At 69.7% G+C, this 92,031-nt stretch carries 98 protein-coding genes and 3 tRNA genes (1 of these 101 only partly in view); 53 read left to right on the forward strand and 48 right to left on the reverse strand.

Translation table 11 applies throughout. The annotated features are described in order from the left end of the window. The 3 genes from BGO91_RS01990 to BGO91_RS02000 form a co-directional block, all read right to left on the reverse strand. On the reverse strand, positions 1-1,004 hold the 5' portion of the coding sequence (locus tag BGO91_RS01990; RefSeq protein ID WP_290471205.1) for a hypothetical protein. The gene continues 685 nt to the left of window position 1, outside the view; the window shows 1,004 of its 1,689 coding nt (coding positions 1-1,004); its start codon is at positions 1,002-1,004; the stop codon falls past the left edge of the window. After that, positions 1,001-1,669 (reverse strand): response regulator transcription factor, encoded by a 669-nt coding sequence (locus BGO91_RS01995; protein WP_290471206.1) that lies wholly within the window; start codon positions 1,667-1,669, stop codon positions 1,001-1,003. Before BGO91_RS01995 ends, BGO91_RS01990 begins: the two co-directional genes overlap by 4 nt. A gap of 84 nt (positions 1,670-1,753) precedes the next feature. Beyond that, positions 1,754-2,191, reverse strand: a complete 438-nt coding sequence (locus BGO91_RS02000; RefSeq protein WP_290471207.1) for a YdeI/OmpD-associated family protein — start codon at positions 2,189-2,191, stop codon at positions 1,754-1,756. Positions 2,192-2,339: 148 nt separating this feature from the next. On the opposite strand from BGO91_RS02000, the gene BGO91_RS02005 reads away from it, so the two are divergent. The 3 genes from BGO91_RS02005 to BGO91_RS02015 all read left to right on the forward strand — a co-directional run bounded on the left by BGO91_RS02005 (position 2,340) and on the right by BGO91_RS02015 (position 4,524). Next, entirely contained in the window at positions 2,340-2,975 is a 636-nt protein-coding gene (locus tag BGO91_RS02005) for a hypothetical protein (protein WP_290471208.1), read from the forward strand. Positions 2,976-3,055: 80 nt separating this feature from the next. Then, positions 3,056-3,781 (forward strand): YcnI family protein, encoded by a 726-nt coding sequence (locus BGO91_RS02010; RefSeq protein ID WP_290471209.1) that lies wholly within the window; start codon positions 3,056-3,058, stop codon positions 3,779-3,781. Further along, complete coding sequence (locus BGO91_RS02015; RefSeq protein WP_290471210.1) at positions 3,778-4,524, forward strand: copper resistance CopC family protein; 747 nt, start codon at positions 3,778-3,780, stop codon at positions 4,522-4,524. The genes BGO91_RS02010 and BGO91_RS02015 overlap by 4 nt, the downstream gene beginning before the upstream one ends. Positions 4,525-4,585: 61 nt before the next feature. On the opposite strand, the gene BGO91_RS02020 is transcribed toward BGO91_RS02015, so the two are convergent. Next, a complete protein-coding gene (locus tag BGO91_RS02020; protein WP_290471211.1) occupies positions 4,586-4,762 on the reverse strand; it encodes a hypothetical protein in 177 nt (58 codons plus the stop codon). A gap of 137 nt (positions 4,763-4,899) precedes the next feature. Here BGO91_RS02020 and BGO91_RS02025 point away from each other — a divergent pair, with 137 nt between their 5' ends. Continuing rightward, positions 4,900-6,087 carry a MarP family serine protease gene (locus BGO91_RS02025; RefSeq protein ID WP_290471212.1) on the forward strand — a complete coding sequence of 396 codons (1,188 nt, stop codon included), beginning with the start codon at positions 4,900-4,902 and terminating at the stop codon, positions 6,085-6,087. Positions 6,088-6,106: 19 nt separating this feature from the next. After that, a complete protein-coding gene (locus BGO91_RS02030) occupies positions 6,107-7,129 on the forward strand; it encodes an NADPH:quinone reductase (RefSeq protein ID WP_290471213.1) in 1,023 nt (340 codons plus the stop codon). Here BGO91_RS02030 and BGO91_RS02035 read toward each other — a convergent pair. Beyond that, positions 7,113-8,384, reverse strand: coding sequence for an MFS transporter (locus BGO91_RS02035; protein ID WP_290471214.1), 1,272 nt, complete (start codon positions 8,382-8,384; stop codon positions 7,113-7,115). The two genes, BGO91_RS02030 and BGO91_RS02035, sit on opposite strands and share 17 nt — an antisense overlap. Before the next feature lie 90 nt (positions 8,385-8,474). Between BGO91_RS02035 and BGO91_RS02040 the strand changes: the two genes are divergently transcribed. From BGO91_RS02040 to BGO91_RS02060, 5 genes are read left to right on the forward strand one after another with little or no spacing between them, the layout of a single operon-like run. Further along, positions 8,475-9,029, forward strand: coding sequence for a TetR/AcrR family transcriptional regulator (locus BGO91_RS02040; RefSeq protein WP_290471215.1), 555 nt, complete (start codon positions 8,475-8,477; stop codon positions 9,027-9,029). Between the two features lie 50 nt (positions 9,030-9,079). Next, positions 9,080-9,820 carry an AzlC family ABC transporter permease gene (locus tag BGO91_RS02045; RefSeq protein WP_290471216.1) on the forward strand — a complete coding sequence of 247 codons (741 nt, stop codon included), beginning with the start codon at positions 9,080-9,082 and terminating at the stop codon, positions 9,818-9,820. After that, positions 9,817-10,122, forward strand: coding sequence for an AzlD domain-containing protein (locus BGO91_RS02050; RefSeq protein WP_021760313.1), 306 nt, complete (start codon positions 9,817-9,819; stop codon positions 10,120-10,122). Before BGO91_RS02045 ends, BGO91_RS02050 begins: the two co-directional genes overlap by 4 nt. A gap of 44 nt (positions 10,123-10,166) precedes the next feature. After that, on the forward strand, positions 10,167-10,577 hold the full coding sequence (locus BGO91_RS02055) for a hypothetical protein (protein WP_290471217.1): 411 nt from the start codon (positions 10,167-10,169) through the stop codon (positions 10,575-10,577). Between the two features lie 51 nt (positions 10,578-10,628). Further along, the gene (locus tag BGO91_RS02060) at positions 10,629-10,850 is read left to right on the forward strand and encodes a histidine ammonia-lyase (protein WP_290471218.1); all 222 of its coding nucleotides are present in this window, start codon (positions 10,629-10,631) and stop codon (positions 10,848-10,850) included. Here BGO91_RS02060 and BGO91_RS02065 read toward each other — a convergent pair. From BGO91_RS02065 to BGO91_RS02090, 6 genes are all read right to left on the reverse strand, one after another. Continuing rightward, positions 10,837-11,496, reverse strand: a complete 660-nt coding sequence (locus BGO91_RS02065) for a GntR family transcriptional regulator (RefSeq protein ID WP_290471219.1) — start codon at positions 11,494-11,496, stop codon at positions 10,837-10,839. The genes BGO91_RS02060 and BGO91_RS02065 overlap by 14 nt on opposite strands. Positions 11,497-11,769: 273 nt before the next feature. After that, positions 11,770-12,864 (reverse strand): sugar-binding protein, encoded by a 1,095-nt coding sequence (locus tag BGO91_RS02070; protein ID WP_290471220.1) that lies wholly within the window; start codon positions 12,862-12,864, stop codon positions 11,770-11,772. Positions 12,865-12,912: 48 nt separating this feature from the next. Continuing rightward, entirely contained in the window at positions 12,913-14,256 is a 1,344-nt protein-coding gene (gene mmsB / locus BGO91_RS02075) for a multiple monosaccharide ABC transporter permease (RefSeq protein ID WP_290471221.1), read from the reverse strand. Positions 14,257-14,258: 2 nt separating this feature from the next. Further along, positions 14,259-15,806, reverse strand: a complete 1,548-nt coding sequence (gene mmsA / locus BGO91_RS02080) for a multiple monosaccharide ABC transporter ATP-binding protein (RefSeq protein WP_290471222.1) — start codon at positions 15,804-15,806, stop codon at positions 14,259-14,261. Positions 15,807-15,959: 153 nt separating this feature from the next. Beyond that, a complete protein-coding gene (locus BGO91_RS02085) occupies positions 15,960-17,150 on the reverse strand; it encodes an ROK family transcriptional regulator (RefSeq protein ID WP_290471223.1) in 1,191 nt (396 codons plus the stop codon). A gap of 52 nt (positions 17,151-17,202) precedes the next feature. Then, entirely contained in the window at positions 17,203-17,532 is a 330-nt protein-coding gene (locus BGO91_RS02090) for an L-rhamnose mutarotase (protein ID WP_290471224.1), read from the reverse strand. Positions 17,533-17,617: 85 nt separating this feature from the next. On the opposite strand from BGO91_RS02090, the gene BGO91_RS02095 reads away from it, so the two are divergent. Together BGO91_RS02095 and BGO91_RS02100 are read left to right on the forward strand one after the other, a co-directional pair. Next, positions 17,618-18,466 (forward strand): fumarylacetoacetate hydrolase family protein, encoded by an 849-nt coding sequence (locus BGO91_RS02095; protein ID WP_290471225.1) that lies wholly within the window; start codon positions 17,618-17,620, stop codon positions 18,464-18,466. Positions 18,467-18,495: 29 nt separating this feature from the next. Next, positions 18,496-19,245, forward strand: a complete 750-nt coding sequence (locus BGO91_RS02100) for an SDR family oxidoreductase (protein WP_290471226.1) — start codon at positions 18,496-18,498, stop codon at positions 19,243-19,245. Positions 19,246-19,338: 93 nt separating this feature from the next. Here BGO91_RS02100 and BGO91_RS02105 read toward each other — a convergent pair whose 3' ends face one another. The 8 genes from BGO91_RS02105 to BGO91_RS02140 all read right to left on the reverse strand — a co-directional run bounded on the left by BGO91_RS02105 (position 19,339) and on the right by BGO91_RS02140 (position 28,292). Beyond that, positions 19,339-20,646, reverse strand: a complete 1,308-nt coding sequence (locus tag BGO91_RS02105) for an enolase C-terminal domain-like protein (protein WP_290471227.1) — start codon at positions 20,644-20,646, stop codon at positions 19,339-19,341. Positions 20,647-20,772: 126 nt separating this feature from the next. After that, positions 20,773-21,498, reverse strand: a complete 726-nt coding sequence (locus tag BGO91_RS02110) for a GntR family transcriptional regulator (protein ID WP_290471228.1) — start codon at positions 21,496-21,498, stop codon at positions 20,773-20,775. Positions 21,499-21,556: 58 nt separating this feature from the next. After that, positions 21,557-22,543: an aldo/keto reductase gene (locus tag BGO91_RS02115; RefSeq protein ID WP_290471229.1), complete on the reverse strand. Its 987-nt coding sequence runs from the start codon at positions 22,541-22,543 to the stop codon at positions 21,557-21,559. Continuing rightward, positions 22,540-23,664, reverse strand: a complete 1,125-nt coding sequence (locus tag BGO91_RS02120; RefSeq protein WP_290471230.1) for a mandelate racemase/muconate lactonizing enzyme family protein — start codon at positions 23,662-23,664, stop codon at positions 22,540-22,542. Before BGO91_RS02120 ends, BGO91_RS02115 begins: the two co-directional genes overlap by 4 nt. 45 nt (positions 23,665-23,709) lie before the next feature. Then, the gene (locus BGO91_RS02125; protein ID WP_290471231.1) at positions 23,710-24,618 is read right to left on the reverse strand and encodes a carbohydrate ABC transporter permease; all 909 of its coding nucleotides are present in this window, start codon (positions 24,616-24,618) and stop codon (positions 23,710-23,712) included. Further along, a complete protein-coding gene (locus BGO91_RS02130; protein ID WP_290471232.1) occupies positions 24,608-25,591 on the reverse strand; it encodes a carbohydrate ABC transporter permease in 984 nt (327 codons plus the stop codon). Before BGO91_RS02130 ends, BGO91_RS02125 begins: the two co-directional genes overlap by 11 nt. Positions 25,592-25,595: 4 nt before the next feature. Beyond that, positions 25,596-26,843, reverse strand: coding sequence for an extracellular solute-binding protein (locus tag BGO91_RS02135; protein ID WP_290471233.1), 1,248 nt, complete (start codon positions 26,841-26,843; stop codon positions 25,596-25,598). Between the two features lie 84 nt (positions 26,844-26,927). Further along, positions 26,928-28,292 carry an alpha-L-fucosidase gene (locus BGO91_RS02140; protein WP_290471234.1) on the reverse strand — a complete coding sequence of 455 codons (1,365 nt, stop codon included), beginning with the start codon at positions 28,290-28,292 and terminating at the stop codon, positions 26,928-26,930. Positions 28,293-28,393: 101 nt separating this feature from the next. On the opposite strand from BGO91_RS02140, the gene BGO91_RS02145 reads away from it, so the two are divergent. Genes BGO91_RS02145 through BGO91_RS02165 form a run of 5 tightly spaced genes read left to right on the forward strand, consistent with a single transcriptional unit; the run spans position 28,394 to position 32,877 of the window. Next, positions 28,394-29,737: an alpha-L-fucosidase gene (locus BGO91_RS02145; RefSeq protein ID WP_290471324.1), complete on the forward strand. Its 1,344-nt coding sequence runs from the start codon at positions 28,394-28,396 to the stop codon at positions 29,735-29,737. 1 nt (position 29,738) lies between these two features. Then, a complete protein-coding gene (locus tag BGO91_RS02150; protein WP_290471235.1) occupies positions 29,739-30,575 on the forward strand; it encodes an amidohydrolase family protein in 837 nt (278 codons plus the stop codon). Between the two features lie 37 nt (positions 30,576-30,612). Continuing rightward, positions 30,613-31,356 (forward strand): SseB family protein, encoded by a 744-nt coding sequence (locus tag BGO91_RS02155; RefSeq protein WP_290471236.1) that lies wholly within the window; start codon positions 30,613-30,615, stop codon positions 31,354-31,356. A 20-nt stretch (positions 31,357-31,376) separates the two neighbouring features. Continuing rightward, the gene (locus tag BGO91_RS02160; RefSeq protein WP_290471237.1) at positions 31,377-32,030 is read left to right on the forward strand and encodes a LysE family translocator; all 654 of its coding nucleotides are present in this window, start codon (positions 31,377-31,379) and stop codon (positions 32,028-32,030) included. 31 nt (positions 32,031-32,061) lie between these two features. After that, entirely contained in the window at positions 32,062-32,877 is an 816-nt protein-coding gene (locus BGO91_RS02165) for a shikimate 5-dehydrogenase (RefSeq protein WP_290471238.1), read from the forward strand. On the opposite strand, the gene BGO91_RS02170 is transcribed toward BGO91_RS02165, so the two are convergent. Next, positions 32,828-34,885: a family 10 glycosylhydrolase gene (locus tag BGO91_RS02170; RefSeq protein ID WP_290471239.1), complete on the reverse strand. Its 2,058-nt coding sequence runs from the start codon at positions 34,883-34,885 to the stop codon at positions 32,828-32,830. The two genes, BGO91_RS02165 and BGO91_RS02170, sit on opposite strands and share 50 nt — an antisense overlap. A gap of 73 nt (positions 34,886-34,958) precedes the next feature. Here BGO91_RS02170 and BGO91_RS02175 point away from each other — a divergent pair, with 73 nt between their 5' ends. After that, entirely contained in the window at positions 34,959-35,396 is a 438-nt protein-coding gene (locus BGO91_RS02175; RefSeq protein ID WP_290471240.1) for a MarR family transcriptional regulator, read from the forward strand. 12 nt (positions 35,397-35,408) lie between these two features. Here the strand turns inward: BGO91_RS02175 and BGO91_RS02180 are convergent, their stop codons facing one another. After that, positions 35,409-35,636: a hypothetical protein gene (locus BGO91_RS02180; protein WP_290471241.1), complete on the reverse strand. Its 228-nt coding sequence runs from the start codon at positions 35,634-35,636 to the stop codon at positions 35,409-35,411. A gap of 91 nt (positions 35,637-35,727) precedes the next feature. On the opposite strand from BGO91_RS02180, the gene BGO91_RS02185 reads away from it, so the two are divergent. Further along, positions 35,728-36,126, forward strand: coding sequence for a MerR family transcriptional regulator (locus tag BGO91_RS02185; protein WP_290471242.1), 399 nt, complete (start codon positions 35,728-35,730; stop codon positions 36,124-36,126). Here BGO91_RS02185 and BGO91_RS02190 read toward each other — a convergent pair. Beyond that, positions 36,113-37,162: a hypothetical protein gene (locus BGO91_RS02190; protein WP_290471243.1), complete on the reverse strand. Its 1,050-nt coding sequence runs from the start codon at positions 37,160-37,162 to the stop codon at positions 36,113-36,115. The two genes, BGO91_RS02185 and BGO91_RS02190, sit on opposite strands and share 14 nt — an antisense overlap. Before the next feature lie 167 nt (positions 37,163-37,329). Between BGO91_RS02190 and BGO91_RS02195 the strand changes: the two genes are divergently transcribed. Continuing rightward, positions 37,330-37,590: a hypothetical protein gene (locus BGO91_RS02195; RefSeq protein WP_290471244.1), complete on the forward strand. Its 261-nt coding sequence runs from the start codon at positions 37,330-37,332 to the stop codon at positions 37,588-37,590. Positions 37,591-37,649: 59 nt separating this feature from the next. Then, positions 37,650-38,195, forward strand: a complete 546-nt coding sequence (locus BGO91_RS02200) for a dihydrofolate reductase family protein (RefSeq protein ID WP_290471245.1) — start codon at positions 37,650-37,652, stop codon at positions 38,193-38,195. On the opposite strand, the gene BGO91_RS02205 is transcribed toward BGO91_RS02200, so the two are convergent. Continuing rightward, complete coding sequence (locus BGO91_RS02205) at positions 38,143-38,739, reverse strand: hypothetical protein (protein WP_290471246.1); 597 nt, start codon at positions 38,737-38,739, stop codon at positions 38,143-38,145. The genes BGO91_RS02200 and BGO91_RS02205 overlap by 53 nt on opposite strands. 105 nt (positions 38,740-38,844) lie before the next feature. Here BGO91_RS02205 and BGO91_RS02210 point away from each other — a divergent pair, with 105 nt between their 5' ends. The 7 genes from BGO91_RS02210 (at position 38,845) to BGO91_RS02240 (ending at position 45,034) form a co-directional block, all read left to right on the forward strand. Beyond that, positions 38,845-39,612 (forward strand): hydrolase, encoded by a 768-nt coding sequence (locus tag BGO91_RS02210; protein WP_290471247.1) that lies wholly within the window; start codon positions 38,845-38,847, stop codon positions 39,610-39,612. 68 nt (positions 39,613-39,680) lie between these two features. Then, positions 39,681-40,706, forward strand: a complete 1,026-nt coding sequence (phnD, locus tag BGO91_RS02215; protein WP_290471248.1) for a phosphate/phosphite/phosphonate ABC transporter substrate-binding protein — start codon at positions 39,681-39,683, stop codon at positions 40,704-40,706. Between the two features lie 81 nt (positions 40,707-40,787). Beyond that, positions 40,788-41,600: a phosphonate ABC transporter ATP-binding protein gene (gene phnC, locus BGO91_RS02220; protein ID WP_290471249.1), complete on the forward strand. Its 813-nt coding sequence runs from the start codon at positions 40,788-40,790 to the stop codon at positions 41,598-41,600. Further along, a complete protein-coding gene (phnE, locus tag BGO91_RS02225; protein WP_290471250.1) occupies positions 41,597-42,394 on the forward strand; it encodes a phosphonate ABC transporter, permease protein PhnE in 798 nt (265 codons plus the stop codon). The genes phnC and phnE (BGO91_RS02225) overlap by 4 nt, the downstream gene beginning before the upstream one ends. Then, positions 42,391-43,305 carry a phosphonate ABC transporter, permease protein PhnE gene (phnE, locus tag BGO91_RS02230; protein WP_290471251.1) on the forward strand — a complete coding sequence of 305 codons (915 nt, stop codon included), beginning with the start codon at positions 42,391-42,393 and terminating at the stop codon, positions 43,303-43,305. The genes phnE (BGO91_RS02225) and phnE (BGO91_RS02230) overlap by 4 nt, the downstream gene beginning before the upstream one ends. Beyond that, complete coding sequence (locus BGO91_RS02235; protein WP_290471252.1) at positions 43,302-44,150, forward strand: metallophosphoesterase; 849 nt, start codon at positions 43,302-43,304, stop codon at positions 44,148-44,150. The genes phnE (BGO91_RS02230) and BGO91_RS02235 overlap by 4 nt, the downstream gene beginning before the upstream one ends. After that, the gene (locus BGO91_RS02240; protein ID WP_290471253.1) at positions 44,147-45,034 is read left to right on the forward strand and encodes a MurR/RpiR family transcriptional regulator; all 888 of its coding nucleotides are present in this window, start codon (positions 44,147-44,149) and stop codon (positions 45,032-45,034) included. Before BGO91_RS02235 ends, BGO91_RS02240 begins: the two co-directional genes overlap by 4 nt. Positions 45,035-45,129: 95 nt before the next feature. Here the strand turns inward: BGO91_RS02240 and BGO91_RS02245 are convergent. Next, positions 45,130-45,213: transfer RNA gene (locus BGO91_RS02245), tRNA-Leu, on the reverse strand. Positions 45,214-45,408: 195 nt separating this feature from the next. Here BGO91_RS02245 and BGO91_RS02250 point away from each other — a divergent pair. From BGO91_RS02250 to pknB, 7 genes are all read left to right on the forward strand, one after another. After that, on the forward strand, positions 45,409-46,149 hold the full coding sequence (locus BGO91_RS02250; protein ID WP_290471254.1) for a DUF3662 and FHA domain-containing protein: 741 nt from the start codon (positions 45,409-45,411) through the stop codon (positions 46,147-46,149). Next, a complete protein-coding gene (locus tag BGO91_RS02255) occupies positions 46,146-46,745 on the forward strand; it encodes an FHA domain-containing protein (RefSeq protein ID WP_290471255.1) in 600 nt (199 codons plus the stop codon). The genes BGO91_RS02250 and BGO91_RS02255 overlap by 4 nt, the downstream gene beginning before the upstream one ends. A 2-nt stretch (positions 46,746-46,747) precedes the next feature. Beyond that, positions 46,748-47,998 (forward strand): PP2C family serine/threonine-protein phosphatase, encoded by a 1,251-nt coding sequence (locus tag BGO91_RS02260; protein WP_290471256.1) that lies wholly within the window; start codon positions 46,748-46,750, stop codon positions 47,996-47,998. Next, complete coding sequence (locus BGO91_RS02265; RefSeq protein WP_290471257.1) at positions 47,982-49,394, forward strand: FtsW/RodA/SpoVE family cell cycle protein; 1,413 nt, start codon at positions 47,982-47,984, stop codon at positions 49,392-49,394. Before BGO91_RS02260 ends, BGO91_RS02265 begins: the two co-directional genes overlap by 17 nt. A 3-nt stretch (positions 49,395-49,397) precedes the next feature. Further along, entirely contained in the window at positions 49,398-50,852 is a 1,455-nt protein-coding gene (locus tag BGO91_RS02270; RefSeq protein WP_290471258.1) for a penicillin-binding protein 2, read from the forward strand. Next, positions 50,849-52,573 carry a serine/threonine-protein kinase gene (locus BGO91_RS02275; protein ID WP_290471259.1) on the forward strand — a complete coding sequence of 575 codons (1,725 nt, stop codon included), beginning with the start codon at positions 50,849-50,851 and terminating at the stop codon, positions 52,571-52,573. The genes BGO91_RS02270 and BGO91_RS02275 overlap by 4 nt, the downstream gene beginning before the upstream one ends. 88 nt (positions 52,574-52,661) lie before the next feature. Continuing rightward, complete coding sequence (gene pknB, locus BGO91_RS02280) at positions 52,662-54,356, forward strand: Stk1 family PASTA domain-containing Ser/Thr kinase (protein WP_290471260.1); 1,695 nt, start codon at positions 52,662-52,664, stop codon at positions 54,354-54,356. Here the strand turns inward: pknB and BGO91_RS02285 are convergent, their stop codons facing one another. Genes BGO91_RS02285 through BGO91_RS02295 form a run of 3 tightly spaced genes read right to left on the reverse strand, consistent with a single transcriptional unit; the run spans position 54,357 to position 55,982 of the window. After that, entirely contained in the window at positions 54,357-54,995 is a 639-nt protein-coding gene (locus tag BGO91_RS02285; RefSeq protein ID WP_290471261.1) for an aminodeoxychorismate/anthranilate synthase component II, read from the reverse strand. Beyond that, complete coding sequence (locus tag BGO91_RS02290; protein ID WP_290471262.1) at positions 54,992-55,150, reverse strand: hypothetical protein; 159 nt, start codon at positions 55,148-55,150, stop codon at positions 54,992-54,994. Before BGO91_RS02290 ends, BGO91_RS02285 begins: the two co-directional genes overlap by 4 nt. A gap of 1 nt (position 55,151) precedes the next feature. After that, complete coding sequence (locus BGO91_RS02295) at positions 55,152-55,982, reverse strand: class E sortase (RefSeq protein ID WP_290471263.1); 831 nt, start codon at positions 55,980-55,982, stop codon at positions 55,152-55,154. 64 nt (positions 55,983-56,046) lie between these two features. Here BGO91_RS02295 and BGO91_RS02300 point away from each other — a divergent pair, with 64 nt between their 5' ends. Continuing rightward, entirely contained in the window at positions 56,047-56,298 is a 252-nt protein-coding gene (locus BGO91_RS02300; RefSeq protein WP_290471264.1) for a cell division protein CrgA, read from the forward strand. A gap of 234 nt (positions 56,299-56,532) precedes the next feature. Here the strand turns inward: BGO91_RS02300 and BGO91_RS02305 are convergent, their stop codons facing one another. Further along, a complete protein-coding gene (locus BGO91_RS02305; protein WP_290471265.1) occupies positions 56,533-57,369 on the reverse strand; it encodes a rhomboid family intramembrane serine protease in 837 nt (278 codons plus the stop codon). A gap of 23 nt (positions 57,370-57,392) precedes the next feature. Next, positions 57,393-57,932, reverse strand: coding sequence for a peptidylprolyl isomerase (locus BGO91_RS02310; RefSeq protein WP_290471266.1), 540 nt, complete (start codon positions 57,930-57,932; stop codon positions 57,393-57,395). A 125-nt stretch (positions 57,933-58,057) separates the two neighbouring features. Here BGO91_RS02310 and BGO91_RS02315 point away from each other — a divergent pair, with 125 nt between their 5' ends. Next, on the forward strand, positions 58,058-58,612 hold the full coding sequence (locus BGO91_RS02315; protein ID WP_290471267.1) for a hypothetical protein: 555 nt from the start codon (positions 58,058-58,060) through the stop codon (positions 58,610-58,612). Between the two features lie 101 nt (positions 58,613-58,713). Then, on the forward strand, positions 58,714-58,914 hold the full coding sequence (locus tag BGO91_RS02320) for a PspC domain-containing protein (protein WP_290471268.1): 201 nt from the start codon (positions 58,714-58,716) through the stop codon (positions 58,912-58,914). 24 nt (positions 58,915-58,938) lie between these two features. Here BGO91_RS02320 and BGO91_RS02325 read toward each other — a convergent pair whose 3' ends face one another. Further along, on the reverse strand, positions 58,939-59,355 hold the full coding sequence (locus BGO91_RS02325) for an NUDIX hydrolase (protein WP_290471269.1): 417 nt from the start codon (positions 59,353-59,355) through the stop codon (positions 58,939-58,941). 47 nt (positions 59,356-59,402) lie between these two features. Between BGO91_RS02325 and BGO91_RS02330 the strand changes: the two genes are divergently transcribed. Then, positions 59,403-60,266, forward strand: a complete 864-nt coding sequence (locus BGO91_RS02330; protein ID WP_290471270.1) for a DNA-formamidopyrimidine glycosylase family protein — start codon at positions 59,403-59,405, stop codon at positions 60,264-60,266. Between the two features lie 15 nt (positions 60,267-60,281). Here the strand turns inward: BGO91_RS02330 and BGO91_RS02335 are convergent, their stop codons facing one another. Next, complete coding sequence (locus tag BGO91_RS02335; protein ID WP_290471271.1) at positions 60,282-60,713, reverse strand: rhodanese-like domain-containing protein; 432 nt, start codon at positions 60,711-60,713, stop codon at positions 60,282-60,284. 93 nt (positions 60,714-60,806) lie between these two features. Between BGO91_RS02335 and BGO91_RS02340 the strand changes: the two genes are divergently transcribed. Next, on the forward strand, positions 60,807-61,280 hold the full coding sequence (locus BGO91_RS02340; RefSeq protein WP_290471272.1) for an Lrp/AsnC family transcriptional regulator: 474 nt from the start codon (positions 60,807-60,809) through the stop codon (positions 61,278-61,280). Here the strand turns inward: BGO91_RS02340 and BGO91_RS02345 are convergent. The 10 genes from BGO91_RS02345 to dnaA form a co-directional block, all read right to left on the reverse strand. After that, positions 61,271-61,343: transfer RNA gene (locus BGO91_RS02345), tRNA-Ala, on the reverse strand. The two genes, BGO91_RS02340 and BGO91_RS02345, sit on opposite strands and share 10 nt — an antisense overlap. Positions 61,344-61,354: 11 nt before the next feature. Next, positions 61,355-61,431, reverse strand: a tRNA-Ile gene (locus tag BGO91_RS02350). 67 nt (positions 61,432-61,498) lie between these two features. Beyond that, entirely contained in the window at positions 61,499-61,912 is a 414-nt protein-coding gene (locus BGO91_RS02355; RefSeq protein ID WP_021763537.1) for a DUF3566 domain-containing protein, read from the reverse strand. After that, entirely contained in the window at positions 61,902-64,463 is a 2,562-nt protein-coding gene (gyrA, locus tag BGO91_RS02360; protein ID WP_290471273.1) for a DNA gyrase subunit A, read from the reverse strand. The genes BGO91_RS02355 and gyrA overlap by 11 nt, the downstream gene beginning before the upstream one ends. A gap of 31 nt (positions 64,464-64,494) precedes the next feature. After that, positions 64,495-66,516, reverse strand: coding sequence for a DNA topoisomerase (ATP-hydrolyzing) subunit B (gyrB, locus tag BGO91_RS02365; RefSeq protein WP_290471274.1), 2,022 nt, complete (start codon positions 66,514-66,516; stop codon positions 64,495-64,497). A gap of 123 nt (positions 66,517-66,639) precedes the next feature. Next, complete coding sequence (locus tag BGO91_RS02370; RefSeq protein WP_290471275.1) at positions 66,640-67,131, reverse strand: DciA family protein; 492 nt, start codon at positions 67,129-67,131, stop codon at positions 66,640-66,642. After that, a complete protein-coding gene (gene recF, locus BGO91_RS02375; RefSeq protein ID WP_290471276.1) occupies positions 67,124-68,290 on the reverse strand; it encodes a DNA replication/repair protein RecF in 1,167 nt (388 codons plus the stop codon). Before recF ends, BGO91_RS02370 begins: the two co-directional genes overlap by 8 nt. 14 nt (positions 68,291-68,304) lie before the next feature. Beyond that, positions 68,305-69,192, reverse strand: coding sequence for a phosphogluconate dehydrogenase (NAD(+)-dependent, decarboxylating) (gene gnd, locus BGO91_RS02380; RefSeq protein ID WP_290471277.1), 888 nt, complete (start codon positions 69,190-69,192; stop codon positions 68,305-68,307). 36 nt (positions 69,193-69,228) lie between these two features. Further along, positions 69,229-70,374, reverse strand: a complete 1,146-nt coding sequence (gene dnaN / locus BGO91_RS02385; RefSeq protein ID WP_290471278.1) for a DNA polymerase III subunit beta — start codon at positions 70,372-70,374, stop codon at positions 69,229-69,231. A 426-nt stretch (positions 70,375-70,800) separates the two neighbouring features. Further along, entirely contained in the window at positions 70,801-72,225 is a 1,425-nt protein-coding gene (gene dnaA / locus BGO91_RS02390; protein WP_290471279.1) for a chromosomal replication initiator protein DnaA, read from the reverse strand. Positions 72,226-72,678: 453 nt separating this feature from the next. Between dnaA and rpmH the strand changes: the two genes are divergently transcribed. The 6 genes from rpmH to rsmG are packed head-to-tail and all read left to right on the forward strand — an operon-like array spanning position 72,679 to position 75,732. Continuing rightward, positions 72,679-72,816 carry a 50S ribosomal protein L34 gene (gene rpmH / locus BGO91_RS02395; protein ID WP_021763546.1) on the forward strand — a complete coding sequence of 46 codons (138 nt, stop codon included), beginning with the start codon at positions 72,679-72,681 and terminating at the stop codon, positions 72,814-72,816. 9 nt (positions 72,817-72,825) lie between these two features. Continuing rightward, complete coding sequence (gene rnpA / locus BGO91_RS02400; protein WP_290471280.1) at positions 72,826-73,194, forward strand: ribonuclease P protein component; 369 nt, start codon at positions 72,826-72,828, stop codon at positions 73,192-73,194. Positions 73,195-73,211: 17 nt separating this feature from the next. Continuing rightward, positions 73,212-73,538 (forward strand): membrane protein insertion efficiency factor YidD, encoded by a 327-nt coding sequence (yidD, locus tag BGO91_RS02405; RefSeq protein ID WP_290471281.1) that lies wholly within the window; start codon positions 73,212-73,214, stop codon positions 73,536-73,538. Between the two features lie 9 nt (positions 73,539-73,547). Continuing rightward, complete coding sequence (gene yidC / locus BGO91_RS02410; protein ID WP_290471282.1) at positions 73,548-74,522, forward strand: membrane protein insertase YidC; 975 nt, start codon at positions 73,548-73,550, stop codon at positions 74,520-74,522. 8 nt (positions 74,523-74,530) lie between these two features. Beyond that, complete coding sequence (locus tag BGO91_RS02415; protein ID WP_290471283.1) at positions 74,531-75,088, forward strand: R3H domain-containing nucleic acid-binding protein; 558 nt, start codon at positions 74,531-74,533, stop codon at positions 75,086-75,088. 14 nt (positions 75,089-75,102) lie between these two features. Continuing rightward, entirely contained in the window at positions 75,103-75,732 is a 630-nt protein-coding gene (gene rsmG / locus BGO91_RS02420) for a 16S rRNA (guanine(527)-N(7))-methyltransferase RsmG (RefSeq protein WP_290471284.1), read from the forward strand. A 238-nt stretch (positions 75,733-75,970) separates the two neighbouring features. Here the strand turns inward: rsmG and BGO91_RS02425 are convergent, their stop codons facing one another. Beyond that, positions 75,971-76,378 (reverse strand): Rid family hydrolase, encoded by a 408-nt coding sequence (locus tag BGO91_RS02425; protein ID WP_290471285.1) that lies wholly within the window; start codon positions 76,376-76,378, stop codon positions 75,971-75,973. A 2,418-nt stretch (positions 76,379-78,796) separates the two neighbouring features. On the opposite strand from BGO91_RS02425, the gene BGO91_RS02430 reads away from it, so the two are divergent. Both BGO91_RS02430 and BGO91_RS02435 read left to right on the forward strand, forming a co-directional pair. Continuing rightward, complete coding sequence (locus tag BGO91_RS02430) at positions 78,797-79,714, forward strand: AAA family ATPase (RefSeq protein WP_290471286.1); 918 nt, start codon at positions 78,797-78,799, stop codon at positions 79,712-79,714. Beyond that, entirely contained in the window at positions 79,714-80,649 is a 936-nt protein-coding gene (locus BGO91_RS02435) for a ParB/RepB/Spo0J family partition protein (RefSeq protein WP_290471287.1), read from the forward strand. Before BGO91_RS02430 ends, BGO91_RS02435 begins: the two co-directional genes overlap by 1 nt. A 43-nt stretch (positions 80,650-80,692) precedes the next feature. On the opposite strand, the gene BGO91_RS02440 is transcribed toward BGO91_RS02435, so the two are convergent. From BGO91_RS02440 to BGO91_RS02465, 6 genes are all read right to left on the reverse strand, one after another. After that, a complete protein-coding gene (locus BGO91_RS02440; protein ID WP_290471288.1) occupies positions 80,693-81,658 on the reverse strand; it encodes a D-alanine--D-alanine ligase in 966 nt (321 codons plus the stop codon). Between the two features lie 28 nt (positions 81,659-81,686). Continuing rightward, the gene (locus tag BGO91_RS02445) at positions 81,687-83,009 is read right to left on the reverse strand and encodes a PLP-dependent aminotransferase family protein (RefSeq protein WP_290471289.1); all 1,323 of its coding nucleotides are present in this window, start codon (positions 83,007-83,009) and stop codon (positions 81,687-81,689) included. Positions 83,010-83,147: 138 nt separating this feature from the next. Beyond that, positions 83,148-83,474, reverse strand: a complete 327-nt coding sequence (gene trxA / locus BGO91_RS02450) for a thioredoxin (protein WP_021763557.1) — start codon at positions 83,472-83,474, stop codon at positions 83,148-83,150. A gap of 13 nt (positions 83,475-83,487) precedes the next feature. Next, entirely contained in the window at positions 83,488-84,474 is a 987-nt protein-coding gene (gene trxB, locus BGO91_RS02455) for a thioredoxin-disulfide reductase (protein WP_290471290.1), read from the reverse strand. 85 nt (positions 84,475-84,559) lie between these two features. Beyond that, positions 84,560-86,170: a murein biosynthesis integral membrane protein MurJ gene (gene murJ, locus BGO91_RS02460; RefSeq protein ID WP_290471291.1), complete on the reverse strand. Its 1,611-nt coding sequence runs from the start codon at positions 86,168-86,170 to the stop codon at positions 84,560-84,562. After that, positions 86,163-88,529, reverse strand: coding sequence for a DUF6049 family protein (locus BGO91_RS02465; RefSeq protein ID WP_290471292.1), 2,367 nt, complete (start codon positions 88,527-88,529; stop codon positions 86,163-86,165). The genes murJ and BGO91_RS02465 overlap by 8 nt, the downstream gene beginning before the upstream one ends. A 94-nt stretch (positions 88,530-88,623) precedes the next feature. On the opposite strand from BGO91_RS02465, the gene BGO91_RS02470 reads away from it, so the two are divergent. The 5 genes from BGO91_RS02470 to rplI all read left to right on the forward strand — a co-directional run bounded on the left by BGO91_RS02470 (position 88,624) and on the right by rplI (position 92,004). Next, positions 88,624-90,048, forward strand: coding sequence for a CCA tRNA nucleotidyltransferase (locus BGO91_RS02470; RefSeq protein ID WP_290471325.1), 1,425 nt, complete (start codon positions 88,624-88,626; stop codon positions 90,046-90,048). A 272-nt stretch (positions 90,049-90,320) separates the two neighbouring features. Beyond that, positions 90,321-90,698 carry a 30S ribosomal protein S6 gene (rpsF, locus tag BGO91_RS02475; protein ID WP_290471293.1) on the forward strand — a complete coding sequence of 126 codons (378 nt, stop codon included), beginning with the start codon at positions 90,321-90,323 and terminating at the stop codon, positions 90,696-90,698. A gap of 4 nt (positions 90,699-90,702) precedes the next feature. Then, positions 90,703-91,212: a single-stranded DNA-binding protein gene (locus BGO91_RS02480; RefSeq protein WP_290471294.1), complete on the forward strand. Its 510-nt coding sequence runs from the start codon at positions 90,703-90,705 to the stop codon at positions 91,210-91,212. Between the two features lie 63 nt (positions 91,213-91,275). After that, complete coding sequence (gene rpsR / locus BGO91_RS02485; protein WP_018189012.1) at positions 91,276-91,539, forward strand: 30S ribosomal protein S18; 264 nt, start codon at positions 91,276-91,278, stop codon at positions 91,537-91,539. A 12-nt stretch (positions 91,540-91,551) separates the two neighbouring features. After that, complete coding sequence (rplI, locus tag BGO91_RS02490) at positions 91,552-92,004, forward strand: 50S ribosomal protein L9 (RefSeq protein WP_021763564.1); 453 nt, start codon at positions 91,552-91,554, stop codon at positions 92,002-92,004. Positions 92,005-92,031: the final 27 nt, after the last annotated feature.

Genomic DNA, 92,031 nt, shown 5'->3' on the forward strand with positions numbered 1-92,031 from the left:
CCCTGCACGCGGATCGCGGCATCCGTCGTCAGCGAGAGCACCACTCCGACCGCGAGATAGCCAACGACGAGGACGAGGGCCCGGTACCGCCGCGCGGTGAGCGAGGCGACGCGGGAGACGGCCAGGTTGCCGGCGCCGACGACGACCAGGCCGCCGACGACCGCGGGGACGCACTGCAGCAGCCCGTACTGGGAGAGGCCGAACGGCGTCACGAGGGCGGCGAAGAGCACGGCGAGCAGGAGGGGCGGCGCGGGCTGCATCCCGCCGAGGACGGAGGCGACCCAGTCGCGCCGGCGCACCTGCTGGTTCTCGGCCTCAGCCGCCGGGGCGACGTCCTCCGTCTCGTACAGCCAGTGGCTCACCGGTCGCACCACGTCCGTCGCGAGACCGCGCAGCACCCGGGCGGCCTCGCTCGGCCGCAGCGGAGCGTCGGCCACCGCGGCGGCGCGCTCGATCTCGGCGAGCACGTCGTCGACGGCCGCGTGCCGCAGGCTGCTGACGCGCTCGGCCGCGCGCTCCGCATCCAGCTCGGACGCGCGCTGAGCCGCGCGCAGACGGCGGTAGACGCCGAGGTGGTCCCACACGAGGTCCACGCCGACGGCGATGAGCGTGAAGATCGTGACCGTCGTGACGACGTTGATGCCGATCCGGCCCCCGAGGTCGCCCGTCTCGACGGTGATGCCGAGCACCTCCCCCACCCCGAGGAAGAGGAGCGGCCGCAGCACGCCGATGGCGGCGAACAGCGCGAACACGGTGACGACGCGGATCCTCGCCGGGGTCACCCGCAGCACGGCCCAGCCCGCGGCGAGCAGCAGGCCGACCACGAGGTGCTGCGTGATCGACAGCACGAACACCGCGCCGGGGCCGCCGCGCACGTACTGCAGCCCCGACATGACGGTCAGGGCGAAGGGCGCCGTGATCGCCCAGGTCCACACCGTGATGGCGGACCGGCCCGTGGCGCGCGCGAGGAGCCGGCGGGCACGCACCCGGGCGAGGCTGGTCATAGGCCCGACGCGGGATCGCCGAACGTCGAGACGTAGAGGGTGGCGGCCGCGACGCGGGGCGTGGTGCTCTCTCCCGCCGAGAGGCCGAGGGCGTGGAAGACGCGTTCGACGCTCTTCTCGACCGCCCGCACCGAGATGCCGCGGCGGCGGGCGATCTCGGCGTTGGTGAGGCCGGCGGCGAGCAGCCGGGCGGTCTCGAGCTGGGCCTCGCTGAGCCGCAGCAGCGCGTCGCGACGCTCGCTGCCCGGCCGGTCGTGCGAAACCGGGCGGTCGGCGAGCACGGCCTCGGCGGCATCCACCAGCTCGTCGACGGACTCCACCGCGGACTTGTTGACGTACGACGCGTCGGCGACGGTGTCCTTGGCGCGGGCGGCGGCGGCCTCGCGCGAGAGGTTGCTCAAGAAGAGCACGGCCACATGGGGCGCTCGCTCGCGGACGATGGTCGCCAGCTCCACACCGTTGGGCCGCTCCCCCAGATCGATGTCGGTGACGAGGAGGTCGGGGTCGGCCTCCTCGAGGGCGGCGAGCGCCTCCGGAGCGGACGCGGCCGCCGTGGCCTCGAAGCCGCGCTGACGGAACGCGTCCGCGACCAGGGAGCGCATGAGGGCGTGATCCTCCACCACGAGCACCCGCCTGCTCCACACGCCCTTGCTCACCTCGGCCATCCTGCACAGGATAACCGCCGCCGGCGCGGCGAGCCGTCCCGCATCGCGCCCCCTATAAGAGGAGCACGCCCTCCCGTGCAGCGCTCAGGCGCCGAGCTCCTCCAGGACCTCCGCCACCCGGCGGGCGCGGGTCTCGGCCGCCTTGGCGCCCTCCACCGCCAGCACGTGGCGCTTGCGGTTGCTGACCGAGAAGGCGTCGAACCGCTCGCGGGCGCCCGGCACGGCGGCGAGCGCATCGGCGAGGTCGCCCGGCACCTCCACGGTGCGCGGCTGCTCGTCGCGGACGAGCTCGACCTCGACCTCGTCGCCGGCGGCGATGCCGGCACGCGCGCGGATGTCGGCGCTCACGGGGAGCTTGGCCTGGCCCGCGCGCATGGCGATCGTGCTCGGGTACCCCACCCCGCCGACCGTCGCGCGCACGGGGATGCGGCCCCCTCCGCCGAGGCCCTCGATCACGTCGGGCGGGACGACGATCCCGGTCGCCGTCGCGCCGTCCAACTGCAGCACTGCTCGGAATGCCATGCGGCCACCTCCACGATCCGCACGATACTGCGCGCGCGGCCCCTGCCGCCAGAGCGCGCCGGATGCCGCGATCCGTTCCCTAGACTGGTTCCGAATGCCCCACGACGGACGAGGGCGGCCCGCGAGGGCGACGAGTGAGGACGGACCGATGGGATCGAGGCCGGCACGCGCGATGCGCGGCACGATCGCGTCCGCCGTCGCCATCTTCGTCGCGGCCCTCTTCCACGTCGCCGGCGGCGGCGCGGCGCCCGGCATCGTGCCTGTGGCGCTGAGCCTCGCGTTCGCGACCCTGGCTTCCATCGCGCTCACGTCGCGGCGGCTCTCGCTGTGGCGGCTGACGGTCTCCGTCGTGCTGAGCCAGTTCCTCTTCCACGCGCTGTTCAGCCTGGGCGACGGGACGGCGCGGTTCGTCGGCGCGGACGGCACGACGGCGGCCGGCCACCTGCACCCGGGCGCGCACCTCACGATGACCAGCGGAGCCATGCCCGCCTCGCACACCGACTTCACCGCCCCGTCGATGTGGCTGACGCACGCCACGGCGGTGCTCGTCACCGTCCTCGCGCTGCGCTTCGGCGAGCGCGCGTTCTGGAGCCTCTTCGCGACGGCCCGCGTCGGCGTGCTGCGCTTCGCGTCCCTCGTCGCGGGTGCCGCCCCCATCCCCGTCCGCGTCGTCGCGGTCGTCTCCGCCGTCGCCGCGGCCGAGCCGGCACGCCTGCGCGACCTCGGCCTCCCGCTCGCCCGGCTGCGGCACCGCGGTCCCCCGGCGCTCGTCAGCGCGTTCTGACGGGCGTCCCGGTCGCGATCGGGGTCGTCCGCGTGCGCGCACGCGCATCCGACGACCCTGCACCGTACTTAAGGACCCTCATGAAGAAGACGACCTTCGCCGCCTCCGTCGCGGCGACCTCCACCGCCCTGCTGCTGCTCGCCGCGCCCCTCGCGGCCAGCGCGCACGTGCACGTCACGCCCGACGCGGCGACCCCCGGCAGCTACGCCACCCTCACCTTCAAGGTGCCCACCGAGTCCGCGACCGCGGGCACGGTGAAGCTCGTGGTCGACCTGCCGACCGAGACGCCGTTCACCTCGGTCAGCTACCAGCCGATCCCGGGATGGTCGGCCTCCGTCGACACCGAGACGCTCGCGAAGCCGGTCAAGACCGACGACGGCACCATCACCGAGGCGCCGGTGCGCATCACCTGGACCGCCGACAGCGGCACCCAGATCGCGCCGGGGCAGTTCCAGGAGTTCACCATCTCGGCGGGCGCCGTGCCCGACACCGGCTCGATCATGCTCCCGACGCACCAGTACTACTCGGACGGCAGCGTCGTGGACTGGGCGGACGCGACCCCGGCGTCCGGCAAGGAGCCGGAGCACCCGGCGCCGACCCTCTACGTCAACGACCCGGCACCCGCCGAGGACGGCGGCACGATGACGACCCAGGTCGCCACCAGCACCGAGGCACCGGCCCCGGCGGCCGGAACCACCGCGACCGCCGTGTCGATCGGGCTCGGGATCGGCGGCCTCGCCCTCGGCGCGATCGCCCTGGTGATCTCGGTGCTGGCGCTCGTGCGCCGGGGTAAGGTGCGGGCATGATCCGCCGCACCCTCGCCGCGACGGCCGGCCTCGCCGCCGCCCTCGCGCTCGCCCTGCTCCCCGCCGTCGCCGCCTCGGCCCACGACTACCTCGTGAGCAGCGACCCGGCGGCGGACTCGACGGTCACGGCGCCGCCGAGCACGGTGACGCTGACCTTCAACGACCGGGTGCTCGACCTGGCCGGCGACGGCTCCAGCACCCTGCTGACGGTCACCGGCCCCGACGCGGCGGCTCGCCACTTCGAGACCGGCTGCGCCACGGTCGCGGACCGCAACGTCAGCGCCCCGGTCGCGCTCGGCGGCGCGGGGTCCTACACGGTGACCTACCAGATCGTGTCGGCGGACGGCCACACGGTGTCGAACTCGTACGCGTTCGCCTACCAGCCGCCCGCGGGCGCGGTGGAGGCGGCGGGCAGCGAGAAGACGGCGTGCGGCGCGGCCGCGGGCGGATCCGCGACGGAGAGCCCCGCGGCCTCCGACCCGGCGACTCCGGAGGCGACCGCCGGCGGCTCGCAGCCGCTGGTCACCGCCTCCACGCCGGAGCCGACCGCAGCGGCGAACGACTCGGGTCTCGGGCTCGTCATCGGCATCGCGGTCGCGATCGTCGTGCTCGCGATCATCGGCGTCGTCATCGTCGTCCTGACCGCGCGGCGCAAGCCTCCGGTCGCGGCGGACGCCGCCGCCGCGGCGACGGACGCGGACGACCGCCCGACCGACGGACCGGGCACTCCCCCCTCCAGCTGACGCAACACGCCGCGCGGCCCGGTGGCCGCGCGGCGTGTCTCGTCCGATACCCGACGACGGGTCAGTCCGGAGCGCCGCCCGAGGCGGTGTCCTCCTCGGTCTCGGCGTCGTGGTGGCTCTGCTGCGACGGCTCCCCGCCGTCCGGCAGCTCGCCGTGCTCGCCGTCGTGGGCCGTCAGGTCCGCGCTCGTCATCTCCCGCTCTCCGGGGCCGAGGTCTCCGCGCTGCTCGTCGCTCATGTCCGTTCCTCTCGCTGTCCGGCGGTCTCGCTGCCGGGGCTTCGGACGGTAGGCCCCGGGAGGCTCGGAGGCAAGGGCCAGAGGATGCTCACCCGGGGTTGAGCCTGCGCACAGCCTGGTGCGGCATCGTAAGGCGCGTGGAGATCGTTGTCGACGTCGTGCTTCTGGTGCTCGGCGTGCTGGCGGTGGTCGCCGGGTACACCAACGGCGCCATCCGTGCGGCCGGCTCCCTCGTCGGCCTCGGCTGCGGCGTCGCACTCGGGCTCTTCCTCGCTCCGACCGTCGTCGGCTGGGGTGTCTCCTACGGCCTCACCGGTGTCACCCAGCGGTCGATCGTGGCCGGCGTCGTCATCCTGGTCTGCGCCGGCGTCGTCTACGCCATCGCCGGAGGCATCGCCGCACTGCTCGGCAAGGTGCTGCGCCGCGGGCCGATCCGCTGGCTCGACTCGCTGATCGGCGCCGTGCTGGGCCTGGCGACGTGGGCCGTCGTGGTGTGGCTCGTCGCCGGCTTCGCCATGTCCACGAGCCTCGCGACCGTCGTGCAGGCCGCGAACTCCTCCCGCGTCGTCGCCACCCTCAACGGCATCGCCCCGCTGCCCGCCTCGACCGTGCTCGGGGCGATGGACGACGCCCTCGCCAGCGCGGGGCTGCCCAAGGTCTTCGAGGGCGACGAGTCGATCAAGACCATCGCGGCGCCCGACCCCTCCGTCCCGGCCGACGTGACGTCGTCGGAGCGGTCGGTCGTGACCGTGCTCGCCTCGAAGCCCGCGTGCGGCGTCGACTCGGAGGGCAGCGGCTGGGTGGTGCAGCGCGGCCGCGTCGTCACGAACGCGCACGTCGTCGCCGGCGCCTCCTCGATCGTGGTCCGCGAGGCCGGAAGCGGAACGCTCGACCGCGCGACGCTGGTCGCCTTCGACCCGTCCCGCGACCTGGCGGTGCTCGACGTAACCGGGTTGAGCGCTCCCCCGCTCGACATCGGCCAGGATCTGACCTCGGGCGCGCAGGCGTACGCGGTGGGGTACCCGGGCAACGGCCCGTTCACCGTGAGCCCGCAGCGCGTGCGCGACCAGCTCGTCGCCCGCGGCACCGACATCTACCAGAGCGGCTCCGTCGATCGCGAGATCTACTCCCTCCGCGGCACCATCCGCCCCGGCAACTCGGGAGGACCCCTCCTCGACTCGGCGGGGGATGTCGTCGGCGTCGTCTTCGCCCGGTCGACCGTCGACCCCGACACCGGGTACGCGCTGGCTCTGTCCGAGCTGCGGCCGGTGCTCTCCTCCGTCGGCAGCGCACCGATCAGCTCCGGGGCGTGCTCTGCGGGCTGACCCGTGGTTGGCTAGGGGCATGCAGGCTGTCACGTACTCCTCCACCGGCGACTCCGACGTTCTCGTGCTCGGCGAGCGGGAGGAGCCGCACGCCGGCCCCGGCGAGGTGCGCGTGCGCATCCACGTCTCCGGGGTCAACCCGACGGACTGGAAGTCGCGCCGCGGCAGCGGCGACAACGCTCCGCTGCCCCGGCCGCAGGTCCCGAACCAGGACGGCGCCGGCGTCGTCGACGAGGTCGGCGACGGGGTGACGGCGCTGCGCCCCGGCGACCGCGTCTGGGTGTGGGATGCGGCCTACCAGCGCCCGGACGGGACCGCGCAGGAGCTCGTCGTGCTGCCCGCACGCCAGGTCGTCGCACTCCCGGACGAGGTGGGCTTCGACGTCGGGGCCAGCCTCGGCATCCCGGCGCTGACGGCGCATCGCGCACTGACGTCGTACGAGCACGCCCCCACCGAGCTCTCGCGCGGCAGCCTCGACGGCCGCACGGTCCTCGTCGCCGGCGGGGCCGGAGCGGTCGGGCACGCCGCGATCCAGCTGGCCGTGTGGGCCGGCGCGACCGTGATCTCCACGGTCAGCAGCCACGAGAAGGCGGAGTTCGCTCGCGCGGCGGGGGCGCACCACGTCGTCAACTACACCGACCCGGACACGGCGAAGGCGATCGGCGCCCTCGCCCCGCGCGGCGTCGACATCGTGGTCGAGGTCAACCCCGTCGCGAATGCCGGGCTCGACGTGCGCGTCGCCGCCACGGGCGCCACGATCGCGATCTACGCGGACACCCCCGGCGAGTCCGAGGTGAGCATCCCCGTGCGCCCCAGCATGTCGAAGAACCTGCGCTGGCAGTTCGTGCTGACCTACACGACCGCCGCGGAGGTGAAGGATGCCGCCGTGCGTGCCGTGACCGCTGCGGTCGCCGACGGTGCCCTGCCGGTCGGCGCAGAGCACGGCCTCCCGCTGACCCGCTACCCGCTGGCCGAGACGGCCGCCGCCCACGACGCCGTCGAAGGCGGCATCGTGGGCAAGGTGCTCATCGACCTGGCGTGAGTTCCCGCCGCACGCGGGCCGCCTGCACGACCAGCGCCACGACCGCGGCCGCGGCGATCGCGACCGCGTAGCCGAGGACGGTCGGCAGCAGACCGACCGTGGCGATCAGCTCGCCCGCGACCAGAGCGGGCACGCCGTACGCGAGGTAGCTGACCAGGAAGATCCCGGCGAACAGCTCGGCCCGCTTGTCGTTCGGGGCCAGGGGGGCCAGGATGCGGAGCATCGCCGAGAAGCCGGCGCCGAACCCCGCGCCCGCCACCGTCGCTCCGGCGAACAGCAGCGGCAGGACCGCGCCCGCGATCCCGGCGCCCGCCAGCACGATCCCCGCCACGATCGCGGCCATCGCCCAGACCGTGGTCCGGCGTGCGGGAGCGCGCGTCAGGGCCAGGCCCGCGACGGCCCCGACCGCCGGCGGCACCGCGACGATCGCACCGTTCAGCAGACCGCTGTCGAGGTGGAAGACGCCGTGGAGGATGGAGGGCGAGAGCCCGATGAACAGCCCCGCGAGCATCCAGGTGGCGAGGAAGAGCGGGATCGCCCCGACGAACTCGCTCCGTGCGGCGCGCGGGATGACCAGCCGCGGCACGAGCGACCGCACCGCTCCTGGGCGGCGGCGGACCGTCTCCGGCGAGGCCGCGACCACGACGATCCCGGCGGCGAAGAGGAGCGCGAGCGTCACGAAGACGAGCACCGTCGGCGCGGACGCGAACTGCACGGCCAGGCCGGTGAAGAAGGCGCCGAGCGCGATCCCGCCGACGGGCGCCGTGCTGCCGATGGTCGCACCGAGCTTCTTCTGCTTCTCAGGAGCCAGCTCGACCAGAGCGGCCGTGAACGTGCTCATGGCCGCTCCGGTCGCGACTCCCTGCACCGAGCGCGCCGCGATGATCCAGCCGATGTCGGTCGCGAACAGGAACATCAGCATCGCCACGACCTGCAGCGCGAGCGCTCCGATGAGCACGGGACGGCGGCCGATATGGTCGGAGAGCGATCCCGCCACGAGCAGGGTGATCAGCAGCGTGACCGCGTAGATCGCGAAGGCGACCGTGAGCAGCCACGGCGCGAAGCCCCACTCCTGCTCGTAGAGCACGAAGAGCGGGCTCGGTGCGCCCACGGCGAGCGCGACCGCCACGAAGGCGAGGGCCGTCCCGGCGAAGGCCGCGACGGGCCGCAGCCGGAACCGGCGGCGGGAGGCCCGCACCGCGCCCGGGACGGCGGGGATGGAGCCGGTGGCGCTGAGCTCGTCCGCTGTGGTCATGACTGCCTCCTTAAAGCAAATGCGGTTGCTTTTAGGGACTCTAGAGCCTCGATCGAGTTAAAGCAACAGGAATTGCTTTAAGCTGTTCACATGTCCGGAACCACGATCGACGACGACGCCCCCAAGCGCACGGGGGGCCGCAGCGCCGCCGTCATCCACAACGTGCGCACCGCGGTCGAGGAGCTCGTGAAGGAGAAGGGCAGGGAGCGCGTCACTGTGCCGATGATCGCCGAGCGCGCGGGCGTCAACCCGACCAGCATCTACCGCCGCTGGGGCGACCTCCCCACGCTCATCAACGACATCGTCACCTACCAGCTCGACCCCGACCGCCCGATCGCGCAGACCGACAGCCTCCACGACGACCTCGTCGGCTGGGCGCGCGAGATCGCCGACCACTACCGAAAGCCGGTGAACGCCGCACTGCTCCGCGGCGGGGCGTCCAGCGCCGGCGAGCGCCAGTCCGACTGCCTCCGCAACCGCCGCGCCGAGGCGGGGATGCTGCTGGCACGCCATCCCGACGCCACCATCACCGTGGACGACATCGTCGACGTCGTCGTCGCCCCGATCGTCTACCGGACGATCTTTCTGCCCTGGACCCTCGACGACACCCTCGCCGACCGTCTCGTGGCGCGACTCTTCCACTAGACCCCGCAGAGCACCCTCCGCCCGGTCCGCCGGGGCGCTAGTCTCGCAGGATGGCCGGCGACCGCTCCCCCGAGGTCCGCGCCGCGGCGCGCTCGGGCTGGGCCGTGGGGCTCGCGACCGCGGCGTACGGGATCTCGTTCGGCGCCCTCGCCACCGCGTCCGGTCTCGACGTCTGGCAGACCTGCGTGCTCAGCCTCCTGATGTTCAGCGGAGGGTCGCAGTTCGCGCTGATCGGCGTCCTCGCCTCGGGCGGCACCGCGGCCGGCGGGACCGCCATCGCGAGTGCGGCCCTGCTGGGCGTGCGCAACTCGTTCTACGCCCTCCGGCTCTCCCGGATCATCGACCGCGGTTTCTGGCGCCGCACGGCGGCCGTGCAGCTCACGATCGATGAGTCGACGGCCGTCGCGACGGCGCAGACCGATCCCCGGGCCCAGCGCGTGGGCTTCTGGATCACCGGCCTGGTCGTGTACATCGGCTGGAACCTGACGACGCTCGCCGGGGCGCTGCTCGGCAACCTCATCGGCGACGTGCGCGCCTACGGGCTGGACGCCGCGGCGGCCGCCGCCTTCCTCGGCCTCCTCTGGCCGCGGCTCAAGGCGCGGCAGACGCAGGCGGTCGCGGTCGCCGCCGGCTTCGTCGCCACCCTGCTGACCCCGTTCATCGTGCCCGGGCTCCCCGTGCTCGCCGCTGCCGCGGTCGCGATCGTCGTCGGAGTGCTCAACCTGTTCGGGAGGCGCGACGATCCGCCCCATCCCGAGGCCATCCCGATGGAGCGGGAGGTGGAGCCGTGACCACCTGGAACATCATCCTGCTGGCGTCCATCGCCGTGCTCGCCCTCAAGGCGGTCGGCTGGCTCGTGCCGCCCAAGGCGCTCGACCACCCGACCGTCGCGCGCGTCAGCGACCTGCTGACCGCTGCCCTCCTGGCTGCGCTCATCGCGGTCCAGACCTTCGGGGCCGGGCAGTCGCTCCAGCTCGACGCCCGCCTGCCCGCCGTCGCGATCGCCGCCGGCCTCTACGCCCTGCGGGTGCCGTTCATCGTGGTGGTGCCGGCCGCGGCGGTCGTCGCCGCGCTCATCCGCCTGTTCACCTGAGGTCCGCGGCCGCCGGTGTCGGAGGCGTTTCGTACAGTTTCGCCGTGACCGCATCCTGGCATCCCGTGGCGAACGCCCACCCCACCGAGTGGGTGCTGCGGCAGGGCGCGGCGGGCGCGGCCTACGCGGTGGTCCGCCGCTTCGCGTTCGGCGACGCCGGCCGGCCGGAGGTCTGGTACCGCGTCGTCACCTGGGCCGCCTCCTCCACCGAGCGCGAGCTGATCGGCTGGTGCCGCACCCTCGAGGCCGCCGCGAAGGTCGCGTGGGACTACCGCTGCGCGTCGGAGTCGTGGCGGCACCACATGGCGTCGCGGAGGGTGGAGGCCGCCGCGATGGCGGCGCAGCGTCCACGCGCTGCCGAGTTGGTGCGCTTCTACCGGGCGGCGATGCGGCGGGATGCGGCGGCCGGGCGATCGCGCGCGATGGCCTCCCGCGAGGCCGATCCCGTACGCTGAGGGCAGTCTCGACCGGGTCGGCCGGCCGGCCGGACGTGAAGGGGGAACACCATGGGCATCGCATTCCCGGAGGGGTCGGTCTCGGTCACGACCGCGGACGGCGACATCGTCATCCTGCGCATCTGCGATCTGTGCGGTGCGGCCGTCGTCGAAGCCGAGGGCACCGACCTCGCGTTCCACAAGCGCTGGCACCGGCTCACCGGTTCGGCCAACTGGGTCGACCCCGCGACCGGCAACCTCCACGGTCCCGGGAACCCGCTCAGCCCCCGCTGACCGCCCGTTCCGCGTCGTCCAGCATGTGCTCGACGATCTCGGCGGCGCGGTCGTCGTGCGCGCGGAGCGCCGCGGCGAACGCGAGCACCCGCTCGCGCGTCAGGACCTCCGCCGCGCACGGAGCCAGCCGCAGGTAGCGCAGCACGCGCAGGTGGACCGTGTCCACCGCTTCGACGAGCACCCCGTTGGGCAGCGCGTCGAGCACGACCTGCACGATGCGGACGAACACGTCGACCGGGTTCTGGTCGCGGCCGCGCTCGAGCCGACCGGCGAGCAGCCCGATCTCGAGCTCGGCGTCGGCGTCCAGACCGGCCATGCCCGCGCGGATGGCGTCCGGGTAGAGCCGGCGGAGCACGTGGATCGCGTCGCCGGCCTCGGCTTGTTCGAGGGGGGCCACGATCGTGTACCGGTTGGGCGAGGTCTGGACGAGGCCGATGCTGCCGAGCTTGCCGAGCGCCTCCCGGACCGGCGTGCGGGACACGCGCATCCAGGCGGTGAGCTCGGCGTCCTTCAGGCGCGACCCCGGTTCCAGGGAGCCGTCCATGATGCGTTCGAGCAGGAGCTCGAAGACATCGTTGCGCAGGAGCCTGCGGTCGGCGGAGCGGGACGGGACGAGACGGTGGTCGGTGACGCTGTCGAGGGTCATGTCGTACTTTCGCCGGGTGAGGCGGATAGGATGCGGGTACCCTGATATATGTTTAGTTCACTTGGGGTGCATCCGTCAAAACAAACTTTTCGGTACGTGATTCCACGGTCTCGGAATCCGTGGAGGCCCCGATGCCGCGCCGGCGGCGCCCTCATAGGGTTGACCTAGGTTTTCGGCCAGGGGGACACCACCAGGGGGATACCGAAAGGGCCGGAGCGACATCGTCGCTCCGGCCCTTCTCGCCTTCCCGCCTCTCGGCGGGCGAGACCGGTGTTACTTGGTCAGCGGCTCCAGGGTCGGGTCGTTGGCGTACGCCTCCGCCGCGTTCTCCTTGGTCACGACGACCGGGGTGAGCAGGTAGGCCGGGACGACCTTCTTGCCGTTGTCGTACGACTTGTCGTCGTTCGTCTTCGGCTTCTCGCCCTTCTGCAGCGAGGAGACCATCGCGACGGCCTGCTTCACGAGGTTGCGGGTGTCCTTGTTGATGGTCGAGTACTGCACGCCGGCCATGATCGACTTGACCGACTCGGCCTCCGAGTCCTGTCCGGTCACGACGGGGACGGGCTTGCCCGCACCCTGAACCGAGGTGATGATCGCGCGAGCGAGGGTGTCGTTCGGCGACAGGACGCCGTCGAGCTCGGTCGACGCGTAGTTGGCCGCGAGGAGGTTGTCCATGCGGGTCTGCGCGTTCGCCGGCAGCCAGCCCTGGGTGGCGGTCTGCTTGATGTCGGTCTGGCCCGAGACGACCTTCAGGGTGCCGTCGTCGATCTTCGGCTTGAGGATCTTCATGGCGCCGTCGAAGAAGACCTTCGAGTTCGCGTCGTCCGGCGAGCCGGAGAAGAGCTCGATGTTGTACGTCTTCTTGTCCGGGAAGCGCTTCTTCATCCCGTCGAGGAGGGCCTGGCCCTGCAGCTCGCCGACCTTCTCGTTGTCGTACGCGACGTAGTAGTCGACGTCCTTCGTGTTGAGGATCAGGCGGTCGTAGGCGATGACCACGGCGCCGGCGTCGTGCGCGGCCTTGGCCTGGGCGGCCAGCTGGCCACCGTCGACGGCGCCGATGATGACGACCTTCGCGCCGTTGGTGATCATCGACTGGATCTGCGACTGCTGGTCGGCGACGGCGCCCGAGGCACCGGCGTACTGCACGTCGCCCTTGAAGCCGGCGTCCTTGAGGTCGTTGGTGAAGAGGTCACCGGCGAGCACCCAGTTCTCCGACGTCTTGGTCGGGAGGGCGACGCCGATGGTGGCGCCCTTGTCGAAGCCGGCGGCCGTCGACGAGCCGGTCGAGCCGTCACGGCTCGAGCAACCCGTCAGGGCGAGCGCGGCGGCAGCTGCGACAGCCACTGTCGCGAGTGCGAATTTGCGCATGGCGTTTCTACTTTCTGTGTGTTGGATGGTGCAGGTGTGAGGTGGAAGTCAGTTCGTCAGTGAACGGGACGAGGCCTCGGCGGAGTCGTCCGAGGGGACGACGGCGGGCTCGTCGGCGCCGATCGCGTCGGCCTCCTGCTTCTTGCCGCCGCCGAACATCCGGCCGATCAAGGAGGGGCCGCCGCGGCGCTTGGAGTAGACGTCGATGCCGACCGCGATGAGGAGCACGAGGCCCTTGATGATCTGGACCTTGTCGGTCGTGACGCCGAGCAGCTGGAGGCCGTTGTTGAGCACCGCGATGACCAGACCACCGACGATGGAGCCGGCGACCGTTCCGATGCCGCCCGAGACCGCGGCGCCACCGATGAAGACGGCGGCGATCGCGTCGAGCTCCCAGCCGAGGCCGTCCTGCGGGCCGGAGGAGACCGACCGCGCGACGGAGATCATGCCGGCCAGTGCGGCGAGCACGGACATGTTCATCATGACGAAGAAGTTGATCCGCTTGATCTTGACGCCGGAGAGCTCGGCCGCGTGCCAGTTGCCGCCGACCGCGTAGATGTGGCGGCCGAAGATCGTGCTGCGGGTGACGAACGAGTACAGGATGATCAGCACGCCGAGGATGACGCCGGCGACGGGGAACGAGGTCCCGACGCGACCGCCCGCGAAGACGAAGGTGAAGTAGATCACGACGGCGCCGAGCACGATCACCTTGAACACGCTGACCCAGAGGGGCGCCTTCTCGGAGCCCATCTTCGTCTGGTTGCGGCGGGTGCGGACCTCGATCAGCACGATCGCGATCACGATGATGAGGCCGAGCAGCAGGGTCGAGTTGTTGAAGCCGGTGTCCGGGCCCCACTCGGGCAGGAAGCCGCCGCCGATGTAGGTGAAGCCGTCCGGCACGGGGATGGTGTTGGCGTTTCCGATGAACTGGTTGAGGCCGCGGAAGATGAGCATGCCGGCCAGCGTCACGATGAACGCGGGGACGCCCACGTAGGCGACCCACCAGCCCTGCCAGGCGCCGATCACGGCTCCGAGCACGAGACCGAGGACCACCGCGAGCGGCCAGGGCATGTTCCATTGCGTCATCGCCTGCGCCACCACGATGCCGACCACCGCCGCGACCGAGCCGACCGACAGGTCGATGTGGCCGGCGATGATGACCATCACCATGCCGATCGCGAGGATCAGCACGTAGGTGTTCTGGTTGACCAGGTTGATGAGGTTCACCGGGTCGAGCGTCTTGCCGCCGGTCATGATCTCGAAGAACACGACGATGACGACGAGCGCGCCCAGGATGCCGAACTGACGTCCGGTGGACTGGCCGTTGCCGAACATCTTGCCGAGGTCGCGGATACCCCCGGACTTCTTCTTCTCGGGAATCTGTGTGGTCATGATTATGCGGTCACCCTCTTCTTGGCGGATGTCATGCTCTTCAGGAGCGTCTCGGGGGTCGCCTCCGCGATCGGGAGTTCGTTGGTGATCTGACCCTCGAAGATCGTGTAGATGCGGTCGGAGATCCCGAGGAGCTCGGGCAGCTCGGAGGAGATGACGACGACGCCCTTCCCCTGAGCGGCGAGCTCCTGGATGATCCCGTAGATCTCGTACTTGGCCCCGACGTCGATGCCGCGGGTGGGCTCGTCGAGGATGAGCAGGTCGGGGTCGGTGAACATCCACCGGGCCAGGACGACCTTCTGCTGGTTGCCGCCGGAGAGCGTGCTGACGCCGCGGTCGACGTCCGGCGTCTTGATCCGCAGGCTCTTGCGGTACTGCTCGGCGACCGCGTACTCCTGCAGGTCGTCGACGACGCCGCGCTTCGCGATCTTGGTGAGCTTGGCCGCGACGATCGACTCCTTGATGTCGTCGAGGAGGTTGAGGCCGAGCACCTTGCGGTCCTCGCTCACGTAGGCCATGCCGTTGTCGATCGCCTCGGAGACGTTGCGGACCTGGATCTGCCGGCCGTCCTTGTAGATCTCGCCCGAGATGAAGTTGCCGTAGGAGCGGCCGAAGACGCTCATGGCGAGCTCGGTGCGGCCGGCGCCCATCAGCCCGGCGAAGCCCACGATCTCGCCGCGGCGGACGGAGAAGCTCGAGTTCTTGACGACGAGGCGGTCGGCGACCTGCGGGTGCTGGACGACCCAGTCGCGCACCTCGAAGAAGGTCTCGCCGATGTTCGGGGTGCGCTCCGGGAAGCGGCTCTCGAGCGTGCGGCCGACCATCCCGCGGATGATGCGGTCCTCGTCGACGCCGTCGGCCTTGACGTTCAGCGTCTCGATGCTGTGGCCGTCGCGGATGATCGTGATCTCGTCGGCGACGCGCTCGATCTCGTTGAGCTTGTGGCTGATGATGATCGAGCTGATGCCCTTGCTCTTGAGCCCGAGGATCAGGTCGAGCAGGTGGGCCGACTCGGCCTCGTTCAGCGCGGCGGTGGGCTCGTCGAGGATGAGCAGCTTCACCGACTTGTTGAGCGCCTTGGCGATCTCGACCAGCTGCTGCTTGCCGACGCCGATGTTCTTGATCTGCGTCTCGGGGTCGTCGGTGAGGCCGACGCGGGCGAGCAGCTCGACCGCGCGCTTCTTGGCCTCGTTCCAGTCGATGACGCCCCAGCGGCGCGGCTCGTTGCCGAGGAAGATGTTCTCGGTGATCGAGAGCTCGGGGATGAGGGCGAGCTCCTGGTGGATGATCACGATGCCCTGCTGCTCGCTGGACTTGATGTCCTTGAAGCGCATGACCTCGCCCTGGTAGACGATGTCGCCGGAGTAGGTCCCGTACGGGTAGACGCCCGAGAGGACCTTCATGAGGGTGGACTTGCCTGCACCGTTCTCGCCGCAGATCGCGTGGATCTCATCGGCCTTGACGGTCAGGGACACATCCTCCAGCGCTTTGACACCGGGGAACTCCTTGGTGATCGCGCGCATCTCGAGGATGACTGCGTTCGACGACATCGTCGCTCCTTGGTTTCGGATTCCTGCCGCACATGTTCGGTCATGTGCCTAAGTAGTAAACGCTATGTCTGGACTTGGCGTCAAATAGTGAAGACAACGAGACGGTAACGGTTTGCCCCGGGCCCGGACGATCCGCCCGCTCGGGGCGGCGGACTACTCGGCGCCGGCGAGCGCGCCCTGGATCACCAGAGCAGCGGCGCCCAGCGACTCGGCGCGGTCCCCGAGCGACGACACGGTCACCGTGGTCGTCTCGGCGATGATCGGGATGGCGTTGTGCTGGATCCCCCGGCGGATCGGCTCGAGCAGGGCCTCCCCCAGCCCCACCAGCGGGCCGCCGATCAGCACCAGCTCGGGGTTGATCACGTTGGCGATGCTGCCGATCGCCTGGCCGATGGCCTGCCCGGCGTCGCCCACCACGCGGAGCGCGGCCGGGTCGCGTTCGAGCCCGCGGCGCAGGATGTCGGCCGTCGTCACGCTCTCGGTCCCGCCCCGGCCGAGGGACTCGATCATGACCGTGGTCGAGGCCACGGTCTCCAGACAGCCGCGGTTGCCGCAGCGGCAGATCACGCCCGGGTCGACGACGGGGGTGTGCCCCAGCTCCCCGGTGATGCCGAGGTTGCCGTAATAGGTCTGGCCATTGATGATCAGCCCGGCGCCGATGCCGGAGCCGATCTTCACGAAGATGATGTTGCGCGCCCCGCGATGGGCGCCCCAGGTCACCTCGCCGAGGGCGCCGAGGTTGGCGTCGTTGTCGAGCACGACCGGGAAGCGGAAGGCGTTCTCCAGGTCGCGGAGGTTGACGCCCACCCACTCCGGCAGGATGGCGCCCTGCAGCACGGTTCCGGTGCGCCGGTCGATCGGGCCCGGGATGCCGATGCCCACGGAGAGCACCGACTCGCGGTCGTGGCCGCCGTCGGCCAGCATCCGGTCGAGCAGGCTCGACGCGTCGACGATGGCTTCCGTGACGTCGTAGCCGAGCGGCAGGACGAGCGCCTGCTCGGCGAGCACTTCGTAGCCCAGCGTGCAGAGCACGATGCGGACGTGGCGCCGGCCGAAGTCCACTCCGACGGCGATGTCGCCGGTGTCGGTGAGCTGCACGAGCAGCGCGCGGCGGCCGCTGGAGGTGACGGGGCTGGTGGCGACGACGCCTTTGACGGCCATGTCGCGGACGATGTTCGAGACGGTGGCGGTCGACAGTCCCGTCCCGCGCGCCAGCTCAGCCTGGGTGGAAGGACCGTTCGCCAACAGGAACTCGACGAGTCGCTCCTGGTTCAAGTGCCTCAATGCGCCCTGCGACCCGGGATTGCGAGCGCCACGGGGCGCGAGGCCCGGAGTGGCGGTCATAGGGACAAGCGTGAATCATCCTCGGGTTGGAGTCAAGCTGTGAACGTAACGGTCAGCTGTCCCGCTGCTGAGAGAGTTCCCACACCAGCGGCAGCTCCTGGCCGTCCACCCCGGTGCCCAGCTGCTCGAAGTGGTCGACGTGCCGGGTGATGAAGCTCTGCCAGCGCTGATTGGCCGGGTCGTCCTCCAGCGCCGCCATGGCCGCGGCGAAGTCGTCGCAGTCGACCAGGTGGAAGAGGTGTCGTCCGCTGCGCCAGATCGACCAGTCGTGGATGCCGAGCCGGGCGAACGACGCGGCCAGCTCGTCCGGGATGGCGGCGTGCGCCGCGTCGTAGGCGGCCTCGTGCCCGTCGCGGAGCACGGAGTGGAGGGCGATGCGCATGGGATCTCCTTCTGCTTGGATTCCTATAGGAAATAGTAATAGGGTGAATCGCAGTGCCAGCAGGCCGCGAGCGAAAGGACCCTCGATGCGATTCATGCGACTCGGCGAGCCCGGGGCGGAGATCCCCGCGGTGAGCGACGGCACGACCACCTGGGATCTGCGCCCGCTCACCGCCGACATCGACGGCGCCTTCCTGGCCGCCGACGGCCTGCGCCGCGCCGAGGCGGCCGCCGCCGAGGGGGGCCTGCCCGTCCTGGACGCCCACGGTCTGCGCATCGGCGCTCCGATCGCCCGCCCGCCGGCGGTGATCTGCATCGGGATGAACTACGCCGCCCACGCGCGCGAGTCCGGCTCCGAGCCGCCCACGGACATCGTCGTGTTCTACAAGCACCCCAACACGGTCGTCGGACCGCACGACGACATCCTGCTGCCGCCGGGCTCCACCACGACCGACTGGGAGGTGGAGCTCGCCGCCGTCATCGGCCGGCGCGCCCGCTACCTCTCCTCCCCCGAGGAGGCCCTCGGCTGCATCGCCGGCTTCGCCGTCGCCAACGACGTCTCCGAGCGCGAGTACCAGCTCGAGCGCTCGCTCGGCCAGTGGAGCAAGGGCAAGAGCTTCGAGACGTTCAACCCGCTGGGTCCGTGGCTCGTGCCGGCCGCCGAGGTCGGGGACGGCTCGGGGCTGCGACTCCACTCGGCCGTCAACGGCGAGACGCGGCAGGACTCGACCACGAGCGACCTGATCTTCTCGGTCGCCGAGATCATCCACCGGCTCAGCCAGTTCACCGTGCTCGAGCCGGGCGACCTGATCAACACCGGCACGCCGGAGGGCGTCGGGCTCTCCGGGCGCTTCCCCTACCTGCACGCGGGCGACACCGTCGAGGTCGGCATCGAGGGGCTGGGCGAGCAGCGCAGCACCGTGCGCCCCGCCTGAACCGCACCATCCACACGAAGGAGACACCGATGTCCCAGCACTTCGACGGGCTCGTCGCCGCCGTCACCGGCGGCGCCTCCGGCCTCGGCCGCGCGATCGCGGACGAGCTGTCCGCTCAGGGCGCCCGCGTCTACGCCCTCGACCTCGACCCGTCGGGCGTGGCCGCACCGCACACGGGCATCCGGTGCGACATCGGTGACGATGGATCCGTGCGCGACGCGATCGCCGCGGTGGTCGCGGACGCGGGCCGGCTCGACATCGTGATCGCCAACGCCGGCATCGGCGCGCAGGGCGACGTGACCGCCAACGACGACGCGGAGTGGGCGCGCGTGCTCAACGTCAACGTCGTCGGGTCGGCACGCACCGTGCGACACGCCCTCCCGCATCTGCAGGCGTCCCCGTCCGCCGCGATCGTCTTCACGAGCTCGATCGCCGCGTGGGCCGGGCTCCCGCAGCGCGTGCTCTACTCCGCCTCCAAGGGCGCCGTCTCCGCCATGACGCTCGCGATCGCGGCCGACTGCCTCCCGCTCGGGATCCGCGTCAACGCCGTCGCGCCGGGCACGGCCGACACTCCGTGGGTCGGGCGGCTGCTCGACTCCGCCGTCGATCCGGACGCCGAGCGATCCGCCCTGGAGGCCCGCCAGCCGAGCGGCCGGCTCGTGCAGCCGCAGGAGGTCGCGGACGCCGTCGCCTACCTCGCGTCCCCCGCGGCCGGCTCCACGAACGGGGCGATCATCCCCGTCGACGGCGGCATGTACTCCCTGCGCCCGCGCCGGTAGCGCGCAGCGCCTCCACTCGTCGCCGAGGTTCACGAAAGGGCCCTCATTCCGGTCGGGATGAGGGCCCTTTCGTGAATCTCGGTGGGCGGTGAGCTAGGCGAGCGCGGCGGCGGGGAGGGTGGCGCCGGTGAATTCGTGGGCGCGCAGCGAATCGGCCAGCATCTCCATGCCGGTGCCCGGCGTCAGCGGGGCGCGGTACCGGCCGCCGACCAGCTCGACCGGGGAGACGAAGTGCTCGTGGAGGTGCTTCGTGTACTCGATCATCCGGCCCTCCTGGCTGCCGGAGACGGCGACGTAGTCGAACATCGAGAAGTGCTGCACGGCCTCGCACAGGCCCACCCCGCCGGCGTGCGGGCACACCGGAACGCCGAACTTCGCGGCGAGCAGCAGGATGGCGATGTTCTCGTTGATGCCCGCCACCCGGGTCGAGTCGATCTGGAGCACGGCCGCGGCCTCCGCCTGCAGCAGCTGCTTGAAGAGCACGCGGCTCATCCCGTGCTCCCCCGTCGCGATGCGGACGGGGGCGACGGCACGGGCGATGGCCGCGTGGGCGAGCACGTCGTCGGGGCTGGTCGGCTCCTCGACCCAGGCGAGGTCGAAGCGTTCCAGCGCGCGGATCCACGCGATCGCCTGATCGCGGTCCCAGCGCTGGTTCGCGTCGATCGCGATCCGGATGTCCGGCCCCACCGTCTCGCGGGCGATCCCGAGCCGCCGGATGTCGTCGTCGAGGTCGTCGCCCACCTTCAGCTTGATCTGCTCGAACCCTTCGGCGACCGCCTCGCGCGCGAGACGCCGCAGCTTGTCGTCGGAGTAGCCGAGCCAGCCCGGCGTCGTCGTGTAACCGGCATAGCCGCGAGCGATCAGGTCGGCCTCGCGCTCGGCCCGGCCGGGCTCGGCCGCGCGGAGCAGGCCGAGCGCCTCCTCCGGGGTGAGCGCATCGCTCAGGTAGCGGAAGTCGACGAGCGCGACCAGTTCCTCCGGCGTCATGCGCGCCAGCAGCTGCCAGAGCGGGAGGCCGGCGCGCTTGGCCTTCAGATCCCAGAAGGCGTTCACGACGGCGCCGATGGCCATGTGCATGACGCCCTTCTCGGGCCCCAGCCAGCGCAGCTGCGAGTCGTGGACGAACTCGCGCCAGAAGCCGCCCAGGTCGTCGAGGACGGCCTCCACGTCGCGGCCGATGACCCGGTGCGCGACGGCGTCGATCGCGGCGACCTGCACGTCGTTGCCGCGGCCGATGGTGAAGACGAACGAGTGCCCCTCCAGCCCGTCTGAGGCGTCGGTGGTGACGCGGAGGTAGGCGGCCGAGTAGTCGGGGTCGGGGTTCATCGCGTCCGACCCGTCGAGCAGGGCGGACGTCTCGAACCGCACGTCCAGGGTCTCGAAGCCGGTGACGATGCTCACGCCGTTGTCCTTTCGTTCGGCTGTTGGCAACATCCTATTGGATATAGGTATGCGACACCAGCCGCGGACAGCACGAGACCCCCGCGCGCCGAGCGCACGGGGGTCTCGTGGAGCGACGGAACCGGGCTACTCCGCGGTGCCGGCCTCCAGGCTGCTGGCGATCCGGTGGTACGACTTGGTGATGTGGTCGAGCATCGCCGCCTCGGCCGCGGCGGCGTCACCGCTGCGCAGGGCCTCCAGCACCGTCTCGTGCTCGCCGGAGGTCTCGTCGACCACGCCGTGCTTGAAGTAGATCCGGTACTGGTGCATGTGCGAGCGCAGCCGCGAGATGGCGTCGGAGAGCAGCACGTTGCCCGAGTGCTCCGCGATGATGCGGTGGAAGTCGGAGTCCTGGTTGGCGAAGTCCTTGTAGTCCTTGAAGCGGTCCTCGCCGGCCTGCGCCGCCTCGCCGCTGCGGTGCATCGCCTCGCAGAGCTCCTCGAGCTGGTCGAGCGTGCGGTCGTCGAGCTCGCCTGCGGCGTTCCGCGTCGCGTACGGCTCCAGCAGGCGCCGCATCTCGAACAGCTGCCGGAGGCCGTCGCTGTCGAGCAGCGGGGCGGCCGTGTAGCCCTTGAGCGCCTTCTTGACCACGAGGCCCTCGGACTCCAGGCGGGCGAGCGCCTCGCGCACCGGGGTCGGCGAGACCCCGAGCTGGCGGGCGATGCCGTCGATGCTGGCGCGCGTGCCCGGTTCGATCACCTGGTCCATGAGCAGACCGAGGACCGCGTCGTACACGTCGTCGGCGAGGGCCCGGCGGGCGGGCAGGAAGTGCTCGCCCGTGACCTCGCGCGCGGTGCCGGGTTCGATGCTCATGTGCACATCCTAGGTCGGGTGGCGCCGCCCAGAGAGGATAGAGGATGGAGGATCCGCATCACACGAGCCCGTCCGCGGCGAGTTCCGCCCACAGCCCGTCGGGCACCGGAGCGTCGGCCAGGGAGGCGTTGCGCTCGATCTGCGCGGCCGAGTCGGCACCCAGGACGACGGTGGAGACCGCGGCGTCCCGGAGGGGGAACTGCACCGCGAGCTGCGGCACCGTGACGCCGTACGGCTCCGCGATGTCGGCGATCCGATTCGTGCGGGCGACCAGGTCGGCGGGTGCCGCGCCGTAGTCGAACTTGGCGGATGCGACCGGCCGGTCGGTCGCCAGGATGCCCGAGTTGAACACCGCGGCGACGGCGACGGAGACGCCGCGCTCCCGGGCCGCCGGCAGCAGGTCGCGCTCGGCGGCATGGTCGAGCAGGGTGTACCGCCCGGCGCACATCACGATGTCGAGGTCGGTCTCGCGGACGAACCGGGTCAGCATCGCCGACTGGTTCATCCCGGCGCCGTACGAGCGGATGACGCCCTGCGACCGCAGCTCCTCGAGCGCGGGGAACGCCCCCTCGAGGGCCTCGCGCTCGTACTCGTCGGGGTCGTGGACGAGGAGCACGTCGATCCGGTCGACGCCGAGGCGGCGCAGGGAGTCCTCCACCGAGCGCAGCACGCCGTCGCGCGAGTAGTCCCGCCGGCGGCGCAGGGTCGCCGGCGTCGCGAAGAGGTTGGCGATGTCGGTGTCGCCCGGCCGGTAGTCGGGGTTGGGTTCGAGCACCCGGCCGACCTTGGTCGAGAGCACGTACTCGTCGCGGGGACGCCCGCGCAGCCCCGCGCCGAGCCGCTCCTCGGCCAGCCCGAGGCCGTAGTGCGGAGCGGCGTCGAAGTAGCGGATGCCCGCATCCCACGCCGCAGGAACGATGCGGGGCCACTCGTCCGCCGGCCGCGGCTCGTACAGCTCGCCGAGCGCGGCCGCGCCGTAGCCGATCGGCCCGACCTCCAGGCCCCCACGGCCGAACGGCCGCCTGCCTGTCCTCGTCGCCGTCATGCCACCCTCCTGTCCTCGATCGCGTCGAGATCCCACCGTATGCCGAGCCCCGGCTCGTCGGAGGGCACGCCGTGCCCGTCGCGGATGGTCATCTCGGCCGTCGTGATCGCACGCAGCTGCGGGATGTGCTCCAGGTAGAGCGCGTTGGGCACCGCGCAGCACAGCGAGACGTGCAGCTCCATCAGGAAGTGCGGGGCGACGGCCACGTTGAACGCCTCCGCGAGATGGGCGACCTTCAGCCACGGGGTGATGCCGCCCACCCGGGCCACGTCGACCTGCACGATACCGGCGGCGCCCGCCTGGAGGTACTCGCGGAAGTGCCCGACCGAGTACATCGACTCCCCCACCGCGACCGGCACGCTCGTCGACGCGGCGAGCCGGCGGTGCCCGGCCACGTCCTCCGCGGGCAGCGGCTCCTCGAACCAGAAGATGTCCAGCTTCTCGAACAGCGCGGCTCGGCGGATCGCCTCGGCGGCGGTCATCGACTGGTTGGCGTCGACCATGATGTCCAGCTCGTCGCCGACCGCGTCGCGCACGGCGGCGAGGCGCTCGAAGTCCTCGTGACCGCGCGGCTTGCCCACCTTGACCTTCACGCCGCCGAGCCCGCGGGCGCGTGACTCGAGCGCCTGCGCGACGAGCTCCTCCGTCGAGAAGTGCAGCCAGCCTCCCTCGGTGTCGTAGAGCGGGATGCTCGGCTGCGCACCGCCGGCCGCGACCCAGAGGGGCAGTCCGGCCGCTCTGCTGCGCGCATCCCACACCGCGGTGTCGACGGCGGCCAGCGCGAGCGACGTGATCGGGCCGACGGTCGTGGCGCGCGTCGAGGAGAACATCGCCCGCCACACCTCCTCCGGCCGGTTGACGTCGAGCCCGACCACCACGTCCAGGAGCGTCGTGCGCAGGAGGCTCAGCACGGCGCTCCCGCCGGTCCCGATCGTGTAGCTGTAGCCGAGCCCGTCGGCGCCACCCGCCGTGCGCAGCCGGACGAAGATCGTCTCCTGCTTGAGGAAGGACTGGACGGCATCCGTGCGCACGGTCTCCACCGCGAGGTCGCTCAGCCAGGCTTCCGCGCTGACGATGGTGCCGCTGGCCGCGAGGCGGGCGACGGGCGGGGCGAGGGTCATACGTGTCTCTGCTTTCTGGATAGGTCCGTCCGGTGCGGACGGGGGTCAGCGTCCGCCGAAGCCGCCGAGCGCGACGCCCTTGATGAGCTGGCGCTGGAGCACGGCGACGATGATCAGCGACGGGATGATCGCGAGCGTGGAGGCCGCCATCATCAGGCTCCACTGGGTGCCGTGCTCGCCGGTGAACATCGAGAGGCCGAGCGGCACGGTCGCCAGGTCCTGGCTGTTGATGATGATCAGCGGCCAGAGGTACGAGTTGTAGTAGCCCACGAACGAGAAGACGCCGAGCACCGAGAGCGGGGCCGCGAGCTGGGGCAGCAGGACCGACCACAGCGTGCGGAACCGGGAGGCGCCGTCGATGATCGCCGCCTCCTCGAACTCGATCGGGATGGTGAGGAAGAACTGCCGCAGCAGGAAGGTCCCGAACGCCGTGAAGGCGAACGGCACGATCAGCGCCACGTAGGTGTCGACCAGGCCGAGCTGGTTCATCATGATGAACAGCGGGACGACGAGCACCTCCTGCGGCAGCACCAGCGTGAAGACGTACAGCAGGAAGATGCGGTCGCGGTACTTGAACCGGAGGCGCGAGAACGCGTACGCGCTCAGCACGGCCACGATCACCGACAGCAGCGCGCCGCAGATCGCGACGAAGAAGCCGTTGAAGATGAACCGGCCGAACGGCACGAGCGTCCACGCGTCCACGAAGTTCGACCACTTCACCTCCGAGCCGATGAAGGTCGGTGTCGGCGAGAAGACCTCGCTCTCGGGCTTGAGCGCCGAGAAGAACATCCAGATGAACGGGAAGGTGAAGGCCAGCGCGACGATCGCGAGGACCAGCGTGTTGAGCCACGTCTTCGCCACGACCGCCTTCTGCGCACGGCGCAGTCGCGGCTTCGGCCGGCGACCGGTGCCGGGAGCGGCGGAGCGTGCCGCGGTGCCGATGTCACTTGTCATAGTTGACCCACCTCTTCTGGCCCGCGAACTGGAGCGCGGTGATGAGCATGACGACGACGAACAGCATCCACGCGAGCGCGGAGGCGTAGCCGAGCCGGTCGAAGACGAAGCCGTTGCGGTAGAGGTACAGCACGAACGTGTTGGTGGACTCGCCCGGGCCGCCCTGCGTGAGGATCTGCGGCTGCACGAACACCTGGAACGCGCCGATCATCGTCATCGTCATCGTGAAGAACAGCGAGGGCGACAGCATCGGCAGGATGATCGACTTCAGCCGCTGCCAGGCACTGGTGCCGTCCATCCGCGACGCCTCGAGGATCTCCTTCGGGATGCCGCCCAGACCGGCCGAGAGCACGATGACGTTGTAGCCGAACGACTGCCAGACCGACATCGCGATCACGGAGGCGAGCGCGAAGCGCGAGTCGGAGAGCCAGCTCGGCCCGTCGATCCCGATCGACGCGAGCGTCGAGTTGACGATGCCGTTGTCGCTCAGCAGCAGGCGCCAGACCAGCGCGTTCGCGACCATCGGCGTGATGGCGGGGAGGAAGAAGATGACCCGCCAGAACCCGGCGAACTTCACCCGGGTGTTCAGCCACAGGGAGATGGCCAGCGCCAGCGCGAGGTTCAGCGCGGTGTAGACGAAGGCGAAGATCACCGTGTTGAAGAGCACCGTGTAGAACGTCGGGTCGGAGAACAGCTTCTGGTAGTTCGCGAAGCCGACGAAGGTCGGCGAGCCGAACAGCGGCCACTCGAAGAGGCTGATGACCAGGGAGCCGAGCAGCGGCACCACGATGAAGAAGACGAAGCCGGCGAGCCCGGGCCAGAGGTAGGCGAGGGCGGTCAGGCCGTCGCCGCGGCGCTTCTTCCCGCCCCGGCGAGGCGGGCTGGGATGGGGCACGTGGAACGGCCGCGTCTCGGGCGCGGCGGGCGCCGCCGTCTCGGAGGAGACGGCGGCGCCGATCAGCGGGGAGGCCATGCGCCTACTGCCCCACCGAGTTCTGGATCGTGTTCAGCACGTCCTTGGCGGTCTTGTCACCCCGGTATCCCTCGACGCCGTACTGGGTGAAGAGGGTCTCCACCTGGTTCCAGGTGGGCGTGGTGAGCTGCGCCGTGGCGTTCTTGAGGAGGGCCTGCACGGCGGCGTACGCCTCCGGCGACTTGCCCTCCGCCCAGGCCGACTGCGCGTCGGCGCGGGAGGGGACGATGCCGCGCTTCTCGGCCTGGCCCTTGAGCACGCTGCTGTCGGTCATCGCGACGATGGCCTTGAACGCGCCGTCCGGGTCCTTGCAGTTCTTCGCGATGCCGAAGCCGGAGCCGGCGGTCATCCCGTGCGCCTCGCCCGAGGTGCTGGGGACGATCGTGACACCCAGGTCGAACTTCGCGGCGTCGGCGAAGGTGCCGTACATCCACGGGCCCTCGATCAGCATGTCGACCGCCCCGCTGGTGAAGGCGGCCTGGGATGCGTCGGACGCGTCGGCGGCCTCCGGGGCCTTCGCGATGCCGTCCTTCTTCACGAGGTCGAAGTACGACTGCACCTGGTCGACGAGCTTCGAGTTGGTGAGGTCGAGCTTGCCGCCCTTGACCGCCTCGGCGCCGTCGGCGATGGCCCACGCGTTCGGGATGAAGAAGCCCGGGGCGATCGCCAGCGCCTTGTGATCGGCGGTGGTGAGCTTCTTGGCGTCGGCGAGGAACTGCTCGCGCGTGTACGTCGTGCTGGGCAGGTCGAGCCCGGCGGCCGTGAAGGCGTCCTTGTTGTAGTAGAGGACGATCGGCTCGGCGTCGTAGGGGATGGCGCGGATCGTGCCGTCGACCGTCATGCCCTTGAGCATGGAGGAGTCGAAGGCCGACGTGTCGAGCTTGTACTTCTTGATCAGGTCGTCGAGCGGCATCAGCAGGCCGGAGAGCTCCTGGGCCCTGGCGGCCTGCGTGGTGAGCAGGCAGGGCGGGTTGGAGCCGCTGAGCCGGGTCTTCACCTTCGTCCAGTAGTCGTTGAAGCTCGGCCCCTCAATGGTGACGTCGAGGGAGGGGTCCACCTTCTTGCCCAGGTCGATGAAGCCCTGCCACTGGTCGCGGTCGCTCTGACTGCTGACCCAGGTGTACATGGTGATGGGGCCGCCGGATGCGTTTCCGCCGCTGCCGCCGGAGCATCCGGCCAGTGCGGCGAGCGCGCCGGCCATCAGGAGAGCGGTTCCGACCCGGACCGCCGTGCGCGTGCTTCGTGGTTTCACTTGTTGTGCCTCCTTCATTGGATTCATCACTGTGATCGCCTGCCATGCCGGACGCTTCGTCGCACCCGGAGGAGGCGGGTCGGTCTACGCGAAATCGATCGCGATGACGTCGATGGCGGCGCCGGACGCCGCCGGGGCCGGGATGCGGAGCTCGCCGACCGGGTCCTCGCCCGGAGCCGGCTGCTCGTGCACCTCGAGGTTCACCTCGTACGGCAGCTGCTCGCCCGTCGCGAGCAGCCGCACCCCCGTCACACGCCCGACCGGGATGCCGCGCACGACGACCTGCTCGATCGGCCGCATCACCAGGTGCAGGTAGAGGGCGCCGGGGCGCGCGGTCGACGGGCCGTAGAAGTCGACGCCGGTCGTCGGCGAGACGCCCACGACGCTCTCGGCGTGCACGTCCATCCACGCGCCGATCTCCTCGAGGGTGCGCACCTGGGACTCGTTGAGGCTGCCGTCGCCCTTCGGCCCGATGTTGAGCAGGAGGTTGCCACCGCGGCTCGCGACCTCCACCAGCGTCGTGATCAGGGAGATGGTGCTCTTGCTCTTGGTGTCGCCCGGGCGCCAGGCCCACATCTGGCCGATCGTGAGGCAGAGCTCCCACGGGCCGCGCGGCGCCGTGACGGGGAAGCCCTGCTCGGGCGTCTGGTAGTCGCCCTGGCCGAGCAGCCGGTCGTTGATGACGACGTCGGGCTGCAGGGACTTGATGAGGGCGCGGAGCCCGGCGCTGTCCCACTCCTCCTCGGAGCGCTCCCACTCGCCGTCGAACCAGAGCAGGTCGATGGTGCCGTAGCCCGTGAGGATCTCGGTCAGCTGCGCCCGCAGATACTCCTGGTAGCGCCCCCACTGCTCGGGAGTCGCGCGGCGGTGCCGGTCGACGGCGACCGGCCGTCCGGCGTTGGCCGGATCGCCGGCGGCGGGCCAGTGCTCCTCGGGATAGGGACGGTCGGACATCGTGAAGGCCGGGTAGTCCGGGTGGTTCCAGTCCGGGAGGCTGTAGTAGATGCCCACGCGGATCCCCTCCGCGCGGATCGCCTCCACGAACTCCCGGGTGACGTCGCGGCCGAACGGCGAGTGCTCGATCCCGAAGTCCGACTGCGCGGTGTGGAACATCGAGTAGCCGGCGTGATGGCGGGCGGTGAAGACGACGTAGCGGGCGCCTGCGCGCTTGGCGAGGCGGGCGAGCGCCACGGCGTCCCATTCCACCGGGTCGAAGGTGGCGGCGCTGGACTGGTACCCCTCGACGCTGACCGCGTCCTCGACGCCGTCGGAACCGGGGATGATGGAACGGCCGACCAGCGGCCAGGAGATCTCGATCCCCTGTTGGCTGGCGTGGTCCCAGTGCACGAAGAGGCCGAAGCCGGCTCCGATGAACCACTCGCCGCCCGGCAGGGTGAAGTCGGTCGGGCGGAGGAACGATGCGGGTGCGGGGGCAAGCGCGGTGGTCACAGCGAGGCTCTCCTTTGAGTCAATGGCTATTGCCTATAGGATATTCGAAGAGGACGATCCTCACAATCCATTCGACGAAGAAGGAGAAATCGAGCGTGGCAATGTTCAAAGACGATCCCGTCCGCCCCGAGAACTACCGTCGCTTCGAGCGCGAGGTGCCCGAGTGGTTCACGGATGCCAAGCTCGGCGTCTTCGTGCACTGGGGCCCGTATTCGGTCCCCGCGTGGGCCGAGCCGATCGGCGAGCTGGGCACGATCGAGAAGCAGTACTGGTTCGCCCACAACCCCTATGCCGAGTGGTACTACAACACCATCCGCATCGAGGGCAGCCCCGCGGCCGAGCACCAGCGGGAGGTCTACGGCGACGCGCCCTACGACGACTTCATCGACCAGTGGGACCCGGCCGAGTTCGACCCGGACGAGTTCCTCGCCCTGGTCAAGAGCACGGGCGCACGGTACTTCGTCCCCACCACCAAGCACCATGACGGCGTCACCCTGTGGGACGCTCCCGGCACGGACGAGCGCAACACCGTCGCCCGCGGCCCGAAGCGCGACCTCGTCGGCGCCTTCGAGAAGGCCACGCGCGACGCCGGGCTGCGCTTCGGCGTGTACTACTCGGGAGGCCTCGACTGGCACTTCTCGCAGCTGCCGCCGATCACGGACGACGGCCAGGAGTTCGGCCGCCCGGTCGACGCCGCGTACGCCGAGTACGCCTACGACCACGTCGTCGACCTCATCGACCGCTATGCGCCCGACGTGCTCTGGGGCGACATCGAATGGCCGGACGCGGGCAAGCCCTCCGGGCCGTTCAGCATGGAGAACCTCTTCGAGAGGTTCTACGCCGCCCGTCCCGACGGGGTGGCCAACGACCGCTGGGGAGAGACCCACTGGGATTTCCGCACCAGCGAGTACCAGAACGGCACCAGCGTCGAGGGCACCGGGGCGTGGGAGAACTGCCGCGGCATCGGCTTCTCGTTCGGCCACAACACCCAGGAGGACGAGCGCCACCTCCTGAGCGGGCCTGCGGCCGTCGCCTCGTTCGTCGACATCGTCTCGCGCGGCGGCAACCTGCTGCTCAACGTCGGCCTCACCGCGCGGGGCACGGTCCCCGAGCTCCAGCGCCGCACCCTCGAGCACCTCGCCGCCTGGAACGCCGTGAACGGCGACGCCGTCTTCGGCAGCCGCCCGCTCGAGGCCGCGATCGCGAGCCCGTCGGACGAGCCGTGGCTGCGCTGGACCCGCACCGGCGGCACGGCGAACGCCTTCGTCGACGCGGTCGGCGACGTGCGCCTGCCCGGTGTCTCTAGTGCGGTGGATGCGGCGAGCGCCCGCCTCGCCGACGGCACCCCGCTCGTGGTCTCCCGCGACGGCGACGCGCTGGTGACCACCTTCCCGGAACCGGCCGTCGCCGGTCCCGTCCTCGTCCGCTTCGACCTCGCGGAGTGACATGACGATCGACGCCCACCTGCACCTCTGGGACCTCGAGCGGGTCGCGTACCCGTGGCTGACGTCGGCACTGGCCCCGATCGACCGCACCTTCGCGTTCGCCGAGGCCGAGCCGCAGCTCGCGCAGGCGGGCGTCGATCGCGTCGTCCTCGTCCAGGCCGCGAACTCGGTGGAGGACTCGGCGGCGATGTTCGCGGTCGAGTCCCCCCGAGTCGCCGGGGTGGTGGCGTGGGTCGACCTGCTCGACCCGGAGTCGGCGGTCCGGCAGCTGGACACCTGGGCGGCGCAGCCCGCCTTCGTCGGCATCCGTCACCTCGTCCACGACGAGCCGGACGCGGACTGGCTCGCACGCCCCCCGGTGCGCCGGTCCCTGCGCCTGCTCGCCGAGCGCGGCCTCTCCTTCGATGTCATCGGGGTCCTCCCCCGGCACCTCGAGCACGCCGTCGCGATCGCGGACGAGCTGCCCGACCTCCGGCTGGTGATCGACCACCTCGGCACGCCGCCCGTCGGTGCGGCGTCGCGGGAGCCGTGGGCCGGGCTGATCTCCGACCTCGCCCGTCGCCCCGGCGTCGCCGTGAAGCTCTCCGGCCTCACGACACTGGGCCCGGACGGCCGCGCGACGACCGCGGACCTCCGGCCGTTCGTCGATCACGCCCTCTCCGCGTTCGGCGCCGACCGTGTGCTCGCCGGAGGCGACTGGCCGGTCTCGACGCTCGCCGGACCGTACGGCGAGACCTGGTCGACCCTCTCCGCGCTGATCGACGGCCTGAGCGAGGCCGAGCGGGCCCAGGTGCTGGGCGGCACGGCGGAGCGCGTCTACCGGCTCGGCCGACGCTGACCTGCCCCCGCCCGGTCCGCTCGGGGATACTGGGGAGGTGAACGATCGCCTGGTGCGCAACCTCCCCGTCCAGACCGCCCTGGAGGCGTGGGCCGATCTGAAGGACGCCCGCACCTTCGCGGGCGTGCTCCGGCAGTGCGTGGCCGGCGAGCTGTTGCTCGACATCAGCGGCTCCGTCTTCGCCGACCCCGCGGCCGGCTTCCAGCAGGGCGACACCCTCGCGCTCGGCAAGCAGACCGATGCGGCGGGCAAGGACCTCCTTGTCGCGTTCACCAGCAACGAGCGCCTCGCCGCCTACCGCGGGGGCGCCGAGTTCCGCTCCCTCGCGCAGCCCGCGTGGTCCGTGATCGCCGAGGCCATCACCCGCGCGGACGGCCTGGCCCTCGACCCGGGCGACGACGCCCTCCTCATCGCCTACGCCGACGAGCTGCGGGCCCAGCTGACCGACGAGCCCGGCCGCAACGCCGCGCTGAAGAACGCCCTGGTCGACCGCGACCTCCCCTGGCCCGCCTTCCTCGCGCTCGTTGCGGCCGCCCCGGTCGTCTACGTCGGCCTCGACGAGGGCCAGGGCGCGATCCCCTCCGCCGTCGGTCAGGACGGCGACCTCCTGCACCCCGTCTTCACCTCCCCCGCCGAGGTCTTCGCCTGGTCGCCCGGGCTGACCGCCCGCGGCACGACCGTCGATGCGGTCGCCCGGGTCGCCCGCGAGGACGGCTACGCGGGTCTGCTGCTCGACCCGGCCGGGCCGTCCGCGGTCCTGCGGCTGGACGAACTGGGCTGATCGGGCCCTAGGATCGTCGCATGACGGCGCTCTCCCTCCTCGCGTTCGCGGGGCTGTGCGTGGTCCTGGCGCTCACGCCCGGCCCCGACACGTTCCTCGTGCTGCGGTACAGCATGGGGCGTGCGCGCGACGGCTTTGCCGCGGCCGCCGGGTGCGCGGTGGGCTCGCTCGCGTGGGCCGCGCTGGTCGCCGTCGGGCTGGCGACGCTGCTGGAGCAGTCGGCGGAACTCTTCCGCGTCGTCAAGATCGTGGGCGGCCTCTACCTGATCTACCTCGGCGTCGCCGCCTTCCTGTCGACGCGGCGCAGCGCCCGCGCGGCCGCCACGGACGCCGGCGACGAGGACGCGCCGGCCGTCCCCGCCGCGCGTCGCCGCTCCACCTCCAGCCTGCTGGCCGGTCTGCTCTCCACCCTCCTGAACCCCAAGGTCGGCCTGTTCTTCCTCGCCGTGGTGCCGCAGTTCGTGTCGGCCCACGCCGGCTTCGGCGAGACCATGCTGCTCGGGGCGGTCGACGCGGTCGTCGGCGGCCTCTATCTGGTGGGCATCACCCTGCTGGCCTCCCGGATGGTCGCCTGGCTGGGGCGTCCGCGCGTCACCCGCGTGCTCGAGCGGGTCTCCGCGGGCATCCTCGCCGCGCTCGGAATCGGCACGGTCGTCGCCGGCGCCGAGGGGTGAGCCTCCCGGCCCTCCCTGCGACAATGAACGCATGCCCATCCTGAACAAGGACATGCAGGTCTGCATCTCGCTGGCCGCCCGTCCGAGCAACATCGGCACCCGTTTCCACAACTACCTCTACGACGAGCTCGGCCTGAACTTCCTCTACAAGGCGTTCACCACGAGCGACCTGGAGGGTGCGGTGCGCGGCATCCGCGCGCTCGGCTTCCGGGGCTGCTCGGTGTCGATGCCGTTCAAGGATGCGATCATCCCCCTGGTCGACCACCTCGAGCCGTCGGCCGTCGCCATCGAGTCGGTGAACACGGTGGTCAACGAGGACGGCCTGCTCACCGCCTCCAACACCGACTACGAGGCCGTCGCCCAGCTGCTCGCCGAGCACGCCGTCGACCCGGCCCAGCGCGTGCTGCTCCGCGGCTCCGGCGGCATGGCCAAGGCGGTCGTGGCGGCCTTCCGCGGCGCGGGCTTCGACGAGCTGACGGTGCTCGCCCGCAACGAGGAGGCCGGCCGGGCCCTCGCCGAGCGCTACGACTACACCTGGACCGCGGACGAGCCGCGCGCCGACTACGACGTCATCGTCAACGTCACCCCGCTCGGGATGCGCGGTGAGCACGAGTCCGCCCTCGCCTTCGCGGAGGAGCACATCGAGCACGCGACGACCGTGTTCGACGTCGTCGCATTCCCGTCGGAGACGCCGCTGGTGCAGGCGGGACGCGCGGCCGGCAAGACCCTGATCACGGGAGCCGAGGTGATCGCTCTGCAGGCCGCGCGCCAGTTCGAGCGCTACACCGGCGTGACGCTCACCGCCGACCAGGTCGCACGGGCCTCGGAGTTCTCCCGCGCGGAGTGAACGCCGCGAGAAGCGCGCCGGCTCCGAGCAGCCCGGCCGCGAGCAGCCAGGCGGCCGAGGTCGCCGAGCCGGTGTCCGCCAGGCGGCTCGTGCCCGGCGCGGCGGCCTCGCTGCCCGCGGGCATGGTGCCCGGCTGAGTCGGACCGACCGGATCCACGGGATCGACCGGGTCCACCGGATCCACCGGTCCGGTCGGCGCGAACGCCACCCGGGCCGTCGCGTTCATCGCGCGGTCGAGCGCGGCCACGCTGATGACGCCGGAGGCACGGGCGGTCGCCGCCGACGCCGTCGCGACCGTGTACGAGGGGGATCCGTCGGCGTACGTCACCGAGTGCAGCCGGCCGTCCACGTACACGGCGAACGCCCTGGTCGTCCCCGACGAGCCGTCGGTCCAGGTGAGGGTGCCGGCGGCGGCGTCGCCTGCCGTGGCCACCGGCGCGCGCAGCGCAGGAGCGGCCTTGCGCGGGTCCGCGGGCGGAAGCACCGGGTCGGTCAGCAGCGCGCCGAAGATGCGGTCGAGCGAGGCGTTCTTGGCCTCCATCGCCGTCAGTGCGGCACCCGTCAGCCCGGCCGTCGATCCCGGGACGATGTCGTTGTACCCGTAGAACACCTCCCCCGTCACCCCCGGCAGCGTCTGGTCGAAGAGCAGCTGGTTCGGCACCTCGTCGGGGTTGGCCCAGGCCGCCTCGGTCGCCGAGCTCTGCAGATGCTTGTAGTCGGCGTGGCCGATGTAGAGCCGCACGTCGGTCCCCGTCACCGTGTCGCTCCACCAGCGCGCCAGCTCCCCGTAGGGCGCCGCCGCCTGGTCGAAGCTCCAGTAGATCTGCGGAACGATGTAGTCGACGAGCTCGTCCTTCACCCACGCGCGGGTGTCGGCGAACACCGCCTTCGAGTAGGTGGACGACGAGGTCGCGGGCGTGTGGGAGCCGCGCGGGTCGACCGACTCGTGCTCCCAGATCCCGAACGGGCTGACGCCGAACTGCACCGCCGTGCCGCGCTCGGCGTTCAGCCGGGCGAGGACGTCGTGCACGCCCGAGACGAGCGCGGTGACATTGTCGCGGCGCCACTGAGCGATGCCGTCGGCCGTGTCCGCGTATCCCGCGGTGAGGCCGTACTGCTCGAAGGTGCCGCGGTCCTCCCCGGCGTCGCCGAAGTACGCGGTCGTCCGATACGGGTAGAAGTAATCGTCGAAGTGGATGCCGTCGACGTCGTAGTTCGCGGCGACCTCCGCCACCGAGTCGATCACGTGCTGACGGACGGCCGGCTCTCCCGGGTCGAGGAACAGCGTGCCGTTGAAGAGCAGGACGTGCTCGGGATGCTGCACGGCGTAGTTGTCCGCCGCCAGCAGGCCGGCTCCGGCGAGCGCCCGCACCGCCTGCTCGGCCGTGAGCGCACGGGCCTCGTCCGCGGTCATCCCGAGCGCCGCGAGCACCGGCGCCGACGTGATCGCCGACGTCGTCACGCGGTACGGGTTGAACCACGCGTGGTACTCCATGCCGCGCGCATGGGTCTGCTGCACCATCCACGCCAGCGGGTCATAGCCGGGGTCGACACCCTGCGTTCCGCTGAGGAACTGCGACCACGGGTTGAGGGCGGAGGGGTACCAGGCGTCCTGCGCGGGACGCACCTGGAAGATCATCGCGTTGAGCTTCGCCTCCTCGAACCTGTCGAGGATGCGGGTGTACTGCGCCTGGAAGTCGGCTTCGCTCGCGGGCTTCGCGATGTTGAGCTGGTTGACCGTGGCGACCCAGGAGGAGCGGAACTGCCGCTCCGGCTGCGTGTAAGCGGTCGGGATCCGCACCTGCTCGGCCGACCCCGGGTGGAGCATCACCGGCTGGGCCGGATCGTACGCGTAGCCGTCGGCGGTCTTCACCCACTTCGACAGCGGCTCGGTGGCGGGTGCGGCTCCGGCCGGGCCGGCTCCGAGCACTGCCGCGCCGGCGGCGGCGACGGCGATCGCGAGGGCGACGGCTCTCCGATGTGAAACGAACTTCCATGTTGCGCTCATTCAATGAAACTAACATCCGGCTTCGGGATGGACAACGCCCGATCGCACCGACGGCCGCGCCTAGACTGTCCCCGTGTCCGATGACCTGCTCGCCCTGGAGAACCAGGTCTGCTACGGCCTCGCCGTGGCGGCCAGGAGCGTGATCGCGCTGTACCGCCCGGTGCTCGAGCCGCTGTCGTTGACGCATCCGCAGTACCTCGTGATGCTCGCCCTCTGGGAGCGCGAGCCACGGTCGGTGAAGGACCTCAGCGAGGCGCTCCAGTTGGAGCCGGCCACGCTCTCCCCGCTGCTCAAGCGCCTGGAGACGACCGGCTACGTCGAGCGCAAGCGCAGCACCGCCGACGAGCGCGCGCTGGAGGTGCGGCTGACGCCGGCCGGGCGCGAGCTGCGGGCGGAGGCCGAGAAGATCCCGCACCGCATCGTCGAGCGTCTCGGGCTCCCGATCAGCGAACTGGAGAGCCTGCGCGGGAGCCTGCACGGCATCATCGAGGCGGCGACGCGCGCCCAGTGACGGCGGTCGCGCTCAGGCGGCGCCCTGCACCTCGGGGCACACCAGGCGGGTCGCGTCGCGCTGTCCACCCGGGCGCAGCACGGTGTGCTCGGTCATCGGCCGGCCGCACATCGGGCACGGGGCGGCCGGCGAGCGGCGGTCGGGGCCCTCGGGGTGTCCGGCGCCGAGCTGAGCGGGCCCGGCGACGCGGATCAGCTTCTCGTTCCAGCGCGCGTACCACCGCGCAAAGCCACCGGACATGTCTCCTCGATTCATTAGGGCACTAACTAATAGTGTAGCGCGCTTGACCCTGACCCCGAGGGAGAGGTTTACGCTGTCGGCGGAGGCTCCCATGCAGATCAGCGAGCTCGCCGGCCGGGCGGGCGTGACGGTGAAAGCGGTCAGGTACTACGAGCAGCTCGGTCTCGTGGCCCCCGACCGGCTGCCCAACGGCTACCGGGACTACGGCGACGAGCAGCTCCGCGCCGTTCTCGAGATCCGGGAGCTGGCTCAGACGGGCATCCCGCCGGGCAAGGCCGCGCCCTTCATCGACTGCCTCGGCTCCGGCCACAGCCGCAGCGACGAGTGCCCCGCCTCCGTCGCCGCCTACCGCGAGGGGATCGCCGAGCTCGACGCCGCGATCGCCGACCTGGAGCGCCGACGCGCGCAGCTCGCCCGCCGCCTGGCCGAGCGCGACGACAGCATCCCGTCGCCCGCGCTCGGCTGCGGCTGCGACGTCACCGCCAGCTGAGGGACTGGAACGTCGCGCCGTCGGCGCCGATCGTGACGATGGACCCCTTCACGTCGACCTCGCCGGGCGTGGCCGACAGGACCTCCCCCGTCTCGCCGTTCGCCGCGACGCGGTAGTCGGCGTGGAAGTCCGCGGAGCCGGGGGAGGTGGTCGTCACCGGCCAGCAGCCGGCGGTGGGCGTGGCGCCCGGCGCGCAGCCGAAGTCCCACGCACCGAACGAGACGGCGGGCGGGGTCGTCAGCTCCCACCGCGCGTTCGTCCACGTCTCGCCGCCGGGCTGCCCGGAGTCGAGGCCGAACGAGCAGCCCTGCGGCTGCGGTCCCCCGGCGAGGCACGTGTTCACCCAGGCGTTCGTCGCCGCCGTCGCCGCCTCGACGCCCGCCGGCGTCAGCGTGCTGCTCGCGCGCAGGTCGACCTTCTGCCCGAACCCGGTGACCGCCGCGTCGGCGCCCGCGATCGTGTACCAGGCGTTGCCGGCCGGCGCCGCCAGCGCGTAGCGACCCGGGAAGGCCAGCAGCTGCTGCGCTTTGCCGTCCCAGTGCAGCGCGGCGCCGCCGATCGTCGCATCCACGGTGTCGTGGGTGCCCAGCGCGACCGTCACGGTCGAGAGCGGTGCGGGCTTCAGCTTCCAGGCGTGGACGCCGAGCCACCCCACCGGTCCGTCGTCGCCGTGCACGACGGTGAACGACGCGGAGCCCGTCGCACCGCCCGCGACGGTCTGCACCTCCACGCGCGCCTGATCCGGGCCGACGGAGCGCACCCGCTGGATGCGGAACGACGACAGCTGCTGGGAGGCCTTCGCGTACGCGGCGTCGGTGAGGAGCACCTGCGCAGCGTTCGGCTCGCGCCCCTCGAGCGTCATCGCCTCCTGGATCTCGCCGTGCTGGACATGCGTCAGATAGCGCGACACCAGCGCCTCCGGGCGTGCCGCGTCGCGCGCCGTGAAGAAGAGCGCGAGCGTCGTCGCCCCCAACCCCAGCACGAGCGCGGTCCCGACCGCGATCAGCGCGACCCACACCGGTCTGCGTGACGTCATCGGCGCCCCCTTTGCTGCCGCGCCCCCGACCCCCGGGCGCACGAGGAATCATACCGAGGGATGACACGGTCCCGACCGCGGGTGGATGCCCCGCCGCGCGCGCCCGGCTTGACTGGATTCATCGGCCGGACGGGGGTCCGGTCGCTTCAGGGGGAAGCAGGGAGAGAATGATGACGACACTGGACCACCGCCTCACGGCCACTTCGCCCGTCCCTCGGGTGAGCTCGCCGGGTCGCCGGGCACGAGGGGTGCTCGCGGCCGTGGCGGAGAACGCCTACCTCAGGCTGTTCGCGGTCCTCGTCGTCGTCGCTGCCGGCGCGGCTCTGCTCGCCGTCGGGATCGCGGTCGTGATCGATCTGGTCGTGCCGCTGTTCTTCGGCGAGCAGCTCGCCGCGCTGGCCGCGCTCTTCCCGCGGATCGGCGGCTAGGGCTGGCCGCAGGCGGCCCGGCGTCCTAGGGTCGGCGCACGGGCCGCCTCCTCTACTCCGTGAGCGCCTCGCTCGACGGATACATCGCGGACGCCGCCGGATCCTTCGATTGGGCCGCGCCCGGCGTCGACGTGCACGCCTTCGTCAACGACCGCGAACGCTCGGTCGGCACCTATCTCTTCGGCCGCCGCATGTACGAGACCATGCGCGCGTGGGACGACCTGCCCGCACCCGGCGATCCGCCGGTGGTCGCCGACTTCGCCGACGTGTGGGGCGGCATCGACAAGGTCGTCTACTCCTCCACCCTGCCCGCGGTCGAGATGGCGCGCAGCCGCCTCGAGCGCACGTTCGACCCGGCCGCGGTGCGCACCCTGGTCGAGGAGTCGGATCGGGATGTGTCCATCGGCGGTGCGACGCTCGCCGCCGCCGCCTTCCGGGCCGGGCTCATCGACGAGTTCTCGCTGTTCGTGGTACCGGTCACCGTCGGCGGCGGGACCCCTGCGCTCCCCCGCGCCCTGTCGCTCCGGCTCGAGCTCCTCGACGAGCGCGCCTTCACGGGCGGGACGGTGCTGCTCCGCTATCGGGTCGACCGATCCGCAGGGTGACGCTCGGGAGGCCGAGGCCGCGCCGCAGCTCGTCCAGGGTCACCCCGTGCTCGCCGAGGACGGCCAGCGGATAGAAGAAGGAGTCGAGCCCGTGCGGCGCCCCCGCGCCGAGTGCGCCGTCCCGCTCGAACGGGAGCGGGTCCCCCGCGGTGCGCGTGACCAGGTCGCCGTCGTCGCCGAGCTCCACCGACACCGTGCGGACCGGCATCCCGCCCTCCAGGTACGCCCAGCTCATGGCGGGCAGCCGCACGTCGATCATCGCGCGGTAGACGTCGCGGCGCTCGCTCAGCTCGGCCGCGGCGGCGCCCACCGTCTCGCTGGCCCCGTGCAGCAGCATCCACCCGTTCATCGGCGCCGTGAGGACGACGATCCGGCCGCCTTCACCGAGATGGGGGTTGTCGCCCCAGCTGAACCGCTCGTCGACGACGACGGCGCCGAGCTCCGCCGCGATCGCGCGCACGGGAGCCGCGGGGAGGAAGACCCAGCTGCCCGTCCCGAACAGCTCGAACAGCTCCTCGCTCGACGCCGGGATGCCTTCGGTCACGTCCCGAGTCTACGAGCGGGCGCACGTGTGAACACTGCGTGAACGATCGTTTCATGGCACAGATTTCTATGAACAGAACGTTCATGGAGCCCTATGCTGCTGAACGTGATCGATGGAAACACCCCCGCCCCGCCCCTGCTCGTCCTCGACTTCGACGGGACGGTGTGCATCGGCGACGCCCCCGTGTGGGCGTACGCCGAGGCGGTCATCGCGGGCATTCTCGACCACGACGACGCCGCCGGTTCGGGCCTCGACTCCGGGCTGCGCGCCCGGCTGGGGGCGTTCCTCGACGGGGAGCCCGGATCGCCCGCCTATGCGGACGGCTACGCGGCGGTCGCCGAACTCGCCGCCGGGCATGCCGACGAGGAGCTGCTCCAGCGCGCCTACCAGCACAGCCGTCGCGAGCTCGCCGGCGGCCGCTTGGACGTCTCCGCCCCGGAGGGCCTCGCCGGGTTCCTCGACGGGCTCGCCGGCCGGGTCGAGCGGGTCCTCGTGACCAACGCCCCGCTCGACGGCGTGACCGAGACGCTGCAGGCTCTCGGCCTGGCCGACTCCATCGACCGCGTCCACGCCGAGGCCCGCAAGCCCGCGGGCTGGGCCGGCCTCCTCCCGCAGCTGCTCGACGGCCGCGACCCGCGCACCCTGCTTTCGGTCGGCGACATCTGGGGCAACGATCTCGCGGCGCCCCTGGCAGCGGGATGCGCGACCGCGCTGATCGACCGGTTCGGGCACCGCGCCGGGCCGGCCCACCTGATCGCCCCGACCTTCCCGGAGCTCTACCCGGGCATCGCCGCCTGGGCGCAGGACCCGATCGCGTTCGCCCTCGCCCACCCGGTCGACCGCACCGCCCCCTCCCCCGTCCCCTCCGCCTGACGACTTCTCCACCGATCCATCGCATCCGCACCGTTCGAACCCACCACCCGCACAGAATGGGAACCGCAATGAAACTCCGCACGACCGCCGCCGCGAGCGCCACCGGCCTCGCGCTCCTCACCGTCCTGGCCCTCAGCGGCTGCGGCGTGAGCCAGCAGACCGCCGCCGCCGGCGGCTCCAGCACCCCGGCCGCCGCCTGCTCCGGCAGCGCGGACGACAAGGCCTCCGACCCCACGAAGCTCACCCTCGCGCTCGTCCCCTCCGGCGACGCCAGCAAGCTCGTCGAGACGGTCAAGCCGCTGGAGGACGCCCTCACCCAGCGCCTCGGCATCCCCGTCAAGGGCGTCATCACGCAGGACTACCAGGCGGCCGTCGAGGCCATCGGCAGCAACCAGGCCCAGATCGGCATGCTCCCGAGCCTGCAGATGAGCCAGGCGTGCGACAAGTACGGCGCGGTCCCCGCCCTGCAGACCCAGCGCAACGGCAAGAGCAGCTACGCGGCGCAGTTCTTCACCAACGACCCCGACAAGTACTGCTCCGACAAGCCCGTCGCGGGCGCCAACGGCATGCTCTACTGCAACGGCACCGAGAAGGGCACCGGCCCCGCCGGGCTCGACAGCATCACCAAGATCAAGGGCGCGACCGTCTCGCTGCTCCAGGCGGCCTCCCCGGCCGGCTACATCTTCCCGGTCGCCGCGATGAAGAAGGCCGGCCTCGATGTCGACAAGGACATCAAGACCGTCCAGGTCACGGCCAACGACGCCAGCGTGCTCGCCGTCTACAACGGCGACGCCGAGGTCGGCACCAGCTACTGGGACGCCCGCAGCGTCGTCGCGAAGGACACCCCCGACGTCGGCCAGAAGGTCGTCGTCTTCGCCCTGACCGACGAGATCCCGAACGACGGCGTCTCGATCACCGGCAAGATCAGCAAGAAGTGGCAGACCAAGATCGCGGACGCGATGAAGGACTACGCCGGCACCGAGGAGGGCGTGAAGGCCCTCACCGCGATCTACCAGATCACGGGTCTCGTCGACGCCGACCCGGCCAGCCTCAAGAAGACGCAGGACGCCGCGGCCAGCATCGGCCTCGGCTGACACCCGCGACGACCCCGCCGGCGCCCCGCGCGCCGGCGGGGTCTTCCGCACGACGCACGAAGTAGGAGAAGAGGGAGAGAAGTGACCACATCCACCGCCGCATCCACCGGCGCCGGCGTCCGGTTCGAGAACGTCGGGGTCACCTACCCCAACGGCTACGTCGGTCTGCGCGACGTGAACCTCGACATCGCCCCGGGCGAGATGGCCGCCGTCGTCGGCCTCTCGGGCGCGGGCAAGTCGACGCTCATCCGCACCATCAACGGGCTCGTGCCGATCACCTCGGGCGAGATCACCGTCGGCGACGCGCGCCTCCGCGGGCTGCGCGGCCGTCAGCTGCGCGCGCTGCGCAGCGACGTCGGCATGGTCTTCCAGAGCTTCAACCTGGCCAAGCGCACGACGGTGCTCAACAACGTGCTCATGGGCCGGCTCTACCACACCTCCGCCTGGCGCGCCCTGCTCGGCGCCTGGGCCAAGGACGACGTCGAGCTCGCCATGCAGGCGCTCGAGCGCGTGGAGATCGTGCCCAAGGCGTACTCCAGCGCCGCCGAGCTCTCCGGCGGCCAGCAGCAGCGCGTCGCCATCGCGCGCACGCTCGCCCAGCGTCCCAAGGTCATCCTCGCCGACGAGCCGGTGGCCTCCCTCGACCCGCCCACGTCGCACGTCGTGATGCGCGACCTGCAGCGCATCAACGCCGAGCTGGGCATCACGGTCGTGGTCAACCTGCACTTCCTCGACCTCGCGCGCCGCTACGGGTCCCGCCTCATCGGCCTCCGCAGCGGGGAGATCGTCTTCGACGGCATCGGAGCCGACGCGGACGAGGGCGTGTTCGAGTCCATCTACGGCCGCTCGCTCACCGCTGACGACGTGCTCGACGCACCGACGGTGCAGCTGTGACGACCGCACCCGGCTCGCTCCGTCCCGCGCGACCGCGCACCGGCTGGAAGACGCTCATCGCGGTCGTCGTCATCGCGGGCATCACCGTCTGGTCGGCGTTCGCGGTGCAGGTCGACGTCGGGGCGCTGTTCGCCAACGCGCAGAACGCCTCGAACACGTTCGTCCAGCTCTTCCAGCCGGACTACTCCTTCTTCCCGGAGACCCTCCCGGCCCTGCTGCAGACCGTCCAGATGGCGGTCATCGCCACGGCGGTCAGCGTGGTGATCGCACTGCCGCTGTCGTTCCTCGCCTCGCGCGCGACGAACCCCAACGGCCCGGTGCTCGGCGTCGTGCGGTTCGTGATGAACATCGTGCGCAGCGTGCCCGACCTCCTCTACGCGTCCCTGTTCGTCACCGTCGTCGGCACCGGTGCGCTCTCGGGCATCCTCGCCCTCGTGCTGTTCAACGTGGGCATCCTGGTGAAGCTCGTGTCGGAGGCCCTCGAGGGCCTCGACCGCGGCGGGCAGGAGGCCGCGCTCGCCTCGGGCGCCACGTGGTTCCGCGCCAACCGGGCCGCGATGGTGCCGGAGGTCGCACCCACGTACCTCTCCCAGACGATCTACGTGCTGGAGCTGAACATCCGCGCCTCGACCGTCATCGGCCTCGTCGGCGCCGGCGGTCTCGGCATGCTGATCGACAAGGTGCGGACCTTCTACCAGTACCACTACCTGAGCATGATCATCCTGGAGGTCCTGGTGCTCGTCGTGCTGCTCGAACTGCTCAGCTCCTTCGCCCGCAGGAGGCTGCTCCGATGACCGCCCTCACCGACACCGGCGCCGCTTCCGGCGCTGCACCCCGCTCCGCGACGGGCACACCCCACCGGCCCGGCCAGGAGCGGCCGAAGCGTCCACTGCGCATCGGTCGCGCGATCGTGTGGGTCGTCGTCACCGTCGTCGTGGTCGCCGCCTTCTGGGGCGTCGACATCTCGTGGGACGCCCTCCTGCAGCTGCCGCAGAAACTCGCGCACTACCTCGGGCTGATGTTCCTGCCGCCGGCGTGGTCCAAGCTCCCGGACGCCCTCTCGGCCACGATGCTCTCGGTCGCCATGGCCTGGTTCGGCACCGTGCTCGGCGTGATCGTCTCCTTCCCGCTCAGCCTCCTCGCGACCCGCGGGCTCACCCCGGCGTTCGTCCGCTGGCCCCTCCGCGCCCTCTTCGCCGTGCTGCGCGCGGTTCCGGAGGTCGTGATCGCGGTGCTCATGCTGTCCGTCACCGGCCTGACCGCCTACACCGGCGCCCTGGCCATCGCGATCGGCTCCATCGGCACCCTCGGCAAGTGGGGCTACGAGAGCTTCGAGTCGGTCGACCGCGGCCCCATCGAGGCCGCGACCGCGGCCGGCGCCTCACGCGTGCGCATCATGCGCTGGGGCGTCTGGCCGAGCGCGAAACCCGACGTGCTCGCGTTCTGGCTGTACCGCTTCGAGATCAACGTGCGCGCGTCCGCCATCCTGGGCCTCATCGGCGCCGGCGGCATCGGCAAGATGCTGATCGACAACATCCAGTTCCGCGTGTGGGACGTCGTCGGCATCCTGATGCTCGTGGTCGTCGTCGTCACGATGGTCATCGACCAGCTGTCAGGCATGGTGCGGCACCGCATCATCGCCGGCCGATGGGAGCTCCCCGTCGTCTCCGCGCTGCGCCGCCGAGCCAGTAGGGTGACCTCGTGACCCTCGCCGAGACGCCCGCCGGCCTCCGCATCCTGCACCTGAGCGACACCCATCTGTTCAGCGACGGCAGCCTGCACTACGGCCGGGTGGACACCCTGGCGGCTCTGGAGCGCACGCTCGCCCGGGCGGCCGCGCTCGACGCGATCGATGCGGTCGTCGCCACCGGCGACCTCTCCGACGACGGCGGGGAGGAGAGCTATCGGCTGCTCGCGTCGCGTCTCGCCCCCTTCGCCGCCGACCGCGGCGCCGAACTCGTGTACGCGATGGGCAACCACGACCTCCGCACCGGCTTCGAGGCAGTGCTCGGCGCCCGCGAGACGGTCACCCTCCGTCCCGGATTCCGCATCGTGACGCTCGACACCTCCGTCCCCGGAGCCGGGTACGGCGCCCTCGATTCCGCGCAGCTCGAGCGCCTGGCCGAGATCCTGGCCGTCCCCGCTCCGCACGGCACCGTGGTCGCGCTGCACCACCCGCCGGTCCCCGCGGCGAGCGCCCTGCTCGCCGCGCTGGAACTGAGCAACCCGGAGGCCCTGCTCGACGTCTGCGCCGCCGGCGACGTGCGCCTCATCGTCGGCGGCCACTACCACCACGCCCTCGCCGCGTCGGCCCGGGGCATCCCCGTGGTCGTCGCCCCGGCCGTCGCGAACAGCTCCGACCCGATCGCGCCGGCCGGCACCGAGCGCGCCGTGACCGGCTCGGGGTTCGCCGTCATCGACCTCCCGGTCGCGGGCGACCCCCAGGCCCTCTTCCTCCCCGCCCCCGGCCCGGAGGACGGCGTCGAGATCTTCGACCTCGACGCCGCGGAGGTCGAGCGCATCGCCGCGGCCGCCGGGAGCGGCGCATGAGCGAGCCGAAGGCCACGGAACCGCAGCGCCCCGGCGAGCAGCGCCCCGGCGCCGTCATCGCGACGATCCGCAGCCTCCTGCCCTCCCTGCTGCCGACCGAGCGCGCCGTCGCCGCCGTGCTGCTCGAGCGCTCGGCCGAGATCGTCGAGCTCAGCTCCCAGCAGGTCGCGGACCTCTCCGGCGCCTCGCGCGCCACCGTCGTGCGCACCTGCCAGAGCCTCGGCTTCACCGGCTACCAGCAGCTGCGCGTGCTCCTCGCCCGGGATGCGGCCGCCCTGCCCGCGTCGGCCGCCGCCTCCCCCACCGGAGCCGCCGGCATCGTCGCGCACACCTTCACCCAGCTGGCGGACCGTGTCTCCGACATGCTCGCCCTCCTCGACCCCGAGTCGATCGAGCAGGCCGTCACCCTGCTCGCCGGCGCCCGCCGCGTCGTCGTGGTCGGCAACGGCCTCTCGGCCCCGCTCGCCTGGGACGCCGCCGCCCGCCTGACCAGCATCGGCCGCGCCGCTGAGGCCCAGTCCGACGTCATCGGCCAGCAGATCACCGCCCGCCTCCTCCAGCCGGGCGACCTCCTGCTCGTCATCAGCGGCAGCGGCTCCAACGCCGTCACCCTCCGCACCGTCGCCGCCGCGAACGCCGCCGGCGCGGACGTGATCGCCGTCACCGCCTTCGGCCGCAGCCCGATCGCCCTGGCCGCCACTCTGGCCCTCGTCGTCACGATGCCCGACCTGACCTTCCGCGACGAGATCACCCTCGCCTCGCGCCTCCCCCAGGCCATCCTCATCGAAGGCCTCGTCGCCGCCACCACCGACCGCCTCGGCGAATCCGCCGCCCGCGCCAAGAGCCTCGCCCTCGACGCGATCAGCACCAACCTGGCGGAGTAGCGGAGCGGGGCTCAGCCTCCGACACGCCGCAGCGATGACACGAGGACGACAAGAAGGGCCGGTCCGACGTTTCCGTCGTACCGGCCCTTCGTTCGTGCGCGAGGGGGGACTTGAACCCCCACGCCCTTTCGAGCACTGGCACCTGAAGCCAGCGCGTCTGCCAATTCCGCCACTCGCGCGAACCAAGGAAGACTAACACGGCAGCCGTCCCGACCACGAATCCGGGGCGTTCGGCCCACCGACGAGGAGTGTCCGGGGGGCTCGCGCGCCTCCATCGTGGGGTGTATCTTCACCGGACGGTCAGGCGCCGGGAGGCCTCTTCGCAAGGGTTCCGACTAACATGCATGTAGCTGGCGAGCCGGGAGCGGGAGACTGTGGGCATACTGGACAACTTCGAGCGGGGGCTCGAGCGCGCTGTCAATGGCGCGTTCGCGAAGACCTTCCGTTCCGGTCTGCAGCCGGTCGAGCTCACCAGCGCGCTGCGCAAGGAGCTCGACACGAAGGCCGCCGTCGTGGCCCGTGACCGGGTGCTCGCGCCCAACCGGTTCGTGCTGCGGATGTCGCCCGCCGACTACCAGCGCATGCATTCCATGGGCGCCGCGCTGACGGACGAGCTGATCACGTTCGTGCAGAAGCACGCGACGGCTCAGCACTACCAGTTCGCCGGGGGCATCTCGATCGAGCTGGCGCAGGACGAGGACATCTCGGTGGGGATGCTGCAGGTCGACTCCGAGAACGTGAAGGGCGACGTCGCCTGGACCCCGGTGCTCGACATCAACGGCACCCACTACCCGATCACCCGCGCCCGCACGGTCGTCGGCCGCGGCGGCGACGCCGACATCACCGTCGACGACACGGGCATCTCGCGCCGGCACGTGATGATCACGTGGGACGGCCACCGCGCCCAGGTCGAGGACCTCGGCTCCACGAACGGCTCCAAGCTGAACGGCGAGCCGGTGCGCAAGGGCATCCTCGAGCCGGAGTCCGTGGTGACGATCGGCCGCACCCGCATCGTGTTCCGCGTGCTGCCGCAGGCCGCGCCGAGCCGGCCGCAGGCGCCCGTCGACGACACGACCCGCCGCCACGACGCGGGCAACTTCTGGAGCACCTCGTGAACCCGAGCGAGCTGACGCTGCTGGTTCTGCGGTTCGGCTTCCTGCTGCTGCTCTGGCTGTTCGTCTTCGGTATCGTCTACGCCCTGCGCACCGACCTGTTCGGGCAGCGCGTCCGCAAGCTCCCCGAGGCCCAAGCCGCGGCGACGCCGCCCTCGCCGTTCCCCGCGTCCGCCGCACCCGCTCCCCCGGCGGCGGGAGCAGCCGCCGCGGCCGCCGTCACCGAGCCGGTCCAGCGCCACGCACCCGTCTCCAACCTCCCCTCCGGTGCGAACACCGTCAGCGGCGGGACGAACGCGAGCGTGCAGACCGCCCACCGCCTCGTCATCACGTCCGGCCCGCGCGCCGGCACCGAGCTCTCCCTCGGCCGCGACCCCATCACGATCGGCCGCTCCAGCGAGTCCGGACTGGTCATCCGCGACGACTACACCTCCACCCACCACGCCCGGCTGCTCCTCTGGAACGACGAGTGGATGATCCAGGATCTGGACTCCACCAACGGCACGTTCCTCGACGGCCGCCGGGTCACCGTCCCGACCCAGGTCCCGCTCGACACCCCGATCAAGATCGGGACGACCACCTTCGAGCTGCGACGGTAGCCGTGGCGACCTCCAACCGAGCGGCGGCGCTCTCGCACGTCGGCAAGATCCGATCGAACAACCAGGACTCCGGCTACGCGGGGCACGGGCTGTTCGTCGTCGCCGACGGGATGGGCGGCCACGCCGGCGGAGACGTCGCCAGCGCCATCGCGGTCAACCGCATCCGCGAGGCCGACACCGAGTACGCCTCGGCGACCGAGGCCGAATTCGCCCTGCAGTCCGCCCTGATCGCCGCGAACTCGCTGCTCGCCGAGACCGTGTTCGAGCATCCCGAGCTCACCGGGATGGGCACCACGGTCAGCGCGATGATCCGCGTCGGCGACCAGATCGCCCTCGCCCACATCGGCGACTCCCGCATCTACCTCTTCCGCGACGGCGAGCTCAAGCAGGTCTCGACCGACCACACCTTCGTGCAGCGCCTCGTCGACAGCGGCCGCATCACCGAGGAGGAGGCGATGGTCCACCCGCGCCGCTCCGTGCTGATGCGGGTGCTGGGGGATGTGGACGCCTCCCCCGAGATCGACACCTGGGTGCTCGACACCCGCCCGGGCGACCGCTGGCTGATCTGCTCCGACGGTCTCAGCGGCGTGGTCAAGAACGACGAGCTCCAGGCCGCGCTGGCGACGCGCGACGCGCCGAAGCAGGTCGCGGAGAAGCTGCTCAAGCAGAGCCTCGACGCCGGCGCCCCCGACAACGTGACCGTCGTCATCCTCGACATCGCGGACGTCACTCCCGGCGACGTCGTGAAGGACCCGGTGACGGTCGGCTCGGCCGCCGCCCCGCTCCAGTTCGGCGAGCCCAAGCCCGCGACCCGCCCCTCGCGGCTGCCGACCCTGCGCCTGCACCCCGTGCGCCCCTCCTCCGGTCCGACCCACTTCGAGCCGCAGTCCGAGGACTACCTCGACGAGCTCATCGAGGAGGACGCCCGTCGCGCCCGCCGGCGTCGCGTCACGTGGATGGTCGGCCTCGTCGTCCTCGTGCTGGCGATCGTGGCCGCGGCCTTCATCGGGTACCAGTGGACCCAGTCGCGCTACTTCGTCGGCGCCTCCTCCACCGGCAAGGTCGCCATCTTCCAGGGGGTCCAGCAGGATCTCGGGCCGATCAGCCTCTCCCACGTCTACGAGGAGACCCCGGTCGCGGTGAACGACCTCCCGGCCTACGACAAGCAGCTCGTGAAGCAGACCATCAACGCGGACGACCTCACGGCCGCCCGATCGATCGTGGAGCAGTTGAGCGATGCCGTCAAACAGTAGCGTCGCGGAGTCCCGCTCGGCCGCCAGGGCCGCCTCCAAGGCCGCCACCGGCCCGATCAAGCGGCTGCGGCTGCCCGCCAAGCTGCGCAACCTCGAGCTGTTCCTGCTCCTCATCGCGTGCGCCATCAACGCGGCGGCCGTGGTCCTCGTGCAGCTCGGCGCGCTCGGCCACGTGGACCTCACCCTCGTCTACCTCGGCGCGGGGCTCTCGGTGCTGGTGATCGGGATGCACATCGCGCTCCGGTTCGTGGCCCCGCAGGCCGACCCGTTCCTGCTCCCGATCGCCACGGTGCTGACCGGCATCGGCATCGCCGAGATCTACCGCATCGACATCCACTACGGCGATTCCGGATGGGACAGCGCCGGTGTCAAGCAGATCGCCTGGACGGCGATCGCGATCGTCTGCGCCCTCGCGGTCATCATCGCGATCCGCAACCACCGCGTGCTGCAGCGGTACACGTACATCTTCGGCTTCGCGGCGCTCATCCTCCTGCTGCTGCCGATGCTCCCGGGCATCGGCAAGGAGATCTACGGCGCGCGGGTCTGGATCGGGATCGGCCCGTTCAGCTTCCAGCCCGGCGAGATCGCCAAGCTGTGCCTCGCGATCTTCTTCGCCGGCTACCTCGTGCAGGCCCGCGACTCGCTGTCGATGGTCGGCAAGAAGTTCCTCGGCATCCGCTTCCCGCGCGCCAGGGACCTCGGCCCCATCCTCATCGTCTGGCTGATGTCGATGGCCGTGATCGTCTTCCAGCGCGACCTCGGCACCGGACTGCTGATCTTCGGCCTGTTCCTCGTGATGCTGTACGTCGCGACCGCCCGCATCAGCTGGGTCATCCTCGGCGTCCTGCTCATCGTCGGCGGCGCGATCGTCGCCAGCCAGGTGCTCGTCTACGTGCACGACCGGTTCGAGAACTGGCTCAACCCGTTCGCGCAGAAGGTCTACGACGCCGACGGCGGCAGCTTCCAGCTGGTGCAGGGGCTCTTCGGGCTGGCGCACGGCGGCCTCATCGGCACCGGCCTCGGCCAGGGCCAGCCGTGGGTCACCCCGGTCTCCCAGAGCGACTACATCATCGCGAGCCTCGGCGAGGAGCTCGGCCTCGCCGGCCTGTTCGCGATCTTCGCCCTCTACCTGGTCTTCGTCGCCCGCGGCCTCCGCATCGGCTTCGCCGGGCAGGACGACTTCGGCAAGCTGCTCGCGGTGGGTCTCGCGTTCACCGTCGGCCTGCAGTGCTTCATCGTGATCGGCGGCGTCACCCGCGTCATCCCGCTGACCGGACTGACCACCCCGTTCCTCGCCGCCGGCGGATCCTCGCTGGTGGCCAACTGGATCATCGTCGCGCTGCTGCTGCGGCTGTCGGATACGGTCCGCAATCAGCCCCGTCTGGTGGTGAGCTAACCCATGAACCGCGAGATCAAACGCGTCAGCACGATCGTCCTGGCGATGTTCGTCGCCCTGCTGGTGTCGACCTCCATCCTCACCGTCTTCCAGGCGGACTCGCTCTCGGCGGACGCCCGCAACACCCGCGCCCGCAACGACAGCTACGCGGCCCAGCGCGGCGCCATCCTGGTCGCCGGGCAGCCGATCGCCCAGTCCGTGCCGTCCGACGACGTCTACAAGTGGCAGCGCGTCTACAGCAACGGCCCGCTCTACTCCGCGGTCACCGGCTTCTACCCGATCAACGGCGAGGCGACGGGGCTGGAGGGCGCGCTCGACCAGCAGCTCAGCGGCACCTCCAACTCGCAGTTCTTCGACCGCATCAACTCCATCCTCACGGGCAAGAACCCGCAGGGCGCGACGGTCGAGACGACCATCGACCCGGTCGCCCAGCAGGCCGCCTGGGACGCCCTCGGCGACTACCAGGGCGCGGTCGTGCTGCTCGAGCCCAAGACCGGCCGGATCCTCGCGATGGTCTCCAAGCCGAACTACGACCCGAACGTGCTCGCGTCGCACGACACCGCGGCCGTCAACGCGACGTACCAGCAGCTCCTCGACGCCTCCGGCGACCCGCTGATCAACCGCACCATCGGCGGCAACCTCAACCCGCCCGGATCGACGTTCAAGCCGGTCATGAGCGCGACCGCCTTCGGCACCGGCAAGTACACCAAGGACAGCCAGCTGCCCAACCCGTCGTCCCTCCAGCTCCCCGACTCCCCGACGGTGGTCAAGAACGACTCGCTGACCACGTGCGGGTCCGGCGAGACCGTGTCCATCGCGACGGCGCAGATCCTCTCGTGCAACATCCCGTTCGCCGAGCTCGGGATGCAGCTGGACCCGCAGGTCATCAAGGACCAGGCCGACAAGTTCGGCTTCAACCAGGCGCTGAAGATCCCGATCCCGGTCGAGAAGAGCGTGTACCCGCTGTACGAGAACGACGCGTACCGCGCGCTCGGCTCGTTCGGCCAGAAGGACGACAAGGCGTCGCCGTTGCAGATGGCGATGGTGTCGGCCGCGGTGGCGAACGGCGGCAAGCTGATGTACCCGAACCTGGTCGACTCGATCCGCTCGTCGGATCTGCAGACGATCGAAGGCTTCCAGGCGAAGGAGCTGTCGCAGCCGATGAGCCAGGAGAACGCCGACACGATCAAGCAGATGATGGTCGACGGCGTCAATGAAGGCGTGGCCAGCAATGCAAGAATAGGTGGGGTCCAGGTCGGCGGGAAGACGGGGACGGCGCAGAACGGCGACGATGAGCCGTACACGCTCTGGTTCACGGGTTTCGCGCCGGCGAACGATCCTCAGTTCGCTGTGGCAGTAGTCGTTGAAAATGGCGGTGGACGAGGTCAGAGCGGCACGGGTAACTCCATCGCCGCGCCGATCGCGAAGAAAGTACTAGAGGCGGTGCTGAATAAATGAGACCCACAGCAGGGCTCACCTTCGGAGGACGTTACGAGCTGCAGTCGCGCATAGCGATCGGCGGCATGGGCGAGGTGTGGCAGGCCACGGACCTCGTGATCGGCCGCACGGTGGCGATCAAGATCCTCAAGGACGAGTACCTCGGCGACCCCGGGTTCCTCGAGCGCTTCCGCGCCGAGGCCCGCCACGCCGCACTCGTCAACCACGAGGGCATCGCCAACGTCTACGACTACGGCGAGGAGGAGGGCAGCGCCTTCCTCGTGATGGAGCTCGTCCCCGGCGAGGCGCTCTCGAGCATCCTCGAGCGCGAGCACGTTCTCAGCACCGACCGCACGCTCGACATCGTCGCGCAGACCGCCGCCGCGCTCCACGCCGCGCACGCGGCCGGCCTGGTGCACCGCGACATCAAGCCGGGCAACCTCCTGATCACGCCGGACGGCCGCGTCAAGATCACGGACTTCGGCATCGCCCGCATCGCCGACCAGGTGCCGCTGACCGCCACCGGCCAGGTCATGGGAACGGTGCAGTACCTCTCGCCGGAGCAGGCGTCCGGCCACCCCGCGTCGCCCACCACCGACATCTACTCGCTCGGCATCGTCGCGTACGAGTGCCTCGCCGGCCGCCGCCCGTTCACGGGCGAGTCGCAGGTCGCCATCGCGATGGCGCAGATCAACGAGGCTCCGCCCGAGCTGCCGGCCACCGTCGCCGAGCCGGTGCGCAACCTCGTCTTCGCCTGCATCGCCAAGAACCCGGCCGACCGCCCGGCGTCCGCGGCCCACCTGGCGCGTGCTGCGCAGGCCCTGCGTCGCGGGGACGTACGCGCTGCCGCCGCCTCGGTCCCCGCCATCCTCGGCGGCGCCGCGGCGACCGATGCCGCGACGATGCTCATGCCGTCTCCCGGAGGCTCGCCGACGCAGGCCACTACCGTGCTCCCGTCGGCCGCCGCCGCGCAGGCCGCGGAGGAGACGCCGGACGAGCCGGTCGAGGAGAAGAAGCGGAGCCCGTGGACGTGGCCGCTGATCGCCCTCATCGCCCTGCTGGCGCTGGTGCTGATCGGCACGATCATCGCGCTGGTCGCCCAGCCGAGTAACACCAAGCCGACGGCGACGACCACCACGAGCCAGACGCCGACGCCCAAGCCGACGACGCCGACACCGACCCCGACGGCGAACACGGCCCAGATCACCGAGAGCGAGTTCCTCGGCAAGACCGCCGACGAGGCGCGCCAGATGCTCCAGGGCCTCGGCATGGTCGCGGACGTGCAGACCGGCTCGCCCGCGACGTCGAAGGGCGCCGTCAACACGGTGTACCGCGTCAACCCGACCGGCCCCGTGCCGAAGGGCTCGACCGTCACGGTGCAGGTCTACGGCGACGTGGCGTCCATCCCGACGCCGACCGACACCGTCTCGGCCAACCCGTCGTCGCCCCAGACGCTCACCAACCCGGCCACGCAGATCACCGTCACCTTCGGGTCGGCGGGCTGCCCCGCCGGTCAGAACCTGGTGGGTCGCGCGCTCTACGTGAACGGCGCCCAGCAGACCCCGGGCACGGGCAACACGACCGTCTGGTCGCCGACCGCGGCCGGCACCTACAAGCTCTCGTACACGATCTTCTGCGGCGAGTCCGTGGAGTCCGGCCAGTCCCCGACCGTCGACTACGTGATCAACCCGAGCAGCACGACCCCGCCGGGTGGCTCCGGCGGCACGGGCGGCAACGGCTGACCCTGTTCGTCTGACCCCCGCACGAGGGAGATCTTCAGAAACAGCCCGATACACTATCCGACAGCCACCGCCCGAGAAGGAGTCCGCTTTGAGCCCAGATAGCCGCCTGCTCGCAGGCCGATATCAGCTGGGCGAACTGGTCGGGCGCGGTGGCATGTCGGATGTGCACCGCGGCACGGACACGCGGCTCGGCCGCACCGTCGCCATCAAGCTGCTGAAGCCTTCCCTCGCCACCGACCCCGCGTTCCGCACGCGGTTCCGCCAGGAGGCGCAGGCGGCCGCGCGCATGGCGCACCCGACGATCGTCCGCGTCTTCGACGCCGGCGAGGAGACGGTGCACGAGCCCAACGGCCACGAGGCGCAGCTGCCGTTCATCGTGATGGAGTTCGTCGACGGCATCCTGCTGAAGGACCTCATCAAGAAGGGCCCGCTGGAGGTATCGGAGGCCGTGCGGATCACCGAGGGCATCCTGACCGCCCTCGAGTACTCGCACCGCGCCGGCGTCGTGCACCGCGACATCAAGCCCGGCAACGTGATGATCACCAAGGCCGGCCAGGTCAAGGTGATGGACTTCGGCATCGCCCGCGCGATCAGCGACTCCTCGGCGACCGTGGCGCAGACCACCGCCGTGCTCGGCACGGCCAGCTACTTCTCGCCCGAGCAGGCGAAGGGCGAGTCGGTCGACGCCCGCACCGACCTCTACTCGACCGGTGTGGTGCTGTTCGAGATGCTCGCCGGCCGGCCGCCGTTCCGCGGCGACACCCCGGTCGCGGTCGCCTACCAGCACGTGAGCGAGACCGCGGTCGCGCCGAGCACGCTCAACCCCAAGGTCTCGCCGGCGATGGATGTCGTCGTCGCCCGCGCGCTGACCAAGGACCGCTTCGAGCGCTACCAGACCGTCGCGGAGTTCCGCGCCGACCTCGAAGAGGCGGCCGCCGGACGCGTACCGGTCCACAAGGAGAGCGACGAGCTCTCCGAGACGCTGTTCGGCGCCCCGCCGAGCTCGGTATCCGGCCCGGAGGCGGCGTTCCGCCAGCTCGCCGAGGACCAGACGATGACGCGCACGCAGCGCCGCCCTCCGGTCATCTGGATCTGGGCCGGCATCGCCGTCATGGCCGTGGTGATCGTCGCGGTGCTCGCGTGGGTGCTGCGGCTCGCTCCGACCACGACCATGCCTGAGACCTCTCGCACGGTTCCCGCTCTGGCGGGACAGACGGTCGACGAGGCGACGGCCACGCTCGAGAAGATGAAGCTCAAGTGGACGCAGACCACGGAGACGAGCGCGACCTACCCCGAAGGCCAGATCATCCGCAGCGATCCGGGCTCCGGCATCGTCGTCGCGACGGGTGACACGATCAACCTCTACGTCTCGACCGGCAAGAAGACCGTCGCCGTCCCCGACGTGCACAACATGACGATCGACGCGGCCAAGGCGGCGATCACGGCCGCCGGGCTCACCGTCGGCCCGGTCACGACGGAGAACTCGTCGTCGGTCGCCGCTAACATCGTGATCTCGACGGACCCGGATGCGACCGGCAAAGCGCACGAGGGCGACCCGATCTCGCTCACCATCTCGAGCGGCAAGGTCACCCTCGCCGATCTGACGGGTCAGACCATCCAGGCCGCGACGGGCATCCTGTCCCAGCTGGGGCTCACGGCGAACCCGAAGCCGGATCCCTCCTGCCCGCAGGACAGCGGGGCCCCGCTGGTGCACACGCAGTCCGTGGCGCCCGGCGACGTGCCGCAGGGATCCTCGGTCGACCTGACGTACTGCTCGGGCTGATCAGCCGAGCTTGACCAGGGGGTTCAGCGCGCGGGCAGCCTCGGCGGCGCCGGCGAGCCCGGCGACCTCGAGCCAGTTGCCCAGCATCCGGTAGCCGCCCTCGGTGAGGACCGACTCCGGGTGGAACTGCACGCCGTAGATCGGCGCGTCACGGTGCTGCAGCGCCATGATGACGCCGCCCGGGGTGCGCGCCGTGACGACGAGCGTGTCCGGGAGGGTGCCGTCGACGACCGCGAGCGAGTGGTACCGCGTCGCGGTGAAGGGCTGGGGCACGCCGTCGAAGAGCGTGCTGTCGTCGTGGGCGACCTGCGAGGTCTTGCCGTGCATCAGCTCCTCGGCGTTGGTGACCACGCCGCCGAACGCCTCCGCGATCGCCTGATGACCGAGGCACACGCCGAGGAGGGGCTGACCGGTCGCGAGCGCCTGCTCGACGACGGGGATCGACACTCCGGCGTCCGCGGGCTTGCCCGGGCCGGGCGAGACCAGCACGGCGTCGTACTCGGCGAGCCGGGCCGGAATGTCGGCCACGGCGATGTCGTCGTTGCGCACGACCTCCGTCTCCGCACCGAGCTCCCGCAGGTAGCCGTTCAGCGTGTAGACGAAGCTGTCGTAGTTGTCGATGACGAGTACGCGGGTCACGGCCCCACGGTACCTTCCTGCGGACCCAAGAGCGAATCCACCCACGGGAAGGCCCAGGTCACGAGCACGAAGAGCACGACGGCCACGAGGACCAGCAGGATGATGATGCGCAGCCAGACCGGTCCGGGCAGGATGCGCCACAGCGCGGCGTACATGTCAGCCTCCCTGACTCGTGTTCAGGACGCCGGCGAGCTCGCTGGGCACGTCCTGCGGCGGGGCGTAGTTGTCGAAGACGTTGTAGGCGATGAGTCGCTCCCCGGCCGCGAACGGCGGGTTGCACGTGGTGATCGTCATGAGCCGCTCGGTGGGCGTCGCCTCGGGCTGGCGCGGCACCGGCAGCAGCACCTGGACGGCGGAGGGCTGCACGTACTCGAAGTTGCGGAAGGTGTAGGTGTACCAGCCGTCCTTCGTCTGCACGTAGATGCGGTCGCCGATGTGCAGCTTGGAGAGGTCGATGAACGTGTTGCCCCAGCCGCTGTCGTGTCCGGCGACGGCGAAGTTGCCGACCTGCCCGGGCATCTGGGTGTCCGCGTAGTGGCCGACGCCGGCGGTGTAGCTGTTGAGCACCTTCTCCACGTCGACGGTCTGGCGGATCGTGCGCTTCCAGTCGGGGCCGAGGCGCGGGATGTAGATGACCGCGAACGCCTCGTAGTCGGCCGGCTGCGCCATGACCGGGATGTTCGTGACGCCCGAGGCGTCCGGCGTCGGGGTCGGTCGCGGCGCCTTGATCGCGTCGTCGATCCACTTCTGGCTCTGGGTCGCGGCCGCGGAGCTCTGCTGGCTGTCGACGACGAGGTTGTTCCACCACATCTGCCACCCGAGGAAGAGCAGGACGAGCACGCCCGCGGTGATCAGCAGCTCGCCGAGAACCCCGACCACGGTCGGGCGGCGCGGGGGCTTGCGGGCCTTCGCCGGCTTCTGACTCCGGCCGTCACGCCGCTCGGCGCCACGCGGGCGTCGCAGTTCGGGTTCGGTCGGGTCGGCCATATGACAGATTCTAAGAGGAAAAGCTGGCGGAACCCTCAGACCGGTCCCGCTACACTGTGGTGCTATGGCACGCAGCAAGTCGAAGATCAAGCCCGAGCGCCCCGCGCGGACCGCCGCCGCCTCCGGTGAGGAGGCGCCCAACCCCGTCTGGTTCAAGCCGGTCATGTTCGGCTTCATGCTGCTCGGGCTGGTCTGGATCATCGTCTTCTACGTGAGCCAGAACGAGTACCCGATCCCGGCCCTCGGCGCCTGGAACATCCTCGTCGGCTTCGGCATCGCCTTCATCGGCTTCCTCATGACCACCAGGTGGCGTTGACGCCCCTCCCCTGCACTGACGCTGCGCGTCGAGAAGCCCGGTCCGTCGAGGACCGGGCTTCTTTCGTTTCCACAGTTGTCCACAGCCTGTTATCCACACTGAGGACAACTCGACGGGGGCCGTTCTCCCCAGTGTTAATAAGCCTGTGGAGAGTTACACGGGTGTAATTATCCCCACTGTTAACAACCCTGTGGATAACTTATCCACGCCTTGTGGGCGCCTGGGGAAACCGGCTCAGAGGAAGCGGATCAGGCTCAGTGCGATCAGCAGGACGCTCAGGACGATGACGAGCGGCAGCTGGAGCGCGCGCCGCGAGGCCCTGCGCGTCTCCACGTAGATCAGGCCCACCAGCACACCGCCGATCAGGCCGCCGACGTGCGCCTGCCAGGCGATGTTGAGCCCGGGGAGGAAGCCGATGCCGATGTTGAGCGCGACCAGGACGAGGATCTGCGTGGCATTGCCGCCCAGTCGTCGTTGGATGATGAAAAACGCGCCGAACATGCCGAAGATCGCACCCGACGCGCCCACCACGGGCTGCAACGGGTTGCCCAGCAGCAGCACGCCCACCGAGCCGGCGAACCCGCTGATCAGGAACAGCCCGAGGAAGCGCAGCCGGCCGAGCATCGGCTCGAGGATGCTGCCGAAGATCCACAGCGTGTACATGTTCAGCAGGATGTGAATGATGCTCGCGTGCGCGAACACCGAGGTCAGCATCCGCCACGGCTCGAACGCACGCGGATCGGAGTACACGCCCGCGTACTGGATCGCCTGCGTGACCTGCGTGCCGATCACCGGCAGCGACTGGAGGATGAACACCACCACGCACACCGCGATGATCGCGTAGGTGACGACCGGCGCTCCCGCACCCGTCAGGCGCGGGATCCAGGCCGGCTTGGTCTTGGGCGCGGTGGCGCGCTGCTCGGCCATGCACTCCGGGCAGACGAATCCGACCGCGCCGGGTGTCTGGCACTCACCGCAGATCGTGCGCCCGCACCGCTGGCACAGCACGTAGCTGACGCGATCGGGGTGGCGGTAGCAGTAGCTCGCTCGCGCGTCGACGGGCTGAGACATTCTTCCGACTCGCCCGTCCGGTCTCAGACCTGCTCGATCTCGACCGACTCGATGACGACGTCGTCGAGCGGCCGGTCACGGGCGTCCGTCGGGACCTCGGCCAGCTTGTCGACGATCTTGCGCGACGCGTCGTCGGCGACCTCGCCGAAGATGGAGTGCTTGCCCTGCAGCCACGTGGTCGGGCCGACGGTGATGAAGAACTGCGAGCCGTTGGTGCCGTGCCCGCCCTGGATGCCGGCGTTGGCCATCGCGAGCATGTACGGCTGGGTGAAGTCGAGCTCGGGGCTGATCTCGTCGTCGAACTGGTAGCCCGGTCCGCCGATGCCCTGGCCGAGCGGGTCGCCGCCCTGGATCATGAAGCCCGGGATGATGCGGTGGAAGATCACGCCGTCGTAGAGCGGCGTGCTGGTCTTCTCGCCGGTGGCCGGGTGGGTCCACTCGGTCTCACCGGTCGCCAGGCCGACGAAGTTGCGCACCGTCTTCGGCGCGTGGTTGCCGAAGAGGTTGACCTTGATGTCTCCGTAGTTGGTGTGGAGAGTGGCGACGGCGGTGTGCTTAGACATGACACCAATTCTTGCACAGGGGGTTAGCTGGTGATCGGCAGAGGACTTCACCTCTCGGTCCATCCCCAGCCCTTTCGGTGGCAAGATGGAGACGGTTCGCTATTCCGACGCAATGGAGGTCCAGAATGAGCCTGACACGGAAGCGCAAGAAGGAGCTCAAGCGACTGCGCAGCAGCGCGGAGGAGCTGTGGGGCAAGCAGCAGGAGGTGCTCGCGAACGCGAACGCCGTCGCCGCCGAAGCCCGCAAGCAGGCCGCCTACTACACCCGCGAGGAGATCGCACCGCGCGTCCGTGACGGCTACGACTCCTACGTGCGTCCTGCCGCCCAGACGGCCGCGCACACCGCCGGTCACGTGGCCGGTGTGGCACGCGACCGCATCGTCGGCGATGTGATCCCCGCCGTGGGCTCCGCCGTCGGCACCGCGCTCTCGGTGGTCGACCACGCCCGCGCGGCACGCGCTGCGGCGTTCAACGGCGACTTCACCAAGGCGCGCAAGGAGCTCACCCGCAAGGTGCAGGTCGCTCCGCAGAAGTCCGGCCCGGGCGCCGGCACCGTGATCGCGATCGGCCTCGGGGTCGTCGCGGCCGCCGGGCTGCTCTACGCGGTCTGGCAGACGTTCCGCGCCGACGACGAGCTGTGGGTCGCCGACGAGGAGCCCACCGCTCCCGCTGCGGAGTAGTCCCTCCAACTTGGACGACAATCCACCCCGGGGTTCGCCCCGGGGTGGATTGGGGGGTTTCCCCGATGGTGGGCAGGGCATCGGGACGCGATGCTGGAGTCATGAACATCCTCCAGCGTCCACTTCAGGGCCGTGTCCTCGGCGGCGTCTGCGCCGGGCTGGCGCAGCGGTTCGGGCTCACGCCCACCACGGTCCGCGTGCTCTTCCTGCTGTCGTGCCTACTGCCCGGCCCGCAGTTCATCGCCTACATCGCGATGTGGATCATCATCCCGAGCGAGCGCCGCGACGTCGTCACCGTCTGACGCGGGCGCGTCGTCGGCGTGCGGTCAGCGCAGCCCCGCCATCCCGAGTGCGACGTCGACGAGGTCGACCCGCCGGTTAGGGATGCCCGTCAGCGCGAACCAGGCGGCCTCGTCCGTGGAGCCGTCGAGCTCGTTCCTGAGCTTGCCCCCGGTGACCGAGGCCCGGTAGATGATGCGGAGCGCGTGCAGCGGTCCCGAGTCCGGCGTGAACCTCTGCTCGGCAGGGACGATCTTCGAGTCGATCCCCAGCAGCTCTCCCGCCTGCGCCGCATAGCCGGTCTCCTCGGCGATCTCCCGCACCACGGCGTCCACCGGATCCTCGCCCGGATCGATCCCTCCGCCGGGGAGCGTCCAGCCGGAGCGTCCCCCTTCGTTCCAGTGCGCGAGGAGGATGCGGTCGTTGTCGACGATGACTCCGTATGCCGCAACCCTGATATCCATGCCGACACCCTACTGCCGTTGTCGGAGGAGAAGGGCAGACTGGGGTGGTGCCCGAACTTCCGGAAGTCACAGCACTCGCCGCCGACCTCGACGCGCGACTGGCCGGTCGCGTCATCGACCGACTGAGCATCGTTGCGTTCGCGGCCCTCAAGACGTTCGATCCCCCGGTGGATGCGCTTCACGGGCTGACGATCGCCGGCGTCACCCGGCACGGCAAGTTCCTCGACATCGCGGCCGGCGACCTCCACGTCGTCATCCACCTCGCCCGGGCGGGATGGATCCGCTGGCGGGATGCGCCGCCGCCTCCACCCACCGGGCGTCCCGGGAAGGGGCCGCTCGCCGCACGACTCGTGCTCGACGACGGGACCGGACTCGACATCACCGAGGCCGGCACCAAGAAGAGCCTCTCGATCTCCGTGGTGCGCGACCCGGCCGAGGTCCCGGGCGTCGCACGGCTGGGGCCGGATCCGCTCGACCCCGCCTTCACCCGTGAGGTCTTCGCCGGGATCCTCGCGCAGCAGGGTCGCGCGCAGCTCAAGGGAGTCCTGCGCAACCAGTCCCTGATCGCCGGCATCGGCAACGCCTACTCGGACGAGATCCTGCACGTGGCGAAGATGTCGCCCTTCAAGCCCGCCGCCCTGTCCGAGGACGAGCTCGACCGGCTGTACGCCGCCGTCCAGTCCACCCTCCGCGATGCGCTGGCGAGAGCGGACGGTCTCGCCGCTTCCGAACTCAAGAGCGAGAAGAAGTCCGGCCTGCGCGTTCACGGCCGCACGGGTCAGGCGTGTCCCGTGTGCGGCGACACCATCCGGCAGGTGATCTTCGCCGACTCCACCCTGCAGTACTGCCCGACCTGTCAGACCGGCGGCAAGCCGCTCGCCGACCGCGTGCTGTCCCGGCTGCTCAAGTAGCGGCCCGCTCCGGACTCAGCACGCGCAGCTGACCCCGTCGACCGGAGCGGTCAGCGGGTCCGCGGCACGCGTCACCACCCCGTGGTCGTCCTCGACCGGGAAACCTTCGCGCGCCCAGTACTCGAACCCGCCGATCATCTCGCGCACCTCGTAGCCGAGCAGACTGAAGGCGAGCGCCGCCTTCGTCGACCCGTTGCAGCCCGGACCCCAGCAGTAGACGACGACCGGTGTCCCGGCCGGCACGAGGTCCGCTGCCCGTCCGGCGATCTCGGCCGTCGGCAGGTGGAGGGCGCCGACCGCGCGTCCTTGCCGCCACGCCTCCTCGCCTCGGCTGTCGATCAGGACGAACGTCTCGCCGGCCTCCTGCGCCGAACGGACGTCGGAGGGGTCGGTCTCGAAGCGGAGCTTGGCGGCGAAGTGGCGGGATGCCTCTGAGCTGTCGGTCATGCACACCACGTTAGAGAAGCGGATCCGCGATCTGAACAGACGATCCACGGCGTTCGGCCGGGATCACCGGGTTTCCCGTGGCAGAATCGCGCCATGTCCGCGAATCCCCCATTCACCGCCGACGCCGTCGATCGCGCTCTCCTCGCCGAGCTGCAACGCGACGGCCGCCAGTCGATCGCCGAACTCGCCCGCACTGTCCACATGTCGGGCAGCGCAGTCGCCGAGCGGGTCCGCCGGCTCGAGGAGGCCGGCGTCATCGGCGGCTATCGCGCGGTCGTCGATCCCGAGCGACTGGGCTACGGCATCCTCGCGTTCCTCCGGCTGCGCTATCCCAGCAGCGTCTACGGCCCGCTGCACGAGGTCCTCGCCGAGACGCCCGAGGTGGTGGAGGCGCACCACGTCACGGGAGACGACTGCTTCATCCTGAAGGTCGTGGCGACATCGATGCGGCACCTGGAGCACGTGAGCGGGAAGATCGGGACACTCGGCAGCGTGACGACGAGCGTCTCGTACTCGAGTCCGTTCCCGACGCGGGCGATCGTGCCGCCGGCTGAGGGTGGAGCCTAGGAGATTCGAACTCCTGACATCCTGCTTGCAAAGCAGGCGCTCTACCAACTGAGCTAAGGCCCCGGGAGGGTGAATGGTGGGGATACGAGGACTTGAACCTCGGACCTCTTCGTTATCAGCGAAGCGCTCTAACCGCCTGAGCTATATCCCCGAATGGGCAACAGATTAGAGGGTACCTGATCTGTCACCGCAAACGAAATCGAGTGGGGCTCGATCCGTCAGTTGTTGGTGAAGCCGACGAGCAGGCCGCCGGTGATCTTCACGGAAAGGTTGTAGAGGAGCGCGAAGACCGCGCCGAGAGCGGTGACCACGACGATGTCGAGGACGGCCACCACGAGCGAGAAGCCCATCACCTGGCCGAGGCCGAGCACGGCGCGCAGGTCGCCGCCTCCGGCTCCGGAGATGTCCTTGACCAGGCTGTTCACCTGATCGAAGATGCCGGTGCGGTCGAGCACCGTCCAGATCAGGAAGGTCCCGACCACCGCGATGATCGCGAGGCAGATGCCGGCGAGGAACGAGAGCTTCACGGTCGACCAGAAGTCGATGTACACCAGCTTGAGCCGCACCTGCTTGGAGGATGCGGGCCGGCGCGACGACTTCTTGGCCAGTTTCTCGGCGACGCTACTGCTCATCTACGGTCTCTTCCTTCCCGACGGCCTCCGATTCTGACCCATCAGGCTGGTCATCCGCTGGATCCTGCGAATCGAGGTTTCGTTCGGTGTTCTTTGCCAGAGCGATGATCTTGTCGGTCTCGGCGAAACGTGCAAAGACGACACCCATGGTGTCGCGGCCCTTGGCAGGTACCTCGGCCACGGCAGAGCGTACCACCTTGCCGCTGGCAAGAACCACCAAGACCTCGTCGTCCTCGTCCACGATCAGAGCACCCACGAGATCGCCTCGATCGTCGCTCAGCTTGGCCACCTTGATGCCCAGACCACCGCGCCCCTGGAGGCGGTACTGGTCGGCGGAGGTGCGCTTGGCGTAGCCTCCCTCGGTCACCACGAAGACGTAGCCCTCATCCGAGACGACGGACGCGTCGAGCAGGCTGTCCTCGCCGCGGAAGTGCATCCCGATCACGCCGGAGGTGGAGCGGCCCATGGGGCGCAGCGCCTCGTCGCTGGCGGTGAAGCGGATCGACATGCCCTTGCGCGAGACGAGCAGCAGGTCGGAGTCCTCCTCCACGAGCAGGGCCGAGACGAGCTCGTCCTCCTCGCGGAGCTTGATCGCGATGATGCCGCCGGAGCGGTTGGTGTCGTACTCGCTCAGCGCGGTCTTCTTGATGAGGCCGTCGCGGGTCGCGAGCACCAGGTACTTCGCGGCCTCGTAGTCCCGGATGTCCAGGATCTCGGCGATCTCCTCGTCCGGCTGCATCGCGAGCAGGTTGGCGACGTGCTGACCCTTCGCGTCGCGACCGGCCTCCTGCACCTCGTACGCCTTGGCGCGGTAGACGCGGCCCTTGTTCGTAAAGAAGAGGAGCCAGTGGTGCGTCGTCGTCACGAAGAAGTGATCGACGACGTCCTCGCCGCGCAGCTGGGCGCCCTTGACGCCCTTGCCGCCGCGGTGCTGCGACCGGTAGTTGTCGCTGCGGGTGCGCTTGATGTAGCCGCCGCGGGTGACGGTGACCACCATCTCCTCTTCGGGGATGAGATCCTCGACGCTCATGTCGCCGTCGAAGCCGAACATGATCTCGGTGCGGCGGTCGTCGCCGAAGCGATCGACGATCTCGGTGAGCTCCTCGCTGACGATCGTGCGCTGACGCGTCGGGTCCTCGAGGATGGCCTTGAGCTCGGCGATCTCGAGCTCGATCTGGTCGTGCTCCTCGATGATCTTCTGACGCTCGAGGGCGGCGAGACGGCGCAGCTGCATGGTCAGGATCGCGTCGGCCTGGATGTCGTCGACGTCGAGCAGGGTCTTCAGACCCTCCCGCGCGTCCTCGACGGTGGGCGACCGGCGGATGAGGGCGATGACCTCGTCGAGCGCGTCGAGCGCCTTGAGGTAGCCGCGCAGGATATGCGCCCGCTCCTCCTTCTTGCGCAGCCGGTACCGGGTGCGCCGGACGATGACCTCGATCTGGTGGTCGACCCAGGCGGTGATGAAGCCGTCGAGCGCGAGCGTGCGCGGGACGTTGTCCACGATCGCCAGCATGTTCGCGCCGAAGTTCTCCTGCAGCTGTGTGTGCTTGTACAGGTTGTTCAGCACGACCTTGGCGACCGCGTCGCGCTTCAGCACGATCACGAGGCGCTGACCGGTGCGGCCCGAGGTCTCGTCGCGGATGTCGGCGATGCCGCCGACGCGGCCGTCCTTCACCAGCTCCGCGATCTTGATCGCGAGGTTGTCCGGGTTCACCTGGTACGGCAGCTCGGTGACGACCAGGCAGACGCGCCCCTGGATCTCCTCGATGCTGACCACCGCGCGCATCGTGATGGAGCCGCGGCCGGTGCGGTAGGTGTCCTGGATGCCCTTGACGCCGAGGATCTGCGCGCCGGTCGGGAAGTCCGGTCCCTTGATCCGCTTGATCAGCTCCTCCAGGAGCTCCTCGCGGGACGCGTCGGGGTTGGCGAGGTGCCAGAGCGCACCGTCCGCGACCTCGCGGAGGTTGTGCGGCGGGATGTTCGTGGCCATGCCGACCGCGATGCCGACCGAGCCGTTGACCAGCAGGTTCGGGAACCGGGCCGGGAGCACGGCCGGCTCCTGGGTGCGGCCGTCGTAGTTGTCCTGGAAGTCGACGGTCTCCTCGTCGATGTCGCGGACCATCTCGAGCGCGAGCGGCGCCATCTTCGTCTCGGTGTATCGCGGGGCCGCGGCGCCGTCGTTGCCCGGCGAGCCGAAGTTGCCCTGGCCGAGCGCGAGCGGGTAGCGGAGGCTCCACGGCTGCACGAGTCGCACGAGCGCGTCGTAGATCGCCGAGTCGCCGTGCGGATGGAACTGGCCCATCACGTCGCCGACGACGCGGGCGCACTTCGAGAACGCCTTGTCGGGGCGGTACCCGCCGTCGAACATGGCGTAGATCACGCGGCGGTGCACCGGCTTCAGGCCGTCGCGCACCTCCGGGAGCGCGCGGCCCACGATGACGCTCATCGCGTAGTCGAGGTAGGAGCGCTGCATCTCGGACTGCAGGTCGACCTGGTCGATGCGGCCGTGGATGCCGAAACCTGCGCCGGCGGCGGTCTCTTCGTCGGTCACGATGTTCTCTTCTCCCGGGATTCCGGTCTCATCAGATGTCAAGGAAGCGCACGTCCTTCGCGTTCTTCTGGATGAACGAGCGGCGCGATTCGACGTCCTCGCCCATCAGGGTGGCGAAGATCTCGTCGGCCGCGGCCGCATCGTCGAGCGTCACCTGGAGCAGCGTGCGCGACTCCGGGTTCATGGTGGTCTCCCACAGCTCCTTGTAGTCCATCTCGCCCAGACCCTTGTAGCGCTGCACGCCGTTGTCCTTCGGGATGCGCTTGCCGGCGGCGAGGCCGTCGGCCAGGTACGCGTCGCGCTCCCGGTCGGAGTAGACGTACTGGTGCTCGGCGTTCGACCACTTCAGGCGGTAGAGCGGCGGCTGCGCGAGGTACACGTAGCCGAGGTCGACCAGCGGGCGCATGTAGCGGAACAGCAGGGTGAGCAGCAGCGTGGTGATGTGCTGGCCGTCGACGTCGGCGTCGGCCATGAGCACGATCTTGTGGTACCGCGCCTTCTCGGGGTTGAAGTCCTCGCCGATGCCGGCGCCGAACGCCGTGATCATCGCCTGCACCTCGTTGTTGGCGAGGGCGCGGTCGAGCCGGGCCTTCTCGACGTTCAGGATCTTGCCGCGCAGCGGGAGGATCGCCTGCGTCTCGGGGTTTCGGCCCTGCACGGCGGAGCCGCCGGCCGAGTCGCCCTCGACGATGAAGATCTCGGAGACCGTCGGGTCCTTCGACTGGCAGTCCTTGAGCTTGCCGGGCATTCCGCCGCTCTCGAGGAGTCCCTTGCGCCGTGCGGTCTCGCGCGCCTTGCGGGCGGCGAGACGAGCGGTCGCGGCCTGCAGAGCCTTGCGGATGATGTCCTTGGCCTGGTTCGGGTTGCGGTCGAACCAGTCGCCCAGCTGGTCGCCGACGACCTTCTGCACGAACGCCTTGGCCTCCGTGTTGCCGAGCTTGGTCTTGGTCTGGCCCTCGAACTGCGGCTCGGACAGCTTCACGGACACGACCGCGGTCAGACCCTCGCGCACGTCGTCGCCGGAGAGGTTGTCGTCCTTCTCCTTGAGGATGTTCTTCTCGCGGGCGTACTTGTTGACGAGGGTCGTCAGCGCAGCGCGGAATCCTTCCTCGTGCGTGCCTCCCTCGTGCGTGTTGATCGTATTCGCGTAGGTGAAGACGCTCTCGTTGTAGCTCGTGGTCCACTGCATGGCCACCTCGAGTGCGATCTTGCGCTCGGTGTCCTCGGACTCGAACGAGATGATCTCGTCGTGCACGACCTCCGCCTTCTTGGCGGAGTTGAGGTAGTGGACGTAGTCGGTGAGGCCCTGCTCGTAGAGGAACACCTCGCTGCGCGGGGTGAACTCCTCGGCGACCTCGCCGTCGACGACCTCGCCCTCGACGGGCTCGACCTCGCCGAGATCGCTCCGCTCGTCGGTGATCGCGATGCGCAGTCCCTTGTTCAGGAACGCCATCTGCTGGAACCGCGTGCGCAGCGTGTCGTAGTCGAAGACCGTGGTCTCGAACGTCTCGGCGCTGGGCCAGAACGTGATCGTCGTGCCCGTGCGGTCGGATGCCTCGCCCTGCTCGAGCGGTGCCTGCGGCACACCGTCGCGGTAGCTCTGCCGCCAGACCGAGCCCTGCCGGTAGACCTCGATGTCGAGTCGCGACGAGAGCGCGTTGACTACCGAGCTGCCGACGCCGTGCAGACCGCCGGAGACCGCGTAACCGCCGCCGCCGAACTTGCCGCCGGCGTGCAGGATGGTGAGCACGACCTCCACGGTCGACTTCTTCTGCACGGGGTGCTCGTCGACCGGGATGCCACGGCCGTTGTCGACGACGCGCACGGCGCCGTCGGGGAGGATGGTCACCTCGATGTTGTCGGCGTGCCCCGCGAGCGCCTCGTCGACGGAGTTGTCGACGATCTCGTAGACGAGGTGGTGGAGACCTCGTGGACCGGTGGAGCCGATGTACATTCCGGGTCGCTTGCGGACCGCTTCGAGACCCTCGAGGACCTGGATCTCATTCGCGCCGTACTCGTGATCCGTCTCGGCGCTGTTCGGTTCCGTCGTCATATGAAATTAGGCTCCTGACCGCACTCAACAGTGACTCTCCATTCTACCAAGAGCCGACTGGAGAAATGGCGGAAAATGCCCTTCTGACGCGTTTTCTTCGCTCGGTCTACCTCTTTTGTGCACTCAGCCGTAAGTATCGCGTGGGCCGCGCCCTGGAATCGACCTGGGACCGCGTTTCCAGGTGGGGGCGTCCGGCCCTTGAAAGCGGATCGACTGGATGTCCGCGTCGGGAAACCTCTCGCCGATGCGCACGAGCAGTTCCGAGCGCATCATGCGCAGCTGTGTCGCCCACGCCGTCGACTCGCAGCGCACCACCAGCACGCCGTCCGTGATGGCGTCCGGGATGGCGTGCTTGGCCGTCTCCTCGCCGGCCAGATCGCGCCATCCTTCGAGGAGGTCGGACTGGGCGAGCGCGGAGGTCCAGCCGAGCTGCGATGCGAGGGCGTCGACCACGTCGCCGAGCCCGCGGGGGTCGCGGCCCGCGGTGAACGGCTTGCTCCCGCCGACCTCATCGGGGCGCACGCGAGTGCGGCGGCGCGACGCGGTCCCGGTGAAGAGCTCCTTCATCCGGAGGTAGACGATGCTCGCCTCGGTGGGGCCGGTGCGCTCAGGCATCCGTGGCCTCCACCACCGCCCCGGCCTCGATCCGGACCGTGTGGGCGGCGAGCTCGGGAGGCACGTCGTCGAGCACCGCGGCCGTGATGAGCACCTGCTCGTAACCGGCTACGGCGGTTGCAAGCATCCGCCGGCGGGCCTGGTCGAGCTCGGCGAAGACGTCGTCGAGGATGAGCACCGGGTCTCCGGTGCTGGACTCGTGCCGCAGGAGCTCGGCCGACGCCAGCTTGAGCGCGAGGGCGAACGACCAGGACTCGCCGTGGCTCGCGTATCCCTTGGCCGGCAGGCCGTTGAGCTCGAAAAGGACGTCGTCGCGATGCGGGCCGACCAGGGTCAGACCGCGCTCGAGCTCCTTGGGCCGCACGTCCGCGAGCCCCTGCCGGAAGACGGTGGCGGTGTCGACACCGGATGAGTCGGTTACCGGCTCCGCGTCGTCATCGTCGTCGTCCTCCACGTGCGCACCGCGGATCGTCAGCTGCGGCAGCAGGCGCGGGTGGTGGTCGTCGCCGGCGACGGAGCGGTAGGCGGAGACGAGCGGGTCGCTGAGCCGGGCGACCAGATCCAGGCGCGCGTCGATCAGCTCGGAACCGAGCGCCACCAGGCGGTCGTCCCAGATGTCGAGCGTCCCGAGCTGGTCCGCCTTGATCCGGGAGGCGCGGGCCGACTTCAGCAGGGTGTTGCGCTGCTTGAGCACGCGCTCGTAGTCGGCGATCACCGCCGCGTACCGGGGATTGCGCTGGATCAGGAGTTGATCGAGAAACCGGCGCCGGATGCCCGGTTCGCCGCGCACGAGGGCGAGATCCTCCGGAGCGAAGAGCACACTCGAGAAGTAGCGCGGCAGTTCGCGCGGCTTGATGGCGCCGCGGTTGACCTGCGCGCGGTTGGGTGAGCTCCGGTTGAGCTGCACCTCCACGAGGAGCTCGCGCCCCTCGTGCTGGATCCGGGAGCGGACGATCGCAGCGTCCGCCCCCTTGCGGATCATGGCCTGGTCGCTCGACACCCGATGCGACCCGAGGGTGCTCAGGTAGCCGAGCGACTCGACCAGATTCGTCTTTCCCTGGCCGTTGCGGCCGACGAAGAGATTCGCGCCGGCCGCGAACGGCACTTCCGCGGTGCGGTAGTTGCGGAAGTCGGTCAGGGAGAGATGTGTAACTCGCACAGAGGGTTAGCTCGTCAGTCGACGGCCTTCACCGCGTGGCCGCCGAACTGGTTGCGCAGCGCGGCGACGGCCTTCATGGCGGGCGAGTCCGTCTGACGGGAGACGAAGCGGGCGAAGATCGAGGCGCTGATCGTCGGCACGGGGACGGCGTTGTTGAGCGCCTCCTCCACGGTCCAGCGACCCTCGCCCGAGTCCTGGACGAAGCCTTCGATGTGCTCGAACTCCGGGTCCTGCTCGAGCGCGCGCACCAGGAGGTCGAGCAGCCAGGAGCGCACGACGGTGCCGCGCTGCCAGGCCTTGAAGGTGCCGGTGACGTCGTGGATGATGTCCTTGCGCGTGTCCAGCAGCTCGTAGCCCTCGGCGTACGCCTGCATCAGCGCGTACTCGATGCCGTTGTGCACCATCTTCGCGTAGTGGCCGGCGCCCACGTCGCCGACGTGGACGAAGCCCTCCTCGCGCGGACCTTCCGGGCGCAGCGCGTCGAAGACCGGCATGACCCGCTCGACCTGCTCCTTGCTGCCGCCGACCATCAGGCCGTAGCCGTTCTCGAGGCCCCAGATGCCGCCGGAGACGCCGGCGTCCATGAAGTCGATGCCCTTGGGGGCGAGCAGCTCGGCGTGTTTGAAGTCCTCGGTGAAGCGGGAGTTGCCGCCGTCGATGACGAGGTCGCCCTTCTCCAGCAGCGGCTCCAGGTCGCGGATGACGTTATCGGTGATCTCGCCGGCCGGCACCATGACCCAGACCGTGCGCGGCGCGGGGAGCGCGGCGACCAGGTCGGCCAGGGTGGCGACATCCGACACCTCGGGGTTGGTGTCGTAGCCGGTGACCTCGATGTCGTTCTTCTCGAGGCGGGCACGCATGTTGTTGCCCATGCGTCCGAGACCGATGAGGCCGATGTGCATGATTGTCCTTCTTCTCTCGTGGAGTGGGACCGTGTCCTAGCGCAGGAGCAGGTTGGGCTGCAGCAGGTACTTGTAGGAGTCCGAGCCCGCCTGGTCCTTGGAGGTCTGGCTCGTGATGAGCACAGGTCCCGGTTTGTTGGGGTTCTCGGTCTTGGTGAAGGAGATGCGCACGAATTCGGAGTGCACGGCACCGAGACCATCGAGCAGGAACTGCGGCTTCAATGAAACCACGGTCTCCTGGCCTGTGAGGAGAGCGTCGATGCTCTCGGATGCTTGAGCCTGCTCGGAGCCGATCGCTTCCAGCGTCAGTCCGTCGGCGGTGAAGGTGTAGCGGAGCGCGGCCTCGCGCTCCAGCACGAGGGCCACGCGGCGGGTCGCCTCGATGAGCTCGGCGGTGTTGAGCACCGCGTAGTTGTCGACCTGCTCGGGGAAGAGCCGGCGTACGGGCGGGAAGTTGCCCTTGATCAGGAGCGAGGTCACGGTCTTCTTGTCGGCCGTGAACGCGATGAGCTCGCGGTCGTCGCGGTTGGTGATCGAGACGGACACGGTCCCGCTGTGGCCGAACGTCTTGCCGATCTCGGTGAGCGTGCGGGCCGGGACCAGCGCGGTCTGGGTCTCGCCCGAGGTGGTGCCGTTGTCCCAGTCGATCTGGCGGATGGCGACGCGGTAGCGGTCGGTCGCCACGAGGCCGAGCGTGTTGTCGCCCACCTCGAGCTGGACGCCGGTGATGACCGGGGTCACATCGTCGCGCGAGGCTGCGACGCCGACCTGGGCGACCGCCTCCGAGAACTCCTCGGCCGGGACGAGTCCCGCTTCCCCGCTGACCTGGGGGATGCTCGGGTATTCCTCGACGGGCATGGAGAGCAGCGTGAAGTTGGCCGATCCGGCGCGCACGCTGATCTTCGACTCGTCGGTCGAGAACTGCACGGGTGCGTTCGGAAGCTTCGACGCGATCTCGGCCAGGAGGCGACCGGAGACGAGCACGCGGCCCGGCTCCTCCACCTCGGCGGGGATCTGCGTCTGGGCAGAGACCTCGTAGTCGAAGGAGGAGAGCTGGAGGCCCGTGTCGGTCGTCTCGATGAGAACGCCGCTGAGGATGGGCAGTGTCGTCCGCTGCGGAAGGAGCTTCACTGCGAAGGAGACGGCCTCGCTGAAGACATCCCGGTTTGCTTGGAACTTCACGAAGACACCCCTGCCAGCCGACGGATACGGATCGAAAGAATCCTAGCGCTTGCCCTCTGGGCGCGAAGTTGTCATTCGATCGAGCGCTTGAGGTTGTCGACCGGCCTTAACTGAGAAGAGTTAATCATTAATCGTGTTAACCGCTGTGGAAACTGTGGATAACTCTGTTGAGACCAGGAAATCACAGGGAACCGCGGGGGCTCGCCCTGTTGATGACCTGAGGAATCCGCTTGTTCACAAGCCGGACGGCCGATCGCGCTCCGAGGCGCTTTTCACAGGCCCGAGGCGTTCGTCCCCATTAATCGGCGGAGTTTCCGTAACTTCTCCACAAGTTATCCACACGTGTTAATAACGATCTCTCCCCACTCTGGGGATGAAATTGTGGATAACCGATCCGACCTCGACGGCGTGGCGCGCGTCCGAGGGCTACTTCCCGTAGCGGTGGTTCTGCTTGATCCGGCTGGTCAACTCGGTGACCTGGTTGTAGATCGAGCGCCGCTCCTTCATGAGCTCGCTGATCTTCTTGTTGGCGTACATCACCGTGGTGTGGTCGCGGCCGCCGAACAGCTGGCCGATCTTCGGCAGGGAGAGGTTCGTCAGCTCACGGCACAGGTACATGGCGATCTGGCGGGCGGTCGCGACGGCCTGCGAGCGGCTGGAGCCATAGAGGTCGTCGACGCTGAGCTTGAAGTACTCGGCGGTGTTGGTGATGATGTCGGTCGGCGCGATCACGTTGTCGTCGTCGAGCGTGATCAGGTCCTTCAGCACCGTCTGCACCAGGGGCATGTCGACCGGGGTGCGGTTGAGGCTCGCGAACGCGGTAACGCGGATGAGCGTCCCCTCCAGTTCGCGGATGTTGCTCGACACCTTCGACGCCATGAACTCGAGGATGTCGTCCGGCACCTGGATCTTCTCGCTCTGCGCCTTCTTGCGCAGGATGGCGATGCGGGTCTCGAGGTCGGGCACCTGGACGTCGGTGATGAGGCCCCACTCGAAGCGCGAGCGCATGCGGTCCTCGAAGCCGGTGAGGTGCTTCGGCGGCAGGTCGCTGGTGATGACCACCTGCTTGTTGTGGTCGTGCAGCGTGTTGAACGTGTGGAAGAACGCCTCCTGCGTCTCGACCGCGCGCTGGAGGAACTGGATGTCGTCGATCAGCAGGATGTCGATGTTGCGGTACCGCGCCTGGAACGAGGAGCCGCGGTTGTTGGCGATCGAGTTGATGAAGTCGTTGGTGAACTCCTCGCTCGACACGTACCGGACGCGGATGCCGGGGTAGAGGCTCATCGCGTAGTGGCCGATGGCGTGGAGGAGGTGCGTCTTGCCGAGCCCGGAATCCCCGTAGATGAAGAGGGGGTTGTACGCCTTGGCGGGGGCTTCGGCCACGGCGACCGCGGCCGCGTGCGCGAATCGGTTCGACTGGCCGATGACGAAGTTGTCGAAGCTGTACTTGGAGTTGAGGCGGGTGTCGCCGTTGCGCGGGGGCGCCGTGATCTCGGTCGGAGGGGAGACCATCGGCGAGGCGTTCTCGAGGTAGGGGGCGGGCTCCGGCTCGACCGGGCCGGCCATCGTCTCCTGCTGGATCTCGGGATTGACGACGATCGCGAAGGTGTTGACGGCGAGGGTCTCGTCGAGGGCGCCGATCGCGCTCAGGAGAGGGACGCGGCTGCGCTGCTCGATCATCCCGCGCGTGAACTCGTTCGGCACCTCCAGATAGAAGGTTCCGGCCATGATGCCCTTGGGCTCGACCAGGCTGAGGAATCCGTAGAGCTGCGGGGTGATGCGGTCGTCCGTCTCGAGCTTTCCCAGCACGGACTGCCATGCCGCAGAAATGGACTCTTCGCCGCCTGCCATCGTTCCCCGTCTTCGTTCTCATGTGGATGCCGTCGCCCGACGGAGACGAGTCGTCCCCCGGAGGGCTCGAGTCAGGCTGCGGCAGATGTGCCGTCGGTGGGTATGCACAGAGTTATCCACTGCCGTGTGTGCAATACCGTAGTGATCCCCGGCCTTTTTGACTCAGGCTGGGGATAACTTTGGTCCTCACGGTAACTTGTCCACAGGTTGTGGATCAAATTCGACTCGTGGAATACGTCGCGGATGCACGGCGCGTCGTCGCGACGGATCCTGCAAATCCCGTGCATAATCAGTGGATTTGACTCGATCGGTTTGACCTCGGTCCTTTATAGGCCGTAGTTTTAATCAGTTGACTTCAGCCGTTCAGGCTGCCCTGAAACTTTTCTGGCCTCCCCGTGCTGGCGATATCCATCAGCACCGGCCTGCGAAGACACCACCACGGAGATAGAGATTATGAGCAAGAGAACGTTCCAGCCGAACAACCGCAAGCGCGCCAAGACCCACGGCTTCCGCCTCCGCATGCGCACGCGTGCCGGCCGCGCCATCCTCTCGGCCCGTCGCTCCAAGGGCCGCGAGAAGCTCTCGGCGTAGTACCGACCGGTGCTCGCGAAAGCCAATCGCATCACGCGGGGGGCGGACTACCGGGCGACGGTGCGCAAGGGTTCCCGCTTCACGGCGGACAACACCATCGCGTACGTCCGTCCGAACGCCGATCCCGACGTGGTGCGATTCGGTTTTATCGTGAGCAAGACGGTCGGTAACGCCGTGCGCCGCAATCTGGTGCGCCGCCGCCTCAAGGCAGCTGCGTACGAGGTGCTCCCGACTCTCCGAGAGAGCGCCGGGACGGTGGGCGGAGTGGACATCGTGATCAGAGCATTACCAGCTTCTGCGGAGGCCCGGTGGGCTACCCTGCACGAAGAGCTCACCCGAGCCGTCAGCCGCTACGTCCGTCGTAGCTCCACCAGATAAAAGGGCAACGTCCGTCCATGTACGCCGCGATCACCGCAGTTCTGCTCGTTCCGCGGAACGTCGCCGTGCTGATCCTGCGGGCGTACCGGGCGGTCATCTCGCCGCTCTACGGAGACGTCTGCCGTTACTACCCGTCGTGCTCGGCCTACACACTCCAGGCCATCCAGCAGCACGGTGTGGTGGTCGGGAGCGTCCTCGGTGTGCGCCGCATCATCCGCTGCCATCCGTGGGCGGCGGGAGGGGTCGATGACGTCCCCGTGAAGAAGCGCCAGCGCTACCGGGTCACTCCGTTCGGATTCGTCGTCGCCACGGGCGGCAGCAGCTTTAGCCAGAGAAGGGCCTAGCAAGCAGACATGGACATCATCGGTACGATCCTCTGGCCCATCAAATGGGTCGTGGAGCTGATCCTGGTCGCCTTCCACTGGCTGTTCTCGCAGATCGGGCTCGACCCGGCCGCGGGACTCACCTGGGTGCTGTCGATCGTGGGACTCACCGTGGTGGTCCGCGCCGCCCTCATCCCGATCTTCGTGCGCCAGATCAAGAACCAGCGCCGCATGCTCGAGGTCGCGCCGCAGCTGAAGAAGATCCAGGACAAGTACAAGGGCAAGAAGGACCAGTTCTCCCGCGAGGCGATGTCGCGCGAGACCATGGAGCTCTACAAGAAGACGGGCACCAACCCGCTCAGCTCCTGCCTCCCGCTGCTGCTGCAGATGCCGATCTTCTTCTCGCTCTTCCAGGTGCTGAACGGCGCCCAGAGCGGCAAGGCAGGCGTCGGCCCGCTCAACGAGACGCTCGCGGTGCAGTTCGGAAACGCGAGCCTGTTCGGCGTCGCTCCCCTGCACCAGAGCTTCCAGGGTGCGATGAACGCGCACCCGCCGCAGGTCGTCGTCATGGTCATCGCGGCCGTGATGGTCGTCCTGATGACCGGTTCGCAGTTCCTCACCCAGCTCCAGATCGTCTCCAAGAACATGTCGCCGGAGACCAAGGCGAGCCCGCAGTTCAAGCAGCAGCGCATCCTGCTCTACCTGCTCCCCTTCGTCTTCCTCTTCTCGGGCTTCGCCTTCCCGCTCGGTGTCATGTTCTACTGGCTGACCTCGAACATCTGGACCATGGGCCAGCAGTTCCTCGTCATCCGCAACATGCCGACCCCCGGGTCGGACGCGGCCAAGGCCCGCGAGGCCCGCCTCGCGAAGAAGGGCAAGCTCGTCGCTCAGGATGGCTCCATCGTGCTGAGCGTCCAGGAGTCCGAGCCCGAGAAGCCCATTACGACTCAGCGCGTTCAGCCCGTGAGCAAGAACCGCGCCAAGAAGCAGGCCGGAAAGAAGTAGGGACAGCCATGACCGACGTGCAGACCGAGACCACCTCCTCCCCCGCCGACGAGACGGACACCGTGGAGACCGAAGCCGCCGAGGCGTCGACCGCCACCGAGCCGACGGCCGGCGAACTCGACCGCGAGGGCGACATCGCCGCCGACTACATCGAGGAGCTGCTCGACATCGCCGACATCGACGGCGACATCGACATCGACGCCCGCAACGGACGCGCCTACATCTCGGTGAACGCCGAGGACGGCACCAACCTCCAGCTGCTCGCCAAGCCCGAGACCGTCGCCGCGCTGCAGGAGCTCACCCGCCTCGCGGTGCAGAACCAGACCGGCGGATTCTCGCGGCTCATCCTCGACATCGCCGGTTCCCGCGACGCCCGCCAGGCCGAGCTCGGCCAGCTCGTCGCCCGTGCCATCGTGCGGATCGAGGAGGGCGCTGCCGAGGCCGCCCTGCCCCCGATGTCCTCCTACGAGCGCAAGCTCGTGCACGACATCGTCTCCGAGCGCGGCTTCGTGTCGAACTCGCGCGGCGAGGGCCGCGACCGTCACACGGTCATCACCGCTGCCTAGTTCCACGTGAAACCGTGACGGACTCTCTCGAAACCGAGCCGCCCGCAGCCACTGTCCTCTTCGGGGATCAGCTGGATGTTGCGCGAGCGTTCACTGGGAACCTCGCCGCACAGGGTGAGGAGCGCGGCCTGATCGGCCCGCTCGAACTCCCCCGGCTGTGGTCGCGTCACATCCTGAACTGCGCGATCGTCGCCCCCCTGCTCCGCCCCGGAGTCGTGGGCGATATCGGCAGCGGCGCCGGCCTCCCCGGCCTCGTCCTCGCGATCGCGCGCCCGGACGTCTCCTTCGTGCTGATCGAGCCGATGGAGCGCCGCATCGCGTGGCTCAACGAGCAGGTCGACGAACTCGGTCTGTCGAACGTCTCCGTCGTGCGCGCCCGCGCCGAGGAGGCCAAGCTCTCCGCTCCTCTCGACCAGGTCACCGCGCGTGCCGTCAGCGCGTTCCGCAAGCTCCTCCCCCTGACCGCTCCCCTGCTTCGGGATGGCGGCGAGCTCGTCCTCATGAAGGGCGCCGGCGCTCAGGCCGAGGTAGACGCGGCCGCCAAGGAGATGCGCAAGTACAAGGTGCACGACGTCGTCGTCGAGACCCTCGGCGACGGTGTGCTCGACGAGGTCACTCGCGTCATCCGCGCCTCCGTGCGCTGAGTCCGTTCCCGATTTCTCTGTTTTCGGCGCGTTTCGGGCGGATTTTCGGTCGGACGGAAGTTGTCGAGTCGAGCGCAGAATGGCTCTGACAGCGCGGAAGCAGGGTGCTTCGGCGCTGCAGGAGCCATTCTCCGCTCTGTTTCGGCCGAACCGTTCGGCCGAATTCGGACCCGAAATCGCGGGTTTTCGACGATTTCTCGGCTCCGGCTGATTTGCGTCGGGCCGAGTCGGGTCGGTGTCAGTCGACCACGGCCGCCACTGCCTCGATCTCCACGAGCTGATCCTGGTATCCGAGAACGGTCACTCCGAACAGGGTGCTCGGCACATCATGATCGCCGAACGCATCACGCACGACGTCCCATGCGGCCACGAGGTCGGACTGCCGAGTCGAGGCGACGAGCACGCGCGTGCTGATCACATCGGTCAGGGTCGCACCAGCCGCATGCAGTGCCGTCGTCATCGTCTCGACGCACTTCGCAGCCTGTCCCGCATAGTCGCCCACCGCGGCGGTCGAACCATCGGACTCGAGCGGACACGCGCCGGCGAGGAAAATGAGACGCGCATCTTTCGGCGCGGTGGCGGCGTACGCGTACTGCGCGACATCGCTCAGGGCAGACGTTCGGATGAGGTGGACGGCGCTCGGCATGCATCTATCGTGGCATGCCAGAGCGTCGCCGGTCGCCGGAAGTGGCGATTCCGGCGCCGGGTTGGTTGTGGTGCGAGTGTCTCAGTGACGGTGTGGGAGCGGTAAATCAGGATGGCTCGCACCTGGCTTCGGAGTGGGTCTGGGCGTCGCGGGCTCCCCATGCGCTCCCCACAAGTGACCTCCTGACTGAATGAACCCAGACGAGATCCGCCGCGTCGGTCGGGGCTTTTCGTCGGTGCCCGCTGTTCGGGCTGCCGCAGTGTGGCCCGGTGTGAAGGTGTTCGCGGTGTGCGCCCCGGCTGGCGGCAGCGGCGGTCTCTACGGGCCTGGGCCTAGCGGCTATTACAACTGGCGCTCCCCCCATGAGTGTGTGCCGGTGAGTCTTCGCAGCGTGTCCCGTCCATAGTGCTCGAGCTCATGTGTGGGCGCTTGACTCTTTGCGGGATTACCCGCGCCCTCCGGTCGGCGATAGTCCGCCACTCCCACGGACGGTCGACGACACCCTTTCATGTAGAGCTGGCCCCTGCGCGCCGCACCGTGGATTCGCGTCGAGGTGCTTCGGGGGCGATGCCGTTAGCCGCCCGATGACTCCCGCGGTATCGGGATCACGGCGGATACACACGCCGCACTGGCCCGCACGCTGACTAGACGTCGCCACCATCAGGCTCAGTGGCGCGCCGTTTCACGTGAAACGATCTTTGCCGCTGCGAAGATGCGTCGAACTCCTGTTCTGCAGGCAACTTGGACCCTGCAGGTGTTGCTGACCGACACCACCAGCCTGCCGGCATCGCGGCCAGGCCCGCGTCCTCGGCTCTTGGGCTAGGCGAGGCGTCATATGGTCTCGGCCTCGGGCTCGCAGACCATCGTTCCAGTTGAAAGGGTGGTCGTCGCCTGCCCCACAGATCTTGCGCGCCGGTAGCCATTGGACCCGGCGCAGCGTCGCGGGCCCGACACCGCGCGTGTGTTGGCAGCCCGCCCGGCCCCAGTCCAACGGCCGCAGCTAGTGGCGCCGACTGATTCCGACATGGGGCCGTCGTGTTCTGAGCTCCGAGGCCCCAGAGCACCGTTTCACGTGAAACGGTTGCTCCGGCCGGGGAATCCCCGTGCTCCTGTTCTAGCGCCACTACCCCGACTGGCGGCGACGGCCGAGGCCAGAAGCGTGGTCAAGTCCTGCACAGCCCCGTCCTCCCCGGTGCGCGGCAGCGGGAGCATCTGGCCTCGGTCTGCCCACGGCCTAGGCTCCGTGGTCCGCAGCCCGCCGTTTCACGTGAAACGGTGGCCCGCGACCGGGTGGGCTGTACGCCTGTGGTGGGGGCGATCGGACGCTGCTGGGCCGCTGGCTGATAGCGCGTGCCTGCCGATATCCCGCATCCTGGTCAGGCCCGCCGCCCCGGGTGTTCGACTCCGGGGGTGTCTGGCATCGGTCCAGCGGGGGCCTCAGTCCCGCGATCCGAAGCACGCCGTTTCACGTGAAACGATCGCTCGAGACTGGGCTGCCGGCTGGTGCGGTGGGCGCGTCGTTGGCTGGGGGCTTCCATCCTTCTGGCTCTCGCGGGCACCGATGCCGGGTCCCCGGCACCAGCCTGGTGCGACAGGAGAACACGCGAAGCTTCGTCCCGCAGCCCACAGCCCGCAGCACGCGGCTTTACGAGAACTCTCGTCACAGAGTGCGACCGTGCCGAGTTCCTCTGTTTGGCGACATCGGATCTCGCGGACGTTGCTAGCGACGCGCGCGGGTGTTCACGCTCTGCCGGGCTCCCCGGGTCCTCGGTTCGTGGCGCCAACCGCGCCTGACTGTGAACTGATCGGGGTTTCGCCCCGCGGCCCACCAGCCGCTGCATCGCGTGATCGATTGTCTCGAAGTAGGACCACGCCGAACCCCTGCGTGGGCGGCATCGAACCCGGATTTGGGTCGCTTGCCGACGCCAGCCCGTACGTGTGTCCTGCCGGGCCTGCTCTCTCCTGTGTCCGCGAGCAGGGCAAACACACTCGCGCCGCCGAGCGACAGCCCTCCGAGTCGCCCCGCATAGTCACGTGAAACGTTCTCGAGGTTGGCCGCACCGAGGTTCCGAGCCCAACGACTTCCGGTGCCATCCAGCCCGCATTCCAAGCCATCGCCACCGCTCTCGGCCCCGCCCCGTGCAGTGGCCCTCCGCCCAGCGCACAGCTTCGACCACTTCGCCGCCCACAACATCGCCGCCGGGCCACATGCCGTCCCGTTTCAAGTGCCGGCCTCCCCGGGCCGCCCCCACTAGCCGCACCAACCTGCCCCCTCCGAAACCTCCCCCGATTCCCCATCGCACCCCCGGATCCGAAGGACGCGTCAGATGCGCAAGCTAGAGTTGGAACGAGGCGCTTTCGGACGGCGCCGACCCGACCAGACCGGTGCCAGCACCAGATCGAGCGACGAGGTTTCACGTGAAACAACCGGACCAGGATCCGTCCATCGAGGCGGAGAAGCCCGCGTTCGATGAATCGACCCCTCTGGCTCGGGAGATCGAGGATCTGGCGCGCAGGAGGCAAGCGATCGCTGCAACAACCCTTCCCCTTCCTTCGCGTACGCGCGTGTTCACGATCTCCAATCAGAAGGGCGGCGTCGGCAAGACCACCACGGTGGTCAATCTCTCCGCCGCACTGGCGAAATCGGGCGCGCGCGTCCTGGTGATCGACCTGGACCCGCAGGGGAATGCGTCGACGGCGCTGAGTGTGGAGCACCGTGAGGGGACTCCGAGCGTCTACGACGTGATCGTGAACGACAAGGAGCTGGAGGAGGTCATCCAGAAGAGCCCCGAGTTCGACGGGCTGTTCGTGATCCCCGCGACGATCGACCTCGCCGGCGCCGAGATCGAGCTGGTCTCGATGGTCGCCCGCGAGCAGCGCCTGGAGCGCGCGCTCAAGCAGTTCCTCGACGAGTACGACATCGACTACGTCCTGATCGACTGCCCGCCCTCGCTGGGCCTCCTGACGATCAACGCCTTCGTGGCGGCGACCGAGGTGCTGATCCCGATCCAGTGCGAGTACTACGCGCTGGAGGGCCTCAGCCAGCTGCTGAAGAACATCCAGCTGATCGAGCGTCACCTGAACCCGAAGCTCCGGGTCTCGACGATCCTGCTGACGATGTACGACTCGCGCACCAACCTCGCGCACCAGGTCGCCGCTGACGTGCGGGACCACTTCCCCGACGAGGTGCTCGACACCATCATCCCGCGCTCGGTCCGCATCTCGGAGGCCCCGAGCTACGGCCAGAGCGTCATCAGCTACGACGCCAACTCGTCCGGCTCCCTCTCCTACCTCGAGGCGGCCGCCGAAATCGCACGAAGAGGAGTACCCCGCTAATGGCAGCGAAGCGCACCGGACTGGGCCGCGGCATCGGAGCCCTCATCCCCACGTCCGACCAGGCCGCGCGACCCGTCGATGTGTTCTTCCCGGACTCGAGCGCGCCCGCGGCCGAGGAGCTCGTCGCCGTGCCCGGTGCCCGCCTGGCGTACCTCTCCCCCGCCGACATCGTGCCGAACCCCGTGCAGCCGCGCACCGAGTTCGATCAGGAGGCGCTCGAAGAGCTGGTCGCGAGCATCCGGGAGGTGGGTGTGCTGCAGCCGGTGGTCGTGCGTCCGCTCGCCGGGCAGACCGACAAGTACGAGCTCATCATGGGCGAGCGCCGCCTGCGCGCCACGAAGGAGCTCGGCCTCGCCAACATCCCGGCGGTCATCAAAGACACCGCCGACGACGCGATGCTCCGCGATGCCCTGCTCGAGAACCTGCACCGCTCGCAGCTGAACCCGCTCGAAGAAGCGTCGGCCTACCAGCAGCTCCTCGCGGACTTCGGCATCACCCAGGAGGAGCTGGCGACCCGGATCGGACGCTCGCGCCCCCAGATCACGAACACGATCCGCCTCCTGAAGCTGCCGGCCCCGGTCCAGAGCCGCGTGGCGGCGGGAGTCCTCAGCGCCGGCCACGCTCGTGCGATCCTCTCCCTCGGTGAGGGCGAGGAGGCGATGGTGAAGCTCGCCGACAAGATCGTCAACGAGGACCTCTCGGTGCGCGCCGCGGAGGCCGTCGCGAGCAAGGCCCCCAAGCCCGCGCGCTCGAAAGCGACACCCGGCAAGCACCGGGGACACCTGGACGAGATCGCGGAGAAGCTCGGCGACCGCCTGAACACCCGCGTCAAGATCACGCTCGGCGCGCGCAAGGGCCAGATCGTGGTGGACTTCGCCACCATCCAGGACCTCAACCGCATCCTCGACGAGATCGGCCAGCCCAGCTACAGCTGAGGCAGCGGGCCGGCCGATCCGCCCGGAGTACGGGCGCGGGAGGCTATCCCTCGGCGATCGCGGCGACCGCGAGGGCGGCGTACACGTCGCCGAGATCGCGGCCCGATGCGGCGATCGCCTGCGGCATGATCGAGGTCTCCGTCAGCCCCGGGAGCACGTTCGCCTCCAGGAACCACGGCACGCCCGCGTCGTCGACGATCAGGTCGATACGCGAGAGATGCCGCAGGCCCAGCGCGGTGTGGGCGGTGGAGGCGGCCTGGGCGACGGCCTCGGCGACCTCCGCGGACAGCCGGGCCGGCACGTAGAAACGGGTCTCCCCCGCGTTGTACCGCGCATCGAAGGTGTACTCGCCGTCGACCGGCTCGATCTCCACCGCGGGCAGCGCCTCGGCGCCGTCACCGGTGTCGATCACGGCGACCGACACCTCCACACCCTCGACCTTGCGCTCGATGAGCGCGACCTCGGAGTACGTGTAGGCGTCCACCATCGCGCGCGGAAGCTCCTCCGCGGTCGTGACGATCGTGACGCCCTGCGCCGAGCCGCCCTGAGCGGGCTTGACGACCACGGGCATCCCGAGACCCTCGATGATCGTGGCCAGCACGCTGTTGGCCCCGAGCTCCCGGAAGGTCTCCTTGGGCAGCGTCACAGCATCCGGGGTCGAGACGCCGGCGCGCGCGACCACCGTCTTCGCGGTGGGCTTGGACCACGCCAGGCGGGACGCGTCGGTGCGGGAGCCGACGAACGGGATGCCGGTGAGCTCGAGGAGCGCACGCAGCGCGCCGTCCTCGCCGCTCGCCCCGTGCAGGGCCGGCCAGACGACATCCGGGCGCGACTCGGTCAGGAACCCGAGCAGAGCGCTGTCCGGCTCGCGGACGCTCACCCGGTGGCCGAGGGAGTTGAGCCCGTCCGCGACCCGGCGTCCGCTGCGCAGCGAGATGTCCCGCTCGTGCGAGATCCCCCCGGCGAGCACGACGATCTCCAGGGCTTCGGAGGCTTCTTTTTCTGCCATGATCAGCTCTTTCTCGTTCTGCGTGCGCTCAGCGCAGGTCGGTCGGCGGGTTGGCGCTGGTCCGGTTGGTGCGCGCTGCGGTGAGCGGGCCGGTGCCGGCGAAGGTGTCGAGCAGATCCTGTTCGCCGTTGATCACATTGGCGAGTCGGCGGATCCCGACCCGGATGTTCTCCGGGGTCGGATAGCAGAACGAGAGGCGGATGTTCTGGGCACCCGACCCGTCGGCGTAGAAGGCGGTGCCGGGCGTGTAGGCGACGAGCTCGGTGACGGCGCGCGGGAGCATCGCCTTCGAGTCGAGGTGCGACGGCAGGGTCAGCCAGACGTAGAAGCCGCCGTTGGGATTCGTCCAGCTCAGCTCGGGCAGGTGCTCCTCCAGCGCGGAGATCATCGCCTCCTTGCGCTCCCGGTACACCCCGCGGAACGTGTCGATCTGACCCTTCCAGTCGGCGTCGCGCAGGTACTCCGAAATCACCAGCTGGCTGAACGAGCTCGGGCTCAGCACCGCGGCCTCGTTGGCCAGGATGAGCTTCTCCCGGATGGCGTGCGGCGCGAGAGCCCAGCCCACCCGGAACCCGGGGGCGAGCGTCTTCGAGAACGTGCCGAGGTAGACGACGCCCTCCTTCTCGACCGAGCGCATCGCCGCCGGCGGACGCTCGCCGAAGTAGAGCAGGCCGTACGGGTTGTCCTCGAGCACCAGGATGTCGTTCTCCCGCGCGATCTCGAGGATCTCGAGGCGGCGCTCCCACGACAGCGTCACGCCGGCGGGGTTGTGGAACGTCGGCACCGTGTAGAGGAACTTCACCCGGCGTCCCGCGGTCTTCAGGCGTGCGATGTGCTCGCGCAGCGCCTGCGGGATGAGCCCGTGCTCGTCCATCGGCACGTGGTCGACCTCGGCCTGGTACGACCGGAAGATGACCATCGCGGTGACGTAGCTCGGCCCCTCGGCGAGGACGACGTCTCCCGGATCGATGAAGAGCTTGCTGAAGAGCTCCAACGCGTGCTGCGACCCCGTCGTGATGACGACGTCGTCCGCGCTGCCGCTGATGCCCTCCAGTGCCATCACATCGAGGATCTGCTCGCGCAGCGCCGGGACGCCCTGACCGGAACCGTACTGGAGGGCGACGGGGCCCTGCTCGCGCATGACGCGATCCATCGCCCCGACGACGAGATCCTCCGGCAGTGCGGCGACGTAGGGCATGCCACCGGCCAGCGAGACCACCTCGGGGCGGCTGGCGACGGCGAACAGGGCTCGGACCTCACTGGCGGCCAGGCCGCTGGTGCGCTGCGCGTAGTGGCTGTACCACGGGTCCAGATTGTTGCCCCGCTGCGGCGGGATGCCCTGTTCGGTCACGAGTCATTCCATTTCTAGTGGCGTTTAGTCATGCTATTTGGGTGGTGCGCCCTGCGGAAAATCCACGGGGTGCGGCGGATACGAAAAAGACCCGCCCGGCGGGTGAGCGCCGGACGGGTCTGCGAAGAGGCTGGTCGGCTACGCGAGGTAGGCGGCCAGGTCGGCTTCGAGAGCGGGCTTCGGCTTGGCGCCGATGACGGTCTTGACGACCTCTCCGCCCTGGTAGACCTTCATCGCGGGGATGGAGGTGATCTGGTACTTCGCAGCGGTCTGCGGGTTCTCGTCGACATTGAGCTTGACGATCTCGATCTTGTCGGAGTGCTCCGCCGCGATCTGGTCGAGGATCGGGCCGACGGCGCGACACGGGCCGCACCACTCTGCCCAGAAGTCCACGAGGATGGTCTTCTCGTTGTTGAGGACGTCCTGCTCGAACGTCGCGTCCGTGACCGAACGTGCTGCTGACATTGTCTGTTTCTCCTTAGACGGTGGTCGAGAGTGAAAGGTCGCTGGAGGCGGGCTCGACCGCCTTCTCCAGCAGGTTCTGGGGGAGCGACGCGAGGAAGTGCTCCGCGTCGAGTGCGGCGACGGTCCCCGACGCCGCAGCCGTGACGGCCTGACGGTAGGTCGGGTCGATCACGTCGCCCGCGGCGAAGACGCCGGGGAGGTTGGTCTTCGACGTGCGCCCGTCGACCGCGATGGTGCCCTCGGCCGTGAGGTCGAGCTGACCGTGGACGAGGTGGACGCGGGGGTCGTTGCCGATCGCGATGAAGAGGCCCTGGAGCTCCAGCTCGCTCTCCGCGCCGGTCTCGAGGTTGCGCAGCTTCACGTGCTGCACCTGCTCGCTGCCGCCGATGCCGACGACCTCCGAGTTCCAGACGAACTCGATCTTCTCGTTGGCGAACGCGCGGTCCTGCATGATCTTGGAGGCGCGGAGGCTGTCGCGACGGTGGATGACGTACACCTTGTCCGCGAAGCGGGTGAGGAAGTTGGCCTCCTCCATCGCGGAGTCGCCGCCGCCGACGACGGCGATCGTGCGCTCGCGGAAGAAGAACCCGTCGCAGGTGGCGCACCACGAGACACCGTGGCCGGACAGACGCTCCTCGTCCTCCAGGCCCAGCTTGCGGTACGCGGAACCGGTGGCGAAGATCACGGACAGGGCCTCGTGCACGGCACCGGAGCCGAGCGTGACGGTCTTGACCTCGCCCGTCAGGTCGACCGAGACGACGTCGTCGAGCACGACCTCCGTGCCGAACTTCTCAGCCTGGGCCTGCATCTTGAACATGAGGTCGGGGCCCATGATCCCGTCGGGGAATCCGGGGAAGTTCTCGACCTCGGTGGTGTTCATCAGCTCACCGCCGGCCTCGACGGAGGAGGCGATCAGCAGCGGCTTCAGGTTGGCGCGGGCCGCATAGATGGCCGCGGTGTAACCGGCAGGGCCGGAACCGATGATGATGATCTGCCGCACGGCGGAACTCCTTGACTGTCTGCAGTGCCCCCGGGACCGGAGGCACCGACGTGTAGAACACATCCTAGGCGGATGGTATTCCGTGTCACCCGCTGTGTGGAGTTCGGCGCCGAAGCCGCTCGAGGATTGGTCCGACTCCCGCTTCCAGATCGCTGGAGCGGAAGATCGCGAGGAATCCGACGTACACGATGAGCATGACGACGCCCACGATCGCGGACGACACGACCGCCCCCACGATGCCGCTCACCGGGAACGCTCCCGGCTCCACTCCCCCGAGCAGTACGAGGAATCCCGCGCCGGCGATCATGGCGGCGAGACCGGCCAGCAGGAACCGCCACAGTCCGCTCGCGATGCGACGGCCGTCCACTCCGCCCACACGCCGCCGCAGGAGGGCGAACGCGAGCACCGCCTGGATGACGCTCGCGAGCGACACGACGAGGGCCACAGCGGCCGCACGCAGCTCGGGGCCGACGGCGAAGCAGGCGAGCACGCCGGCGATGATGACGACCACCTGCGCCAGCGTGAACAGGAACGGGGTGCGGGTGTCGCCCAGCGAGTAGAAGGCGCGCTGCGCCATGAACACGAGGGAGAAGGGGACGAGTCCGACGAGGTAGGCGATGAGCACGAGACCCATCGCCTGGTAGCTGGACGTGAACACGCGGGCGATCGGGAAGGCGACGACGATCAGGGCGGCCGACGAGAACACGATGAGGAACATGATCGAGCGGGATGCGCTGGAGAAGTCCCTCCGGAAGTCCCCCACCGCCCCTCGCTGGGCGTGCTCGGCCATCCGCGTGTAGTAGGCGGTCACGATCGACACCGCGATGATGCCGTGCGGGAGCATGAAGATCAGCCACGCGTTGTTCATGACGAACGATCCCGCGAAGTCCGGACCGGCCGAGTTGGAGACGTTCATCTCGATGACGCCGGCGATCTGGGTCGCGATGAGCATCCCGAACGTCCAGCCGGCGGCCTTGCCCGCGCTCCCCAGGTTGACGCCGCGCCAGCCGAAGTCGAATCGGAACTTCAGCCCGATCCGGCGCCAGAACAGGAAGAGCACGAGGGCCTGCACGGCGATGCCCAGCGTCGCACCGCCCGCTAGGAGCGCGATCATCCCGAACGACCAGCTGCCGTGCGGGTTGCCCGACTTCGAGTACGCCCCGAACAGCAGGATGAAGACGCCGAGCATGACGATGGCCACCACGTTGTTCAGCACGGGCGCCCAGGTGAACGGGCCGAACGACTTGCGCGCGTTGAGCACTTCGCCGAGCAGGGTGTAGAGGCCGAGGAAGAAGATCTGGGGCAGCGACCAGTAGGCGAACGCCGTCGCGAGCTGCACCTGGTCCTGGTGGAGGCCGTACAGGCTGATCAGGAGCGGGGCGCCCAGGGTCGCGACGAGCGCGACGCCCGCGAACACGACCATCCCGAGCGTGACGAGCTTGTTGATGTACGCCCGGCCGCCGTCCGCATTGACCGAGGCCCGCACGATCTGCGGCACCAGGATGGCGTTCAGGATGCCCTGGGCGATGATCGCGTACAGGCTGTTGGGCAGGTTCGTGGCCGTGCCGTAGGCGTTGGCCGCGATGCTGATGGCGCCGATGGCCTGCACCAGCAGCCACGCCTTCGCGAACCCGAGGATGCGCGAGACGAAGGTCCCCGAGGCGAGCATGGCGCTGGCGCGCCCGATGCTAGCCACGCGGGCCGTCCTCCGGTGCCGGCGGGTCGGGTGGTGCGGTGGGTCCGGCGGGTGCGGCGGGTGCGGGTGGATCGGCGGGCGGTGCGGCGCCGGTGTCGGCGGTCTCGGCGGGCTCTGTGGTGGAGGCGTCGGCGACCGCGCCCTCGTCCGCCGTCTCGGCCGGAGCCTCCCCGTCGCCCTCCTGCCGCTCCCGCCGGCGGCGCAGGATGTTGCGCACGATGCCGAAGCCGAACAGCAGCACGAGCAGGACGCCCAGGATGAGGGCGCCGATACCCTCCCAATCGGCGTGCACATCCACGGTGACCGAGGTCGGGTCCCCGATCGGGACGCCGGTGGGGCTGTAGAGACGCAGCGACAGCACGACCTGCCCGTTGCCCACCTTGGCCTTGACCGGGACGAGCACCGTCGCCCGGGAGTCCTGCGGGATGCGCTTCGTCGCGGTGTCGTCGATCTCGAGGCGGCTGTTCGAGGGCGCCGCGGTGAGGGCGATGGTCGCCGCCTCGCCGGTGAGCTCGTTGCTGACCGTGAACGGGATGGATCCCTGCGCGCTGACGAGGTTGATGTTCTCGGTCGGCAGGATGCGGATGGAGTGGAGCGTCTTCACCGTCGACTTCTGGGACTCGGCGACCGCGGCCGACCAGTCCGTGCGGGGGTTCTGCCACGACACGGCGAGGAGGGTCAGCAGCTGGGCGCGCACCCGGCCGGTGAGCGTCTCGGGTGCGTCCAGAACCGACGAGAAGGCGCCGAGCGAGGTCTCGTCGGCGAGCAGCGCGCGGATCGAGTCGATGCGCGTCTGGGACTCGGGAGCGTCGGTGAGCGTGAGTCCGCTCGTCGGCGACGCCGACTTCACGGAGACCAGCGTCGAGGGCGTCGCCCACGGCGACGAGAACAGCGCGTCGAGGGTGCGCTTGAGCTGGGTGCCGCTCGACGGCCACGAGCGGTCGAGGCCGATGAGCAGGTGCCGCGTGTCGCCTCCCTCGGCGGTGATCAGCTGCAGCTGGGCGTTGAGCTTGCCCATGGCGGTGTTCCAGGCGACGTCGCTCGGCGCGGAGATCGCCGAACGCAGCGCGTCGGAGAGTCTCTGGTCCGACGCGACCACGCTGCTGCCCGCCGACGTCACGGCAGCGTTGGGCGTGGAGTCCAGATCGGCCGCGTTGGTGTTGTCCCCGGAGACGATCACGGTCGAGAGGCCGGCCGCGGCGAGCGGTGCGAGGTCGGCCGCGCGGGCCGTCTTGTCACCCGGCCACGCGATGCCCTCGAGCGAGAAGTCCCAGGCGGTCAGGCCCGCGAGGGTCGGGAGCGTCGGCCCCGAGGTCGGGGTCGGCGTCGGGGTGGGGGCCGTTCCGCCGGAGGTCGCCGTCGTGGCGGGGGCGACGGGCTCGCCGATCGAGGTCGGCGTCGGGGAGAAGTTCTTCGGGTCGATGGCGTAGACGAAGGAGGTCGGTGCGAGGGGGGCGGTCGTGCCCGCCTGGATCTGACCGGTCGGATCGGCATCGGCGTAACCGAGTGAGAAGGTTTCGTTGGGGAGGATCGCCAGACGGCTCAGCCAGTCCACGGCGGTGGGCGGCGCGGCATTCCCGAGGGCGCGGATCGACGCGATGATCATCGGGTCGATCCCGAGCGTGACCGCGCTGTGCCCCTCCAGCCCGTCGAGGTCGCGGGTGAGGACGCCGTTCGGCGCCGTGTAGGTCGCGAGGTCGGCCGCGGAGATGAGGCCGTCCGAGGTGGAGGGGCTCACGATCGGCATCACGACCCCGACGCTCGATCGTGTCCCCGTCTCGGCCGCACTCCAGACCACGGATCCGCGGGCGTCGGTGTGATCGTCCCCCGTCGTGACCGTCGCGCCGATCCCGAAGACCGCCGAGTCCGGACGCGTGCCGAACGGGACGGCCGCGGCGGGGACGGTGACGCGCACGACCGTGCTGGTCCCGCTCTCGAGCAGCGGGAGGGTCGCCTCCCCGAGAGCCGTCGCTCCGGCGACCGGGTCCGCAGAGCCGAGCCAGTCCGTGAGCGCGCCGCGGGAGGTCATCGGGCGCGGATCGAACCAGACCGACACCGACCCCGTGGTGACGGGCGAATCCGTCGGGTTGGAGACGGTGACCGAGACAGTGAGGTCTTGACCGGTCGCCAGCACGCCCGCGTTGTCGGTCGTGACGCTCGCCGTGAGCCCGGAGTCGGAGTCGGCTGCGGCGACCGTCAGCGCCGCGGGTTCCTTCGCGGTCGTGGCGGCTGTGGCCGCTGCCGGAGTCCCGGCGAGCAGTGCGATCGCGCCCGCGAACGCGGCGATCACGATCGCGACGCGCCCGGTCGCACGCCGGTGACGGGCACCCCGGAGGAGGGTGGGGTCGGCTGCGCTCATGCGACGACGCGCGATCCCGGCTCGGCCTCCATGACGACGATTCTAGATGCCACCCCCTGAGAGGCCGGCGAGCACGCCCGTAAACTGGATGACCATGCAGAGCGTCGCCGAATCCCTCGAACGTCTCGGCGACCTCGCGGCATCGCCCACGGTCGCCCGAGTCGCCTCCCTCTTCGCGGCGGCGGGCTACGAGCTCTCGCTCGTCGGCGGCCCCGTGCGCGACGCCCTGCTCGGGCGCGCCGTGCACGACCTCGACTTCACCACGGACGCCCGCCCCGACGACATCCTGAAGGTCCTCTCCCCCCACGCGGACGCGGTGTGGGACATCGGTCGTCAGTTCGGAACGATCGGCGCCCGCTTCGGGGACGACACGGTCGAGATCACGACCTATCGCAGCGACAGCTACGACGGCGAGACGCGCAAGCCCGACGTCGTCTTCGGCGATTCGCTCGAGGGCGACCTCCTGCGCCGCGATTTCACCGTGAACGCGCTCGCCCTGCGGGTGCCGGAGGTGCGTCTCGTCGATCCGTCGGGCGGGGTCGAGCACCTCATGGAGCGGATCATCACCACCCCGTCGAGCCCCGAGATCTCGTTCGGGGACGACCCGCTCCGGATGCTGCGGGCCGCGCGCTTCGCCGCGCAGCTCGGCTTCGCGGTGGACGACGCGACGGTCGACGCGATGACGCGGATGGCCGAGCGCATCCGCATCGTCAGCGCGGAGCGCGTGCGCGACGAGCTCACCAAGCTGTTGTGCGCCGACGACCCGCGGCCCGGCATCGAACTCCTGGTGCAGACGGGGCTCGCCGACGAGGTGCTGCCCGAGGTGCCGGCGCTGCGGCTCGAGGTCGACGAGCACCACCATCACAAGGACGTCTACCAGCACAGCCTCACCGTGCTGGAGCAGGCCATCGGCTACGAGAAGGAGCGGCACCCGGGCGAGGCGCCCGACCTCGTGCTGCGTCTCGCCGCCATCCTCCACGACATCGGCAAGCCAGCCACGCGCCGCTTCGAGCCGGGGGGCGCCGTCAGCTTCTACCACCACGACGTCGTCGGGGCGAAGCTGGCCAAGAAGAGGCTGACCGCGCTCCGCTTCGACAAGGCCACCGTCGAGGCCGTCGCGCGCCTGATCGAGCTGCACCTCCGTTTCTTCGGCTACGCCGACGCGAGCTGGACCGACTCGGCCGTTCGCCGCTACGTGCGTGACGCCGGGGCGCAGCTCGAGCGCCTCCACATGCTCACCAGGGCTGACGTGACGACCCGCAACCGGCGCAAGGCCGACCGGCTGGGCTTCGCCTACGACGACCTCGAGCAGCGCATCCGCGAGCTCCAGGAGCAGGAGGAGCTGGACGCGGTGCGTCCGGATCTCGACGGTCAGCAGGTCATGAGCATCCTGGGGATCGCGCCCGGGCGCGAGGTCGGGCAGGCGATGAAGTTCCTCCTGGAGCTGCGGCTCGACGAGGGTCCGCTGGGCGAAGAGGAGGCGACGCGCCGCCTGCTCGCGTGGTGGGCGGAACGCTGAGGCTCTGAGCCCTCCACAGAACACGGCTGCGTCGAGTTCTCCACGGATCTTCGCGCACCCGCACGAGCTCGTGACGCGGCGGCGATGCTGAGGGCATGACGAACCTCCTCGACTCCCCCGCCACCGTCGCCCACGCTCCCGGCTGGCGTGTTCCTGCCCCGTCCGGTACCATTGGAAAGTTGCCTGGGCAGAACTCTGCCCGCACAACCGATGTACAACCCTCCTGCTGCAGAACGTCTGCAGCCGCTGAGACCAAGGGAGGTGGGTTAGTCATGCATCAGTACGAGCTGATGGTCATCCTCGATCCAGAGATCGATGAGCGCACCGTTGCTCCCAGCCTTGACAAGTTCCTCAATGTCGTTCGCAACGACGGTGGAACCATCGACAGCGTCGACATCTGGGGTCGCCGTCGCCTGGCTTACGAGATCAACAAGAAGTCCGAGGGCATCTACGCGGTCGTTCAGCTGACCGCGACCGGTGACACCACCAAGGAGCTCGACCGCCAGCTGAAGCTCAGCGAGGCCGTCATGCGCACCAAGGTCCTCCGCGCTGAGGAGGCGATCGCTCAGGTCGCCGCCGCTCAGAAGCGCGCCGACGAGAAGGCTGCCCGCAAGGCCGCCTCCGCCGGCACCGAGAAGGCCGGCGCCTAGTCCCATGGCCGGCGAGACCGTCATCACCGTGGTGGGCAACCTCACGGCCGACCCCGAGCTGCGTTACACGCAGAACGGGCTGGCCGTCGCCAACTTCACCATCGCGTCCACTCCGCGCACGTTCGACCGTCAGGCGAACGACTGGAAGGACGGTGAGGCCCTGTTCCTCCGGGCGAGCGTCTGGCGTGAATTCGCCGAGCACGTCGCGGGCTCGCTGACCAAGGGGTCCCGTGTCATCGCTCAGGGGCGGCTCAAGCAGCGCTCCTACGAGACGAAGGAAGGCGAGAAGCGCACCTCGATCGAGCTCGAGATCGATGAGATCGGGCCGTCGCTGCGCTACGCCACCGCTCAGGTGACCCGTGCTCAGTCGTCCGGTCGCGCACCGGGTGGATTCGGTGGAGGCGCTCCTGCCGCCGTCGAAGAGCCCTGGGCCGCCTCCGCCCCCGCGGACCCGTCCGCGGGCGCCGACGTCTGGAACACTCCGGGTTCCTACAACGACGAGACCCCCTTCTAAGGGCCCTCTTACATTCATCAGCCCTCCCGGCGCGGCCGGGGCGGGCAGAAAGCAAAGGAAATCATGGCTGGAAAGTCGAGCGGCGACCGCCGCAAGCCGATCCGCAAGGGCAAGGACGGCAAGAACGCCGCCCCCGCGAAGTCCGTTCGCGTCGGAGTCATTGACTACAAGGACGTCGCAACCCTGCGCAAGTTCATCTCGGAGCGTGGAAAGATCCGCGCCCGCCGCATCACCGGTGTCTCCGTCCAGGAGCAGCGCCTGATCGCCCGCGCAGTCAAGAACGCGCGCGAGATGGCACTTCTCCCCTACGCCGGCTCGGGCCGTTAAGGAGATCCCCCCATGTCGAAAGTTATTCTGACGCACGAGGTCACTGGCCTCGGCTCGGCCGGTGACGTCGTCGACGTCAAGAACGGCTACGCGCGCAACTACCTCGTCCCGCAGGGCTTCGCGATCGCGTGGTCGCGCGGTGGCGAGAAGCAGGTCGAGCAGATCAAGGCGGCTCGCGCCGCTCGTGAGCTGCACACCGTCGAGCAGGCCCAGGACCTCAAGGCCAAGCTCGAGGCGACCAAGGTCAAGCTGGTCGTCAAGGCCGGCCGCGAGGGTCGTCTGTTCGGCTCCGTCAAGACCGGCGATGTCGCCGACGCCGTCAAGGCGGCGGGCATCGGCGAGCTCGACAAGCGCAAGATCGAGCTCCCCAACGCGATCAAGGTCGTCGGCGACCACGAGGCGACCGTGCGTCTGCACGACGACCTCTCGGCCGTCATCACCCTGCAGGTGGTCGCTGCCAAGTAGGCGACGAAGAGAAGTCAGTGTAGCGGC

The organism is Leifsonia sp. 71-9 (genome assembly GCF_001898805.1).
Classification (GTDB): Bacteria; Actinomycetota; Actinomycetes; order Actinomycetales; family Microbacteriaceae; genus Leifsonia.

Bases quoted from the DNA above. Each gene is read 5' to 3' on its own strand.
- BGO91_RS02005 (WP_290471208.1), top strand. From the start codon at position 2,340: ATGGGATCGAGGCCGGCACGCGCGATGCGCGGCACGATCGCGTCCGCC.
- BGO91_RS02015 (WP_290471210.1), top strand. From the start codon at position 3,778: ATGATCCGCCGCACCCTCGCCGCGACGGCCGGCCTCGCCGCCGCCCTC.
- BGO91_RS02240 (WP_290471253.1), top strand. From the start codon at position 44,147: ATGAGCGAGCCGAAGGCCACGGAACCGCAGCGCCCCGGCGAGCAGCGC.
- BGO91_RS02480 (WP_290471294.1), top strand. From the start codon at position 90,703: ATGGCCGGCGAGACCGTCATCACCGTGGTGGGCAACCTCACGGCCGAC.
- BGO91_RS02340 (WP_290471272.1), top strand. From the start codon at position 60,807: ATGTCCGCGAATCCCCCATTCACCGCCGACGCCGTCGATCGCGCTCTC.
- phnD (WP_290471248.1), top strand. From the start codon at position 39,681: ATGAAACTCCGCACGACCGCCGCCGCGAGCGCCACCGGCCTCGCGCTC.
- yidD (WP_290471281.1), top strand. From the start codon at position 73,212: ATGTACGCCGCGATCACCGCAGTTCTGCTCGTTCCGCGGAACGTCGCC.
- gnd (WP_290471277.1), bottom strand. From the start codon at position 69,192: ATGCACATCGGCCTCATCGGTCTCGGACGCATGGGCAACAACATGCGT.
- BGO91_RS02265 (WP_290471257.1), top strand. From the start codon at position 47,982: ATGCCGTCAAACAGTAGCGTCGCGGAGTCCCGCTCGGCCGCCAGGGCC.
- BGO91_RS02470 (WP_290471325.1), top strand. From the start codon at position 88,624: ATGCAGAGCGTCGCCGAATCCCTCGAACGTCTCGGCGACCTCGCGGCA.
- yidC (WP_290471282.1), top strand. From the start codon at position 73,548: ATGGACATCATCGGTACGATCCTCTGGCCCATCAAATGGGTCGTGGAG.
- rplI (WP_021763564.1), top strand. From the start codon at position 91,552: ATGTCGAAAGTTATTCTGACGCACGAGGTCACTGGCCTCGGCTCGGCC.
- phnE (WP_290471251.1), top strand. From the start codon at position 42,391: ATGACCGCCCTCACCGACACCGGCGCCGCTTCCGGCGCTGCACCCCGC.
- mmsA (WP_290471222.1), bottom strand. From the start codon at position 15,806: ATGTCGTCGAACGCAGTCATCCTCGAGATGCGCGCGATCACCAAGGAG.
- trxA (WP_021763557.1), bottom strand. From the start codon at position 83,474: ATGTCAGCAGCACGTTCGGTCACGGACGCGACGTTCGAGCAGGACGTC.
- BGO91_RS02010 (WP_290471209.1), top strand. From the start codon at position 3,056: ATGAAGAAGACGACCTTCGCCGCCTCCGTCGCGGCGACCTCCACCGCC.
- BGO91_RS02320 (WP_290471268.1), top strand. From the start codon at position 58,714: ATGAACATCCTCCAGCGTCCACTTCAGGGCCGTGTCCTCGGCGGCGTC.
- BGO91_RS02165 (WP_290471238.1), top strand. From the start codon at position 32,062: ATGCCCATCCTGAACAAGGACATGCAGGTCTGCATCTCGCTGGCCGCC.
- BGO91_RS02195 (WP_290471244.1), top strand. From the start codon at position 37,330: ATGATGACGACACTGGACCACCGCCTCACGGCCACTTCGCCCGTCCCT.
- BGO91_RS02270 (WP_290471258.1), top strand. From the start codon at position 49,398: ATGAACCGCGAGATCAAACGCGTCAGCACGATCGTCCTGGCGATGTTC.
- BGO91_RS02120 (WP_290471230.1), bottom strand. From the start codon at position 23,664: ATGACCCTCGCCCCGCCCGTCGCCCGCCTCGCGGCCAGCGGCACCATC.
- BGO91_RS02335 (WP_290471271.1), bottom strand. From the start codon at position 60,713: ATGACCGACAGCTCAGAGGCATCCCGCCACTTCGCCGCCAAGCTCCGC.
- BGO91_RS02040 (WP_290471215.1), top strand. From the start codon at position 8,475: ATGTCCGGAACCACGATCGACGACGACGCCCCCAAGCGCACGGGGGGC.
- dnaA (WP_290471279.1), bottom strand. From the start codon at position 72,225: ATGGCAGGCGGCGAAGAGTCCATTTCTGCGGCATGGCAGTCCGTGCTG.
- BGO91_RS02295 (WP_290471263.1), bottom strand. From the start codon at position 55,982: ATGGCCGACCCGACCGAACCCGAACTGCGACGCCCGCGTGGCGCCGAG.
- BGO91_RS02095 (WP_290471225.1), top strand. From the start codon at position 17,618: ATGCGATTCATGCGACTCGGCGAGCCCGGGGCGGAGATCCCCGCGGTG.
- BGO91_RS02300 (WP_290471264.1), top strand. From the start codon at position 56,047: ATGGCACGCAGCAAGTCGAAGATCAAGCCCGAGCGCCCCGCGCGGACC.
- BGO91_RS02275 (WP_290471259.1), top strand. From the start codon at position 50,849: ATGAGACCCACAGCAGGGCTCACCTTCGGAGGACGTTACGAGCTGCAG.
- BGO91_RS02145 (WP_290471324.1), top strand. From the start codon at position 28,394: ATGTTCAAAGACGATCCCGTCCGCCCCGAGAACTACCGTCGCTTCGAG.
- BGO91_RS02180 (WP_290471241.1), bottom strand. From the start codon at position 35,636: ATGTCCGGTGGCTTTGCGCGGTGGTACGCGCGCTGGAACGAGAAGCTG.
- BGO91_RS02305 (WP_290471265.1), bottom strand. From the start codon at position 57,369: ATGTCTCAGCCCGTCGACGCGCGAGCGAGCTACTGCTACCGCCACCCC.
- BGO91_RS02310 (WP_290471266.1), bottom strand. From the start codon at position 57,932: ATGTCTAAGCACACCGCCGTCGCCACTCTCCACACCAACTACGGAGAC.
- rpsF (WP_290471293.1), top strand. From the start codon at position 90,321: ATGCATCAGTACGAGCTGATGGTCATCCTCGATCCAGAGATCGATGAG.
- gyrB (WP_290471274.1), bottom strand. From the start codon at position 66,516: ATGACGACGGAACCGAACAGCGCCGAGACGGATCACGAGTACGGCGCG.
- BGO91_RS02035 (WP_290471214.1), bottom strand. From the start codon at position 8,384: ATGACCACAGCGGACGAGCTCAGCGCCACCGGCTCCATCCCCGCCGTC.
- BGO91_RS02060 (WP_290471218.1), top strand. From the start codon at position 10,629: ATGGGCATCGCATTCCCGGAGGGGTCGGTCTCGGTCACGACCGCGGAC.
- BGO91_RS02170 (WP_290471239.1), bottom strand. From the start codon at position 34,885: ATGAGCGCAACATGGAAGTTCGTTTCACATCGGAGAGCCGTCGCCCTC.
- BGO91_RS02435 (WP_290471287.1), top strand. From the start codon at position 79,714: ATGGCAGCGAAGCGCACCGGACTGGGCCGCGGCATCGGAGCCCTCATC.
- BGO91_RS02125 (WP_290471231.1), bottom strand. From the start codon at position 24,618: ATGACAAGTGACATCGGCACCGCGGCACGCTCCGCCGCTCCCGGCACC.
- BGO91_RS02160 (WP_290471237.1), top strand. From the start codon at position 31,377: ATGACGGCGCTCTCCCTCCTCGCGTTCGCGGGGCTGTGCGTGGTCCTG.
- rpmH (WP_021763546.1), top strand. From the start codon at position 72,679: ATGAGCAAGAGAACGTTCCAGCCGAACAACCGCAAGCGCGCCAAGACC.
- BGO91_RS02100 (WP_290471226.1), top strand. From the start codon at position 18,496: ATGTCCCAGCACTTCGACGGGCTCGTCGCCGCCGTCACCGGCGGCGCC.
- BGO91_RS02085 (WP_290471223.1), bottom strand. From the start codon at position 17,150: ATGACCGCCACTCCGGGCCTCGCGCCCCGTGGCGCTCGCAATCCCGGG.
- rpsR (WP_018189012.1), top strand. From the start codon at position 91,276: ATGGCTGGAAAGTCGAGCGGCGACCGCCGCAAGCCGATCCGCAAGGGC.
- mmsB (WP_290471221.1), bottom strand. From the start codon at position 14,256: ATGACCACACAGATTCCCGAGAAGAAGAAGTCCGGGGGTATCCGCGAC.
- BGO91_RS02290 (WP_290471262.1), bottom strand. From the start codon at position 55,150: ATGTACGCCGCGCTGTGGCGCATCCTGCCCGGACCGGTCTGGCTGCGC.
- BGO91_RS02315 (WP_290471267.1), top strand. From the start codon at position 58,058: ATGAGCCTGACACGGAAGCGCAAGAAGGAGCTCAAGCGACTGCGCAGC.
- BGO91_RS02020 (WP_290471211.1), bottom strand. From the start codon at position 4,762: ATGAGCGACGAGCAGCGCGGAGACCTCGGCCCCGGAGAGCGGGAGATG.
- BGO91_RS02370 (WP_290471275.1), bottom strand. From the start codon at position 67,131: ATGCCTGAGCGCACCGGCCCCACCGAGGCGAGCATCGTCTACCTCCGG.
- BGO91_RS02070 (WP_290471220.1), bottom strand. From the start codon at position 12,864: ATGCGCAAATTCGCACTCGCGACAGTGGCTGTCGCAGCTGCCGCCGCG.
- BGO91_RS02425 (WP_290471285.1), bottom strand. From the start codon at position 76,378: ATGCCGAGCGCCGTCCACCTCATCCGAACGTCTGCCCTGAGCGATGTC.
- BGO91_RS01995 (WP_290471206.1), bottom strand. From the start codon at position 1,669: ATGGCCGAGGTGAGCAAGGGCGTGTGGAGCAGGCGGGTGCTCGTGGTG.
- BGO91_RS02325 (WP_290471269.1), bottom strand. From the start codon at position 59,355: ATGGATATCAGGGTTGCGGCATACGGAGTCATCGTCGACAACGACCGC.
- BGO91_RS02415 (WP_290471283.1), top strand. From the start codon at position 74,531: ATGACCGACGTGCAGACCGAGACCACCTCCTCCCCCGCCGACGAGACG.
- BGO91_RS02190 (WP_290471243.1), bottom strand. From the start codon at position 37,162: ATGACGTCACGCAGACCGGTGTGGGTCGCGCTGATCGCGGTCGGGACC.
- BGO91_RS02465 (WP_290471292.1), bottom strand. From the start codon at position 88,529: ATGAGCGCAGCCGACCCCACCCTCCTCCGGGGTGCCCGTCACCGGCGT.
- BGO91_RS02030 (WP_290471213.1), top strand. From the start codon at position 6,107: ATGCAGGCTGTCACGTACTCCTCCACCGGCGACTCCGACGTTCTCGTG.
- BGO91_RS02440 (WP_290471288.1), bottom strand. From the start codon at position 81,658: ATGGCAGAAAAAGAAGCCTCCGAAGCCCTGGAGATCGTCGTGCTCGCC.
- BGO91_RS02130 (WP_290471232.1), bottom strand. From the start codon at position 25,591: ATGGCCTCCCCGCTGATCGGCGCCGCCGTCTCCTCCGAGACGGCGGCG.
- BGO91_RS02000 (WP_290471207.1), bottom strand. From the start codon at position 2,191: ATGGCATTCCGAGCAGTGCTGCAGTTGGACGGCGCGACGGCGACCGGG.
- BGO91_RS02090 (WP_290471224.1), bottom strand. From the start codon at position 17,532: ATGCGCATCGCCCTCCACTCCGTGCTCCGCGACGGGCACGAGGCCGCC.
- BGO91_RS02150 (WP_290471235.1), top strand. From the start codon at position 29,739: ATGACGATCGACGCCCACCTGCACCTCTGGGACCTCGAGCGGGTCGCG.
- BGO91_RS02065 (WP_290471219.1), bottom strand. From the start codon at position 11,496: ATGACCCTCGACAGCGTCACCGACCACCGTCTCGTCCCGTCCCGCTCC.
- BGO91_RS02115 (WP_290471229.1), bottom strand. From the start codon at position 22,543: ATGACGGCGACGAGGACAGGCAGGCGGCCGTTCGGCCGTGGGGGCCTG.
- BGO91_RS02355 (WP_021763537.1), bottom strand. From the start codon at position 61,912: ATGAGCAGTAGCGTCGCCGAGAAACTGGCCAAGAAGTCGTCGCGCCGG.
- BGO91_RS02045 (WP_290471216.1), top strand. From the start codon at position 9,080: ATGGCCGGCGACCGCTCCCCCGAGGTCCGCGCCGCGGCGCGCTCGGGC.
- BGO91_RS02185 (WP_290471242.1), top strand. From the start codon at position 35,728: ATGCAGATCAGCGAGCTCGCCGGCCGGGCGGGCGTGACGGTGAAAGCG.
- BGO91_RS02110 (WP_290471228.1), bottom strand. From the start codon at position 21,498: ATGAGCATCGAACCCGGCACCGCGCGCGAGGTCACGGGCGAGCACTTC.